This window comes from Chryseobacterium sp. SIMBA_028 (genome assembly GCF_046535285.1).
GTDB lineage: Bacteria > Bacteroidota > Bacteroidia > Flavobacteriales > Weeksellaceae > Chryseobacterium.
Map to the genome: position 1 here is coordinate 230,214 of NZ_JAWRWZ010000003.1, position 115,343 is coordinate 345,556.

Annotated in this window: 94 protein-coding genes (2 of these 94 cut by a window edge); 54 read left to right on the top strand and 40 right to left on the bottom strand. The window is 36.7% G+C overall.

The genetic code is table 11. The features are described from left to right. A protein-coding gene (locus SCA31_RS05360) for an O-methyltransferase (protein WP_410695801.1) crosses the window boundary here: on the bottom strand, positions 1-157 show its beginning. Its footprint begins 614 nt before the window's first position; the window shows 157 of its 771 coding nt (coding positions 1-157); it begins with the start codon at positions 155-157; the stop codon falls past the left edge of the window. A gap of 267 nt (positions 158-424) precedes the next feature. On the opposite strand from SCA31_RS05360, the gene SCA31_RS05365 reads away from it, so the two are divergent. Together SCA31_RS05365 and SCA31_RS05370 are read left to right on the top strand one after the other, a co-directional pair. Further along, the gene (locus SCA31_RS05365; RefSeq protein WP_410695803.1) at positions 425-1,264 is read left to right on the top strand and encodes a glycosyltransferase family 2 protein; all 840 of its coding nucleotides are present in this window, start codon (positions 425-427) and stop codon (positions 1,262-1,264) included. Beyond that, positions 1,264-2,424 carry a glycosyltransferase gene (locus tag SCA31_RS05370; RefSeq protein ID WP_410695805.1) on the top strand — a complete coding sequence of 387 codons (1,161 nt, stop codon included), beginning with the start codon at positions 1,264-1,266 and terminating at the stop codon, positions 2,422-2,424. The genes SCA31_RS05365 and SCA31_RS05370 overlap by 1 nt, the downstream gene beginning before the upstream one ends. Here SCA31_RS05370 and SCA31_RS05375 read toward each other — a convergent pair whose 3' ends face one another. From SCA31_RS05375 to SCA31_RS05385, 3 genes are read right to left on the bottom strand one after another with little or no spacing between them, the layout of a single operon-like run. Continuing rightward, positions 2,425-3,183, bottom strand: coding sequence for an SDR family NAD(P)-dependent oxidoreductase (locus SCA31_RS05375; protein WP_410695806.1), 759 nt, complete (start codon positions 3,181-3,183; stop codon positions 2,425-2,427). It abuts the gene before it with no gap. After that, on the bottom strand, positions 3,183-3,416 hold the full coding sequence (locus tag SCA31_RS05380) for a phosphopantetheine-binding protein (protein ID WP_106916921.1): 234 nt from the start codon (positions 3,414-3,416) through the stop codon (positions 3,183-3,185). The genes SCA31_RS05375 and SCA31_RS05380 overlap by 1 nt, the downstream gene beginning before the upstream one ends. 27 nt (positions 3,417-3,443) lie before the next feature. Further along, positions 3,444-4,418 (bottom strand): 3-oxoacyl-ACP synthase III family protein, encoded by a 975-nt coding sequence (locus SCA31_RS05385; protein WP_410695808.1) that lies wholly within the window; start codon positions 4,416-4,418, stop codon positions 3,444-3,446. A 137-nt stretch (positions 4,419-4,555) separates the two neighbouring features. On the opposite strand from SCA31_RS05385, the gene SCA31_RS05390 reads away from it, so the two are divergent. The 5 genes from SCA31_RS05390 to SCA31_RS05410 all read left to right on the top strand — a co-directional run bounded on the left by SCA31_RS05390 (position 4,556) and on the right by SCA31_RS05410 (position 13,464). Next, a complete protein-coding gene (locus SCA31_RS05390) occupies positions 4,556-5,032 on the top strand; it encodes an acyltransferase (protein WP_410695810.1) in 477 nt (158 codons plus the stop codon). Between the two features lie 144 nt (positions 5,033-5,176). Beyond that, positions 5,177-6,310 carry a glycosyltransferase gene (locus tag SCA31_RS05395; protein WP_410695812.1) on the top strand — a complete coding sequence of 378 codons (1,134 nt, stop codon included), beginning with the start codon at positions 5,177-5,179 and terminating at the stop codon, positions 6,308-6,310. 61 nt (positions 6,311-6,371) lie between these two features. Continuing rightward, the gene (locus SCA31_RS05400; protein ID WP_410695814.1) at positions 6,372-7,517 is read left to right on the top strand and encodes a glycosyltransferase; all 1,146 of its coding nucleotides are present in this window, start codon (positions 6,372-6,374) and stop codon (positions 7,515-7,517) included. Positions 7,518-7,527: 10 nt separating this feature from the next. Beyond that, positions 7,528-8,082 (top strand): serine O-acetyltransferase, encoded by a 555-nt coding sequence (locus SCA31_RS05405; RefSeq protein ID WP_410695816.1) that lies wholly within the window; start codon positions 7,528-7,530, stop codon positions 8,080-8,082. Positions 8,083-8,499: 417 nt separating this feature from the next. Next, positions 8,500-13,464, top strand: a complete 4,965-nt coding sequence (locus tag SCA31_RS05410) for a T9SS type A sorting domain-containing protein (protein WP_410695818.1) — start codon at positions 8,500-8,502, stop codon at positions 13,462-13,464. Positions 13,465-13,529: 65 nt separating this feature from the next. Here SCA31_RS05410 and SCA31_RS05415 read toward each other — a convergent pair whose 3' ends face one another. Both SCA31_RS05415 and SCA31_RS05420 read right to left on the bottom strand, forming a co-directional pair. Continuing rightward, the gene (locus tag SCA31_RS05415; RefSeq protein WP_410695820.1) at positions 13,530-14,138 is read right to left on the bottom strand and encodes a DUF2306 domain-containing protein; all 609 of its coding nucleotides are present in this window, start codon (positions 14,136-14,138) and stop codon (positions 13,530-13,532) included. Between the two features lie 100 nt (positions 14,139-14,238). Beyond that, positions 14,239-15,357, bottom strand: coding sequence for a helix-turn-helix domain-containing protein (locus SCA31_RS05420; protein WP_410695822.1), 1,119 nt, complete (start codon positions 15,355-15,357; stop codon positions 14,239-14,241). Positions 15,358-15,750: 393 nt separating this feature from the next. Here SCA31_RS05420 and SCA31_RS05425 point away from each other — a divergent pair, with 393 nt between their 5' ends. From SCA31_RS05425 to SCA31_RS05440, 4 genes are all read left to right on the top strand, one after another. Continuing rightward, the gene (locus SCA31_RS05425) at positions 15,751-16,419 is read left to right on the top strand and encodes a carbonic anhydrase (RefSeq protein ID WP_410695824.1); all 669 of its coding nucleotides are present in this window, start codon (positions 15,751-15,753) and stop codon (positions 16,417-16,419) included. Positions 16,420-16,440: 21 nt separating this feature from the next. Then, on the top strand, positions 16,441-16,740 hold the full coding sequence (locus SCA31_RS05430) for a hypothetical protein (RefSeq protein ID WP_106916931.1): 300 nt from the start codon (positions 16,441-16,443) through the stop codon (positions 16,738-16,740). A 149-nt stretch (positions 16,741-16,889) separates the two neighbouring features. Next, positions 16,890-18,482, top strand: coding sequence for a SulP family inorganic anion transporter (locus tag SCA31_RS05435; RefSeq protein ID WP_410695826.1), 1,593 nt, complete (start codon positions 16,890-16,892; stop codon positions 18,480-18,482). A 56-nt stretch (positions 18,483-18,538) separates the two neighbouring features. Then, positions 18,539-19,174, top strand: coding sequence for a carbonic anhydrase (locus SCA31_RS05440; RefSeq protein WP_410695828.1), 636 nt, complete (start codon positions 18,539-18,541; stop codon positions 19,172-19,174). Positions 19,175-19,373: 199 nt separating this feature from the next. Here SCA31_RS05440 and pth read toward each other — a convergent pair whose 3' ends face one another. The 7 genes from pth to mfd all read right to left on the bottom strand — a co-directional run bounded on the left by pth (position 19,374) and on the right by mfd (position 28,195). Then, the gene (gene pth, locus SCA31_RS05445; protein WP_410695830.1) at positions 19,374-19,937 is read right to left on the bottom strand and encodes an aminoacyl-tRNA hydrolase; all 564 of its coding nucleotides are present in this window, start codon (positions 19,935-19,937) and stop codon (positions 19,374-19,376) included. A gap of 85 nt (positions 19,938-20,022) precedes the next feature. Then, positions 20,023-20,943, bottom strand: a complete 921-nt coding sequence (locus tag SCA31_RS05450) for a hypothetical protein (RefSeq protein ID WP_410695832.1) — start codon at positions 20,941-20,943, stop codon at positions 20,023-20,025. Between the two features lie 99 nt (positions 20,944-21,042). Continuing rightward, complete coding sequence (locus tag SCA31_RS05455) at positions 21,043-21,927, bottom strand: hypothetical protein (protein ID WP_410695834.1); 885 nt, start codon at positions 21,925-21,927, stop codon at positions 21,043-21,045. Between the two features lie 149 nt (positions 21,928-22,076). After that, positions 22,077-22,811, bottom strand: coding sequence for a hypothetical protein (locus tag SCA31_RS05460; protein ID WP_410695836.1), 735 nt, complete (start codon positions 22,809-22,811; stop codon positions 22,077-22,079). 9 nt (positions 22,812-22,820) lie between these two features. Beyond that, positions 22,821-23,645: a hypothetical protein gene (locus SCA31_RS05465; RefSeq protein WP_410695838.1), complete on the bottom strand. Its 825-nt coding sequence runs from the start codon at positions 23,643-23,645 to the stop codon at positions 22,821-22,823. Between the two features lie 3 nt (positions 23,646-23,648). Then, positions 23,649-24,473, bottom strand: a complete 825-nt coding sequence (locus SCA31_RS05470; RefSeq protein WP_410695840.1) for a hypothetical protein — start codon at positions 24,471-24,473, stop codon at positions 23,649-23,651. 353 nt (positions 24,474-24,826) lie between these two features. Further along, positions 24,827-28,195: a transcription-repair coupling factor gene (gene mfd, locus SCA31_RS05475; protein WP_410695842.1), complete on the bottom strand. Its 3,369-nt coding sequence runs from the start codon at positions 28,193-28,195 to the stop codon at positions 24,827-24,829. 257 nt (positions 28,196-28,452) lie between these two features. Between mfd and SCA31_RS05480 the strand changes: the two genes are divergently transcribed. From SCA31_RS05480 to SCA31_RS05570, 19 genes are all read left to right on the top strand, one after another. Then, positions 28,453-28,848: a hypothetical protein gene (locus SCA31_RS05480; RefSeq protein WP_410695844.1), complete on the top strand. Its 396-nt coding sequence runs from the start codon at positions 28,453-28,455 to the stop codon at positions 28,846-28,848. Positions 28,849-29,026: 178 nt separating this feature from the next. Continuing rightward, the gene (locus SCA31_RS05485; RefSeq protein WP_410695846.1) at positions 29,027-29,338 is read left to right on the top strand and encodes a hypothetical protein; all 312 of its coding nucleotides are present in this window, start codon (positions 29,027-29,029) and stop codon (positions 29,336-29,338) included. A gap of 132 nt (positions 29,339-29,470) precedes the next feature. Further along, positions 29,471-30,970: a GH3 auxin-responsive promoter family protein gene (locus SCA31_RS05490; RefSeq protein WP_410695847.1), complete on the top strand. Its 1,500-nt coding sequence runs from the start codon at positions 29,471-29,473 to the stop codon at positions 30,968-30,970. A 69-nt stretch (positions 30,971-31,039) separates the two neighbouring features. Continuing rightward, positions 31,040-31,402 carry a hypothetical protein gene (locus tag SCA31_RS05495; protein ID WP_410695849.1) on the top strand — a complete coding sequence of 121 codons (363 nt, stop codon included), beginning with the start codon at positions 31,040-31,042 and terminating at the stop codon, positions 31,400-31,402. A 92-nt stretch (positions 31,403-31,494) separates the two neighbouring features. After that, entirely contained in the window at positions 31,495-32,730 is a 1,236-nt protein-coding gene (locus tag SCA31_RS05500) for an MFS transporter (RefSeq protein WP_410695851.1), read from the top strand. A 301-nt stretch (positions 32,731-33,031) separates the two neighbouring features. Next, complete coding sequence (locus tag SCA31_RS05505) at positions 33,032-33,628, top strand: tetratricopeptide repeat protein (RefSeq protein WP_106916946.1); 597 nt, start codon at positions 33,032-33,034, stop codon at positions 33,626-33,628. Positions 33,629-33,766: 138 nt separating this feature from the next. Then, a complete protein-coding gene (locus SCA31_RS05510) occupies positions 33,767-35,839 on the top strand; it encodes a T9SS type B sorting domain-containing protein (RefSeq protein WP_410695853.1) in 2,073 nt (690 codons plus the stop codon). Positions 35,840-35,951: 112 nt separating this feature from the next. After that, entirely contained in the window at positions 35,952-38,102 is a 2,151-nt protein-coding gene (locus tag SCA31_RS05515) for a T9SS type B sorting domain-containing protein (RefSeq protein ID WP_410695855.1), read from the top strand. 152 nt (positions 38,103-38,254) lie between these two features. Further along, positions 38,255-39,841, top strand: coding sequence for a replicative DNA helicase (gene dnaB, locus SCA31_RS05520; protein WP_076353129.1), 1,587 nt, complete (start codon positions 38,255-38,257; stop codon positions 39,839-39,841). A 90-nt stretch (positions 39,842-39,931) separates the two neighbouring features. Then, positions 39,932-40,408, top strand: coding sequence for a ribonuclease HI (rnhA, locus tag SCA31_RS05525; protein WP_410695857.1), 477 nt, complete (start codon positions 39,932-39,934; stop codon positions 40,406-40,408). A gap of 162 nt (positions 40,409-40,570) precedes the next feature. After that, complete coding sequence (locus SCA31_RS05530; RefSeq protein WP_410695858.1) at positions 40,571-42,838, top strand: T9SS type B sorting domain-containing protein; 2,268 nt, start codon at positions 40,571-40,573, stop codon at positions 42,836-42,838. Between the two features lie 94 nt (positions 42,839-42,932). Continuing rightward, positions 42,933-45,194, top strand: a complete 2,262-nt coding sequence (locus tag SCA31_RS05535) for a T9SS type B sorting domain-containing protein (protein WP_410695859.1) — start codon at positions 42,933-42,935, stop codon at positions 45,192-45,194. A 121-nt stretch (positions 45,195-45,315) separates the two neighbouring features. Then, entirely contained in the window at positions 45,316-45,942 is a 627-nt protein-coding gene (locus SCA31_RS05540) for an NAD(P)H-dependent oxidoreductase (protein WP_410695861.1), read from the top strand. 29 nt (positions 45,943-45,971) lie between these two features. After that, the gene (nadB, locus tag SCA31_RS05545) at positions 45,972-47,543 is read left to right on the top strand and encodes an L-aspartate oxidase (protein WP_410695863.1); all 1,572 of its coding nucleotides are present in this window, start codon (positions 45,972-45,974) and stop codon (positions 47,541-47,543) included. A gap of 11 nt (positions 47,544-47,554) precedes the next feature. Continuing rightward, positions 47,555-48,415, top strand: coding sequence for a carboxylating nicotinate-nucleotide diphosphorylase (gene nadC / locus SCA31_RS05550; RefSeq protein WP_410695864.1), 861 nt, complete (start codon positions 47,555-47,557; stop codon positions 48,413-48,415). 208 nt (positions 48,416-48,623) lie between these two features. Beyond that, the gene (locus tag SCA31_RS05555; RefSeq protein WP_410695866.1) at positions 48,624-51,194 is read left to right on the top strand and encodes a TonB-dependent receptor; all 2,571 of its coding nucleotides are present in this window, start codon (positions 48,624-48,626) and stop codon (positions 51,192-51,194) included. 84 nt (positions 51,195-51,278) lie between these two features. Further along, the gene (locus SCA31_RS05560) at positions 51,279-51,719 is read left to right on the top strand and encodes a hypothetical protein (protein WP_410695867.1); all 441 of its coding nucleotides are present in this window, start codon (positions 51,279-51,281) and stop codon (positions 51,717-51,719) included. A gap of 67 nt (positions 51,720-51,786) precedes the next feature. Then, positions 51,787-52,779, top strand: coding sequence for an aspartate-semialdehyde dehydrogenase (locus SCA31_RS05565; RefSeq protein WP_410695869.1), 993 nt, complete (start codon positions 51,787-51,789; stop codon positions 52,777-52,779). Between the two features lie 57 nt (positions 52,780-52,836). Next, the gene (locus SCA31_RS05570; RefSeq protein ID WP_410695871.1) at positions 52,837-53,835 is read left to right on the top strand and encodes a cation diffusion facilitator family transporter; all 999 of its coding nucleotides are present in this window, start codon (positions 52,837-52,839) and stop codon (positions 53,833-53,835) included. Positions 53,836-53,913: 78 nt separating this feature from the next. Here SCA31_RS05570 and SCA31_RS05575 read toward each other — a convergent pair whose 3' ends face one another. Continuing rightward, positions 53,914-54,360: an exosortase F system-associated membrane protein gene (locus tag SCA31_RS05575; protein ID WP_410695873.1), complete on the bottom strand. Its 447-nt coding sequence runs from the start codon at positions 54,358-54,360 to the stop codon at positions 53,914-53,916. Then, positions 54,347-54,877 carry an exosortase family protein XrtF gene (gene xrtF / locus SCA31_RS05580; protein WP_410695875.1) on the bottom strand — a complete coding sequence of 177 codons (531 nt, stop codon included), beginning with the start codon at positions 54,875-54,877 and terminating at the stop codon, positions 54,347-54,349. The genes SCA31_RS05575 and xrtF overlap by 14 nt, the downstream gene beginning before the upstream one ends. Before the next feature lie 257 nt (positions 54,878-55,134). Here xrtF and SCA31_RS05585 point away from each other — a divergent pair, with 257 nt between their 5' ends. From SCA31_RS05585 to SCA31_RS05605, 5 genes are all read left to right on the top strand, one after another. Next, positions 55,135-56,151 carry an aminoglycoside phosphotransferase family protein gene (locus SCA31_RS05585; protein WP_410695876.1) on the top strand — a complete coding sequence of 339 codons (1,017 nt, stop codon included), beginning with the start codon at positions 55,135-55,137 and terminating at the stop codon, positions 56,149-56,151. Positions 56,152-56,166: 15 nt separating this feature from the next. Then, the gene (locus SCA31_RS05590) at positions 56,167-56,583 is read left to right on the top strand and encodes an ATP-binding protein (protein ID WP_410695878.1); all 417 of its coding nucleotides are present in this window, start codon (positions 56,167-56,169) and stop codon (positions 56,581-56,583) included. Between the two features lie 67 nt (positions 56,584-56,650). Continuing rightward, a complete protein-coding gene (locus tag SCA31_RS05595) occupies positions 56,651-57,364 on the top strand; it encodes an NDP-sugar synthase (protein WP_410695880.1) in 714 nt (237 codons plus the stop codon). 59 nt (positions 57,365-57,423) lie between these two features. Continuing rightward, the gene (locus SCA31_RS05600; RefSeq protein ID WP_109621772.1) at positions 57,424-58,125 is read left to right on the top strand and encodes a TIGR00730 family Rossman fold protein; all 702 of its coding nucleotides are present in this window, start codon (positions 57,424-57,426) and stop codon (positions 58,123-58,125) included. A 58-nt stretch (positions 58,126-58,183) separates the two neighbouring features. Next, positions 58,184-58,654 carry a DUF6702 family protein gene (locus SCA31_RS05605; RefSeq protein WP_410695882.1) on the top strand — a complete coding sequence of 157 codons (471 nt, stop codon included), beginning with the start codon at positions 58,184-58,186 and terminating at the stop codon, positions 58,652-58,654. A 383-nt stretch (positions 58,655-59,037) separates the two neighbouring features. Here the strand turns inward: SCA31_RS05605 and SCA31_RS05610 are convergent, their stop codons facing one another. Further along, on the bottom strand, positions 59,038-61,242 hold the full coding sequence (locus tag SCA31_RS05610; RefSeq protein ID WP_410695884.1) for a DUF5689 domain-containing protein: 2,205 nt from the start codon (positions 61,240-61,242) through the stop codon (positions 59,038-59,040). Between the two features lie 14 nt (positions 61,243-61,256). Continuing rightward, a complete protein-coding gene (locus SCA31_RS05615; protein WP_410695885.1) occupies positions 61,257-63,986 on the bottom strand; it encodes a carboxypeptidase regulatory-like domain-containing protein in 2,730 nt (909 codons plus the stop codon). Between the two features lie 402 nt (positions 63,987-64,388). Here SCA31_RS05615 and SCA31_RS05620 point away from each other — a divergent pair, with 402 nt between their 5' ends. Then, positions 64,389-65,588: an endonuclease gene (locus SCA31_RS05620; RefSeq protein WP_410695887.1), complete on the top strand. Its 1,200-nt coding sequence runs from the start codon at positions 64,389-64,391 to the stop codon at positions 65,586-65,588. A gap of 372 nt (positions 65,589-65,960) precedes the next feature. Then, positions 65,961-67,469: a T9SS type A sorting domain-containing protein gene (locus tag SCA31_RS05625; protein WP_410695889.1), complete on the top strand. Its 1,509-nt coding sequence runs from the start codon at positions 65,961-65,963 to the stop codon at positions 67,467-67,469. Positions 67,470-67,539: 70 nt separating this feature from the next. Here the strand turns inward: SCA31_RS05625 and SCA31_RS05630 are convergent, their stop codons facing one another. Next, positions 67,540-68,136: a superoxide dismutase gene (locus SCA31_RS05630; protein WP_106916968.1), complete on the bottom strand. Its 597-nt coding sequence runs from the start codon at positions 68,134-68,136 to the stop codon at positions 67,540-67,542. Between the two features lie 208 nt (positions 68,137-68,344). Continuing rightward, positions 68,345-70,159 carry a transcription termination factor Rho gene (gene rho, locus SCA31_RS05635; RefSeq protein ID WP_410695891.1) on the bottom strand — a complete coding sequence of 605 codons (1,815 nt, stop codon included), beginning with the start codon at positions 70,157-70,159 and terminating at the stop codon, positions 68,345-68,347. A gap of 144 nt (positions 70,160-70,303) precedes the next feature. Here rho and SCA31_RS05640 point away from each other — a divergent pair, with 144 nt between their 5' ends. From SCA31_RS05640 to SCA31_RS05655, 4 genes are all read left to right on the top strand, one after another. Then, positions 70,304-70,693 (top strand): DUF4293 family protein, encoded by a 390-nt coding sequence (locus tag SCA31_RS05640; RefSeq protein ID WP_076353105.1) that lies wholly within the window; start codon positions 70,304-70,306, stop codon positions 70,691-70,693. Positions 70,694-70,857: 164 nt separating this feature from the next. Further along, positions 70,858-71,778 carry a M28 family peptidase gene (locus SCA31_RS05645; protein ID WP_410695892.1) on the top strand — a complete coding sequence of 307 codons (921 nt, stop codon included), beginning with the start codon at positions 70,858-70,860 and terminating at the stop codon, positions 71,776-71,778. Positions 71,779-72,003: 225 nt separating this feature from the next. Further along, on the top strand, positions 72,004-73,842 hold the full coding sequence (locus SCA31_RS05650) for an ABC transporter ATP-binding protein (RefSeq protein WP_410695894.1): 1,839 nt from the start codon (positions 72,004-72,006) through the stop codon (positions 73,840-73,842). A gap of 23 nt (positions 73,843-73,865) precedes the next feature. Continuing rightward, a complete protein-coding gene (locus tag SCA31_RS05655; RefSeq protein WP_410695896.1) occupies positions 73,866-74,213 on the top strand; it encodes a DUF1801 domain-containing protein in 348 nt (115 codons plus the stop codon). Positions 74,214-74,404: 191 nt separating this feature from the next. On the opposite strand, the gene SCA31_RS05660 is transcribed toward SCA31_RS05655, so the two are convergent. From SCA31_RS05660 to rsfS, 5 genes are all read right to left on the bottom strand, one after another. After that, positions 74,405-75,058, bottom strand: coding sequence for a phosphatidylserine decarboxylase family protein (locus SCA31_RS05660; RefSeq protein WP_410695898.1), 654 nt, complete (start codon positions 75,056-75,058; stop codon positions 74,405-74,407). 4 nt (positions 75,059-75,062) lie between these two features. Continuing rightward, positions 75,063-75,935, bottom strand: coding sequence for a phosphatidate cytidylyltransferase (locus tag SCA31_RS05665; RefSeq protein WP_410695899.1), 873 nt, complete (start codon positions 75,933-75,935; stop codon positions 75,063-75,065). 24 nt (positions 75,936-75,959) lie between these two features. Beyond that, complete coding sequence (locus SCA31_RS05670; protein ID WP_076353099.1) at positions 75,960-76,541, bottom strand: LUD domain-containing protein; 582 nt, start codon at positions 76,539-76,541, stop codon at positions 75,960-75,962. A 134-nt stretch (positions 76,542-76,675) separates the two neighbouring features. Further along, positions 76,676-78,697, bottom strand: coding sequence for an ATP-dependent zinc metalloprotease FtsH (ftsH, locus tag SCA31_RS05675; protein ID WP_410695901.1), 2,022 nt, complete (start codon positions 78,695-78,697; stop codon positions 76,676-76,678). A 17-nt stretch (positions 78,698-78,714) separates the two neighbouring features. Further along, complete coding sequence (rsfS, locus tag SCA31_RS05680; protein WP_076353097.1) at positions 78,715-79,083, bottom strand: ribosome silencing factor; 369 nt, start codon at positions 79,081-79,083, stop codon at positions 78,715-78,717. Between the two features lie 87 nt (positions 79,084-79,170). Between rsfS and SCA31_RS05685 the strand changes: the two genes are divergently transcribed. Then, positions 79,171-79,884 carry a biotin--[acetyl-CoA-carboxylase] ligase gene (locus SCA31_RS05685; RefSeq protein ID WP_410695903.1) on the top strand — a complete coding sequence of 238 codons (714 nt, stop codon included), beginning with the start codon at positions 79,171-79,173 and terminating at the stop codon, positions 79,882-79,884. On the opposite strand, the gene SCA31_RS05690 is transcribed toward SCA31_RS05685, so the two are convergent. From SCA31_RS05690 to SCA31_RS05705, 4 genes are all read right to left on the bottom strand, one after another. Then, complete coding sequence (locus tag SCA31_RS05690; protein WP_076353095.1) at positions 79,878-80,990, bottom strand: LptF/LptG family permease; 1,113 nt, start codon at positions 80,988-80,990, stop codon at positions 79,878-79,880. The genes SCA31_RS05685 and SCA31_RS05690 overlap by 7 nt on opposite strands. Before the next feature lie 7 nt (positions 80,991-80,997). Then, on the bottom strand, positions 80,998-82,128 hold the full coding sequence (tgt, locus tag SCA31_RS05695) for a tRNA guanosine(34) transglycosylase Tgt (protein ID WP_410695904.1): 1,131 nt from the start codon (positions 82,126-82,128) through the stop codon (positions 80,998-81,000). A gap of 70 nt (positions 82,129-82,198) precedes the next feature. Continuing rightward, a complete protein-coding gene (locus SCA31_RS05700; RefSeq protein ID WP_410695906.1) occupies positions 82,199-82,591 on the bottom strand; it encodes a DUF4296 domain-containing protein in 393 nt (130 codons plus the stop codon). Then, on the bottom strand, positions 82,588-83,304 hold the full coding sequence (locus tag SCA31_RS05705; protein ID WP_410695908.1) for a polyprenol monophosphomannose synthase: 717 nt from the start codon (positions 83,302-83,304) through the stop codon (positions 82,588-82,590). Before SCA31_RS05705 ends, SCA31_RS05700 begins: the two co-directional genes overlap by 4 nt. A gap of 295 nt (positions 83,305-83,599) precedes the next feature. Here SCA31_RS05705 and SCA31_RS05710 point away from each other — a divergent pair, with 295 nt between their 5' ends. The 7 genes from SCA31_RS05710 to SCA31_RS05740 all read left to right on the top strand — a co-directional run bounded on the left by SCA31_RS05710 (position 83,600) and on the right by SCA31_RS05740 (position 90,712). Further along, positions 83,600-84,211: a DUF4271 domain-containing protein gene (locus tag SCA31_RS05710; protein ID WP_410695976.1), complete on the top strand. Its 612-nt coding sequence runs from the start codon at positions 83,600-83,602 to the stop codon at positions 84,209-84,211. 12 nt (positions 84,212-84,223) lie between these two features. Continuing rightward, positions 84,224-84,964: a uroporphyrinogen-III synthase gene (locus SCA31_RS05715; RefSeq protein ID WP_410695978.1), complete on the top strand. Its 741-nt coding sequence runs from the start codon at positions 84,224-84,226 to the stop codon at positions 84,962-84,964. Positions 84,965-85,123: 159 nt separating this feature from the next. Further along, positions 85,124-87,166, top strand: coding sequence for a S9 family peptidase (locus SCA31_RS05720; RefSeq protein WP_410695909.1), 2,043 nt, complete (start codon positions 85,124-85,126; stop codon positions 87,164-87,166). A 102-nt stretch (positions 87,167-87,268) separates the two neighbouring features. Beyond that, positions 87,269-87,607 (top strand): hypothetical protein, encoded by a 339-nt coding sequence (locus SCA31_RS05725; RefSeq protein ID WP_076353091.1) that lies wholly within the window; start codon positions 87,269-87,271, stop codon positions 87,605-87,607. Positions 87,608-88,154: 547 nt separating this feature from the next. Further along, positions 88,155-89,042 carry a hypothetical protein gene (locus tag SCA31_RS05730; protein ID WP_410695911.1) on the top strand — a complete coding sequence of 296 codons (888 nt, stop codon included), beginning with the start codon at positions 88,155-88,157 and terminating at the stop codon, positions 89,040-89,042. A 1-nt stretch (position 89,043) separates the two neighbouring features. Then, entirely contained in the window at positions 89,044-89,883 is an 840-nt protein-coding gene (locus tag SCA31_RS05735) for a hypothetical protein (RefSeq protein ID WP_410695913.1), read from the top strand. Position 89,884: 1 nt separating this feature from the next. After that, positions 89,885-90,712 (top strand): hypothetical protein, encoded by an 828-nt coding sequence (locus SCA31_RS05740; protein ID WP_410695915.1) that lies wholly within the window; start codon positions 89,885-89,887, stop codon positions 90,710-90,712. A 112-nt stretch (positions 90,713-90,824) separates the two neighbouring features. On the opposite strand, the gene SCA31_RS05745 is transcribed toward SCA31_RS05740, so the two are convergent. Beyond that, on the bottom strand, positions 90,825-91,316 hold the full coding sequence (locus tag SCA31_RS05745) for an SRPBCC family protein (protein ID WP_410695916.1): 492 nt from the start codon (positions 91,314-91,316) through the stop codon (positions 90,825-90,827). Positions 91,317-91,516: 200 nt separating this feature from the next. Between SCA31_RS05745 and SCA31_RS05750 the strand changes: the two genes are divergently transcribed. From SCA31_RS05750 to SCA31_RS05770, 5 genes are all read left to right on the top strand, one after another. Further along, positions 91,517-93,061, top strand: coding sequence for a sensor histidine kinase (locus SCA31_RS05750; RefSeq protein WP_410695917.1), 1,545 nt, complete (start codon positions 91,517-91,519; stop codon positions 93,059-93,061). A 131-nt stretch (positions 93,062-93,192) separates the two neighbouring features. After that, positions 93,193-93,879 carry a response regulator transcription factor gene (locus tag SCA31_RS05755; RefSeq protein WP_002982671.1) on the top strand — a complete coding sequence of 229 codons (687 nt, stop codon included), beginning with the start codon at positions 93,193-93,195 and terminating at the stop codon, positions 93,877-93,879. Between the two features lie 82 nt (positions 93,880-93,961). After that, on the top strand, positions 93,962-94,600 hold the full coding sequence (locus tag SCA31_RS05760; protein WP_410695918.1) for a hypothetical protein: 639 nt from the start codon (positions 93,962-93,964) through the stop codon (positions 94,598-94,600). A gap of 55 nt (positions 94,601-94,655) precedes the next feature. Next, positions 94,656-94,979, top strand: coding sequence for a hypothetical protein (locus SCA31_RS05765; protein ID WP_228434988.1), 324 nt, complete (start codon positions 94,656-94,658; stop codon positions 94,977-94,979). A gap of 67 nt (positions 94,980-95,046) precedes the next feature. Next, a complete protein-coding gene (locus SCA31_RS05770) occupies positions 95,047-97,731 on the top strand; it encodes a TonB-dependent receptor domain-containing protein (RefSeq protein ID WP_410695920.1) in 2,685 nt (894 codons plus the stop codon). Positions 97,732-97,812: 81 nt separating this feature from the next. Here the strand turns inward: SCA31_RS05770 and SCA31_RS05775 are convergent, their stop codons facing one another. The 11 genes from SCA31_RS05775 to SCA31_RS05825 form a co-directional block, all read right to left on the bottom strand. Next, positions 97,813-98,310, bottom strand: coding sequence for a phosphoheptose isomerase (locus SCA31_RS05775; RefSeq protein ID WP_410695921.1), 498 nt, complete (start codon positions 98,308-98,310; stop codon positions 97,813-97,815). Positions 98,311-98,336: 26 nt separating this feature from the next. Further along, the gene (locus SCA31_RS05780; protein ID WP_410695923.1) at positions 98,337-100,619 is read right to left on the bottom strand and encodes a GH92 family glycosyl hydrolase; all 2,283 of its coding nucleotides are present in this window, start codon (positions 100,617-100,619) and stop codon (positions 98,337-98,339) included. A gap of 21 nt (positions 100,620-100,640) precedes the next feature. Continuing rightward, entirely contained in the window at positions 100,641-101,501 is an 861-nt protein-coding gene (locus SCA31_RS05785; RefSeq protein ID WP_410695925.1) for an ROK family protein, read from the bottom strand. A gap of 123 nt (positions 101,502-101,624) precedes the next feature. Further along, complete coding sequence (locus SCA31_RS05790) at positions 101,625-104,030, bottom strand: endo-beta-N-acetylglucosaminidase H (RefSeq protein WP_410695927.1); 2,406 nt, start codon at positions 104,028-104,030, stop codon at positions 101,625-101,627. A gap of 61 nt (positions 104,031-104,091) precedes the next feature. Further along, positions 104,092-106,224, bottom strand: a complete 2,133-nt coding sequence (locus SCA31_RS05795) for an endo-beta-N-acetylglucosaminidase H (RefSeq protein ID WP_410695929.1) — start codon at positions 106,222-106,224, stop codon at positions 104,092-104,094. 109 nt (positions 106,225-106,333) lie between these two features. Beyond that, positions 106,334-107,761 carry a glycoside hydrolase family 125 protein gene (locus SCA31_RS05800; protein ID WP_410695930.1) on the bottom strand — a complete coding sequence of 476 codons (1,428 nt, stop codon included), beginning with the start codon at positions 107,759-107,761 and terminating at the stop codon, positions 106,334-106,336. 32 nt (positions 107,762-107,793) lie between these two features. After that, entirely contained in the window at positions 107,794-110,025 is a 2,232-nt protein-coding gene (locus SCA31_RS05805; RefSeq protein ID WP_410695932.1) for a GH92 family glycosyl hydrolase, read from the bottom strand. Positions 110,026-110,145: 120 nt separating this feature from the next. Beyond that, positions 110,146-111,117, bottom strand: a complete 972-nt coding sequence (locus SCA31_RS05810; protein ID WP_410695933.1) for a glycosidase — start codon at positions 111,115-111,117, stop codon at positions 110,146-110,148. Between the two features lie 35 nt (positions 111,118-111,152). Then, complete coding sequence (locus tag SCA31_RS05815; RefSeq protein ID WP_410695935.1) at positions 111,153-112,454, bottom strand: MFS transporter; 1,302 nt, start codon at positions 112,452-112,454, stop codon at positions 111,153-111,155. A gap of 167 nt (positions 112,455-112,621) precedes the next feature. Continuing rightward, positions 112,622-114,247, bottom strand: coding sequence for a SusD/RagB family nutrient-binding outer membrane lipoprotein (locus SCA31_RS05820; RefSeq protein WP_410695937.1), 1,626 nt, complete (start codon positions 114,245-114,247; stop codon positions 112,622-112,624). A 17-nt stretch (positions 114,248-114,264) separates the two neighbouring features. Beyond that, positions 114,265-115,343 carry the end of a SusC/RagA family TonB-linked outer membrane protein gene (locus tag SCA31_RS05825; protein WP_410695939.1) on the bottom strand. It continues 1,882 nt past the right edge of the window, so only the last 1,079 of its 2,961 coding nucleotides appear in the window; its start codon lies off the right edge, out of view; the stop codon is at positions 114,265-114,267.

A 115,343-nucleotide genomic window follows, 5' to 3' on the forward strand; every position in this document is an offset into this window, starting at 1 on the left:
CTCTTCCGGCTGCCCAAGAATTGGTTTTTTCTTTTCCTTTGAATGCATTGCCTCTGTTAACCGTATTTTTAATAATTTTTCTACCCAGTTCCGGATAAAGGTCGGGCCTTTTCAGATACCCGATAAATGTTTTGAGAACTCTTGTTATTTCACTCACTGTGTTGCCTTTAATAGAGCAAAAATAAAGATTTTTTTTTTCATTTAATATAAAAACAGATTATATTTGTGTAACTCAAGTGAAAAAAAACAGGGCCATAACCTCATTATGAAAAGCGCCATTTTACCATCAAGATCCCATTTTCAATGAACAATTTTCTTTCAACATACTTTCTGAGACATCCATCAGTAATCATTGATAGGTTAACGGATAAAAATATTGAACTTTGTAATAAGGAATTAACCTTCAACCCTCTTTTAGATTAATATGAAGTTTTCTGTACTTATAGCCCACTACAACAATGCATCACTGTTCAAGGAGTGCTATCATTCTCTGCTTCAGCAGACCTACCAGAACTGGGAAGCCGTTATTGTAGATGATGCCTCTTCAGAAACCGAAAGAGATCGGGTGAAAGCTATCATTGCGGGAGACGAAAGATTCAGGTTTTTTGAAAACGAAAAAAACAGTGGTGTTGGGGTTACTAAAAGCAGGCTTATAGAACTGGCTGCAGGGGAAGTTTGTGGTTTTGTAGATCCTGATGACGCCATTCTTCCGACAGCCATCGAAAAAGCGATGCAAATTTTTGAACGCAAAAAAAATGTGGTACTCACCTATTCCCGCTTTATGGGTTGTGATAAGGATCTTAAACCGATTGCTCCCTACAAATCGGCAATGCAGGTAAGAAACAATGATCCCTACTTCTTCAATTACCCTATTCAGATTGGTCATTTTACTACATTCAGAAAGGATGTTTATGAACAAACAGAAAAAATGAACCCGGAATTAAGAATCGCTGAAGATCAGGATTTATATCTAAAGATGTACGAAAAAGGTGATGTTTACTTCATTGATGACACCAATTATCTGTACAGGGCACATTCCGGAGGAATTTCTCAGAATGACAATAAGGGAAAGTCCTATGATTATTTTGCTCAGGTGGTTTTCGCGACAATGAAAAGAAGAAACCTCACAAGCATCAATGGGAAAAAAATTCCGGAAAGATATACCAATCATCAGGAGATTTTCTCTCTTTTGGAATATCAGCACGGTATTGGATACAGGATAAAGAAAAAAATAATTATTGTGTTACAAAAACTTTTCAGATAATGTCAGAAAATAAGAAAATACAGGTTCTTTTCAGGCACCGATCGATGGAAATGGGTGGTGTAGAAAAGGTTATATTGAGTATGCTCAACAATCTTAATCCTGAAAAGTTTGACATTACCGTTTGCCTGAACCTGAATCAGGGGGAGCTACGGAATGAATTTCCAAAACATATCAAAAAGGTATATTTAACTGAAGGGAAAGAAAGTTTCTCACAAAATCCTCTTATTCATAAACTTCAGCTTCTCCGCCGAAGAATGAAACTTTCGCAAGCCTTAAAAGACCATAGGGTATCTGATCGTATTCTGGGAAATAAAAAATTTGATATTGAGATTGCTCCTACCTATGCTGCTTTCTCATCTGTGGTCAATTCCAGCAATAGAGCTTCAAAAAAAATTGGATGGTTTCACTCTGAAATTAATGTTCCGGGTATGCAGCCACTGGTTCCGGATATTCTTAAAAACTTTCCTCAATTTGATCACATGATTTATTGTTCTCAAAAAATTAAGGATATTATGCACCAGTCGTATCCAGATTTGTCGTATCCCGCAGAAAGTGTCGTAATTAATGCTATCCCTATTGAAGAAATTAAAAAGAAAGCCGAAGAAAAGATAGACGATTTCCCTCAGGGACCTGTTTTTGTTTCTGTAGGACGTCTTCATACCAGAAAAGGTTATCATAAGCTCATTGATGCCCATAAAAGGTTAATTGACGAGGGATTTCATCACAGCATTGTTGTTGTAGGCAATGGAGAGGAGATGAAAAACCTGACAGAGCAGATTCGCATCAATAATGTTCAGGACACCTTTATTTTATGTGGCAACAGGATGAATCCTTATCCCTACATTAAAAAGGCGGATTATTTTATTCTTTCCTCGGAATCAGAAGCATGGCCGCTTGTAGTTGCTGAAGCTTTGATTCTTAAAACTCCTATTATTGCCACTGATACCGGCGATGTAGGTGTCATGGTAAAAGATAGAGAAACGGGATACCTCATCAATTATGACACCCATGAAATGTATGAAGCCATGAAAGTTTTTTTAACGGATCAAGAGCTTATTACCAAGATCAGAAAAAACCTTGAAACGATAGAAGACCAGTTTGATAATCAGAAAATTTTCAATACTGTTGAAAAGATTATTGAGGGGCTTTATAAAAAATAATTACTGCGCCGAATATCCTCCGTCTACGACCAAATTTGAACCTGTAATCCATCTTGCCGCATCAGAAAGTAAGAAAATACAGGCATTTGCCACGTCTTCGGGTGTTCCGATTCCCAGAGGATGTTTTTTAAGAATTTCCTCAGCAGCAGCTTCACCAATATTTTCAAACATTTTTTCCAGAATAGGGGTATTTACCATGGCAGGACTGATACTATTGACACGGACATTGCTTCTCGAAAGCTCCATAGCCATAGAACGTGCCCCAGAAATAACGGCTCCTTTACTGGAGGAGTAAGCTGCTTTTCCGATTTCACCCACCATGCCCGCTACAGAGGAAATAAAGACAAAACTAGAAGTTTCGGTTTTATATTTTTTAAGGGATAAAATCTTGGCGATTTCAAAACCGGCAATTACATTAATGGCAAAGATATCATGATATAGCTGTGGGGTATGTTTTTTTAGCGGAAGCGTTTTTTCTACTCCTGCACAGTGGATAAAGCCTGAGATCTTTCCCAATTCTGATACTTTTTCAGCAATCAGTTCCTCAAGGTTTTCACATTCTGCAATATCTGTAATAATAGTTTGAGTTTTGGTCTCCGGAGCCAGCATGGATATTGTTTTCTGAAGCTCTTCTTCATTCCTTGCAATCAGGATAAGGTTTGCACCACTCTTGCTGCATTCTACAGAACAGCTTCTTCCGATTCCGGAAGAAGCCCCTGTAATAAGAATATTTTTATTTTTTAATGAAAACTGATTCATTAATCTTCAAAGTTTTCTTTACCAATAATATTGACAAGATCCGCTACAGTCTGAACGTCTTTAAAATGCTTTGTATCAATCTTTTTACTGAAATTCTCATCTACAAAAGCAATAACAGAAAGTAAACTGATGGAATCATAGCTTTCCAGCTCCTTAAGGTTTGTGTCTAATGTAAGAGTTTGATCTTCTTCTAATTCTTCTTGTAACTTTTCTAAAAAAACGGATGTCTTCATATATTTTTTATTTTATGATGTTTATAATTAAATTTCCAATATGGTTGCGCCCCAGGAATATCCCACGCCAAAACCAGCTACCAGAACTTTATCGCCCGGTTTTAACATTCCCTTATCCATCATATTTTTCAATGCAATGGGAATGGTTGCAGAAACGGTATTCCCTGTTTTTTCCATATCAATATAGAACTTTTCTGCGGGTATCTTTGTTTTCTTTCTTAGATAATTCAGCATGAAAGAATTAGCCTGATGAAAAACAAAATGGTCTATATCATCCATTGTCAGTCCGTTAACCTCCATTGTTTCTTTTACCAGACCGGGAATATTTTCAATTGTAAAATTAAAAATCTCAGGTCCGTTCATATACAAGTTTTGTGGTTCGAATTCATTTTCAGGATTTAGTTCAAAATCTATTCTGAAAGCTCCTTTTTTTACAATAAGGTTTTCGGCACCGCTTCCGTCTGTTCCCAGACAGAACTTATAATCCGTCCCATTTTCGGCTTTTTCTATAATAGCTGAGGCAGATGCATCCCCGAATATACTTCGGTTTCCTTTATCTTTTGGATTGATATGTTTAGTATAGGTTTCTGAAGTGATCAGCAAAATACTTTTGGCAATTCCTCCTGCAATCAAACCTTTGGCAAATGCCAGTCCATAGACAAATCCTGAGCATCCCAAATTAAAATCCATGGCTCCTATATTTTTTCTAAGCCCAAGCTTATCCTGCAAAATACACGCCGTAGTGGGAAGAAAATAGTCCGGGCTTTGGGTACAGAAGAGAATAAAGTCTACTTTTTCTCTGTCATAACTCTCAAAAATTTTTTCTGATGATTTTACGGCAAGATCTAATACCGTTTCATTTTCTGCTGAGATGTGGCGTTGTGAGATGCCTACTTTTTCCTGGATCCTTTCGGAACTCCATTCGGGGAACTCTTTTTCCAAATCCTCGTTGGTAAGAACCAGCTCCGGCAAATAATATTCTATTTTGGAAACTTTTATCATATAAATTCTTTTTCTTTGCAAAAGTAAAAAACAAATTTACAATAATGATATTCATATACCGAATAGTACTTAAAATACATTCCGTCTATCATACCTTTTTAAACAAAGCCAGTTTAGAGGCAGCAAAATATCATGGTATGAAAGTAGGGAAAAATTTCAATATGCCGGACAAAATCTATTTTGGAACGGAGCCTTATCTTATTGAAATTGGTGATAACGTTAATATTGCTGCAGGTGTAAGATTTGTTAACCATGGCGGAACCACTACTCTGCTGAGAAAGCTTCCCGGGTATGAAGATGCGAGGATTCTTGGAAGAATTAAAATTGGCAATAACTGTACCATCGGAATCAATTGTGTTATTACTCAGGATGTACAGATTGGAAACAACTGTATACTGGGAGCGAATTCAGTTTTATCACAATCTATGCCGGATAATACTGTATTTATTGGCAATCCAGCCCAGTTCCTTTGTACGATTGAGGATTATGGAGATATTGTTTTAAAAAACAATCCGGAATATCCAAGAGAATTAGAAAAAGACCGCAAAAAACTGGATGAATACATTAAAGCCCATCTTCCACACAAATACAAAAAAGCAAGAAGGATAAAATAAATATGTAGAGCTTTAGTTCTGAAAAAACAATGTGCTTATTTTTTTAAATTCCTTTTGCTTAATAATAAATTCATACTATTTCAGAACAGAAACTTTATTTTTTATACTTTTGTGTGAGACCTAATGATGAATTAAAAACCACAAATGAATAAAAAAATTTTATTTGTATACTATCAGAATATTAAAATCGGTGGTGTAGCAAAAGTTCTGACTAACATTACCTCTAATTTAGCAGACCGGGGATATACCATTGAAATCCTTTTTCTCATGGCTCCCCATGATGATTTTTATATCGTCAATCCTAAGATCAAAAAACATTATATAGATTCATTTGCAGACAAATATTCTCAGTTTGCGATACATATCAGAGAGAAATACAGTTCTGCTCCTAAAATACATACAGCCTACTCCTATCTTTATGACTGGGGCTCCTACAGGGTATCCCGGGACTGGATCAAGGAAAACCACCATAATTACACGACCATTGTTACCTGCTGGTATAAACTGGCCACCATGCTCTCATTTGATAAAGAAGTGAGTAAGAAAACCATTGCCTGGGAACATTCTTCATTCCGGGTAGGTGGAATCATCTATGATAAAATGCTAAGAAAGAATTATCGGAAGTTAAAATCTATTGTTAGCATCAATAAACCTTCTGTGGAATATTATGAAAAGCTGAACACTACTTTTTTCATCCCCAATCTTTCGGATGGGATTTATGAGGATCTTACATTTACTCCTAATCATGAAAAGGAGAATATCATCAGCTTTGCCGGCAGACTGGATAAAACCAAAAATGCAATAGAACTGGTTAGGATTTTCAAAAACACTCCAAAACCGTCTGACTGGAAGCTACAGATCATTGGTGAGGGATCAGAAAGAGATAACATCGCAGCCTACATTAGAGATAATAAACTGGAAAACAGCGTTTTCTTATTAGGACCTAAAGCACCTGAAGAGGTGGCCGCATTATTAAAAAAATCAAAGATATTTGTCTTTACTTCATTAAGTGAGGCGTTTGGATTGGTTCTTGTGGAAGCTATGTTCTGTAGTAATGCCATTATTTCTTATGACTGCGAATTTGGTCCGTCCGATATTATTAATGAGAAAAATGGTTTTTTAATACCTTTACATGATAGAAAAATGTTTGCTGAAAAACTTGAACTTTTAATTCATGATGAAGAACAGCTGGCTAACTTGATGAGATCCTCTTTTGAAGAATCAAAAAAATGGAGAAAAGAGGCTATATTAGAGAAATGGGACAAGCTCCTTCAATAAACTACATTATCTATTGTAAACACCAGTAAATATTTTTCACTAAATATAAAGATGCTCCTGAATGAAGAAAAAAATTCTTATACGTATTGGTTCCCTGCGCCATGGAGGTGCAGAAAAGGTTTTAATCAATTTCCTTAAAAACCTTCCTGAAGACAAATATGAAGTTGATCTGTTAATTAATCTTTATACAGGAATGTATATTAAAGAAGTTCCGTCATGGGTTAATTTACATTACCTCCTGAAAGGAGAAATGATTACCACCAACAGACCTCATGAGATCCCTGTAAAGGCATTCAGGGTACTTTACCAGAAAATGTTTCTTGTGTTTCCATCTCTTCTCTACAAGTTTGTTTTGAAGAACAAAAAATACGATGTAGAAATAGCTGCCATCCATGGAATGTACAGAGAGCTATTATCCAGCCCGCAAAAAGATTCTAAGAAGATTATCTGGATTCAGAATGATATTTTCAACCTTAAGGAATATACTCCGGATGTGATCCAGCAACTCTTCAAGTTTGACAGAATACTTGTTATTTCCAATAAGCTAAAGGAAGAAATGCAAAAGCTGGCTCATAGTGAAAAAGAAAAACAAGCCGTTATTAAGATCTTTAACCCTATAGATAAAGAAGATACTTTACAAAAGGCTGACATAGAGATCAATGACTTTCCTTTTTCTAAAGATCTGCCCACCTTTGTTACTATTGGAACGGTATATCCGCAAAAAGGCTACGACAGACTTCTTGACGTTCATAAAAAATTAATGGATGAAGGTTTGAAACATCAGATCATCATTATTGGTGATGGGTATGATTTTGAAAATATTCAGGAAAAACTTAATCAATTGGAACTTCAGGAAACTGTAAAAATGTTGGGATTCCGAAGCAACCCCTACCCTTACCTTAAAAAATCAGACTTTTATGTTATGTCTTCCCGACACGAGGGATTTCCTACCATTATTGCTGAAGCCCTTATTCTGAATAAACCGGTAGTTTCTACGGACGTTTCAGGGATCAGAGATTTGTTACAGGATGGGAAACTAGGGCTTATTACACCAAATTCAGAGGACGGAATCTATGAGGGGATGAAAAAAATACTTACCGATAATGATCTTTCAAAACAGTATGAAAGAGAAATTACCAATACGGACCTCCCGTTTGTATTGGAGAAATCGGTAGCACACCTTCAGGAAATTATAGATAAAGTATAAAATATTTGCCATGCCTGATTACACGATAATACAGAAAGATTTTTACCGGGAAAAAGGCCAATGGCTTTCTACTGTCGGGATTTGGAAAAAATGTATCAATCCCAATCTTCATTATATTTATATTTTCAGAAAAGCACAGAAATATCCGAAGAAATCTTTTTCCGGTATATTCTGGAGAGTGATTTTAAGGCATTATCAAATAAAATACGGTTTTCAAATCTATCCTGAAACTGAAATTGGGGAAGGGCTGTACCTTGGGCATTGGGGTGCACTTGTCATCAATCCGAAAACTAAAATCGGAAAAAACTGCAATATTGCTCAGGGAGTTACCATAGGCCAGCAAAACCGAGGAAAAAATGAGGGCTATCCTATCATTGGTGATGAAGTATGGATAGGTCCCAACGCTGTTATCGTTGGAAATGTAAAGATTGGCAGCAATGTACTTATTGCTCCCAATGCCTATGTTAATTTTGATGTTCCTAATGATTCTATGGTGATGGGAAATCCCGGAAAGATTTACCCAACCACAGACGCAACAAACGGCTACATCAACAATAAAATATAAATCTGGACAGCCTCAAGTGAAATTCCCATTGAAAGGGATACACTAAAGACTATTTAACATAACATATTCATAATCAATAATAAATCCCACATCAATATTGTGGGATTTATTATTTTTATTTACTTTTATAAAAAAATAAGGAAAGCTATGCCATCATTTATTTTTTTATAAAACTAAAAACACATACCATGAAAAAAAACACTCAAATTCATCCTAGGCGGTTTGGAAACTGTCATTTCCCTACTCTTTTTTATTTCGAAAAATAACGATCTACGGTTTAAAATTAGAAAACTGTAAACATTTGCGTGTTTATAGCCCTTGTATTTTCATTATCCGTCAGTGAGAATAGCAATATAATTTTACTGTTCATCTTAATATTTACTCAAAACACAACTCTTAACAATTCCTCGGAACATTATGAAAAAAAAGTCTACGCTCAGGGCTATAGCCGTACTATTTTGTATAGTACCTGCCCAAGCTTTTTCGCGAGTCTCTCTCCTCCCGGCAGAGTACAGTTATGAAAAAGAAGAATTTTCTAGATCGAGCCGTTATGCTCCACCCTATCTCTATGATTTGGATCCTGGGTTTACCATTCAGCAGAATGTCAATCAAAAAGGACTAACCCTTGTTGAAGGTAAGCTTACAAAACCTTTTACCAGTGATGACATCAAAATGGAAATCAAGTACCAGAACGCGCAAGGGAACTGGGTAACCGCTTGGTGCAAGATCTTGTATTCTTACAACCAGTACAATGAAAACCTGAAGTCTGTTTTCGAATTACCGGCCTCCACCACAGCAACTTACAATCTAAAAATTGAGCTCAGCTCAAATTCCAATCTCAGCAATTTCAACAGTGTGGTTTGGAATAAATCAGTAAGTCATTACAAGCAGGGAGATTATGCAGCTACCAGCTGTGATCTGGATGAAAATGAATATACCATCCTCCTTACTCCTAAAAAGGAAAATACATTGATCTTAGACAATGCAGGAAAGGTGACCGGTATTAAAGACAGGGTAACATCGGCCCATGCATGGAACAAGCTTGGCAATGTCATCATGAACAATAAAAAGGATGATGTGGTATTTGCTACAACAAATCCTTCAAACCTCATCACAGATACCAATGGCAGTAAATCTGTAAAACTGATCAATACAGGGGCAATAAGTGACACATTGGGAGCTACGCCTGAGTTTATCTATCATGCAATGCCTGGACACCCAATACCGTATTTATACAGCTATAATGATCCAGTATACATGTTTGCAGGGAAATTTTCCATTCACGGATTAATGATGAAATTCAGCCAATGGCCGGGAGAACCTAACGGACCAGGCTATCATAATTTCAAGAACCCAAACAGCCTGGAAAGCAGATACTTTAATATGTATAATACAATTCATGAGAAACTATCTGATTTTATGACGGATCAGGAACCTATCGTCATTGTATCCAGCTATATCACGGGATTCAGGGTATATAAAAGTAATGGCACCTATATCAATATTACCAACCTGACCGCTCACAGTAATTATGGAGCTCCTCATTTCGGTTATACCAACAACGAAGGAAATGCCCGAAGAGGGCCTGGTTCTGAAGACCTTATCATTTCCCATACTCCGGAAATGACTTTATATGGTATGGGAGCACTACGAAATGACGTGACCAGCTTCTACCAGCCTGTAAGATCATTACAGGATATTGAATCGGAAGTATCAAAATTCATTAACTATGTAGGAATCTTCAACGTTCCTTATAATGTTGGAGAATGTGTCAACTCATGCTTCACCGTAAATTCTGGAGCTCTTCCTGACAATAATGCTACAGACTGGACCAAAGCTCCCAACAGCTATATCTTTACAGGAAAAGATAAGAATGGCAATGCTGTAGATGGTCTTTACATTCCTGTTAAAAAAGCATATGAGATGTGGGCAAAAGGAGGTGATTTAATGAAAGATGAGCAGAACAATTATACTAAAATTCCAGACGGAGGAATTGCTAAAGCTGGATTATATTGGGAAGATGAAGTGGGATTGATACAATCAGTTGCACTTGAAGGAACCGGAGAAAGCGCCAAAATCAAGGTACTTATCAATAAGCTTAAAGAGGGAAATGCCGTAGTTTCTTATCGTATCAATGATAAGGTATACTGGACATGGCACGTTTGGGTTACCGATGACCCAACGAACGGAAGTACTTATCATCAAGGATTTGAAGCTGATAAAGAGAACAATCAGGTTACAGACTGGAGATGGATGGACAGAAACCTGGGTGCAACCAATGCCAATCTTGTAGGCCATGATTTTTACAAATCTGGAGGATTGCAGTATCAATGGGGAAGAAAAGACCCATTCCCGTCCAATTACAAGGATCTCTCCCTCTATACCATCAAAGGAGAAGTAGGAACATTGAAAGGTTCTGTTCCTTCAAAATACAGAGGAAATCTATATGCTGCAGCTGACAATACAGGTTTTGATTCTCCCAACGGAAACATCAGATATTCTATTAACAACCCAATCAACCTGATTATCCCACCAGTTTATGTATACAAAATTGGAGAAACGCTGGTTGATAACGGTGAAAATTATATGAAGCAGGGGCCTAATGCATCTGACTGGGAAAGAAAAGAACAAACCACATGGTTCTCTAAGAATAAATATAAATTTTTCAATAAAAATAACCATTACGAAAATGAAACCTGGGACCTTTGGGGAGATACCCGTGGTGGAAAATGGGTAAATATGAATACTTCTGATGCAACCGTTGCCAAGGAAAGTAAGCAATATGCACTGAAATCTTCTTTTGACCCATGCCCTTGCGGATGGAGAGTTCCATCTTTCTACTCATCAGTAGATGCCTCACCTAAATCCAGCCCGTGGGGTAAAACCGGAGGCTTAGGGAATGTGGATATTGTTCCCAACACTCCAAGTGTTCAATACCCTGGAATAAAAGTATATCCCGGATATGGATTTGATTTAAGCAATGTTGCGGATCGAAATTTAGGAATGCTTCCAATCACTGGAAATTATGAATATTATCCTCAACCGATGACCTTGGCCAACCGTACCAGTGCGCAAATTGACGCCTTAAGGGATGGCAACAAATTATACAAACAACCATTCATAGGTTTTCAAGATCAGCACAGTGACGGAGCATTGCATGCTTCTACCTTTTTCTCTTCCATCAGCCCGGGGGAAACTCCTGTAACAGGAGCAAGAGGTCTTTTCCTTATATCAGATGCAGGGAACGTACCCGGCCATTCAAATCTGGGATGGCATAATATCGCATACAACCGTGTTTTAGAAGGAAACACTTATGAAACAAGAGCAGTACGTTGTATCAAAGATCCAAATAATGCTTATATGCCTACAGAATTTGAAGCAGAATATATTGCCTCATCTCCTGTACAATATTCATTGGAAACCCTTAAAGGATGGACAAAAGAACCTAATAGCTATATTGAGTATACCAATTCAACATTAGCAACTCCAACTCCGGCTGATAAGGATAGAATAATTGAAATACCTTTAAGAAAGGCTTATGCGATGTATAAGCTGTATCTTTCTGAGAATAATGATTTTCCTGTCGGAAGTACCAAGTCAACATCCATTGTTTGGACAACTGACAAAACTCTAATCTCAAAAGTTGAGGTAATAGATGGTTCCATGGAAGATGCTAAATTAAGAGTAACCCTGAATGAAAATAAAACAGGTAATGCTGTAGTTGCATTTCATTTGGGAAATTCAGGACAATGGGTGAGCAATAACAACAGTGACCCAATAATCTGGAGCTGGCATATATGGGTTCCACAGTCAATCGTACAGCAGCAGCCTGAATTCACTACAGAAACCGTTGCCAATGGAGGTATTAAAGCGGATACAAGCAACCAATTTGTAAACCCCGCCAACAGTTATTATGGAGTTCCTTTAAAGACTATTCTAATGGATAGGGATTTAGGAGCACAAATGCCTTTTATCGATACCCATATGGCACTCCCGGCAGAGTCAACCACCGACCCATTATCCTACAACCCAGCTAACCCAACGGCTGAAAATAGTTTAAGGGTATTACAAATAAAGAACAGCGGGGGTATGCACTTTCAATGGGGAAGAAAAGATCCAATCCCGGTTTTCTATAATCCCGGAGGTTTTTACAATACCTCTCGCTCATTCAATGTGTATACTATTTTTAGACAGACGGGTATAAGCGGTACCACTCCAGTATACTCTGCAGCAATTAACAATACAAATTACGAAGCAAATTATACTAAAGAATATTCCACATATTCAAGTATAATCAGTGCAAATGATGCAACATCAGACAAGATAAAGAAAATCATAAAATATTCTGTAAACAATCCATTTATATTTATGTATAGTAATTCCACCAGTGCAGTTAAAGACTGGTTATCTGATGAGAATGGACTGCTTCCAAGTCGTTGGGGACATGCTACTGAAAAATCTCCGTATGACCCCTGTCCTGATGGATGGAGAATCCCTGACTTACAAGGTACATCTACAGAAGGAGTGAATATATTTGATGGATATTTAGCGTATGCCAAAGGGAATTCACCTTGGTTTTATAATGCCAAGTTCAGTATCCTGCAGTCAGGAGTTTATAAGAACTTCTATGGAATAGACCCCTCAGATGTCAACGCCTATGTAAGTAATGAGCCCTATAACATTAATAAAATGACTTATCTTGGTGGATACGTAAGAGTAATACCTACCAATAAATTACCTATACGATATGGTTACATTCTAAATAGACCTGAATATAACATTGGAACCTTTGCCAATAATGGTATCAGAGGTTTTGCAGGAGGCAAAACACTTGATGAGATAGTAACACCTGATGTAACAGCCCATCTTAGAAGATCTGGTATTTGGACTTCTGCGCCATTAGGAAGCAGTGGACATGCCGCAGGAATGTATTTCAATGCAGAAATTACAACCGGAGCTAATGATAAGCTCTATTTCCTGAACCCATCTTTTGCATTTTCTCCACAGGCAGGAATGTCTTGCCGTTGTGCCAAAATTCAATATGACGGCTCGGGTAAGGAAATAGCCAGATACGACCCTAATGCTGTTGCTGTACCTAAAGATGCTCTTAGAAAAGCATCCAGTACTTTTGAGCAAGCCAAGGTTACAGAAATGGTTGTAAAAGACAAGCTAACTGTATTCCCGAATCCGGTAAAAAGTATTCTGTATATCAAACCTAATGAGGTTAAAGAGTATTATTATCAGATCTACAATATGTCTGGACAACTTATCAAGTCAGGTAAGTTTGAAAACGAGAAGACGGATCTTTCTTCTTTAATATCCGGAGCTTATTTAGTAAGAATCAATAATTCTGAAACATTAGTAAAAATTATTAAAGAATAACATTGATTATTCTAAAATTAAACGGCCCCGCTTGGGGCCGTTTTTTATGCAAAAATTTTAAAATATTAATCTGTAATTCGCAAATTCCTGTTAATAAAATAAGCAACCAAAAGATTAGGAAACCAGCATAACCAAGCTACAATAATATAGGAATTATCCGGATCGTGGGTGATACTCTTTAAAACAGGAAGCCAGATTCTTAATGTTACTGCAGCAAAGGTACAGGCATAACTATAAATCATAAATTGCTGGTGCTTTACCACATTTCCTTTTCTGATTTGTATGACTGCTATCAGGGTTGTAATCAGCCAAATAAATCCTAAGCAAACAAATCCAGCACTAGATACAACTCCTCCATTGGCATAAAATCCCATATAGATAGCAGAAACAGAACTTATCAGCACTGAAACTACATAAAGCTTTCCAATACTTCTGTGTATTCTGATATATTTATTCCTGAATTTACTCCCAAACTGGCGCCAGCCTATAAAGAGAGAAATTCCACCAAAAATAATATGTGCAAAAAAAGCAATTCTCCAGATTTGGTTGTGGAGTATATCTAAAGATTTAGACCCCAGGAAAGTATTTTCATCGTCAACAAAAAAATAAATTAAAGGATAGACACCGATAAGCAATGCAAAAATACAGACGATAATAAATAAGAGTTTCTTCATGACAGTTGTTTAATTTTACTGCAAAAATGAACATAAAGAAAGGCTCAACTGTTCCAAAATGAAAGATGAAACCAATATTATATCATTTATTATCTGACACTTACTCTTCCAAAGTAAGATTTTGACTTTTTAAAAACTCTCTTGGAGAACAATTCATGTATTTTTTAAAATTCCGGTTAAATGAGGTCTTGGAATTGAATCCACTTTCAAAAGCTAATGATAAAATCGTGTACTTTTGATTTTCAGGGAGTGTTGCTAATTTTTTGAACTCTTCAATTCGTTGTCGGTTGATATAGTCATAAAAGTTTTTATTCTCTACTGAATTAATGGTCTGAGATAATATGTTGGGATGAACGTTCAGCAGCTGGGCAACATGATTCAGGTTCAGATCCGGATCTTTATACAGCTTTTCATGATTCATCCTATACACAAGTTTTTCGTAGATGCTTTGTATAACATCATCTCCCGGAGAGTTCTTTTGATACTTTACCACCTCATTATCAGTTTCTTTTTCAGCAGCAGCATCAACTACAACAGGTAAACCCAAAATACCGACACGACTGATACCAAAGTAAGCGGCTACCAGAATAAACAGTACCACCATAGAAAAAATAAGAATATTATACCTTATGATCACGGCAATCCATATAAACGCAATTCCTGTAATCAGATAATATGCCCAATTCAGGTTAATTTTCTCAGTGTTGGAGTATTGATTGGAAATTTCTTTCTTGTATTTTCTGACTGCAAGCAGACTTAAGCCTACATATACAATTCCGGACATAATCATTAAAAATTTGAGAACATCACTCAACCTTTCATATCCTTTACCCCTATTCTGGTAAACCAACATTCTTTCATGAGGAGACAACATCAAAAATTGAAATAGAACCACATAAATCAGTAGAACAGGCATGCAATGCAGCAACCAGATCTTCCAGCTCATCTTTCTACCTGTAACACTCAAAATATACAAATACAACATAGGGCCGTGCATGAAAGGAAAAGGGAGTTCAAATCCAATGAGATAAGGAAATTTCATATAACCTCCTGAACGAAGCAATACAAAAAAAACAAGATGAACACCTATAATCAGAAACCAAATTGCCAAAAGAAAATCCGATGTTCTCTTTTGTGGCTTTCCCAATATCAGGAAAGATGAAAAGCAGGCAATAAAAATTCCTGCCCAATAAAATATTCCCAGATCGAAATCCTCCATTGAAACTATAGGGTTAAAATCAAGGCCTTAATTTATTCATTTTTCTACAGCAAATGATTATTTATTTTGAATATGATGATCTGCAATTCTTTCGAACAATCTAAAAATTTAAAAATATTTTAATGTGTAATTCTCAAATTATAATTTATACTTCGTAATTTTATCTTAGTTTTTAAACGTTTGGATTATTTGGACAGCAAACACTCACCCTAAAGCAAAGTATATCGGAATATTAGATATGATTTTAAGCATATTTTAATATTAAACTTTGTTAAAAGTAAGTGATTTTTCTGCAAAAAGTATATTTTTGCACAATTATTGATTTAGTCTATTGATTTTGAAAATAATTTAAACGAAATAAATAATTATAAACCTTTTTAAATTTTTAAAATTATGTCACAATCGTACGAAGTTATTTTCGAAAACAATAGAAAATGGGTAGAGTCTAAACTTTCCGAAGATCCACATTTCTTCCATGAGCTGGCAAAAACTCAGCATCCAGACTATCTGTATATCGGATGTTCAGACAGCAGAGCAACAGCAGAAGAATTGATGGGTGCAAAACCGGGGGAGGTTTTCGTTCACAGAAACATTGCTAATGTTGTCAATACTTTAGATATGAGTTCCACAGCAGTTATTCAATATGCTGTAGAACATCTTAAAGTAAAGCACATTGTAGTATGTGGGCACTATAACTGCGGTGGTGTAAAAGCAGCGATGACTCCTCAGGATTTAGGACTCTTAAATCCATGGTTGAGAAATATTCGTGATGTTTACAGATTGCACCAAGCTGAGCTTGATTCTATTGAAGATGAAGACAAACGTTATGACAGACTTGTAGAACTTAATGTTCAGGAGCAATGCATCAACGTTATTAAAATGGCCTGCGTACAAGAAAGGTATATCTTGGAAGAGCAACCTGTTGTACATGGCTGGGTGTTTGACCTTAGAACAGGTAAAATTATTGATCTGGAAATTGATTTTGAGAAAATCTTAAAAGACATCCAAAAGATCTACAACCTTACAAGTTCTGATTGGGTAATGAGCAGAAAAACTAAATAGTTTTTCTAAAAAGAAAGTAAAATGAAATTCTGGAGTATTATTGTATTAACGTTTTTTCTGAATTTTACAGCGCTGCCAAGCATTGCTGCGGTTGCAGGCTGGGACATTCTGAGAACGAATATAATAGTCAATGAAGAAGAACCACATTCTCACCCATCCTCATTTATTGTTTATGAAAAGACGCTTCCAAAACCTTTGGATGTCTTCGATTATCTGAAATTCTCTGAACCTGATCTTCAGGGGATGTCTTTTATACTGGTAGATGATTCTTTTCATCTGTCACCCTTACTCACTATATTTTCTCCGCCTCCGGAAGCTTAATTTTAAGTATAATTAGATTATTTTGTACACTCCGTTCATGCCATTTCCGGCACTGAACATTATGTACGTGCTTTAAAATTAATTTTCCAATCTTTTATAATTGATTATTTAGGAATAGATCGATCGGTTATAATATTTTCAAAAATATCATGAAAAAAACATCATTATTAGGAGGAATCAAGGAGAATTTCCCTTCTGGACTCGTTGTATTCTTAGTAGCGCTTCCCCTGTGCTTAGGAATCGCCTTAGCTTCGGGAGCACCGCCATTGTCCGGAGTTATTTCCGGAATTGTAGGAGGTCTTGTCGTAGGATTTCTTAGTAATTCAAATATCTCAGTTTCAGGGCCTGCAGCAGGTCTTACGGCCATTGTTCTTACCGCAATTACTGACCTTGGAGCATTTGAACTATTTCTTTGCGCCGGAATTATTGCCGGATTAATTCAATTGATTCTAGGGTTCGTTAGAGCTGGTAGTATTTCCAATTATTTCCCGAATAACGTTATTGAAGGAATGCTTGCTGCCATCGGTATCATTATTATTCTAAAACAAATTCCGCACGCGCTGGGATTTGATAAAGATTATGAAGGAAATCAATCACTATTCAGCAATGGAATTAATTTTAATTATTTCACAGAACTGTTTGGAGCTGTTCATCCTGGAGCAATTATTGTAACTGCAGTATCGGTAGGTATCCTTATTGCATGGGACAAAATACCTGGTCTTAGAAAATTAAAAATGTTACCGGGAGCATTGGTTGCCGTAGTTGCCGGAATACTTTTAAATGAGGCATTCAAATTATCAGGAAGTGCATTAGCCATTGGCACAGAGCACTTAGTATCTCTACCGGTTCCAAAATCTTTGGAGGATTTCAAAAACCTGATTGTAATGCCTGACTTCGGAGGATTCACCAATCCTAAAGTATGGATCGTAGGAGCAACTATTGCCATTGTAGCTTCTATTGAAACCTTACTTTGCATTGAAGCATCTGACAGATTAGATCAGCAAAGAAGAATTACAGATACCAATCTTGAACTTAAAGCTCAGGGAATAGGAAACCTTATAAGCTCGTTCATTGGAGGACTTCCTATGACCTCCGTAGTGGTAAGAAGTTCCGCCAATGCCAATGCAGGGGCTACATCCAAGACATCAGCCATGATCCATGGAGTTCTTCTATTGGTATGTGTACTTACCATTCCTTTCATCCTAAACCTTATCCCGCTTGCAACTCTTGCAGCAGTATTAATTCTGGTGGGATATAAACTGGCTAAACCTGCTACGTTCAAACATTTCTGGCATCTTGGAAAATTCCAGTTTGTACCATTTGTAGCAACGGTTGTAGCAGTTGTAGCAACAGACTTGTTAAAAGGAGTTGGAATTGGTCTTGCCATCTCTGTTTTCTATATCCTTCAGGGAAATATGAAAAGAGCTTATTATTTAAGCAGAGAAAAGCTGGATGATGCCGATGGAATTAAGATCAAACTAGCCGAAGAAGTTTCTTTCCTAAACAAGGCTGCCATCAAAAAAACATTGAAGAACATTAAACCTAATTCCAACGTAATCATCGATGCAAGAGAAACCTCATATATTGCAACAGATGTATTGGAAATGATTCAGGATTTTGCCAATATCCGAGCTAAGGAAGAAGACATTAATGTAGAGCTTTTAGGCTTTAAAACTTCATACAGGGATTATGAAAGAAGTGAAGATTCTCACATCTTGATTACCCACAAAAGAGCTATGTAAGCTCATTTATCATCAATTAATTTTAAAATTTAAAATTCGAAAAACAATTAAATTATATGAAAGCACATACATACGAAACCCAGTCATCAATTACCCCTGAAAAAGCTTTAGACTTTTTAAAAGAAGGAAATCAGAGGTTTGTAAACAACCTTAAAGCAAACAGAGATCTTCTGGAGCAGGTAAATGCTACCCGTGAAGGACAGTGGCCTTTTGCTGTAGTTTTAAGCTGTATAGACAGCCGTACTTCTGCAGAACTTATTTTTGATCAAGGGCTTGGAGATGTTTTCAGTATCAGAATTGCCGGTAATTTTGTTAATCAGGATATTCTTGGTTCAATGGAATTCGGATGTAACGTTGCAGGTTCTAAACTGATCGTAGTTTTAGGCCACACAAAATGTGGTGCTTTAAAAGGAGGTCTTGATGCTGCACAGATTGAAGGGTTGGGAATGGATAATCTAAACCACCTGATCAACCATTTTGATCCCATCATCAATGAAGTGATTGAAGAAAATGAAGAACGTTCATCAAAAAACAGTTCACTTTTGGAAAGACTTAATCAGCAGAACGTAAAAAATGCAATTGAAGACATTCGTAGAGAGAGTTCAACCCTTAGAAAGCTTGAAGAAGACGGTAAAATTAAAATCGTTGGAGCAAATTACGATGTTGAAACAGGCGCTGTAAGCTGGTTATAACATCATTTCATTTCAGCTAGTTACAAAAAAATAATAGACAAAATAGAGCATCGCTCAGATAAATTGATTGGAAATTAATTTTTAAAGCACGTCAGAAGGCCATCGGAAATCCGATGGCCTTTTTATGTATTCAAATTCAAATTGAAATTCAATTATTCTCTATAAAATATGTATTCTAGATAAAAAACAAGCTTGAACTCTATTTACCATTGAAAGCTGACATTGTATTGCTGATTCCTGCAAAAACAAAAGAAAGACTGGCCTTTGAAAAAGTTTCAATTCTTTCAGAAAGCTTTTCAGTTTCCTCTTCATTCCAGGTTCCCAATACATAATCTACCTGTCGGCCTGCAGAAAAGTCTGCAGAGATTCCAAAGCGTAGTCTTGCGTAGTTTTGAGTCTGTAGCACTTCATTGATATTTTTCAGTCCATTATGACCTGCATCAGAGCCTTTCCCTTTCATTCTCAATGTTCCGAAAGGAAGAGCCAAATCATCTGTCACAATCAATACATTCTCCAAAGGAATATTTTCTTTCTGCATCCAGTATCTTACCGCATTTCCTGAAAGATTCATATAGGTATCCGGTTTAAGGACAAAAACTTTCCTGCCTTTATATTTTCCCTCAGCCATCCAGCCGAAATTAGCAGTATTAAATGATACCTCAAGTACTTCAGCTATTTTCTCTGCAACTTTAAATCCTATATTATGTCGTGTATTTTCATATTCTGAGCCTTTATTCCCCAGCCCAACTATTAAATATTTCATCAGAAATTTTTTGCAAAATTAAGGGATAAAAAATAAAAAACTCAACCTTAGGAAGATTGAGTTTAAATATTGTTAAAAAACCATTCTATTGTGGTTTATAGATGTAGTTAACCCCATATCCTTTTGTCATATAAGTCTGAAGGTCATATACATAATTGGTACTCCTTACAACCGGAATCGGAACAGGCACAGTCAAATCAGTAACTGACCATCTCTTCGGGTTATTTGGAGACAGAATAAGACTTTCTTTATCGTTAATTATAGTAGATAGTAATCTTGAAATCTTATAGGCGTGTGGTAATAATGTAAACGGGCTGATCTGATCATCATACGCATAATATTCATAGCTGTATTTTTTAGTAGGTGCATTATTGATAAGCCCGTAATGTCTTATAACCTTAGATACATTGTCCCCAGTATAAGAATAAGCCGTTTTTGAGTAATTTGTAAATGCAAACTGAGTTCCTGTCACTTCCACACCGTTTTTCATATCAATAGAATCCAGTTTTGCTGTTACAGGGTTGTATACTATTCTATAAAGAGACTTTTCTTTGCTTAATAATGTCTGTGGTCCAGGGGGATCTGTTGGTAGAACAGGCGGTGTTCTTCTGAAAATAGAACGATTCTCAGAAATCGTTTGTAACTTACTGTTATTTCCATAGTTAAAAATTTGAGAATATGATACACTATCCTTATCAATTTTCCCATTCCCATCCAGATCCAAGAAACCATTAAAGTTAATTTGGCTTATTTTATCACCACTGTACATGATATCTGTAATAGAGGCACTGTCTGTAATTACTTTGGTAACAAGAAGCCCGCTATAATGATATTCTGCAAGGGTGTCCTTAGCTGTAATCTCTCTATATAATGCTCTAGGCCCGTTCAGACCTCCTTTATCATTCAGATCCAATAGAGGATTCCCGTCTTCATCCAATAAATTTTTGCAGGAATGTATTGAAGAAAAACCTGCAATTAATAAGATAAAATAGAAAATTTGTTTCATTTTCAGGTAATTGATTATTTTTTTGACAAATATAATTTTTTTTTGCATAAAAATTATATTATTATTTATATTCTGATAAGATTAATAATAATATCTACCCTATAAGTTTTTATAGGTAAATGTAAATTTTTGATTTTTTTCTGTCATAGGATACCCTTGATTATCATACGAATAACTCTGACCCGTATTGACAGACGGCGTTGGAGGCGGCATATCAAAATACATAGACGTAGGATTATTCGGAGACATCTTATAGAAATTGGCAGGATCCATTAAACTTCGTACTATAAAATAGTTTTTGGGAAGCAGAGAAAATGCACTCTTCTTTGAATCATAATTTTGAAAACTATAGGTAGTCTTCACAGCAGTCGTCATTTCAGGTGCGCCAGTGATATCCAGTATCCCTTTTTTGCACACCGCCTGAAAAATATTATCCCCAGAATAGACAAAGGTATATTCTATGAACTTGTTATAGGCAGATATTCCACCTTCTTTTCTTTTTTCCAGAATCTTAGTAAGCTTTTCTGTTGCATCATAGGTAAAAGCATAATCACTTAAATGAGAAAGTCCAGGAGTTGCCCCTGTTGCAATACATGATGCTGAAGAGATTCTTCCTTTTTCACCGGGTACAATATCAAAACTATAACTAAGACTGCCGGCAGCCGGGCTTACAAACTTAACTTTAGTGATATTTTTTTTGGTATTATCACCCGGATCATCAGTGTATGTTAATGTACCTGTGTAATAGGTATTAACAGCTTTTTCATCTTTAAATAAAGTTTGCTCCAGAACACCTTTATTGGTTGAAATGTATTCTTCATAAAGGCTTGTATCCATCATAACCTTTGCAAGAATTTTTGGTATTGCAGGTCCATCGTCAGGGTTCGGTTTTGACTCGGTAGGATCCTGTGTTGTATTACATGAAGCCAATAAACCCAAAAAAGCAATACCGGCAAACATTTTAAGAAAATAGTTTTTTACCATAAAAAAATTTTAACTTGCCCAAATATAATTCAATTTTTAACAAAAAGGAGTACTTTATCCTTACAAATTCACAAAGAATAGAGTTAATAAACAAAAAAATCTAAAAACATAACGTTTTTAGATTCTGATTTATTATATAAGTCTGGAAATTAATACGGTTGAAGTACAGACGTTGTTAAGACAGACTGTGACATATCACTGTTTAGGAATGTTCCGTTCACAGCTCTTCCGATACCAAGTGTATTACCCGAAATTGCTCTTTTTATGCAGGCAACTTTAACTTTATATTGATTTTTAGGAGTAAGATTAGCTAATGTAGCATTAAGGTTAAAAATTTTGTAGCCTCCACTTTCTCCCAATAGCACCTCTGTTCTTACCGCTCTAAGGATGTCATCTACAAAAACCCCACATGCAAAACTTGCAGAATTAGCTCCTGTTTTTTGCACTGTTGTCTGAAATGAGAATGTTACTTTATTATTAGCATTGGTAACAGAAAAGGTATCTGAAGCTGATGGAATTACAGACCATCCATTGATGGACATTCCTTCATCATAAGGAACAGATTGTCCGTTTCCACCTGAAAAAGAAACTCCAGTTTTATCCGCAACCGTATTGATGGAGAACAAAGACATACTTCCCTGCCCATCAGCAATTTTGATCGCTTTCCAGTCATTGGACTGCATATCAGTATTATTGTGAAATATATCTCCGGCAAGTCCAGATGATCCTTTCAAAACATCAGTACCTCCGGTTCTTAATTCTTTTCTGACATTGATGTCTCCATTCACATCAAGCATATTCACAGGATTAGTTGTATTAATCCCCACTTGAGCATTTACAAATCCGATCAATAATAAAAATTGAACAAAAAATATTTTTTTCATAATTGGTTTTTAATTTACTATTATCGGGTTAAATACTTCTGGAACCTCATATACATCTACCTTTAAGGATGACTGAGAAATGAAATCATTGATATTCGTACTGGTATTCGTTCCAATAGATAGCATTCTAAAACTTTCTCCATAAGAAGCCAGTCTTGAACACGCCACATCTACTTTATGATTTCCCTTGGGAAGATTCTCTACAATACCAATTTGATTATGGGTAAGGAAAGGAAAAGAAGAGTTGATTGCCTTTAAGTTTCTTTGTCTAAGGTTGATCAATTTATTGTCTACAAAAATACCACATGCATAGTCTATTGAAGTGTCATCGGTATTGTTGCCAATTGCAGAGAAGTCAGCCTGTACCACAGTTTCAAACTGAAAATAAGCCTTACTTTCTGTACTGAAAACACTGATATTCTGTGACAATCCATTAATTCTTTTAAATCCTTTCAGACTGCTAAGATCAGCACCCCTTACAAATGTAGCAGCCTTAGAAGTCGTTAAACTCGCTTGTTCATTGGAGGCAAATGTAATTCCACTCTTATCTGAAAAGGAGTTATTGAATATCAAATAAAATTTATTGTTTTCATATTCAGGAATACGAAGTGTTTTCCATATTGGAGCATAACCTTCACCCTGAGAAACCAGTAACTGATCATTGTTCCCTTGAGAAAGGCTATTATCTGTAGTATTTAATACAACAATTTTTTGTCTTAGGTTCAGATCCCCGTTTACGTCAATTTTTGCTTTCGGAGACTCAGTATTGATTCCTACCTGAGCTGACAAGAGTAAGCCTGAGGTAAGAAATAAGGTCGATAGTATTTTTTTCATCGTTTAATTATTGGTTTTATAGCTTACATATTCAATGACATCCATCTTCATGGTAGATTCCAGAGTAAATGCATTGGCTGCTCCATTGGCAGACTGAACATCACGTCCAATTGCAAATTGAGAAAGAGAACTTGAGGTAGTAATCTTTCTACATCCAATCTCAATTTTGTGTAATCCTACCGGAACATCAAGTTCTGTATAATTAAGCGTGAAAATATAATCCTGAAGCCCTCCTTTTGCGTCATTATTATTGGAAGCAACTCTGTCCGGACGTACCGCAACCAGCTTACCATTTCTGAAAACGCCACAAGCAAACCTTATGTTTTGTGAAGTTGTAGATACGGGTGCTTTCATTTCAACCCCAGTCTGAAACTGATAAGTAAGTCTGTTTTTTCCATTCTTGATGGTAAAACTATTTTCGAGACCTGCAATCTTTGCCCATTTCCCTTTGCTGGTATCTGTAATGTCATCTCCAACATTATTATTGTAGATACCATCACCCGCAACGCCATTAGAAAGAGATATAATACCCGTTTGATCTGACGACAGATATGAATTAATCAATTTATACTGTCCCTCTTCCATAAAGGATACATTCAATGATTTCCAAACAGGAGCTTTGCCCTCTCCTTGGGAAACCAAAACCTGGCCGTTCAATCCGGCACTTCCTGCCTGAGTTGAAGACCCGCCTACTCTAAGTTCTTTTCTTAAGGTGGTTTTACCGTTTACATCGAGCATTGATTTTGGTTTATCAGTACCGATTCCCACCTGTGCGTTGGCATAGAAAGAAAGAAGTCCAGCCGCGCAGCAAAATATAATTTTTTTCATAATAAGGACTGCAAAGGTACAAATTGAAGTCCATAAAATTCCAGTTACACACACCTAAACCTATAGAAATAAACACATTACAACATAGAATTAATCACACAAAAAAGTAGAATTATTTCTACGTAACTCTAATTTTGATCTATTTTTCAAACAACAAAACGTCCCAAACCCTTACTGTACCGCATGTTGGGAACTTTTTTTAATCATTAAAAGGTGATTTTCACCATGTTAAAAAGGGTTTAATTCTCTTAATCATGAGTATTACAAAACAAAAAACTGATAACAATCACAAAAAAAGCATATAAAAACTTAATTTTTTATATGCTTTTTTATTCTTTGCGAAAAAATATACTTTAATTATGCTCAATTATAGCTTTTAATAAAATATTAACTTCATCTACATTTTTCACTCTTTCTTTTCTCATCATAAGCTGATTTCCTTCTTTTCCCAATTTTTCTTTAAGCTGAGCTTCTGCAGGATTTCGCGTTAAATAATTAATAATATGTCTAAATCGATCCGTCTGATAAAACTTATCCTGGGGATTACCTGGGAAATACCCTAAAAATACCCCATTCTTCATAACAATCTTCTCAAAACCGATGTCTGCAGCAAGCCACTTCAAGGAAACACTCTTTAATAAATTTACAGCTTCTTTAGGCAATGCTCCGAAACGGTCAATCAACTCAAGTTCAAACTGATGCAAATCTTTTTCATTATTGATCTCAGCAATTTTCTGATACAGCAATAATCTTTCCTCGGTATTAGAAATGTAGAAATCCGGCAACATCAATTCCAAGTCTGTATCAATATTAACATCTTTCACGGATTTGAAAAGCTTCTGTCTGTCTTCTTCATTTTCAAACAAGCTTTCAAAATCAGCATCATCTTTCAATTCCTCAAGTGCCTCTTGCATTAATTTTTGATAGGTTTCAAACCCCATTTCATTGATAAATCCGCTTTGTTCGGCTCCTAATAAATCTCCTGCCCCACGAATCTCAAGATCTTTCATTGCAATCTGAAAACCACTTCCCAAATCAGAAAACTGTTCTATTGCTTCCAAGCGTTTTCTGGCATCAGAAGTCATCATATCATAAGGTGGAGTAATAAGGTAACAGAAAGCTTTTCTATTACTTCGCCCTACCCTTCCTCTCATCTGGTGCAGATCTGCCATTCCAAATCTTTGAGCATCATTGATAAAAATAGTATTGGCATTCGGAACGTCCACCCCACTCTCTACAATGGTGGTAGAAACAAGAACATCATACTTTCCTTCCATAAAATCCAACACATTTTTCTCCAGTTGTTTCCCTTCCATTTGCCCGTGTCCCGTGATCACTCTAGCATCAGGAACCAAACGTTGAATAAGCCCGGCAATATCTTTTAGGTTTTCAATTCTGTTATTGATAAAATAAACCTGTCCATCTCTTTGAAGTTCATAGGAAACAGCATCGCGAATGATTTCTTCACTGAATCCTATCAACTGTGTATCCACCGGCTGCCTGTTTGGCGGGGGTGTCTTGATTACGGATAAATCTCTTGCAGCCATTAATGAGAACTGTAATGTTCTAGGAATTGGTGTCGCCGTCAACGTAAGTGTATCTACATTATTTTTAAGGGTCTTAAGTTTATCTTTTACAGAAACCCCAAACTTATGCTCCTCATCAATAATCAACAATCCTAGATCCTTAAATTTGACCGAGCTGCTTGCCAATTGATGGGTTCCTATAATAATGTCCAGTTTTCCGTTCTTCAGATCATCCAGAGTTTCAGATTTTTGCTTGGCTGTTCTGAATCTGTTGACATAGGAAACATTTACCGGAAAATCCTTAAGCCTTTCTTTAAAACTTCTGTAATGCTGAAATGCCAGAATAGTTGTTGGTACCAGTACAGCAACCTGCTTTCCGTCTGTAGCAGCTTTAAAGGCAGCACGTATTGCAACTTCTGTTTTACCAAAACCTACGTCACCACAGACCAATCTATCCATAACTGTATCAGCTTCCATATCTTTTTTCACATCTATGGTTGCCTTTTCCTGGTCAGGAGTATCTTCATAAATAAAGCTTGCTTCGAGCTCATTCTGTAAATAAGAATCCGGTGTATAGGCAAAACCTTTGGCAGTCTTTCTTTCAGCGTATAGTCTGATAAGATCAAATGCAATCTGCTTTACCTTAGCTTTTGTTTTTTGCTTTAAGGTCTTCCATGTTGGAGAACCTAGTTTACTCAACACAATTTCTCGCCCATCAGGTCCATTGTATTTAGAAATCTTATGCAGGGAATGGATACTTACATATAGCAGGTCACCATTTTTATAGGTTAACTTAAAACATTCCTGGATCTTGCCATCATTATTTACTTTTACCAGCCCCATAAACTTTCCGATCCCATGATCGATATGGGCGATATAGTCACCAATCTTTAAAGACATCAAATCCTTTAAGGTAAGTTGTTCTGACTTTGCAAAAGTATTTTTGGCCTTGTACCTTTGATAACGGTCAAAAATCTGATGATCCGTATATACCAACAATTTATGGCCATTATCCACAAACCCCTCATGCAACTCGGATTTGAAGCTTTTAAAAGGAAGTTCATGTTCAAGCTCTTCAAAAATAGATTCCAGCCTTTCTTTCTGCTTCTCCGTTGAAAAGGAAATCCAGGTATCAAAGCCTTCACCTTGTTTTTCTTCTATGTCTTCAATGAGGAGTTCAAAGTTTTTATGAAAAGACGGCTGCGGAAGTTGTTCCATTTTAACTTCTGCAATATCTTTTAAGCCTTCAATAACAGCACTTCCAAAGTCAATTGTTTTAAACTTTTTATAATCAAACAAAAATTCCTGATCGGAAATAAAAAGTTCTTGGGGTGCTCTATGAGCAATATCCTTATTTAATGTATCATATTTCTCAAGGGATTTTTCGTAGAATGTCTTTATCTTTTGCATTCCTATCATTCCATTTTTAGAAATGACATAACTTTCCTTAGGCAAAAGCTGCAGCAGTGACACTCTGCTTCCGGTCACAGAAAAATTCATATTGGAAACCAACTGAAAATCCTTGACCTTATCTACTGAAAGCTGGGTTTCAATATCAAATGTTTTAATACTTTCCACCTCATTACCAAAGAAGGTAATCCTGTATGGTTTTTCGTAGGAATAAGAAAATACATCCACAATTCCTCCTCTCACAGAGAATTCCCCTGGTTCAGAAACAAAATCAGCCTGCTGAAAGTGGTAATGATTGAGTAATTCGTCTACAAAATCAAAATCCAGCTGATCACCTACCTTTATATGGTGAGAAATTGCCTTAAAATCTTCTTTCTTTAATACCTTTTCCGATAAGGCACCAGCATAAGCAACAATAACCTTTGGAGATCTCCCGGAATTGATTTTATTTAAAACCTCAGTCCTTAATACTAAATTGGCATTCTGTGTTTTCTCTACCTGATAGGGTTCAAGATGAGTTGCAGGAAAGTAAAGTACCTTTTCTTTTCCAAGCAGGTCTTCCATTTCCGTATTAGCATATAGGGCATCTTCCTTATCATCTACCAGATAAAGAATATGCTTTTTTTGAACCAAAAAAAACTCAGCTACAAAGACGGAGACTGAAGATCCGGCACTTCCTTTCACAGCAATATGCTGATTGTTTTCTAACTGGTTAAAAATCTCCCTCCCAAATTCTTTTTGCAATAGATCAGGAAGAAACTTTTCGTTGATGGATTTTAACTGCATAAATTGTAATGGTATAAAACGACAAAAGCGATTTCGGGAGTTTTCCGAAACCGTTTATGCTGTGGCAAAGGTAAGAATATTTTTTTCTTTCAATAAAAACGCAATAACTTTGAAATTTAAGAATGAACAACTTAGTTTTTTTAAAATCTTAATTTTCTGCTAATTTATTTAATTACCTGTTAAAATAACTCGAATATTTTCTCGTGGCATAGTGTTTGGGATTTTTAAGCTTACCAAACATTAAAGAGAATAGTATTATGAAAAAAGCAATTAAAATCTTAGGAATTTTTATGCTGTTGATTTTTACAGCATCATCGTTTTCGTCGTGCAGCAGGGATGATGATCCTACCAATAACGACTTCTTCGCAGGAACCTACAAAGGAAGCGTTTCTTACAATGATGGGGGTTCTACCAACATTAGCACTGATAACGGAAGTGTTTTTGTAACAAAAATAGCCAGTGGTACCAAGTACAATTTTGCATTTTCAAACAGCATTCCTGACCTTAATGGAATTGAGTTTGAACAAAAAGGAGATAATACTCTTGTAATGATCGGCTCTAGCGCAACCTCTTACATTAGAATTGACAATAACACATTGAAGATTTTATATTTTAAGGATGGTAAAACCTGGACAGCTAACTGTACCCGCTAAACAACCTAATGTATACACAAAAGCCTGTTTTCAGAAATGAAAGCAGGCTTTTGTTATATTCAGACGGGGTATTTAATTTTTTTTTAAGCTGTAATAAACTTTAGTTAAGTTTAAAAATCCGAATTTTCTAGCCTGCTTTTTGTATATCTTTATTCAACAAAAACAAATCGTAATTCTTATGAAAAAATTATTATCTGCAATGTCATTAATCTTAGGATTAGGACTTGCTACTGCCCAGCAGACTGCTCCCGCTGCAAATACTACTGCTCATCAACCGGCAAAAGTAATGAAACCGGCAAAACCAGTTGAGGCAAAAGCTGCAAAGCCAGCTGAAATGAAGCCAGTAAAACCAGCAGAAGCAAAGCCGGCCAAGCCTGCACAGCCTGCTGCCAAAATGAAAAAAGACGGCACTCCGGACAAGAGGTATAAAGACAATAAACATCTGAAAAAAGACGGGACACCAGACAAAAGATATAAAGTAAACAAATAAGCATAACATTAACATATAGTTGTTATTTTCATAATCAAATTTCGAGAAACCGATGAACAAGTTCATCGGTTTTTTTATGCCATGTTTTCTAAAAATGGTTCCAAATTCTATACTTATTTATAAATTTGGCACATGTTAAACTTCTTCAAGAAAAATGCAGCACTTATTTGGGCAAAAAAACATGTTCAAAAAACAGAGGAATTCAAAAAAAATGCAGAAAAAAACCAGGAGGATTTATTGATTTCTCTTGTATCCACGGCTCAAAAAACACTTTTTGGACGTGAGCATGATTTTGAGAATATTCATTCTGTAAAAGAATTTCAGAACAAGGTTCCGGTTGCAGATTATGAAGATCTGAAACCTTATATTGAAAGAGTAAAAAAAGGACAGGCTAATATTCTCTGGACAGAAACACCAGAATATTTTGCCAAAACCTCCGGAACTACTTCGGGATCTAAATACATTCCTATCTCTAAAGAAGGAATGCCATTTCAAATTGCGGGAGCTCAAAGTGCGCTTTTCCACTATATCAGCAAAAAAAGCAATGCAGACTTCGTCAATGGAAAGATGATTTTTCTACAAGGAAGTCCTGAACTGGAGGAAGTTTTCGGAATAAAAACAGGAAGGTTGTCCGGTATTGTGGCCCACCACATTCCCAATTATCTGCAAAAAAATCGCTTGCCAAGTTGGGAAACCAACATTATGGAAGACTGGGAAGCTAAAGTAGACAAAATAATTGAGGAGACGGAACATGAAAACATGACACTGATCTCAGGAATTCCACCATGGCTTATTATGTACTTTGAAAAACTTACGGAAAAACATCGAAAAAAAATTAAGCAACTATTTCCAAACCTACAACTTCTTGTTACCGGAGGGGTTAACTATGAACCTTACCGCGATAAAATGGAGGACTTACTTGGTGGCAGCGTAGATATTGTTCAAACTTTTCCAGCTTCTGAAGGGTTCTTCGCTTTTCAGGATGATTATACCAAGGAGGGGCTTTTACTATTGACCAATCATGGTATTTTTTATGAATTTATTCCTTTGGAAGAGTATGGAAAACCTGATGCAAGAAGAGTAACCTTAAAGGATATTGAACTTAATAAGGACTATGCATTGATTCTCACAACTAATTCCGGATTATGGGCCTATTCCATTGGTGATGTTGTTCGATTTATTGATAAAAATCCTCACAGGATATTGGTAAGTGGCAGAACAAAGCACTTTACTTCAGCTTTTGGGGAACATGTAATTGCTTTTGAAGTTGAGGAGGCCATGAAAGTAACTCTTGAAAAATACCCGGCACAGATTACGGAGTTCCATCTTGCTCCACAGGTAAATCCAAATGAGGGGCTTCCTTATCATGAATGGCTGATAGAATTTGAAAAGGATCCTGAAAACATGGAAATATTCAGAAATGAACTGGATCTTCAGCTTAGAAACAGAAACACGTACTATGATGATCTGATCTCAGGAAATATTTTACAGAAACTTCAGATCACAAGGCTTAAGAAAAATGCATTCCATGAGTATGCAAAATCTCAGGGAAAATTGGGAGGTCAAAATAAGACGCCAAGATTGGCCAATGACAGAAATGTCGCAAATATCTTGGAAATTTACAAAATTTAAAGATATTTTTTCAATTCCAAAAACGTATATTCGAAAAAAATTATAAATTTGAAAAACTAAACGAAAATAATGAAAGCATCTGTACTGTTGAAATCACCTTTATTAACGTCTTTATTTGTTATTACATCTTGCGCTACTACAAAATACAGCGATGATGTTTCTAAAAACAACTATTCTAATCTGGAAGCCGGAAAAGTATATAAGGTTACCATGAAAGACGGATCTCCTAAACAGAAAATACTATTCAGAAATATTGTAGGTGATAATCTTGTAGGTACAGCCGGAAAAAAAGACAGTACAGTGGTAACTATCCCTAAAGCAAAAGTAGCCGCTGTAAAAGATCAAAGAAAGGCCAGAATTGCAACAGGAGCAGCTATCATTGGAGCAGCAGGTGTTGCAGCCATTGTGATAAGTTCTTCAAGAGCAGACTAAAATAGATATTATCTTTCAGAAGGTATTTACTATATCTTTTAAAAAACCACATATAAATAGCCCTAAATAAATTTTTAGGGCTATTTTTGTTCATGATTTCCTTTACCCCGTTAAAAACATTACAAAATATTGAATTCAGAAATCTTCTAACTGGAAGATTTTTTATTGTTTTAGCTTTCAGAATGCTTGCCACGTTATTAGGATGGTGGGTGTATCAATTAACAAAGGACCCTCTTTCCATAGGGCTCATTGGGCTTTCCGAGGTAATTCCCGCGGTAAGTTGTGCTTTGTATGCCGGACATGTTATTGATATGAATGAAAAAAAGAGACTGTTACTGATCTGTAACTATGCTTATATTTTTCTAATCGGACTTTTGCTTATTCCGGCTTTTCTTGATGTAGAAATGCATTTCACAGGTCATCAAATCACCTATTTTATTTATGGTGTGATATTTTTCACAGGAATTGCCAGAGCCTTTATTGGTCCTATTGTTCCCTCTATGATTCCAAAGATCGTAAAGAAAGAAAATCTACCTAATGCTGTTACCTTAAACCAGGCTACTTTCCTGATATCTTCTGTATGCGGGCATGCCATAGGAGGAATTCTGATTGGGTATTTTGGGGTACAATGGACATTGGTGGTTATTTTATCCCTCATATTTGTGGCTTCTCTATTTTTCTGGCAGCTAAACAAGCAATATTCTGAACATAAAAAGGAAGATGTAAATGTTGTGGAGAGTATGCGTGAGGGGATTTCCTATATTTTTAAAACGAAAGAAATTCTGGGAGCTTTATGTCTGGATATGTTTGCTGTACTCTTTGGAGGGGCGGTAGCCATGATCCCTGTATTTGCTACTGACATCCTAAAATCAGGCGCTGAGGGCTTTGGTCTGCTGAATGCGGCTTCTGATATAGGATCTATGTGTATCATTACTCTCTTATCCATTGTACCTTTACGAAAGAATCAGGGAAAAATACTTCTTGTTGTGGTTACAGGATTTGGAATTTGTATTATTGGGTTTGGGTTATCTAAGCTGTATTGGCTTTCTTTTATGTTCCTTGTACTAAGCGGAATGCTGGACGGAATTTCTGTGGTAATCAGAGGAACTATTGTACAGTTAAAGACCCCTGATCATATAAGAGGGCGTGTCCTGAGTGTGAACTCAATTTTCATCATGTCCAGTAATGAAATGGGACAATTTGAAAGTGGAGTTATGGCCAAATTATTGGGTGTAGTGCGCTCTGTAGTATTTGGAGGATGCATGACCATTCTTGTTGCTCTTGCAGTGGGAAGCACCAATCCTAAGCTAAGAAAAATGCAATATTAACACGCTCATTATTAAATAAATACAAAAACAAAGACAACTTTACCATAATTCGATATACTTAAAATGAGAATAGAATGTTTTTCTATTCTCATTTTACATTTATACCCGTTTATTAAAAATATTTCACTTCGTTTATACGCAATTTAAAATCAAAGCGTTATTATTATTACGATCTTCATATAATTTAATAATAAACAAAAAATGCAATATCAAAAAACAACATAGCAGATTCATTAAATATATCTCAAAATCTTTAATTTAACGTTAATAATTTTTTATATTTGCTACAAATATCCCCTTTATGAATAAACTTTTATTTATTTTAGGCTTTTTCGTGACTAATTTCTGGGTAAGTGCTCAGACTTTTTCGGATGAAGCTTTACAGCAGTCTGTCCAGCAGCTCAATAATGCCAAGACAGACAGTGACTATGATACTCTCTTTCATACATTTTCCGAAACTAAAACCTCAGAGAAGTGGAAAGCTAATTACTATGCTGCAGTAGCAATGTATTCCAAAGCTCAATTTTTGTTAACAAATACAACAAACACCCCCATGACTGAACCGAATGAGCTGGCAAGAAAATTTGCAGCACAGGCACTCGCTTCAGAAAAAAACAATGGGGAAATCAATACACTTTTGGGACTCATTCATATCCAAAAAATCAGAATAGTAGCTTCTACAGATCCTCAAAAGGATTTGAAAACAGCGATCGGATATATGACAAAAGCAGATACCCAACTAAAGAATAACCCAAGACTTACCCATTTAAAAGCTGAAATAGCTGAACTTTCCAATAACAAAACTGAAGCTATAAAACTGCACCAAACTGCAGCTAGTGAGTTTAAAGATCTTTCTGCCGGTTCTCCAAACTGGGGTAAACAGTTAATAGAACAATAAACCCAATGAAGACCATGGCTTTTGATCTGAAGAATAGCATTTTATCTTGCAACATTATATCCATTATTTCTTCAGCATTAAAAACAAGAGCCTTTTTCTCACCATCATAGTTTTAATATTTGTTTTAAACATTCTCCTATGAAAAAAATACTACTCATTTTCTTAATAATATTCTCACATATTGCATATGCTCAATCAGATTGTTCAACAGCAATGGCAGTATGTGGAAATACAACTATCTCATACACTCCCAATGGCCATGGAGATACTCTGGAAACCATTGGCGGCTGTCTTAGTAGTGAAAAGTTCTCAGTATGGTACTCTTTTACCATTGCTGCAGGAGGAACTCTTACATTTGAAATTGTTCCTAATGACCTTGGTAATGACTATGACTTCGCAGTATTTGGTCCCAATAAAACATGCGCCACCCGAGGAACTCCTCTTCGTGGATCTTATGCGGTAACAAGTGGAATTACTGGTCTTAACATGACTTCCACAGATTTGTGTGACACTGTAGGTGGAGACAAATGGGCAAAGTATATGGACGTTTTACCTGGTGAAACCTACTATTTAATAGTAAACAACCATAGTGAGTCTGCAAATGGTTTCATTATGAAATGGGGAGGAACTGCTACTTTAGCATCTCCATTTACTGATCCAAACATACAGCCTCATCCATTCAACCCTCCAGGAGTTGCTGGTGCAACCCCTGCAGACCCAAGAGAGGTTCCTATCTGTAGCAATCCTACGCTTTTTGATTTTTCATCTTTATCAGCAGGGATCATCAATGGAAATCCTAACTTCTCAGTTACTTATCACTATAATCAGAATGAAGCTTTAACAGCTAATAATCCTATTACAACTCCTATTAGTGTAGGTATAACAACGGAGTATTATTACAGCATTAGCTATACGGATCCTCTTGATGCCAACAATCCGATAAATAAGTGTAGGCAAACCGGTAAGTTTAAGTTTAAGGATGGAACCATTGTAGCAAAAGACGCCACATTAACCATGTGTAACAACAACAATGCAGGAACAGCTGTGTATGACCTTACCACTGCAGATGTTTTTGCAGATCCTACTGCTACAAAAAAATATTATCCAACAATGCATGACCTGAATGCGGGAACAAACGAGATTACTTCAATCTATCAGTATGTTTCGGCAGAAGGAAAAATATATGTAAAAGTAACTTCTCAATACGGGTGTGTTGACACCGCTGAGATCACTCTTAAATTCTACCCGATTGTTATCGCTAAGAATGCTTTTATGAGAGAATGTTTCATAGAATCAAACCCTTCTACAGCTTTGTTTAACCTAGATAATGCTCCAGTTATCACTCCAGCAGCAGGTATTACAAAGAGATATTTCCCATCTTTAACTGATGCTGTAGATGCTACGAACGAGATTTTAAACCCTACAACTTACACTGCACCAAATGGTGTTGTATATGTAAGAGTAAGTGATACCAGAGGATGTTATACGGTTGTTAAGATCGAGCTAACTGTACTTCCTCCTGTAAAATCTAATGTACTGAAAGACAAAATCATTTGCGTAGAAGACAAAACTACTTTGGATGCAGGACCTGGATTTAAAAGTTACGAATGGAGCACGGGAGCTACTACCCAGTCTATCAAGGATGTGGGAGTAGGAACGTACTGGGTAAAACTGAAAACCGGAGAATGTGTTACTACTCAAACTGTAAAAATATATCCTTCTGAGCAGCCGGTAATAACCAGCATTGATGTATCAAACACAACATTAACTGTAAATGTTATAGGTGGAGCTCCTGAATACAAATACTCCATAGATAATATCATATGGCAGGATTCTAATGTCTTCAACAATATTGCAAGAGGTACTTACAAGGTATACGTAAAAGATGCCTACGATTGTGAGCCTATTGTAGTTTCTGTACTGGTTCCTAATTTGATCAACATTATTACGCCAAATGGAGACGGAGTAAATGATGTATTGGATTATTCAGCTATTGCCGATAAGCAAAATCTGATATTCAACATTTTTGACAGATATGGTGTGAAAATTCACCAAGCTGACAAATCTAACGGATACAAATGGGATGGAACTATTGCTGGTAAAAAAATACCAACAGGTACCTACTGGTATTCTTTAACATGGAATGAGAATGACAAAAAGAACACTCCTTTCAAATTCTCGGGATGGATTATTGTAAAGAACAGAGAATAATTCAGTAGAAATATACCGAAAAAGCCGCTTTTGGCGGCTTTTTCTCTACACAAAAAAAATGACAAAAAAACTATAGACCTCTTAATTTTGTTTCACAAAAATCATTTTAACAATGAAGAAAATATTACTCTTTTTTATTTTACTCATAACACAGACTATTTACTCACAATCAGACTGTGTTTCAGCAATTCCTATATGTGGAAATTCTAATATTTCCTACACTCCTTCCGGAGTGGGGAACATCGTAGAAATCCTTAGAGAAAATGGCGGATGCCTGGGAAGTAATGAAAAGTATTCTGTTTGGTATACTTTCACCGTTTCAACTCCAGGAACACTTGCATTCACCATTAAACCCAATGACCCCGGAGACGATTATGACTTTGCAATATATGGCCCAACTGCTAATGGATGTGCTTCTTTACAGGATGCCAACCATGTGTTTGTACAGCCAATAAGATGTAACTATGATGGTGCTAAGGGAGATACAGGATTGGATATCGCTATGCCTCCTCCTGCTGTATTCCCTACCTTTCCTCCAGGTGCTACCAACAGTATGAACACTGGTAAGTGGTGTCCTTATCTGAATGTTTTACCAGGTGAAACCTACTATTTGATCATTGACAACTGGGATAAATCCCCTAATGGATTTTCCATGATCTGGACAGGTACTGCTAGTTTAAGTTCAGCATTTAATGATCCCGTTTTAGCTCCTTTCCCATTCATCACCCCAGGGGTTCCTGCAGCTGACGCTAATGAACCGAGTAAGGTAATGGTATGCGGGCTTCCTACACAATTCAACTTTTCAACTCTTACTGCGGGAATCATCAATGGAAATAGCGCTGACTTTAAAGTAACTTACCATAAAGATACTAATGACGTTCTTACAGGAGACAATCCTCTTACGATTGAAACTGTAGACGGAGTTAAAACATACTACTACAGAGTTGTATATCACGATCCAAACAACGCCAATAATCCTGCAAACGGATGCTTCATTACAGGGAAATTTAAGTTTGTAGATGTTAGCATCAAAGCTAATGCAGCCTCTACTTTATTTTCATGTAATAACAACTATGCAGGTACTGCCACATTTGACCTTACGACAGCCAATGTATTTACAGGTACAGGAGCCACTATTAAATACTACCCTACTCAGGCTGATCTGAATGCAGATACCAATGAGATTACAACTCCTACCAATTATATTTCTCCGGAAAAAACGGTATATGTGAAAGTAATTTCTTCATTTGGATGTACAGCAACCACTACTATCTTGTTAAAATTCCATCCAACAGTTATCCTAAAAGATGCTCAAATTGAGAACTGTTATATTGAAAATGATATTACCCATTCTACATTCAATCTTACAAAAGCATCTATAGGAGTACCGAATCCGGAACCAACAGGAACGGTAATAAAATATTACAAAACAATAGCTGACGCAAAGGATGAAACCAACCCAATTTCAAATCCAACGAATTACCTTTCAGAAAGTACTATAGTATATGTAAGAGTTAACAATGCACAACAATGTTATTCTATTGCTCAAATAACATTAAAAGTTCTTCCTCCTGTAAAATCCACTGTTTTAAAGGATAAAACCATTTGTCCGGAAAGTAAAACAACACTGGATGCAGGGCCTGGATTTAGCAGCTATGAATGGAGTACCGGCGAAACATCACAATCAATAAGTAATGTTGCCGTAGGTACATATTGGGTAAAACTACAGACAGGAAGATGCTTCACAACTCAGGAAGTAACAGTACGTCCTAGTCTACAACCTGTTATTTCCAATATTGAAATCAGCAATAACAGCTTTACAATTACTGCTACGGGAGGCGTACCTCCTTACAAATACTCTATTGATGGGACAACCTGGCAGGATTCTAATTCCTTTAAAGGATTACCTAGAGGAGAAAACACAGTGTATGTGAAAGATTCTTATAATTGTACACCTATTCAGGTTACGGTTACGGTTCCTAATCTGATTAATGCCATTACTCCAAACGGAGATAACATTAATGATGTAATTGATTATTCAGCTCTATCTTATAAGAAAAACCTTATATTTATTGTATACGATAGATATGGAAACAAGCTTTATGAAGCTAATAAGATCAGAAACTACACTTGGGACGGAACAGCATCCGGTAAAAAAATATCTACTGGAACTTACTGGTATACCATTTCATGGAATGAAAATGACAAAAATAATACCGAAACAAAATACTCAGGATGGGTATTGGTAAAAAATAAAGAGTAAGCTTTTACTCATACCATAAAAAATCACCTCAAATGAGGTGATTTTTTTTATCAACATCACCAATCTCCTGTTTACCGCATTTTCCAAATAAGTGCGAATAATTTGTTGAATACTATTTTTTTAATATTTTCTAAATAAACTATCTTTGCACCATGGCGCAGAAAGAAACATTATCATCCCTTACCCACGGAAACTTTGCAAAAGAGCTATCTATTGCGGATGGAAAAATGCCTCCTAATGCAGTAGACTTTGAAAGGCTTGTTGTAGGAACTTTTTTGATTGACAAAAAAGGTCTTGACCATTCTATTGATCTTCTTACCCCGGAAGTATTTTATGATCCCAGACATCAGGTTATTTTCTCTACCATATTAAAACTTTATGAAGGCAACCATCCGGTGGACTTAATGACTGTGATTCAGGATTTAAAAAAAGATGATAAACTAAGCCAGGCAGGTGGCGATCACTACATCATTGATCTGACCATGGGGGTAAGTTCATCTGCCCATATTGAATATCATGTACGTGTCATCCTTGAAAAATATATTTTAAGAAGTCTTATTAATGTTTCTGCGAATGTAATTGACTCTTCCTATAAAGAATCAACAGACGTTTTTGAACTTCTGGACAAGGCAGAACAGTCTTTCTTTGAGATCACTAACGGAACGATTAAGAAAGGTTTCGATACGGCAAACTCTTTGGTAAAGCAAGCCATAGACACGATCAAATCTCTAAAAGACAAAGAGGGAATTTCAGGGGTTCCATCAGGATTTAGAGATATAGACAAAGAAACCGGTGGATGGCAGAATTCTGACCTTATTATTATTGCAGCCCGTCCGGCGATGGGAAAAACAGCATTCCTTCTTTCCATGGCAAGAAATATTGCAGTGGGGCATCAGATCCCTATGGCTTTGTTCTCGCTCGAAATGGCATCTGTACAGCTTATCACAAGGATGATTGCCTCCGAAACAAAGATTTCATCTGAAAAACTTCGTAAAGGAACCCTGGATGATGAAGAATGGCAAAGACTTTTCTCCAATGTATCCGAGTTGGAAAACGCTCCTTTATATATTGACGAAACCCCATCTCTTTCTATCTTTGACTTCCGTGCAAAGTGCCGAAGACTGGTAATGCAGCACGGAGTAAGACTTATCATGGTCGATTATCTCCAGCTGATGACAGCAGGAAGCAGTGGAAAAGGAGTCGGAAACCGTGAACAGGAAATCTCCATGATTTCACGTTCATTAAAGGCAATTGCAAAAGAACTTAACGTACCTGTAATCGCACTTTCACAGCTATCGCGAAGTGTGGAAACCCGCCCAGGGAAAAGACCTCAGCTTTCAGATCTAAGGGAATCCGGAGCAATTGAGCAGGATGCCGATATTGTATCCTTTATCTTTAGACCGGAATATTATAAAATTACGGTTTGGGATAATGATGATGAAGGACAGGAAACTTCTACAGAAAACCAGGCCGAACTGATCATTGCCAAACACAGGAATGGTGCCACAGCAGATGTTAGATTATCTTTCTTAAAGCATTTTGCAAAGTTTGGTGACATTGAGGCAGCCTTTGACAGCAATGCAGGAGGCGGCTACCCATCCAACTTCGGTGAACCAAGTGGTTTTGATAAGATTAAAACAACCATCCAGCCAGGAGCAGCATTTGATCTTCCGGACAGCTCAAAACTTTCTGGGTCATCTATGAATGATTTTGATGATGATGATGATTTTCCGTTTTAAGATTTTAAAATCCGAATATTGTAATCAGCATTAGGACAATTATAGTCTTGCGACTCTATTAAAGATAATTCAATTTTTATATAATTAAGTTTGAGAATCGAAATTTACACCGATGGTGCTTGTAGTGGAAATCCGGGAAAAGGCGGATATGGAATTCTCATGCGTGTTCCCGAAAAAAACTATCAAAAAACATTTTCTAAGGGTTTTAGAAAAACAACCAACAACAGAATGGAACTCCTTGCAGTGATCACAGCAATGGAAAAACTGAAGTCTGCAGAAAATGACATTCATGTTTACACTGATAGTAAATATGTTGCAGATGCCGTAAACCAAAACTGGATCACAGGATGGATTAAAAGAGGTTGGAAAAATGTAAAAAACCCTGATCTCTGGAAAAAATTCATTGAACTCTACAATAAACACACCCCTACAATGCATTGGGTAAAGGGGCATGCGGGCCATTTTGAAAATGAGCTTTGTGACAAACTAGCTGTTGCTGCAGCGAGTTCTCCCGACCTTGATATTGATACTTATTTTGAAGGATTAGAAAACAACTCCCTCTTTTAATTTAATTAACACAAATCAGCAATTAACCGAATAACATTCATTATTTCATCACAAGAAATGCCATTTAATAAATAATAATTAATTTTTTTAACAAAATTAACATTAAATACATATTTTTTAACTAGGATTTAATATCTTTACTTCATTCTAAATCCCAGTTAAATGAATAAAAATTTATTGTTTTATTTTTCAATTCTTTTATTCTGCCTATCCGAAAATTTTTTCGCACAGACCTATCAACTGACCGGAACCCCCATCAATACGACAGGATGGACTGTAGTACCTAGCGCCACAACCAGCGGAGACTTTGTTATGCTAACCGATGATGTAGGAAACAGTTCGGGAGCAATAAAATTAAATGATCCCATCAATTTAAAGTATTGTGATAAATGGAAAGTAGAATTTGATTTTAGAATTAACGGAAACGGCATACCCGGATTTGGAAAAGGAGATGGTTTTGCTTTTTGGTATTTAGCCAACCCTCCTATTACCAGCCAGCAGGGATCCGGGCTTGGGATTCCACAGAATGCCATAGGCTTTATGGTGGGTTTTGACATTTACAACAATACCACCAGCGCTCAAATGAGCAAGGTACACATTGCGTATGGTGTAGTTCCGAATACAACAGACACGAACAACATTGAGTTTTTCAATACTGCAGGAAGCTCATTCCACTCTCCGGATCTTAACGCTACACAATCTTTTATAGGAGACACTTATAAACATGTAGAAGTAACCGGACAAATTGATCCCATCACTCCTACCAACTGGATTATAACTGTAAAAATAGATGGTAATACAATTACTTCTCAATCATTTGTACCATCAGGAGGAGCTGCAACGATGACTCAGGGATATTTTGGATTTTCAGCATCTACTGGAGGCGCTTCAGCGAGAAACTCTATTAAAAATGTAAAAATATATACTGACAAGGTTCCTATTTTACAAAATTCAACGACTCAATCATTTTGCCCCAATCCTACTACCGGATATGGCAATGTGAATTTAACAAGTTTTAATTCTCAGTTTGTAAACAACCCTGGAAATTACACATTTACTTATTATCCTTTAGGCAGCTCTACTCCCATTAGCAGCCCCGCAAATTATCAATTCAATGCCAATACAACAGTTACCGTTGTTATTAAAGATAACGCCGGAATACTTTGTGATAATCCTGATGGCAAGATTCAGCTTGTACTGGCAGCATTCAAAGCAGAAGATAAAACGCTTACCGAATGTAATAATAACAAGGCAGGAACTGCCACTTTTAATCTAACATCAGCTAACGTAACTAGCGTACCAGGTGTTACTAAAAAATATTATAAAACGCTTAATGATTTAAATACAGGAACTAATGAGATCCTATATCCTGGCAATTATCTTTCTGCTCCCGGAAGCGTGTATGTAAAAGTAACCACTCCACAAGGATGTACAGGTACAGCAAAAATCACCCTAACTTTTTATCCTGAAACTCCTGTAAAAGACGCAACGCTGCAATCCTGCTTTATTGAAGATAATATTTCCAATGCTGTATTCAATTTAACTACCGCAGATATAACTTCATTACCAACGGGTGTCAGTAAAAAGTATTATACTTCTGTAGAAAATGCCCTTAACGGAACCAATGAGATTTTTAATACTCTTCAATATACCTCAACAAGTACTGTAATATACGCCAAGGTAACGGATGCTAATGGATGCTTTTCTATTGCTAAAATTAATCTCGTTGTTCTTCCTCCTGTTAAATCTGTAGTTCTGAAAGACAAAACCATTTGCATTGAGGAGAAAACAGATCTGGATGCTGGTCCTGGTTTTAGTGAATACACCTGGAGTACGGGAGCTACTACTTCATTTATTAAGGATGTAGGTGTAGGAACCTATTGGGTAAAGCTTACAACAGGAAACTGTATTACCACTCAGATTGTAAAGGTATTACCATCTCCTAATCCCGTTGTTTCAAGTATTGATATCCATCACAACACCATTACAGTAAATGCAGCTGGCGGAACATCTCCCTATCAGTACTCTCTAAACGGATCCAGCTGGCAAGTTTCAAACACTTTTATCGGTTTGGCCAGAGGTGAAGTAAAGGTTTTTGTAAAAGACTTCTACAACTGCGTCCCTATTGAAGTACAAATTACAGTACCCAACCTCATCAACGTGATTACGCCAAACGGAGACAACATTAATGATCGCATAGACTATTCTGCATTAGCCTACAAAAAGAATTTACTATTTGTAGTTTATGACAGATATGGAAATAAAATTCATGAGGCAGGCAAAATAAGAAATTTTACATGGGACGGGATGGCTTACGGAAAAAGAGTTCCTACCGGAACTTATTGGTATACCATTTCCTGGAATGAAGACAACAAAAACAATACTGAAACTAAATATTCCGGTTGGGTATTGGTAAAAAACAGAGAATAAATAATCTCCGGAATACATCATTTATAAAAGAAAGAAGCTCAATGATTATATTTTAACATTTTAATACAAATAACAACTTCACAATCTTTCCACTATGAAAAAAAATATACTCTTTTTTTTGTTGGCAGCCTTATCATGCCTCCCTGGAAAATTACTTTCGCAAACATATCAGCTTGCCGGAAATCCTGTAAACACTACAGGATGGGATCTTGTTTCAGATGCTGCTGTAAGCGGAGATTTCATTAGACTCACCACAGACCAAACCAGCCGATATGGAGCTATTAAGCTGTCCACGCCAATCACCCTTAGCTATTGTGATAAATGGAAAGTAGAATTCGACTTTAGAATTGACGGAAATGGAACTACCCAATTCGGACGAGGAGACGGATTTACTTTCTGGTACCTCGCCAATCCTCCCACAGGATTCGTATCCGGAGGTGGATTGGGAATTCCATCAAATGCCTCAGGATTAATGGTAGGCTTTGATATTTTCAACAATACTACAGAGGGCCAAATGAGTAAGGTACACCTTTTATATGGCACCAATAATACTGCGGGTAACAATATCGAATACAATAATACTCCCGGAAGCTCATTCCATTCTCCAGACCTTTACGCTACCCAGCCTTTCGTAGGAGATACTTATAAGCATGTAGAGGTAAATGGAGAAACAGACCTCAGCAATCCTACGAACTGGATTATCAAAATCAGAATTGACGGTATACTTATTGTAGATCAATCATTTGCACCATCCGGAAATGCCATCGGAATGACACAGGGATATTTTGGGTTTTCTGCAGCAACAGGAGGTGCCAGCGCCAGACACTCTATCAAAAATGCCAAAGTATTTGTAGATAAAGTTCCTATTTTAAATAACACCATTACGCCTTTTGTATGTACCAACCCTACTACAGGAAATGGGACAGTGGATCTTACCTCCTATAATTCACAATTTGTCAATAACCCTGGAAATTATCTTTTCACTTATTATATACTAGGTGTTGCTACACCTATTGCTAGCCCCACCAGCTTTCAATATTCAGGAAACACTACCATTAAAGTCGTTATTAAGGATCCTACCTCAACTCTTTGCGACAATGGAGATGGTATTATACAACTTAATCCAACTCCATTCGCTGCCAGTGACGCAAGCCTTACCGAATGTAATAATAACAATGCCGGTACTGCAACATTTGACCTTAATACCGCAGCAGTAACTACCCTGACCGGAGCCACCAAGGAGTTTTATCCAACTTTATATGACCTTAACGCAGGAACCAATCAGATTACTAATCCCAATGCTTATGCGTCAGGACCCGCTACCATCTATGTAAGGGTAACCACCTCACAGGGATGTGTAAGTACTTCCAAGATCACGCTAAACATTCATCCTGTTGTTACGGTGAATGATAGGGAACTAAGATCATGCTTCATTGAAAGTAATCCATCAACAGCTTCTTTTGATCTTACAGGAGCTGCCGTCACACCTACCCCTGTAGGAGTAACAAAAAAATATTATCCATCTTTAACGGATGCTGTTAACAACACCAATGAAATAACCAATGCTGCGAACTATATTGCACCTAACGGTGTTGTTTATGTAAAAGTATTTAACTCAAACGGCTGTTATGCAATAGCGAAAGTTAAACTAACCGTATTAGCTCCGGTTTTATCAAAAGTCTTACAAAATCAAACCATTTGTATGACAGGCAAAACAACATTAGATGCAGGACCTGGATTCAATAGCTACCAATGGAGCACAGGGGCTACAACACAGGTGATCAAGAATATTGGAGTGGGCACCTACTGGGTAAAGCTTAAAACCGGCGAATGCGTTGCCACACAAACAGTAAATGTTTACCCATCTGAACATCCTGTAGTTTCCAATATTGATATTTCAGGAGGAACAGTCACTATATATGCAAATGGAGGAACCCCTCCTTATCAGTATTCAATGGATAATGTTCACTGGCAGGACTCCAATGTATTTTCCAATGTTACCCGAGGTGAGGCAAAAGTATTTGTAAAGGACAGCTATAATTGCGAACCTATTGAAATTAACATTACTGTTCCTAATCTAATCAATGTAATTACTCCTAACGATGACGGTATTAATGATATTATTGATTATTCTGCCTTGGCTGTGAAGCAAAATCTGGAAGTGAATATCTATGACCGATATGGGGTACAGCTTTTCAGAGCAGATAAAGCCAATGGGTACAGATGGAACGGAACGGCTAACGGCAGAAGAGTTCCTACAGGAAATTATTGGTATTCTGTTTCATGGAATGAAAATAATAAAAAGATCACTCCGGTAAAATTCTCCGGCTGGATTGTTGTAAAAAACAGAGAATAATCACTTTCTTATTTATATTAACTTGATCACCCCGTTATTTGGGGTGATTTTTTGTATTAATTAAAAGGATATATTTCATTTAAAAGACTTTTTATTCATATTCAATCCTTAAATTTGTCCTATGAATTATTTGGAAGCTTTAAGCAGAAGATATTCTGTGAAAAAATTTAATAATCAAATCATTCCTCAGGAAACTCTTCATAACATTCTTGAGTCGGGAAAGCTATCTGCAAGCTCGTTGGGGCTTCAACCCTATAAAATCATTATTGTTGAAAGTGAAGAAATGAAGCAGAAGATGATTCCTGCTTTTTATAACCCATCTCAGATCTCCACTTGTTCTCATCTTGTGGTCATTATTTCAAAGAAAATAATAGAAGAGAATTATATCCATGGATATTTTAATCATATTTCTGCAGTAAGGGAAACTCCTTTGGAGAATCTTGATCCGTTCAAAAACAGTATCAATCAGCATATCAATCAAAAAACACAGGATGAAATTTTCAACTGGGCAGAAAAACAGTCTTATATTGTATTGGCCAATCTTATGTATGCCGCTGCTATAGAGAATATAGATTCTTGCCCCATGGAAGGCTTCCGACAGGATCTGATAGAAGAAATTCTGAATGTAAACTCCGAGACAGAAAAAGTAACCGTTACCCTCGCTTTAGGCTACCGTTCTGAGGAAGACCATTTTCAGCACATGAAAAAAGTAAGAAAACCAAACGAAAAATTGTTTAAATTTATTTAATATTAAACGATTGTACCTAAAGCAAGCATATGATAAAAGCGGATGTATTAGTAATCGGTTCCGGTATTTCCGGACTTTCCTATGCCATTAAAGTTTCTGAACAACTCCCTGATGCCAAAATCATCATCGTAACAAAATCTGACGAAGACGAAAGCAATACGAAATATGCACAGGGCGGACTTGCCGTAGTGACAGACTTTCAGAATGACAATTTTCAAAAACACATTGATGATACGATGCGTGCCGGTGACGGAGAAAACAAACGTGATGTTGTAGAAATGGTAGTAAGGGAGGCCCCAGCAAGATTCAACGAAATTGTGGAATGGGGTGCTCAGTTCGATATGAAGAATGGAAAATTTGCTCTGGGAAGAGAAGGAGGCCATACTGAAAATAGAATCGTTCACCATAAAGATATTACCGGATTTGAAATTGAAAGAGCGTTATTGGAAACAGCCAACAGCAGCCCTAACATTGAAATCCTGGACCATCATTATGTCATTGATATCATTACCCAGCACCATGTTCCGGGACAAGAGCTTAACGAAGGAGACATTCATTGCTATGGCGCATATATTTTGGATGAAAAATCCAAGGCCATCAAAAAAATCACCTCTAAAATAACATTGGTAGCCACAGGAGGCGCCGGACATGTTTATAAAAATACAACCAATCCAACCATTGCTACCGGAGACGGAATTGCTTTTGTAGCCAGAGCAAAGGGAAAGGTTTCCAACATGCAGTACTATCAGTTCCACCCTACTGCCCTTTACAATAAGATTGACGGAATGCTATTCCTTATTTCCGAAGCAGTAAGAGGAGATGGAGCTAAACTAAGAACCAAACGAGGCGAAAAATTCATGCAAAAATATGATGAGCGTGAAGAATTAGCATCCAGAGATATTGTAGCCAGAGCCATCGACAATGAAATGAAAATTTCAGGGGACGAATATGTAGGCCTTGACTGCCGTGAAATGAACCAAGAAAGATTTCTGGAACATTTCCCCAATATTTATAAAAAGTGTAAAGACGAAGGAATTGATCCATTCACTCAATTGATTCCCGTAGTTCCTGCCTGCCACTATTTAATGGGAGGAATTGAAGTAGACAGAGACGGGCAATCCTCTATCAGAAACCTTTTTGCTGTAGGAGAATGCACTAACTCGGGATTACATGGTGCCAACAGGCTTGCTTCAAACTCTTTACTTGAAGGATTAGTATTCGGGCATAATGCTGCGATGAAGACTATGGCCTTATTAAATGAAAATAAATTTAACTTCGATGACCTGAAAGCCGTTCCGGAATGGAACGAAGAAGGAATGAAGATCATGGATGAAATGGTCATCGTAAGCTATCTTAGAAAACAGCTTCAGGAGATGATGAGCGATCTTGTAGGTATTGTAAGAAGTAACCGACGTCTGAATATGGCCCTGCAAAAACATCAGGAAATTGCAGCTGCCGTTGATGAAATTTACCACTACTCTATCCTTTCCCCTCAATTATCAGAATTAAGAAATCTTACTACCGTCGCCCTACTCATCATTACCCAATCGATGGAAATGACAGAGAATAAAGGAGCATTTTACAATAAAGACCTAGTCTAAAATATACAATAATGAAAAAACCAAGCTACGTTACCGATAAAGCATTAAAAACTTTTATAAATAATGCCTTAGAAGAAGATATCCAGGATGGGGATCATTCTACCCTTTCCACCATTCCAAAGGATCTGGAACAAAGTGCAAAGCTTTTGGTAAAACAAAATTGTATTTTGGCAGGTGTTGAACTGGCAGAAATTATCTTCACAACTTTTGACAAAAATTTAAAAGTTGAAACATTTCTTAAAGATGGAGACACCGCAAAAGTAGGAGACATAGCCCTTATTGTAACCGGAAGTGCCAGATCTATACTCTCTACAGAAAGACTTGTTCTTAACTGTATGCAAAGAATGAGTGGCATTGCCACCCTTACTCACGAATGGGATACCAGATTAATTGGTACAAAAACAAAGCTTTTAGATACCAGAAAAACGACTCCCAACTTCAGGATATGCGAAAAATGGGCTGTTGCCATTGGCGGCGGAACCAACCACAGATATGGTCTTTATGATATGATAATGCTTAAAGACAACCACATCGATTACAACGGAAGCATCACCAATGCCGTAAAAATGGCAAAAGATTATGTTAAAAAAAGCAAGAAAAAGTTAAAAATTGAAGTTGAGACAAGAAATCTTGAAGAAGTTCAGGAAGCCATCAATGCAAAAGTAGACAGAATCATGCTTGATAATATGGATGTAAACACTATGAATCAGGCTGTAAAGATGATTAACGGCTCTTGCGAATCTGAAGCTTCGGGTGGAATTACCCGTGATATGCTTAAGGAAATTGCTTCTACAGGAGTTACATTTATCTCTGTAGGCGCCCTTACACACTCGGCTGAGAATATCGATTTGAGTCTCAAAGCAGTGAAATAGCGTTGAATTTTTAATAAAAACACCCCCACTTTGTTAGAAATTCAATAACATGACTTTTTTCATGTAAAAATTCAATTTTCACCTACGATACTGGTAATCAATTACTTAATATTATTAAGACTGATTAAAAATTAACATTGAGTTAATAATAGTTAAAATTAATTTTGCGAATTTTGCAGAAAATTAAATCTAATTATTACTAACGATTATGAAATTAATCAACAAATCAATACTAACTGCGGTTATTACTTTATCTACAGCTAGTGTTTATTATGCTCAACAAGTTCAGGATACAGCGAAAGCTAAATCCAAAGATATTGAAGAGGTAATTCTAAGAGGTGTTACGGATATCGCTAAAGATAGAAAAACACCGGTAGCAGTTTCTACAATTAAAGCAGCTCAGATTATTGAAAGACAAGGAAATCAGGAGCTTGTAGAATTGTTAAATACTACACCATCTGTATACGCTACAAAAGGTGGTGGAGGTTTCGGAGATTCACAGCTTACTATGCGTGGGTTTGAATCCAGAAACATCGCAGTAATGGTAAACGGTATGCCTGTTAACGACATGGAAGGAGGTACTGTGTACATGTCTAACTGGACTGGTTTATCAGACGTAACCAGTACGATGCAGGTACAGAGAGGTCTTGGTTCTTCTAAATTAGCAATTGCTTCTGTAGGGGGAACAATGAACTTCTTAACACGTTCGGCTGACATGAAACAAGGTGGAGCTGTTAGATTAGGTATCGGTAATAACGATTTCTTAAAAACTTCATTCGCTTACAATACAGGTAAAACTGAAAACGGATGGGCTGCTTCATTCTTGATGGCAAGACAAGCAGGAGGTACTTACGTTCAAAATACAGATTACGAATCCTATACTTATTTCTTTGCATTAGGATATCAGCCAAGCAAGAAGCATAACTTACAGTTTATGATGACTTCTTCTCCACAATGGCACGATCAGAGATCTTATGCTCCGGCTTTAGGTAGTTATATTTATTATAACCCTGACAAAGACGGTACTCCATACAGACCTTATAACTCTGACTATGGTTATTATACTTCAGCAGACGGAAGAAGAACGAACATAGCCAATGCTATGAACTATTATTCTAAGCCCGTAATGATGTTGAACTGGGATTGGACAATCAGTGACAAATCTACTTTAAGTACGGTAGCTTACATGTCTAACGGACGTGGTGGTGGTGCCAGAAACCAAGGTAAAGTTGGAGGAAAAGGAATGCAGGACTTTGTTGATGCTGAAGGACACTACAACTTTAACTCAATCTATGCAGCCAACGGAGTGGTAACGCCAGCAATAGGTGCAGCAGGAAATACATTGATACGTAGCTCAAGTGTGAACTCTCACAACTGGTACGGGATCTTAATGAACTTCCAACACAAGATCAATGATAACTGGAACTTCTCTGTAGGTACTGATGACAGATACTACTATGGATACCACTATCAGGTAGTTTCTGATCTATACGGAGCAAAAGGTTATACAGATAGTTTCAACAAAAACTTACCTACTAATAATATTGTTCGTAATACTTATGACTACCAAAAGTTAAACTGGAACCCGTTCGGTGGATCAAATGCACCAATGGAAGACAGAATTGCTTTCAGTAATGATGGTGAGGTATTATGGTACAGTGGTTTCGGACAAGTAGAATATACTTCTGAAAAGTTAACTGCTTATTTACAAGGTTCCGTTTCAAACCAGGGATACCAAAGAATTGATGACTTTGTAAAGCCTGGAACTGTTCAGCAAGGGCAAACTGTAAACAGAAAAACAGGATTTAAAAACCTTTTTGGTTATAACATTAAAGGGGGTGCTAACTATAACATCAACAATAACCACAACGTATTTGCTAACGTTGGTTACTATAGCAAGCAGCCTTTGATGAACTCTGTGTACCCAAGTAACCAGCAGGTAGTTAACCCTAGCTTAACTAATGAGAAAATTTTCTCTGTTGAATTAGGTTACGGATTCAAAACATCTAACTTCAATGCGAAAGTTAACGTATACAGAACTGAATGGAAAGACAGATGGTTCAGAAGAGGAAGTGTAGACTTCGGAAACGGAATCAGAGGATATTCTGAAATCAGTGGAATTACTCAACTTCACCAGGGTATTGAAGCGGAAGCGGTTTATAAAGTAAACAGATTCCTAGAATTACAGGGGATGTACTCTTGGGGAGATTACAAATACAAAGGAAATGCATCTGGATCTAACTTTCAGGATGACAACACTCCAATTGCAACAAACGGATCCAATACATCTACTCTTTACCTAGACAAAGTAAATGTAGGAGGAACTAACAACAGTGTTCCACAAACAACAGCTTCATTGGGAGCAACAATTACACCGGTAACAGATCTTAGAATTTATGGTACTTGGCAGTATGTTGGAAAAGTATATTCTGCAATGAATGTGAATGACTTTACAAAGCCAGGAAATGAAGCTTTAAAATTACCTGATTTCAACTTATTCAACGTAGGAGCATCTTACAAGATTAAACTGAAAAACGAAAGTCAGTATTTCACAATTGGTGTGAATGTTTATAACTTGTTTGACACTACTTATATTCAAGATGGTGTAACTAACATCAAGACTACAGATCTAATTAATCCTAAAGCTAAAGCTGGTGATGCTGATTTTGGAATCACCTACGAAGCAGCAGGAAGAACTTACAAAGGTATTGCTGACGGAAACAGAGTTTTCTTCGGATTCGGAAGAACCTGGTCTACAACTTTATCATTCAACTTCTAATTATCACAATATTAGATTTTATAAATATGAATCCCGGCTTTGAGCCGGGATTTTTGTTATCTTTGTGTACAAAAAAATAGGATTATGGATTTTTACAAGATTTTTCTTAGTGCACACAAAGGATTCGGGTATTTGGAACTTCTTTTAGTGGCATTATTTATCATTGCACTTTTAGCTACTATGTTCGGCTTCAGTGGAAAAGTGAACAAATTTTTAAAGAAGACGACTCTCTTCACGATGATTTTCTTCCACGTTCAGTTTTTATTAGGAATATGCTTGTTATTCATATTTTCTCCAGGTTTCAAAGCTGCTTTAGATTCCGGAACATTAATGAAAGATGCTTACAGCAGACAAACATTTGTTGAGCATCCCTTTTCTATGCTTATTGCGGCAGTATTGATGACCATCATCAACAAAAAAGTAAAATCCAATGATACTATTTCTTTAGGAATAGTGATTATGGGACTGATTGCAGCAGGTTTATTTGCATTCGCATTCCCTTGGGTAAAAGTCTTTGGGGCTTAAAATAGATAAAGAAATTATATGCGTTATAATTTATAAATAGTTTAATCTTAAATTTTTAATTAAATCAATGAAAGTAGCTGTAGTAGGTTCAACAGGAATGGTTGGACAAGTTATGCTTAAAGTTTTGGAGGAGAGAAACTTCCCTATAACAGAATTAATTCCAGTAGCATCTGAAAAATCTGTAGGTAAGAAGGTGAAGTATAAACAGAAGGAATTTACTATTGTAAGCATGAAGGACGCTATAGCTGCCAAACCGGATATTGCGATCTTCTCTGCAGGAGGCTCTACTTCCCTTGAGTTTGCTCCTTTGTTTGCAGAAGCAGGAACAACGGTTATCGACAATTCTTCAGCTTGGAGAATGGATCCTGATAAAAAATTGGTTGTTCCGGAAATCAATGCTGATGTATTGACCAAAGAAGACAAGATTATTGCAAATCCGAATTGTTCTACCATTCAATTGGTGATGGTTTTAGGACCATTGAACAAAAAATATGATTTAAAAAGAGTGATTGTTTCCACTTACCAGTCTGTAACAGGAACAGGTAAAGCAGCTGTAGATCAATTAAACGGTGAAATCAGCGGTGATGATTCTATCGCTAAGGTATATCCATATCAAATCTTCAAAAATGCACTGCCTCATTGTGATGTATTTGCGGATGATGATTATACTAAAGAAGAAATCAAGTTGATGAAAGAGCCTAAGAAAATTCTGGGTGATGATACATTCAACTTGACAGCAACAGCAGTAAGAGTTCCGGTTCAGGGAGGTCACTCAGAAAGTGTAAACATCGAATTTGAAAATGAATTTGAGCTGGATGAAGTAAGAAAGATCTTATCTGAAACCCCAGGAGTTGTGGTGATGGATGATGTTAAAAACAACCACTACCCGATGCCTTTCTATCTGGAAGGAAAAGACGAAGTCTTCGTGGGAAGAATAAGACGAGATCTGTCGCAGCCCAAAACGCTCAACCTTTGGATCGTAGCAGATAACCTAAGGAAAGGAGCCGCAACAAACGCTGTACAAATTGCAGAATACCTTGTAGCAAACAACTTAGTATAAACTAACAAAATAAAAAAGAGTCTCAAAATTGAGATTCTTTTTTTTATCAAACACTTTATGAATACCCCGAAAAACACCCATAAAGACAAAATAGGGTTCCAAAAGATCATTGCAGTATTTGGCGTAATCCTTTTTATCGGAAAAATCATTGCTTGGAAGTTAACCAATTCCGATGCTGTATTCTCCGATGCCATGGAAAGTATCGTGAATGTCATTAGTGCATTCATGGGACTTTATTCTCTTCACCTTGCAGCAAAACCGAAAGATGATGATCACCCATACGGTCATGGTAAAGTAGAATTTGTTACTTCCGGTATCGAGGGAGCCTTGATAGCCATAGCAGGCCTTATGATCATTTATGAGGGAGTCCATAGCCTTATTGTAGGAAAGACGCTCAGCAAGATCGATCTAGGGATCTGGATTATTGCAGCCACAGCTGTTATCAACTACCTTTTGGGTTATATTTCCATAAAGAAAGGAGAAAGAGAAAATTCTCTGGTACTGATCTCTTCCGGAAAACATCTGCAATCAGATACCATTACCACTCTGGGGGTAGTTATAAGCTTAGTGATTGTATATTTTACAAAAATCTATTGGCTGGACTCAGCTGTAGCATTAATTTTTGGACTTTACATCATCTTTGTAGGCTATAAAATCGTTCGCAAGTCATTAAGCGGTATTATGGATGAACAGGATCCGGAAATATTAAATCAGATTATCAGAATCCTTGAAGAAAACAGAAGAACAGAATGGATTGATGTACACAATATGAAAATTCAGCAATTCGGAGCTTCCCTTCATATTGATGCTCATATTACACTTCCCTGGTATTACAGCCTGCGTGATGCTCATAATGAAATGGAAAAAGTCATTCTTCTTTTGGCAAAAAATATTAAACGCAGCATTGAATTCAACTTCCATATGGATGATTGTAAACCAATCTCATGCTCTGTTTGCCAGATCAAAGAATGCCCTGTTCGGGAAAAGGACTTTGTGAAACGCGTAGAATGGACTCCAGAGAATGTAACCAGTGTAGATAAGCATACTGTAGAATAATCTAAAACAAAGAATATAAAGAGGGCTGAGAAAGCAAAAATGTAGACTAGACGCTAATCATTACGTGCTTTCTCAGCTTTATTTGTTTCTATACGACTTTTCCATCATCTGTTTTCGATAATAAAACATTGGAATGATCAATAATATAATCAAAGGTTGTATTACAAATCTTCTCATATAGAATGAAAAAAGATATCCTATTTCAAAATGGTTATAAATACAATACAGATAAATGGATAAAGAAATTGCAAAAATGATCACCATCATAATCGCTCCCTGTATCGTCCATTGTCTATTTTTAAACAAACCTTGAATAATCAAACAGGAAAACAATAGATTGAGGATAAATCTAAACAAGTGTCCCAGAATTAATTTTCCCCACTCGAATATGGGAAACTCAATATTTTTATTGGCTTCATGAAAATAACCCAAAAAGGGATCATAGAAAAGTTTTTCCTCTAACACCCTTATTCCTATCAAACCACAGATTCCGGAAATAACTAAAAGCCAATTAAGAATTTTCATGTTTTAAAGCAAAGAATTTAATCCAAACAAGCCAAAGTAGAACCACACTTCCATAGATAACAGCAGGAAAAACAAAGTCATGAAACATTTTTCCATACTCCTTATGATCTACCATTACAATGTTCAGACCTACGATCCGTAAAAGATTCATAATGTAAAGTAAAACCAGACTTACTCCTACAAAAACAAAGGTCTTTGAACCTTTATAAAATGCAAAAACAAAAGACACAAACAAGATGATCACAGAGATTGCATTACACCCCTCCACCATTCTTGTTGCATACTGGTTCTTTACATAGAACCAAACCTGTTCATTTTTAACATCATCATAAAGCTTTGTCGGATACGCTATAACATTTTGTACACCACTCACCTGATCAGCAATTATTCTAGAAAAAGGGTCCAAACCTAAAGCCTTATTAGCATTCAGATAAAATTGATAAGCAAAAAGCAACACCAGATAAATAATGATGAAGCGAAGTAAAATACCTAACACCGGCTTAAAGTCCTTTAGCATACTGCAAAGATAAAAATTAGACTGTAATTATATGAACTCAAAGTAAGAAACTTCAAACATAAGATAGAAAGCCAGTTACAATAGAATAAAATCCACTATTGAGTGATAAATTATAAAAAAAATTCTTAGAAATTTCTGAAATACAAACCATTTCAGAAAATCATAATATATCTCTTCCTGCTTTTTGAGAGCCTCTTAAAACTATCCATATCCTTTATTTCCAACTCATGTTAAATTAGTATATTTGTTTCCATATTATGACTTCTGAAAACGCAAAAAGATTTTTTGAAAACCAACTTGGTAAGAAATCCACTGAATTCATCACACTAGCCCAAAGCGGTTCTGCGAGGGTAAATTTTCTGGCCGTAATCTCTACCGAAAAATACATCATTACCTACAATGAAAATATTCCAGAAAATGAAAGCTTTCTGTATTATTCTCAGGTATTCTCAGAATTAAACCTTAATACACCTGCCATACTATCTATTTCGGATGACAGGAAAATGTATATACAGGAATTTTTGGGAGAAAAAACTCTTTCGGAGGTAATTACCAAGCAACATGTTTCACCAGAGATAAAATCATTGGTACAGCAAACCCTGAAAAAACTTTTCCAGCTGCAGATGAAAACCCAAGGGAAAATTGATTTCTCCAAGACATTTGAATATGAAAGTTATGATGAATTGCCAATCATTCATGACCTCTATTACTTCAAGAATTTCTTAGCCGATGTTCTGGAACTGGAATACAACAAGTCTACCCTACTAAAGGAATTTAAAAAAATGGCCTCCCTTGTAGAAAGTCTGGAACCTAAAGGAATTATGATCCGCGATTTTCAGGCGAGAAACATCATGGTGAATGAGAAAAATGAAGTTTCATTCATCGACTACCAATCAGCGATGAGAGGTCCTTTAATGTATGATGTCATCTCATTTCTTTTTCAGGCCAAGGCAGATTTCCCTCAATACTTTAAACATGAAATGCTGGATTTTTACATTCAATTATTTGAAAACCAAGAAATCCAGGTTCAACTAAAGAATTCAGTGAAACCCATTCAGATGATGAGATTCCTTCAGGTATTAGGAGCTTATGGCTTTAGAGGCTTGATCCAAAGGAAACAACATTTTATGGCAAGTCTGGAAAAAGGAATTCAAAACATCACTCAGTTCGTATCTTCATGGGAAGGAATGGATCATTATCCTGAACTTTTTAAGCTGATTCAACAACTCGATACGGATAAAGCCAAACAAAAAATTAATACTATTTTAAAGTAAAAAATAATATAGAAAATGCTACACATCGACATACACAGTTTTTCATACAAGAAAGGAGGAATTCCTAAGGATGACTCAGGAAACGGAGGAGGTTTTGCCTTTGACTGCAGAGGAATCCTAAACCCGGGAAGAATTGAAGAATATAAAATCCAAACCGGAAACGATATTGGTGTTCAGGAATATCTTGAAACAAAAACTGAAATGCCTAAATTTTTAGAGCTGATAAAGTCTCTCGTATCTATCAATATTGACGATTACCTTGAAAGAGGTTTTGAAAATCTACAGATCAATTTCGGATGTACGGGCGGACAGCACAGATCTGTATATTCTGCAATAAAAATTGCTGAATTCATCAAGGAAAAATACCCGAATGGAACGGAAGTAACCATCCACCATGATGAACAACCACAACTAAACACCAGTAATGAGTAATGAGCCATAAGTAATATTATACTTACTTATTATAAACTCACTATTCATCACGTATTACTCATACTATATGAAAGCTCTAATTTTCGCCGCAGGAAAAGGCACCAGACTTAAACCGTTTACAGATCATCATCCTAAAGCATTGGCAAAAGTGAATGATGTTCCGCTTTTGGAAAGAAATATCAAGTATCTGAAAAGTTTTGGTATACAAGATTTTGTGATTAACATCCATCATTTTGGAGATCAGATTGTTGATTTTTTGAATAAAAATGATAACTTCGGATGTAACATTGAAATCTCGGATGAAACCAACGAATTACTGGAAACCGGAGGCGGCTTAATTTTTGCTAGAAAATTTCTCGATCATGGAGAAGATTTTCTAATCATGAATGCTGATATTTTAACCAATATAAACATCAATGCATTGGTAGAATATCATAAAAAGATAAAAGATTTTGCTACTTTAGCAGTTTCGGACCGTGAAAGTTCGAGAAAACTTCTTTTCAATGATGACATGGTTTTAAGAGGTTGGCTGAATGTACAGACTGGAGAACAGAGACTTGCAGAATTCAACAAAGGATTTAAAGCTCTTGCTTTCAGTGGTGTTCATTGTATCAACCCTACCATCTTTGAAAAAATAAAAAGGAAAGGCAAATTTTCTGTTATGGAAGAATATCTGGATCTGATGCAGACCGAACATATTCACGGTTTTGTACATGACAGTCTTCTTATAGACGTTGGAAGACCAGAATCTGTAATAGAAGCCGAAAAACATTTTAAATAAATTTTGTAATGGGAATTGATGGAACGAGGGATGAAAGTTTAGTAAATCCGGAATTTGATATGAACGAAATAAAGCTACACGACAGTTTCAGACAAAAAACTTGGGACGAAACCGTTACCAAGGACAGCTGGATGGTCTTCAAGATCATGGCTGAATTTGTGGATGGCTATGAAAAACTGGCAAAAATTGGCCCATGTGTTTCTATATTCGGTTCAGCACGTCTGAAACCTGATAATAAATACTATGAAATGGCGGTAGAGATTGCTGAAAAGATTACAAAGCTAGGCTTCGGAATTATTACAGGAGGAGGCCCAGGAATCATGGAAGCAGGAAATAAAGGTGCTTTCAATGCCAACGGAAAATCAATTGGACTCAATATTGATCTTCCTTTTGAGCAGCATTTCAATCCTTATATCAACAAGTCTTATTCTATGAATTTCGATTACTTTTTCGTGAGAAAGGTAATGTTTGTAAAGTATTCTCAAGGCTTCGTGGTGATGCCCGGAGGTTTTGGGACTTTGGATGAACTGACGGAAGCAATGACGCTGATTCAAACCAATAAAATTGGTAAATTTCCGATTGTATTGGTAGGAAGTGAATTTTGGGGTGGATTACTGGATTGGTTCAAAGCAACACTCCTAAAAGAAAGTATGATTGCAGAAGATGATTTGGATCTTTACAGAGTGGTAGACACTGCTGATGAGGCAGTAGCACACATTAAAGCTTTTTATGATAAGTATTCTGTGAATGTAAATTTCTAATTGGCATATTATTTGTGAACTATAACTAGCAAGAATGATTGTAAATCTATTAATTAAGATGAAAAAACTTTTATATATATCAGGAATTTTAACATTTTTTGTGTTAATGAGTTTTATGTATGTAGACTTTTTCTCTTCAATGACCAAGGTGGATTATATTGATGGAAGCAAGACATTGAAGTTTACCACAAAAATGAATACAAGCCATATCTCTGATGCTATTAAGATCAATCCGAGCACAGCCGGATTTGAAGCAGAAGTAAAAAAATATGTGAACAATAATTTTGATGTATTTGTAAATGGTGCTCCCAAAACAATTACTTTCACCGGAAGTCAGATAAGCGGAGAAACAGTATGGGTATATTTTGAAACCGGAGGAGTTTCAGATATCAATACCTTAAAAATTAAAAATACAATCCTCCTAAATGCTTTTCCTAAACAGATCAACCTCGTGAACATTGCCTACAAAGGCAGTCAGAAAACGATGAACTTCCAAAGAGGAAAAGAAGTAAATGAAGTATCTTTTTAAACAAATAATTTTGTAATATAAAAAACCACTGCAAATGCAGTGGTTTTTTATATTGTAGCCCAGATTCAGGAATCTCATATTCGTTCTTTAAGAGTTCTAAAACCATCAGGATTAGATTAATTTTAAATACATAAAACAGCATCCCTGCATCTTTAAGAAAAAGACATTTAAAGTCTACTCAATTACATGATATCATCTTTTATCATTCTGTATTTCTTCAACAATATAGTCATTCGGAATCTGGCTTAAAAGGATAGCCTGTACAGCTTATATATTGATATTTTTTCATCAAAAACGCCCTTACTAGATGTTTATTAAGGATTCCAATACTAAAATAAAAAAACCGGCTCTTTCGAACCGGTTTTAATTTTATAAAACAATAATTATTGTCCTTTAATTTTGAAGTCATCGATCTCCCATGTTGCCGCGGCAGATGTTGTAGATGTATATTTGAATGCAATTCTTACATTCTTACCTAAGAAAGCACTTAAGTCAACATTTCCAGAACTCACCCAGTCTCCAAATGCATTTGAGTTGGTATCCAGATTTGCCGGAAGTGCCGTCCAATTGGTTGTTGCAACGTCTCCTGTATAGTTGTCTGTAGCAAACACCTGCAATGCATTTCCTGCGTATCTTACGTCAGTAGTAAAGGTTACCACCCCTTTAGATTTCCCAACTAAGCTCACTGCTTTAGAGATTAACCAGTCTTCGTTCGCAAAGTTATTCCCAGCACCTCCTGCATTACCATTCATCATAGCGTAATAGTTTGTTCCGTTTCCTTGGTTAGAAGTTCCCCAGAATTGGTTTGGTCCTACTTTGTTTACCACTGTCCAATCTGAGCTGAATCCACCTGCAGCGAAATCATCACCATAAAGAAGCGGGATAGGTGTATAAACACTTCCATCACATCTAGGATTCGTCAGGTTAAGATCTGTAAGCTGTGTAATCCATAATTGGTAAGTACCATTGAATACACTTAGGATAGCATATACATCTCCTTTTCCACCTGCAACCTCAATAGCACTTGCTGCTTTTATACCAAAGATAGCACGTCCACTGGTTCTTAGTGTAATTGTTTTTCCAGAGCAATCTTCTAACGTTCTGTTTGAAAGCGCTGATCCGTCGGCATATGTTTTTCCTAAATCACCATTAATGAATTCAAGATCTTTAATTTTAACCCATCTTCCAACATCAGCAGTTGTTAATTGAGAGATTGATCTTTCAGTAGCTACCACTGTTCTTGCCGGAGCGTTTGAATCAAATAGAGATTTGTATATATCTTCTTCTTTAATTCTGTACCCAATTGCTGGTGTTGAATCATTAGATCCAATCTGAAGCTCTCCTGCAACGTTTCTGATATATAACCCTTTCAATTTAATATTCAGGTCTTTTCCTACTTTGAATCTGCCATCAAGGAATAGATCGGCTTTGTTGATATTTACCTTGATCCCTCCTGTTGCATCTTCTACATATAGATACTTAAATAAGTTTCCGGTTTCATCATTAGCCGTGATCTGAGCTTTCAGGTAGAAGTCTCCTGTAATCTGTACCAATCCGTTTGGAGCTAATGATCCTGCAAGTTGCTTAATATCTGATACTGTTTTAGCTGTAAGATTTGTAGCACTGAATCTACAAGGATTTTCCTGTATTTTATCTAAACGAGGGAAGTGCTTGTCTTTTCCATTAGCATCTAGCGCACCGCCTTCCATATCAAGGTCAGATACCTTGTTGATATAGAATTGGTAAGTGGTTGTAGAACCTGACTGAAACTTACTGTAAATTCCTTTAAGTGTTCCTTTTCCTGCAGGAAGAGTTTGGTTTGCAAATGAAGCAAATCCACTGTTTCTTACCACTGCTGTATTAACGTATGTGCTATTTGATTCATTCCATCCTTGTCCAATTCCTCTGTCTACAGTCTGACCGTTAGGAGCAAAGTTTGAACATAGGGCTTTACTATCAAATTCTACCTCATTTAGCTGAACAAGACAACCAATTAGGTTTTCATTATTTTTCAGCTCAGCCAGAGTGAGAACCTTTGGTGTAATTTCTCCTCTTGTTGTACATGATCTGAAGATCGTGCTCGGAACTAATTTTTCCGGGATTCTGGATACTCCATTAGTCGCTGATTCAGATCCTGTTTTTACACCTAATTGTACAACTCCACCGTAAGTACCTACTGAAAGGCCATTAAGCTTTACATATACCTTAGATCCCTGAGGAAATTTTGTATAGCTGCTTACCATATCTACACTGATGGTAAAACCATGCGTAGGATTTGCCAGTGCATCCTGAATATAGATTGTTTTGTAAACGTTACCCGTTTCATCCGTAGAAGAAACATATCCTACCATATAAAGATCATCTGCCTCATTGTTAGGAGTATCATCCTTAGGGAAAGTATACACTGTATTATTTTGGAATTTCGCCTTTACATCAGCAAATGGTACCGCAACCCCTTGTTTGTCTGCACAGTCATACCCGTCAAGGTTAGGCTGGTCATATTTATCATCATGCACACATCCTACCGTTACAAATAGGGAAGCTGCTGCGATAAAAATATATTTTAAAACTGAATTATATTTTTTCATTATAGTCGTCGTTATTAGAATCTTAAATAAACATTAGTAAAGAAAGTTCTTCCTCTGTCATACCAAAGTTTTGGTCCAAAGTAAGGGGTACCTCTTTGATATTCTGCAAGTGCATCCGGGAAGTTTGAGTATCTACCCTGTTCGAATCCACCTGTTACGTAATTTCTGTTATTTAAAATATTATTCACTGAAACACTCACCCCTACTCTGTACTTTCCAAATTGGAAAGACTTACCTGCGTTAGCATTCAGCATAAATTGATCGTCAAATTTCTTCTGTGCGGTAAGTTCTTGAATAAGCTCCGGTGTAACACCATCATAAAGAAGACCTCCTGTACCTGGAATAGTATACATTGCAGCCGTTTTATTGATTGCTGAGAAATCAAGATACTGATCCATCAGGTAGTTTGCAGACGCTCCTACCCACCAGTACTTAGGTGAATTGTATTTCAATCCTAAAGAGAATGCCTTTTGTGGAGTTCCCGCTACTTTATAGTCCTTAATATTGGCCGAACCATAGCTTCTGAATCCGTTAAGATCATCAAATGTATATACCTGAGGAGTATTTGTAAATTTATATTGACCAACACTTGCAACCCCCACTGCGTTAAGCGTAGGCGTAACCTTTAGATCAAATCCTAATTCTGCACCAAGATACCTCTTGTCTGCACCACTCATAGCCTCATTAACTAACGTGTTATATGATCCTGTATTATTGGAAGAAACAGCTAAGTAATATCTTGAAATCTCCGTTGAGTTACTAATTGTAGTATAGTATCCGGATATTCTAAGCTTTAGAATCTGACCTCTCATGATATAGCTGATGTCATTAGAATTGATCACCTGATTTTTAACTCCAGGAGTTAAGAAATCTCCCATTCTTGGATTAATGAAAATCTCATTAAGGGTGGGTGCCAAACTAAATAATGCTCCGTTATAAACAATAAAGTTCTTACCGTTGATTTTATAGGTAATCTTACCTTTAAGCCCGGCATCCAATGCATTATAAATAGCACTCTTTCCTTTTGAGTTATCCATAAATATTGCGCTTCTGAATTTCCCATCTCTGTAAGCTTCAGAATATGAAGAGAAGATAGAAGCTACCACATTCCACTTGTTGAAGTCAACTTCAGTGGAAACATTTAATGAATAATGGTTTCTTGTTAACTCATAAGAATACTGAGTTCTGTCTCCCACTCTAACTTTCGTATTGGGATCGTCAATATTGTATTGAGTATCATTATTAAAAGCATTAAGATTATTGGCGTAATTAGCACCTAATAAATCATTAATTCTTCTAAAGTTATCTGATTTTAAATTCTGATAATTGAAGTTAATATTCAATTTCCAGTTATCCTTTAGTCTTGTATCAAAGTGTGATGCAATGTTTAAAGTTTTGTCCTTATTTACATCATCCACCAAAGTATAGGAAGCCCCTCTTTCGGTTCCGTCCATATTCTTCAGGTTAAGACGGTTGGTATTGTATAGATCATTCCAGTTGATTTGTGCCTGTTCTCTGAATTCATCAGCAGTCAAAAGACCAAAACTTGGTAATTTTCTGTAATAGGTAGGGTTTGGATCTGCAGCGTGGAACCAGTCTAACCTACTTCTTGCATCGCTACCAAACTGATAGGAAACAGTATTGATCCAGTTTGAATTTTTACCAATTTTCAGGTAATCTGTCAACATAAATACCGGCTCATATACGTTTCTGATTCTGGAGTTTCTTTTTTCTCCATCCTGCCATCCCCAGTATGAGTTATAGTTTTTCCCCATGATGTCATAAACCTCCTGGGTATTTGGTGAATTGGAAGCTCTATAAGTTGGAGATCCAAAAGCAGTTAAGTTAATAGAGTGTCTGTCACTAAATTTTTTCTCAATTGATGCAAAGTAAGCATAGGCATCCTGATAAACCCCGTCAAGGATTGCTCTATCCCCCCATCTTCTACTTGCTGAGAACGTAAATGCCCAACCATTCTTAGTAAGACCTGAAGAATAAGTAGCAATAGCTCTGTGCAGGTAACTTCTATTGGTAAATGAATAGGCAAGTGAAGTTTGCTTTCTATAGCTGGAAGCTCTTGTATTATAATAAACAGCACCTCCCAAATTACCAAAAGTATATTCTGAAGGAGTGATGTTATCTACATTTTCGTAAGGGTATCTTGTTACATCATTAAGACCACCCCAGTTATTAAAGTCTACTTTTCCATCATCATTTTTAGACATGGAAACTCCATTAAACATTACATCCTCAAATCTGTTGTCTACTCCTCTTGGTCTGAACCAGTACGCACCTAGTTCAAACGCAGAAACATTTTGGAAAGCATCTCTTCCTGAGCTTAAAAGCCCTACAGTAGGCTGCATTGATGAGCCTCCATCTTCAGTATCATTTGCTGAGTCATCAATAACTATTACTCCTGCATCTGATCCTAAATTGTAATTAAGTGTAATAACACCTAAATCTTTTCTCTTCTCATCTGCAGTAACATCAAACTCTAAGATCTTTGACTCGAAGTTTGGTTTTGCTACCGTAATAAGATAGTGGCCAGGTTTTAAATCCACAAACTGGAAGTACCCAATTTTATCCGCGGCTGCATCGTTCCCGGACTGTGCTAGATCTACTTCTGCTTTCTCTAAAGGCTTACCATCCTGATCTTTAACATACGCATAAACAGTTGTTTGCGCAAAGTAAAAAGAAGCAGGCATTAACGTAAACAAAGAGATTAGGGATAGTTTTTTAATCATAATAAACTTATTTTTAACTCCTTCTTTATTTAAGGGGCAACAAATTTAGGACTATTTTCATTAACTAAAACATTTTTAGTTATTTATTCTATTAAATTTTCTTAACCTACCTCCATTATCCTAAAAAAATGCCGTAATTTTAATCAATCACAAAAAATGGAAGATCATCTTACGAAAGCCACAAAACAATCACGATAGAAATTATGAATCCCATAGGAAACAGCTCATTTCTTAATATTGAATAAAATCCCAATAACCATTAAACATTGCTCTCTAGCGCCTCATATTGGACATTTTATCTTATCCTTAACCTTTTCTTAAACTAAACTCAGATCATTTTAATCTTTATTCTTATATAAAATTAGTAATTTTACCCCTCAATTTTTTGAATATACTAAGAATATGAAAAAATATTTAATCATTGCCGCTTTGTTTTGCTTTGGTTCCGCTTTCTCACAGCAGAAGCAGGTAAAAAGAGCAGCTGTCGCATTCCTAAATGTAGAAAACCTTTGGGATACAATTCCTTCTGCAGATTATATTGATGGAACCCTACCTCGTTCCAATCCCAAGTTTCACAGAAGTGTACCCGTGGATTCCCTGAAATATCTTGAAACAACAGAAGATTATAAAGGAGAATGGAGTGATGATCTATTGATTGGAAAAAAAGTAATCAGAAAACAATTCTTATCTGAGGATTTTACAGTTAACAGTCCTAAAAGATGGGGATCAAAGTACTATAACCAAAAATTAGCGAATGAGGCTAAGGTTATTTCAGAGCTTGGAAGACAATATACCAATGACAATCCGGCTATTTGCGGATTGATTGAGGTTGAAAACAGACAGGTTATTGAAGATCTTATCAAACAGCCGGCATTGGCAAAAAGCAATTACGGAATTGTACATTTCAATTCCTATGATTCAAGAGGGATTGATGTAGCCATTATTTATCAGAAAGGAAGATTTTCAGTTTTGGATTCCTATAAAAAGGAAATCAAAATTTATGATGAAAATGGAAAAAGAGAATATACCAGAGATATTGTCATTGCAATAGGCTTATTGGATGGAGAAAAAGTAGGGATCTTTATGAACCACTGGCCGTCCAGAAGAGGAGGAGAAGCTATTTCTCTTGCAAAAAGAAATTCTGCCGCTACTGTCCTGAAAAATGAAATGGATAAAGTAACCGCTGAAAACCCAGGAATTAAATTATTCTCAATGGGTGACTACAATGATGATCCGGTAAGCCCAAGCTTAAAGAAGCACTTAGCTGCAGTGGGTGATCCAAACGAGCTGTCCGACAAGAGTCCTTATTATAACTTAATGTATAAATTATATAAGGCAGGTGTAGCTTCTTTAGCCTATAGAGATGCTCCGAATTTATTTGACCAGATTATTGTTTCAAGAAATCTTTATTCTCCAGAAAAAATCACCCCTACCTATAGCATATACAAAGCTGAGATCTATGCTCCGGCTTATTTGGTAAACAAGGAGGGGCAGTGGAAAGGATATCCGCTACGTTCTTGGGACGGAGACCGATTTACAGGTGGCTACAGTGACCACTTCCCGGCGGTTTCGGTAGTTCAGAAAGAATATATTAAAAAATAAATACAGACAAGCACTCTTTTTAGAGTGCTTTTTTATTTTAAGGTAGGCATCAAATTGAAAATCATTCAAAAAATACATTTCATTATATTTATTAATAAAAAAAATACTACAAACAAGAATATAAATTCTAAAACAAACTAATAATTGAAAATAATCCAACCATTAGCCTGAGTTTTAATTATATTTGTATTTCACTGACTTATGATTTTTCAGTGAATAATAACCTAATAACAAAAATTAAAACCATGAAACACTCATTACCTATGGCGTGCTTTTTAGCCATGTCCTCATTTTCTTCTATTCCAAAGGTCCAAACACTGGATAAAGCTTTAAACCAATTCATTAATTAGCATTACTTAAAATCTGTGAATTATGAAAAATACATTTAAGCTTATCTTATTTTCAATTTTATTATCTTGGAAACCACTCTACTCACAATCAGGAAGTGATATTATTTTCTGTCTTGACAATAGTGGTTCTATCAGTGACGTCGCATTCAACGAAATGACTGTTTCCACCAGGAGACTTATGGAACAGGTTTTAAAGTGCAATCGTGATAATCGGGTTTCTGTAGTACATTACGGAACAGATTATCCGGGTATGACCCCATCTGTTCCTAGAATCTATATAGAATCTAATTTTACCAATGATCTTGCAACAGCTCAAACATTCTCAAGAAAATTAGGAAACGGAGATCATTTTCATGATGCTGCAGGCTTAATAGGAGCAGCCCTTGATCATTATCCTCATCCTGATATTGTGAGTCCGCAAAAGTCATTAGACACCCGCCGTCCAAGACCATTGGTTATTGTTCTTTTTTCTGATGCAGAAAGAGCAAACGGAAGCTTGAGCAATGGTTCTTATCTGGTAAACTTTAACCCTCCTAACGGGCTGCATGATGATAACGCGTTTGCTGCTTTCACAAAGTTTAAAATGTACAGAGATGCTAAGTTTGTGGTAGTACACGTAAATACTGACCCAACCTATAAAGAGGCCGCTGCCAATATTGCAAGCCGCGGAGGCTCCTATACCGGAGCTATTGAACAGTACAATGATGATCCCGATCACAATCAGCTTCCTAGATTTTATTTGAATAAGACCAACTTTACATTAACCAACACTGAAATCACTGAACTAAGTGGCGACATATGCAAAATGAACACAGGAAGTCTTGAATTTACTTACCAAACCCGTTCATGCAAAGAAGTTACAAGCTTCCCGTTACAGGTAAATGGAAACTATACCATCCCTATGGGAGCAAGTATCATACACTTTGAGATATCTCTTTTGGATATAGCAACCAGTACACTGTACCCAACATCTGCTGCACTGAACTTCCCTAACCCTAATGAGTTTGAGTTTACGATCAATCAATCAGATCTAACCAACCCTCCTTCCGGACAATATAAGTTCATCATTGAAATGGTGTACTCTTTTGGGGGAGGCAATGAGGGAATTCATGCTGAAAACAGTCTTAGCTATCTCCCATACGACTTTATGTACTGTCAGGAAAATTTACAAATGGACAATTTACCAGTTTCTATTCCTGCTAAAATAAAGATCAAGCCTACTGATAAAGATTATCGTATTGATCTTAATGCAGATCCAAACAACACGAAATCTATGCTTAAAGAAAAAATTCAGCAGAAAAATATTCAGGTTTCCCCTAACCCAAGTAATGGAGTTTTTGTAGTATCGCTTGATAAAGTACGTTCAGGATCAGTACAAGTTAATGACATTAACGGTAAGATTGTTTTTGAAAAACCGTTTAGCAATGAAAAAGAAATATCTGTTAATATTCATTCACTGCCATCTAATACATACATTGTAAAAGTAAGCTCAGGAAATGAAGTCTTTACCCAGAAAGTAATTAAAAGATAAATTTTAGAAGCATTCATACGAAAAAAGGTTCAGAAAATTCTGAACCTTTTATTTTTATAATAGCTGAAAATTATTTGTTAAATAATTCTTCTACCTTATCCCAGTTTACTACATCGAAGAATGCAGAAACATAATCAGGTCTTCTGTTTTGGTAGTTCAAGTAATAAGCATGCTCCCAAACGTCTAATCCTAAAACTGGAGTTCCCTTAACGTCTGCTACAGGCATTAATGGGTTGTCCTGGTTTGGAGTAGAAGAAACGGATACTGAACCGTCAGCATTCTTTACCAACCAAGCCCATCCTGAACCGAATCTTGTTTTAGCAGCATCAGAAAAATCAGTTTTGAATTTTTCAAGACCACCATAGTTTTCAATAGCAGCTTTTACGTTTCCTACTGGTTCTTTGCTTCCTCCAGGAGTTAAAATTACCCAGAATAAAGAGTGGTTGAAGTGTCCTCCACCATTGTTTCTTACAGCTGGCTTATCAGTTCCTGTCTGGCAAATCTCCTCAATAGTTTTCCCTGCTAAGTCAGTTCCTTCTATTGCTTTATTTAAATTGTCAATATACGCCTGGTGATGTTTTGTATGGTGGATTTCCATAGTTTTTGCATCGATAGTTGGCTCTAATGCATCATATGCATATCCTAGTTTTGGTAATTCAAATGACATAATCTTATTTTTAATGTTATAACTCAAATTTAGCCAATATTTAAGCTATTATCAAAGATTGGGGATTACTTTAATAAATCTTTAACATTGACACATTGATTTAGAATGAATTAAATTTTAAATATTTTTTATTATCAAATATTTAAGCTTTCAAAATAAAAAGCACGAATCCAGAGATCCGCGCTTTCTACTTTAACAATAATTAAATTTATTTATTCATAGACATCAGGAATTCCTCGTTATTAAGAGTTCCTCGGATGTTCTTATCTACAAATTCCATTGCTTCAACAGGATTCATTTCAGAAAGATACTTTCTTAGAATCCACATTCTCTTCGAAGTCAATTCATCAAGAAGAAGATCATCTCTACGTGTACTGGATGTTACCAGGTCAATCGCAGGATATATTCTTCTGTTCGCAATTTTTCTGTCTAATTGAAGTTCCATGTTCCCTGTACCCTTGAATTCTTCAAAGATTACTTCGTCCATTTTAGAACCTGTATCAATAAGAGCTGTTGCTATAATTGTAAGGGAACCTCCGCCCTCAATTTTTCTTGCTGCTCCAAAGAATCTCTTTGGTTTGTGAAGTGCGTTTGCATCTACCCCACCGGAAAGAACCTTACCAGATGCCGGAGTTACTGTATTGTAAGCTCTCGCCAATCTAGTGATAGAGTCTAGTAGAATGACAACATCATGTCCGCATTCAACCATTCTCTGTGCTTTAGCAAGAACAAGGTTGGCTACTTTCACGTGTTTTTCAGCTGCTTCGTCAAATGTAGAAGCAATAACTTCTGCATTTACACTTCTTTCCATATCGGTAACCTCTTCTGGACGTTCATCGATCAAAAGAACCATCATGTACACTTCCGGGTGGTTAGCTGCAATAGAATTAGCAATATCTTTAAGCAACATTGTTTTACCCGTTTTAGGCTGCGCAACAATCATTGCTCTTTGTCCCTTACCAATTGGAGCAAATAAATCTACTATTCTTGTAGAAACCGTAGATTCGCTTCCTGCAAGATTGAATTTTTCTTCAGGGAAAAGCGGCGTCAGATATTCAAATGCAACACGGTCCTTAATAAACGCAAGATCACGTCCGTTAACTTCCGTAGGTTTTAGTAATGAAAAATATTTTTCACCTTCTTTAGGTAATCTTACAATTCCTTTAACTGTATCTCCGGTTTTTAAACCAAAGTTTCTGATTTGTGCTGTAGAAACATACACATCATCAGGGGAAGAGATATAGCTAAAATCTGAAGAACGTAGAAATCCATAGTTGTCAGGCAATATTTCAAGCACCCCTTCAATACTTACCATTCCATCGAAACTAAATTCTTTTTTATGGTCAGCATGCTCCTCTGTCTTTTCAGAATGTCTGTTCTGATTTTGATTAGGATTTTGGTGTTGATGTTGATTTTTATGTTGGTTTCCGCTGTTCTGCGGGTGATTGTGTCCTTTTGGAGATCTGTTAGCCTGTTGTTGTTGAGGATTGTTCGGCTTTTCTTCCGCCTGAGCAGGCTCTTGAGATTCTATATTTTTAGGAGCTTCTGGCTTCTCCTGAGAGATTTCGGTGTTTCCTGTATTAGTAGGTGGAACTCTCTTTCTTTTCTTTTTAGCTGAATTGGTTGCGGATGACGCTTCTTCTGTTGCCAGAACTGTTTCCGCTTTAGGCTCTTCAGCTTTTATTTCTTCAGCAACCGGCGTTTTGTCTTCTACTTTTTCTTCTTCTATGGGTTCTGTCGGTGCTTTTGCAGTCACTCTCGGTTTTGCTGGAGCTTTCTTTGGAGCAGCTTTCTTTACCGGAGCCTTTACAGTTTTTTCTTCTGTAGCTTCTTCAGTGTTGGTGCTGGTTTCCGTGGCGTTGAAATAATCTTTTGACACTTTAGGGTTGGAAGCCTGAAAGTCAAGAATTGCAAAGATTTTATCATTTTCGTTGCTGTTTCTTGCGACTTTAACGCCTAAATCCTTTAAGATTTTAGTCAGTTCCGTTACGGATTTTGACCTTAACGTTTCTATGTTAAACATATTTAATGTAAAAATGTAATTAATTGTGAGTAAGAAAAGTAAGTCCGGTGACTTTTGTTTTCAAGTACATTGTATAATGCAAATCTACACTTATTTTTGAATTGTGCAAAATTTATGTTATTTTTGCCAAGAATTTAATATTCAATGCTACAGAGAATACAAACCATATGGACATTACTAGCAGTTTTATCTGCTGTTTTCCTTTTTATAACAGGACAGGATGCGGTCATTTCTGACAGTATTCCCGTATTAAATATAGGATGCATAGTCCTTGTAATTATTGGTGCATTAAGTATTTTTAGTTTCAAAAACCGAAAAAGACAAATTTTGCTGAATACCATCAGCATCATTATAAACGCTTTGTTGATTGGTGTATTGGCGTACTGGTTACTAAACTTATCCGGAGGAATTCAATTTCCTGAGAAGGGTATTGAGCCGATTTTCCCATTGATCGCGGTAATATGTTTGCTTATTGCAAACGTGTATATCCGCAAAGATGAGAGGCTCGTAAAATCTGTAGACAGACTTCGATAGCCTTACAACGATTTTTTGAGTAAGAACAGTTCCTTTTTGGAGCTGTTTTTTTTTGCCTATTCCTCACAGTGGGCAGAAGCTTCAAAGAATTATTTAATTTATTTATATATTCATGCAACTTTTTCACAAAGTACACGACAGATCATATAATTAACCGTAAAGCAATGAAAAAAATTACTTATCTCACTCTATCACTTTTCTCTATCTGTACTTTTGCGCAGGAAGTATCACAGGAAAGAGTAAAAACTATAATTTCAACTCTTGCATCTGATGAAATGAAAGGCCGCGAAATCGGAACTCCTGAAAATGACAATGCAGCCCATTATATAGCGACGCTTTTTAAGGAAAACAATCTTGAGTATTGTACCGGAAATTCCTATTTGATTCCTTTTGAATATAAAGGAAAAACAGCGTACAATGTATGTGGTATAAAAAAAGGAAAATCAGAGAAAAATTTAGCTTTTTCAGGGCATTTTGATCACATTGGAACCAGCAACAAAAGTGGAGACAATATTTATAATGGTGCAGATGATGACGCTAGTGGAATTACAGCCCTGACAGGTATTGCCGATTATTTTAAAAATAAAAAGCCCGAGTTCTCAATGGTCTTTATGGCTTTCAATGGCGAAGAGAAAGGAATGCTTGGATCAATAGCTATTTCCCATGATAAAAGCCTTGATAAAATTTACAATAATATGACAGCCCTTTTCAATTTTGAAATGGTCGCTACAGAATCTCAGTGGGGGAAAAATGCTTTATATATGACGGGAGATGGGTTTTCAGACCTTGATGAGCTGTTTAATAAAAATGCAGTGAACGGATTGAAGATTAATGCTGATCCTTATTCAGAACAACAATTATTTTACCGTTCAGATAATGTCAGCTTTGTAAAAAAGAAAATTATTGCCCACTCATTTTCAACGGTTGACATGTCTAAGGCAACCCATTATCATCAAGAAAAGGATGACATGAGCATTGTAGATGTTGGTAACATGACTCAGATCATCAATAATTTTGGAAAAACACTGGATAAGTTAAATCCTAAAAACTTTGCTCCAAAATATAATGATCAGGTGAAATTTTAATTCATATAAATTACGTCATAAAACCGCTATTGAAGCGGTTTTTATTTTTTACTATCTCTTTCTCGGATCTGATCTATTCTAGTATTTAACCTATAAAATCATATGTAATACATTTCAGTTGTAACAAAGTGGATTTTTAAGGAACATATTAATTAAAGTAAAATAGGATTAAGAACGTCTTATCTTTTAATTTTACGTAATTTTGCTATCCAATTTTTTCATTGAATGAACGAGTATAAAAAAATTCTGAGGTTCGCGAGGCCCCATCAAAAATATATTTACGGGAGTTTATTTTTCAATATCCTGTACTCCGTATTTCAAATTGCTTCTCTGGGAACTATTTTACCGGTTTTAGGAATGCTTTTTGGCACTATTAAACCTGAGAAGTATGAAACAGCACCTGTATATTCCGGTGATATCACATACTTCTTTACTTATATAAAAGAATACTCCAATTATTATGTACAGGCATTAGTAAAAGACCACGGTTCTCTTACCGTTCTTGCATGGCTGTGTATTATTACAGCTTTCATGTTCTTTTTAAGAAATGCTTTCAGATATTTTGGGTCTTTATTATTGATCAACTATCGTGTAGGAGTCACTAAGGATCTTCGTGGTGCGATGTATAGAAAAATACTATCCTTACCCGTATCATTTTTTACAGAAAGCAGAAAAGGAGATATGATGTCTCGTATGTCTAATGACGTAGGTGAAGTGGAAGGAGGCATTCTGGGGAGTTTAATAGAATTGATTAACGCTCCTTTCATGTTAATCAGTACATTGGTTACTTTATTCTTTTTAAGTGCCGAAATGACTCTTTTCTCCTTATTGGTTCTTCCGGTAATGGGAACAATGATTGCCTTGATCGGGAAAAGTCTTAAAAAAGACTCTCATGAAGCCCAGCACGAACTGGGAAATATATTTTCTATTGTAGATGAGACCTTAAAATCTTCGAAAGTCATTAAAATCTTTAATGCTGAAAAGATCATGGATAACCGCTTCATGCTATCCATGAACAAATGGATCTCAAGCTCGATTAATCTTGGTAAAAAGAAAGAACTAGCATCGCCAATGAGCGAATTTTTAGGGTCTATTACTTTCTTAATCATTGCCTGGTATGGAGGAAAACAAATTATTGTTGAACAAAGCATATCACCTGCTGACTTCCTTGTATTCCTTGGAATGTTCTTCCAGATTTTGCCGCCTGCAAAGAGTTTATCAACATCCATCTCCAATGTACAGAAAGGAGAAGCTTCTCTGAAAAGAGTACTGGATATTCTGGATGCTGATGTAAAAATAGATGAGATTGCAGAACCTGTTTCTATCTCTACTCTTCAGAATAATATTGAGTTCAAGAATATTGGATTCTATTATGATAAAGCCAATCTGATTCTTAAGAACTTTAACCTAACGATTCCAAAAGGTAAAACCGTGGCATTGGTAGGGCAAAGTGGAAGTGGAAAGACAACGATTGCCAACCTTTTAGCAAGATTCTATGACGTTTCTGAGGGAGAAATTCTAATTGATGGAACAGATATCAAGCATTTAAAATTAAAAGAATACCGTCAACTTCTGGGAATGGTGACACAAGAATCTGTATTATTCAATGATTCTGTATATAACAATATCCTGATGGGTAAACCTGACGCTACCAAGGAGGAAGTAATTGCTGCTGCTAAAATAGCCAATGCAGACGATTTCATTTCAGGTCTTTCTGAGGGATATGATACCAATATCGGAGATGATGGAAATAAGCTTTCCGGAGGTCAGAAACAAAGGGTTTCCATTGCAAGAGCCGTATTAAAGAATCCTCCAATTATGATTTTAGATGAAGCTACTTCGGCTTTGGATACAGAATCTGAAAGATTTGTACAGGATGCTCTGGAAAAAATGATGGAAAACAGAACTTCACTTGTGATTGCCCACCGACTTTCAACCATCCAAAAAGCAGACTGGATTGTAGTAATGGAAAAAGGAACCATTGTAGAACAAGGAACCCACCACGATCTTATTGCTAAAAAAGGCATGTATAACAAGCTTGTGGAGCTTCAAAATTTCGACTAAACTCATCTTTAAATTATTTTAAAATGAACCCCATACAAGAGTACTTCTACAGAATTCAAGAACCTGAAAGAAGTACTCTTTTATTTTTGCGTGAAAAAATTCTGGCATCTGACACAGAACACATTACTGAAACCTTAAGCTTCGGACTTCCCTTTATAAAGTACAAAAAGAAAATGCTGTGTTATTTTTATTACAGCAAAAAATATAAAAAGCATTACATCAGTTTTTATCATGGTGATAAACTGGACTATCCTGAGCTGACACAAGACGGAAGAAAAAAGTTTAAGATTCTGTTAATTGATATTGAAGAGGATCTCCCTGTAGAGTTTATATTCAGCCTACTGGAGGAGATAAAGCAATATATTAAGTAATAGAGGCTGATGGATGGCAAATAACAGGAAGATTGTGTTCAACTTGAAACTAAATTGGTGAAATAATTTATTATATAAAACAAAACGGGAATTTATCCCGTTTTTTTATAGTTGACATTTAAACAATTGATATTTGAAAACAAAAAAGACTGCTCTTTTCAGAACAGTCTTTAGTATGATGATTATAAATCTTAATCTTTCAATTTAGCAATGACATCTAAACCGCCTTTAGTAATGTCACCTATCTTACAAACGATTTCTGTATCCAAAGGCAGAAAAACGTCCATTCTTGAACCGAATTTAATAAATCCGAACTCATGCCCGGCTTTTGCCTGATCGCCCTCATTACAATAGAATACGATTCTTCTTGCCACATATCCTGCAATCTGTCTGAAAACAACTTTATGGTTGGTTAAGGTTTCAATAGCTACCGTAGTTCTTTCATTCTCTGTAGAAGACTTTTCATGCCATGCTACCAGATATTTCCCCGGATGGTATTTTTTGTAAATCACCTTTCCGGTTACCGGATATCTACAAATATGTACGTTCAGTGGAGACATGAAGATAGAAACCTGAATCGCTTTTCCTTTTACGAATTCATTTTCTTCTACTTCTTTAATCATTACCACTTTTCCGTCAACCGGAGCTATTACGTTTTCTTTATGATCAAGAATAGAACGATTTGGAACTCTGAAAAACCAGAACACCAGACAGTAAATAACCAACAAAGGTACGATGATCAACAAGGACCATATTTTAAGGAAATAGATAGCTAAAGCTCCCAACACAATAAAAAGTAGGGTTGCTACAGTAATTGTTCCTTTTGATTCTCTATGTAATTTCATGAGACTATATAAATTTTTCTAAAATAAAGTACAAATATACGACAGGAACACAGATTATGAAACTATCCAGCCTATCTAAAACACCTCCATGCCCCGGAATGATGTTTCCACTGTCTTTTACACCAAAGTTTCTTTTCAGTTGGCTCTCTACCAAATCCCCTAGCGGGGCAAAGGCTGCTACTAAAAACCCTACTACCATCCAGTTTCCGCGAAGTTCTGGCTGATAATGTTCTACAAAGTAGGATAAAACCAATGTTAAAACCACACCGCCTATATATCCCTCCCAAGTTTTTTTAGGGGAAATTTTAGGTGCCATTTTATGTTTCCCGAAGAACTTTCCCACGAGATACGCAAAGGTATCACTACTCCAGATCAGCACAAACAGGAAAAGAACCTCCAACGTGAAAGTATCATTATAGCTGGAGAACTTTGGAAGCCCCAGTGCAAAACTAAACGGGAGAGCTACATAAATGACTGTAAAAATCAATTTCCCGCTGTCGTAGTATAATTCGTTAGGAAATTTAAATAAAGTAACTACAGCAATTGCAATAAGCGCGAGTGCCAGTATTTCACTTAATCTAAAATCAAAAAAGAAGTCGTGATGAAAGTATCTTTTGGAAAAGACATAAAAGATAAAGATGACCAATGGATACACAACCCATTTTTCATATCCCTTACCAAATTTCATGATTTTTACACATTCCCAGGTACCTACAATCAGTAAAAGGCTTATCAAGCCATAATAAAGGTATTGCTGCTGAATAAGACCAGGAAAAATGTTATTGATAAGTTGTGCTCCTAGCGGAGTCGAGCAAAGAATAATGACGGCTACATAAACGAGACCTGAAATGGTTCTTTGAATGAGATTTTTGTCCAAAATTTAAAATTTAGATGTGGGTGCTTAATCTTCAAGCAGCAGTAAAAACAATTTTGTATTGGAATTTGAAGAACTATCCATTTTCGACTGGCTGCCGCTGATGGAAGTAAGGTTCTTGATATTTCCGTTTCTTTTTATTTTCCCCATGGCATCATTCAGGTTGTTTACAATCTGTGAAACATTAGCTATGATGATAATCTTATCCGGTAGCCTTGAAGAATGATAATGAAGAATATTATTGTGGGAAAGCATAATCCTCCCGTCATAGGCAATCAGGTATTCACAGGTGATGAATGCCGCATCATTGGATGTCTGCAATTCTGAAGTATAGGAACTCTTCACAACATTCAGGAAGTTTTGAAGTTCCTTATCCCAACAGAAAAGATTGCCAATACCTTCTATCTTAATAATTTGATTTAAAGTTTGTAGAGCCTCCGCTTCATCTGCACAATAATTAAAAAATCCCCCCGAATGCGTAAATAATTGCGCAAACTTATAGTCAAGATCCGCATTTTTCAGCGAATCTCCAAGCTTCTCCAGGCTCTGTTTGTCCTCCTCCTCAGGCTGGTTGGTAAGTTTGCTTACAATCCTCTTGAATAAATTCAACTTAATCTATTTTTAGTCAACTTTATACAAAAATAGAAAATAAATTACAATAGATTCCAAAATATCTCTTTAAATATGAAAAAACCTGACAATTTTGAAGTTGTCAGGTTTTAAATTATTCTATTTTTAGAGTATTAAAGCTGTGTTGGGCTTTCTGGAGCCTGCATTTCACTTTCTTCCTCTTTTTCTTTTATCTGAGGTGTTTCCAATACTACAGGTTCCACTTTTTCAGGAATAGTATTAGTAACTGGCTTCTCTGTCAATTCAGGATCCCATGCTCTCTTTCCGAAAATATCCTCTAGATCTTCACGGAAGATAACTTCTTTTTCTAAAAGCTTATTCGCTAAAGCATCAAGTTTATCCTTATTTTCTGTAAGAATTCTTACAGCTCTCTCGTATTGATTTTCAATGATTGCTTTAATCTCCACATCAATTTTAGTAGCTGTTTCTTCAGAATAAGGTTTTCCAAAATTATATTCAGACTGACCTGAACTATCGTAGTAAGAAATATTACCGATATTCGGGCTTAACCCATAGATGGTAACCATTGCCTGAGCTCTCTTCGTTACAGTTTCTAAGTCAGAAAGTGCTCCTGTTGAAATATTATTGAAGATTACCTGCTCTGCTGCTCTACCTCCTAAGGTCGCACACATTTCATCCAACATCTGCTCTGTAGTGGTAAGCTGTCTTTCTTCCGGAAGATACCATGCAGCTCCTAGAGAACGTCCTCTTGGAACAATTGTTACTTTCAGAAGTGGAGATGCATGTTCTACCAACCAAGAGATGGTAGCATGACCGGCTTCATGATAAGCCACTCTTCTTTTTTCAGACGGCTTAATTGCCATGTTTTTCTTTTCAAGACCACCGATGATTCTGTCTACAGCATCAAGGAAATCTTGTTTTGTAACAGAGGTATGATTGTATCTTGCTGCAATTAATGCTGCTTCATTACAAACGTTAGCAATGTCTGCTCCACTAAATCCTGGAGTTTGTTTTGCCAAGAAGTCTCTGTCAACATTATCATCAAGCTTGATTTTCTTTAAATGAACATCAAAAATATCTTTTCTTTCATGCAATTCCGGAAGGTCCACATAAATGGAACGATCGAAACGTCCTGCTCTCATCAAAGCTTTATCAAGGATATCAGCTCTGTTGGTTGCAGCCATTACAATAACATTCACATCTGTTCCGAAACCATCCATTTCAGTAAGAAGCTGGTTCAACGTATTTTCTCTTTCGTCGTTTCCGCCAGAGAAATTATTTTTCCCTCTTGCACGTCCGATAGCATCAATCTCATCGATAAAAATAATTGCAGGAGATTTTGCTTTTGCCTGAGCAAAAAGATCTCTTACTCTTGAAGCACCTACCCCAACGAACATTTCCACAAAATCAGATCCTGAAAGGGAGAAGAAAGGAACCTTAGCTTCACCTGCAACAGCTTTTGCCAATAAGGTCTTACCTGTTCCCGGAGGGCCTACCAAAAGTACACCTTTAGGAATTTTACCTCCCAGTTTTGTGTATTTTTCAGAGTTCTTCAAGAAATCTACAACTTCCTGTACTTCTTCTTTTGCTCCCTCTAATCCAGCAACATCCTTAAATGTTACCTGAATTCTTTCTTTTTCATCAAAAAGCTTAGCCTTTGATTTTCCGATCGAGAAGATTTGTCCACCAGGACCTCCGCCACCTCCCATCTTTCTGAAAAGAAGGAAATAGAACAGTCCTAAAATAGCAATCCAGATCAATGCAGACACAAGAATATCTGCGAATGGGCTTTTACCCGTTCCATAATCCTTGGCTGTTTTAATAGCTGGATTAGTCGCTTTAACCTGTTCAAATTTTTGAAGGAAAAGCTGAAGATCTCCGTATTTCACAGAGTAATCTGCTTTAGGAGCCATTTCAAATGCTGAAAGTGGATTGTTTTCCTTTGCGGTTTTAGAAACCATAGCTGATTTTGCTTCTTTGGTAAGAAAAACATCAGCTTTTTCTATGTCTTTGTATATAATTATATTTTGGACTTTCCCCGCCTGCATTTCTCTAAAGAAACCATCTTCATCAATAGATTTTGCAGTATCTCCTCCTAGAAAATTGGAGCCAAAGAATAGCAAAAGAGCTATGATTGCAATAGGAAAGAACCAGTTGAATCCTTTATTATTCATTTATACTTTTTAAGATTTTAAAATTCATTTTCAATTTTGGTAATGACTGCGTCATTCCAAAGCTCTTCTATATCGTAGTACTCACGTACATCTTTTTGAAATATATGAACGACTACTGAAACATAATCCATTAGTACCCACATTGCATTTTCCGTTCCCTCTACATGCCAAGGTCTATCTTTCAAGTCATTTCTTACTTTCTTCTCTACACCTCCAGCCAATGCTGCCACTTGTGTATTTGAGTTTCCGCTACATATTACGAACGTTTCCGCCACTGAGTTTTCAATTTTTGAAAGATCGAAGATCATAATATCTTCTGCCTTTATATCTTGAAGCGCTTCAACGATTTTATCTATTAGTGCTTGTTTTTCTGCTGTTTTATTCATTAAAAATATACTATAATCTGCAAATTTATTGTTTTTTCTTTACTTTAACCTTACTTTTACCCCCTTAATGTCTTAAAGTTTTCTTAAATGAGTCAACTATTCTACCTGAAAGAATGTTCTTCTACTAATGACGAAATATCAAAGTTTTTACTTTATGAAAATTCAGATTTTATTGGACTTCATACTTTCAATCAAACAAAAGGCCGTGGACAGTATGGAAATGTATGGACTCAAACTGCCGGAAAAAACCTGGCGTATACGCTGGCAGTGAATACTCACAACATTCTGTGCTCCGACTTTATATTCAATTATTATACCGCAATTATTGTCAGGGATTACCTGGCCAATTTGGCTGATTATGACGTAAAAATCAAGTGGCCGAATGATATTATCCTTAAAGGTAAAAAAATCGTTGGGATTTTGATTGAAAAGAAAAAAATTAATCAAAATAATTATTTCATCATTGGAACCGGCATCAACGTTCTTCAGGATAAATTTGAAGCAATATCTAACGCAGGTTCACTCCTAACGCAGACTGGGCAGCAATTTGATCTTGAAGAGCTTACTCTGAACTTTCATGAGTTTCTGTGTGAAAAATTAAAAAACATTCCTTCCGATCAGAAAATTCTGGAAGACTTCAACAAGAACCTTTTCAGAAAAGACATCATATCAGTCTTTGAAATCGAAAAAGAACGCCAAAATGGCATCATCCGAAATGCAGATGACAAAGGTGAGCTTTGGATTGAACTGGAAAACGGGATTCGCTCTTTCTATCATAAAGAAGTAAAACTTCTTTACTGATTTGCTCTTTTGATATAAAGATAAAGGGTAAGAGGAAGAAAAACCAGATTCGGCAACCACATTGCCAAGGCCGGAGATAAACTTTTATTTTCTGACACTACTTTCAATGCTTCAAAGGAGAATACAAAGAGAAAGGCCAGTGAAATCCCTATCGCAAGGTTGATCCCCAGTCCGCCTCTTTTCTTTTGGGAAGAAAGTGATAGTGCTAAAAAGGTAAGAATAATGATGGAAACAGGCATGGAGGTTCTTTGGTGAAGCTCGTTCAGATAAGAATTCAGATTACTGTTTCCTCTTGCTTTTTCTCTTTCAATAAATTTCAACAGCTCAGGCGTAGTTTTATTCTGTCCTAAAAGCTCGTTTGGGAAAAGTTCTTCCGGTGAATGTCCGTAGTTTTTTCTAAGCTCTATTCCACTACCTAACTTTTCGGTATTGTCTTTATTGATGGTTTTTTCAAGATAGTTATTTAAAACAAATTGTTTTTTTGTGTTATCCCAATATACATCGCCAGCTTTCAACTCATACACCATTCTTCTGTCTTTGTCAAACTTCTGATAAACAAAGCTGGATCCCCTTTTTTCTCTTTTATTCCAGGAATCTACGAAGATATATTCTGTTTTACTAAGCTGTGAAGAAGCGGGAGCTGTCCCCAGGATCTTTTCTTTATTGGCTGCGTTATAGGTGTAAGCCTCTAACTCATTTTTTTTGATATTGGCCCAAGGAAGGACCATATGATAGACCAGCATTGCAACTAATGCAATCAGGATTGAAGTATAAAGATAAGGTTTTGAAAACCGATGAAAACTGGCTCCACTACTAATAATGGCTACAATTTCCGTATTATTGGCCATTCTGGAGGTGAAGTAAATAACGGTTATAAACACCAGAATGGAAAGGAATGTCACGACAAGGTTAACGATCCAGAAAGGGTAAAAATGAATCAGGAAATACACCAGATCAAGCTTTGGATCAAGTGCCTTTGCATTTTCTATCCTTGGGATCTTTTGTTGTACATCGATGACAAGTACCACTATAGACAATAGCACGAGCATGAAACTAAAAGTTCCAAGATATTTTTTAATGATATATCTGTCTACAATTTTAAGCATAATTCTTTTACAGTCTTTGTCTAAGAACCGGTACTACAGATTTTTTCCATTCGTAGAAATCTCCAGCAAGGATGTGCTCTCTTGCAACCTTAACCAAGTCAAGATAAAATGCAAGATTATGAATTGAAGCAATCTGTTTTGCCAGATATTCTTTGGATACAAATAAGTGACGAAGATACGCTTTTGAATATTCTCTGTCTACAAAGCTGGTTCCAAACTCGTCAAGAGGCGAAAAATCACGCTTCCACTTTTCGTTTTTAAGGTTCATCACCCCCTGCCAAGTGAAAAGCATCGCGTTTCTAGCGTTTCTTGTAGGCATTACGCAATCCATCATATCAATACCTAACCCAATAGATTCCAAAATATTCCATGGTGTTCCTACTCCCATTAGATATCTTGGTTTTTCTTTTGGAAGAATATCGGTCACTTCATCCGTAATTCTGTACATTTCTTCTTCCGGTTCACCTACTGAAAGTCCTCCTATGGCATTTCCTTCAGCTCCAGCTTCAGAAATCACCTCTGCAGATATTTTTCTTAGATCAGAATAGGTAGATCCCTGTACAATAGGGAAAAGTCTTTGTTTGTGACCGTATAATTCGGGATTATCATTGGTCCAATCGATGCATCTTTTCAACCAACGGTGTGTAAGTTCCATTGATGATTTAGCCTGGTTATATTCACAAGGATAAGGTGTACATTCATCAAAAGCCATGAAAATGTCTGCTCCGATCTGCCTTTGGATTTCCATAGATCTTTCCGGAGAAAACATATGATAGCTTCCGTCAATATGAGACTTGAACCTAGCCCCCTCCTCTGTCATTTTTCTGTTACTTGCCAATGAAAAAACCTGAAAACCTCCTGAGTCTGTAAGAATTGGAAGATCCCAGTTCATGAATTTATGCAGACCTCCTGCATCCTGCATGGTTTCCATACCGGGACGAAGGTAAAGGTGATAGGTATTACCCAAAATAATCTGGGCCTTAATGTCTTCTTTTAATTCTCTCTGATGAACTGTTTTTACACTAGCAACGGTTCCCACCGGCATAAAAATAGGAGTTTGAATCTTTCCGTGATCAGTAGTAATCTCCCCTGCCCTTGCTTTTCCCTCAGAGGTTTTTTCTATATTAAAAAATTTCATTCGTATACTTTTTTAGTTCACCGCCATCAGCGATTAATCATTGTTCGGGCAGAACCCTCTTCATCATAACTTATTTTACGAAAGGCGTAATCAGTCCTCCATTCTGCTTTTTCTTGTCCTCAATATATTTTTTTGCTTTGGGATCTTTCTTCAGCAAAATTTCCTGGGCATCATTCGCTATCCCCTCCATTTCTTCTTTAATTACATAGTATTTAAAGCTTTCCGTGAAATCATCAGGTTTTACATTGTGGGCTTTCAAAACGAATCTTGTGCCGGCCTCCATGTTTTTATCCTGATACATAAATATTGCCTGATCATTGATCGTAAGATCAACGAGGATATCCGTCATCACATCCTTATCAACAAGATTTTTAGGCTTATCGATATAATCACTGCATGAAAACAGTCCCAGTAGAACAAAAATAAAGATCAGTTGTTTCATCGTGGTCATGCTTAGTTTCATAATCTATTGATGATTGATTTCCATTTTAAGTTTAATACGCCAAATACAGCCTCATGGATAATCCCACCATTCATTTTGCTTTCTCCTAAAATCCTGTTGGTAAATATAATAGGAACTTCTACAATTTTAAAGCCTTTTTTGTAGGCCCTGAACTTCATCTCTATCTGAAACCCATATCCTTTCAATCTCACATTATTTAGTCCAATCTCTTCCAGTACTTTTCTTGAAAAGCATACAAAACCGGCTGTAGTATCATGAATAGGAAGTCCCAAAATAAACCTTACATACTTTGAAGCAAAATAGGAAAGTAACACTCTCCCCATTGGCCAATTTACCACATTCACTCCTTTTGAATAACGGGAACCAACAGCCATATCCGCATTCTTGCAGGCTTCAAAAAGTTTAGGTAAGTCATTCGGATTGTGTGAAAAATCGGCATCCATTTCAAAAATGTAGTCATATTTGTTTTCTATGGCCCATGTAAATCCATGAATATATGCCTTTCCCAAACCATCTTTAATATGTCTTATCGACAGATGAAGATAGTGTGGGTATTTCTTCTGCAATTCTTTTACAACTTCCGCTGTTCCATCTGGAGAAGAATCATCCACCACTAAAATATGAAAGTCATCCTCCAATGCAAAAACCGCGGAAATAATATTTTCAATATTTTCCTTTTCGTTATACGTTGGGATAATGACGAGTTTTTTCATTTCAGTTTGCAAAGATAGTTTATTTAACCTTTTTATTTTATACAAAATAATCTATAATTTTGCAAAAATATTTCTCACAGATTATATGATGATGCTAAGACTTTATAAAATAGTCTAAGTACCCCATACAATTGATAAGGAAATATACTTTAACATAAATACCACGGATGAAGCGATAAAGAAAATCCATGCCAAGTTGTGTTATTGATCGTTAAATAAAAATAAAAAAACTTAAGATTTGCCATCATCACAAGACTTCATCAATCACGTAAGGATCCCTGAGAATAATGACTGGGTGGTCTTTATATTAATAGGCTGTATATTTCTATATGTTTTTATGATGAACATTATAGAAAGGGATGCAAGCCTTAAAGATTTTTTGCTTCAAAAATATTTTGACGCCAGTAATAACCTACCGAGCTGGATTATCACCTCATGTGTGATTACGCTCACCCTATCTGTGCTCATTTCACAATATATCCCTATAGTACCGAAATATATCGCAAACCTTCAGGTTTTGGGGTATCAGCTTAATAAATTTGGTTATACCCTACTTGTGGTCCTCTTTTTTTATGTGATGAGATCAGCATTGGGCTTTTTATTTTACCAAAGTATAGGAGATGGAAAAAAATGGTCTATTTTTTATTTTACCTCCACAAAATTTTATTTTATCCTGTCTTTTTTGTTGATAATTTTGTGCATAACCCATTATTACTTCCCTATTGACAGAAATAAAATATTTTCATACTATTTCTTCTTCTTTTCTTTTGTATTCATTTTCAAAGTTTTTTTCTATTTATTTCACAAGAACAAGATTCTTCCTGAGAAATGGTATTATAAATTTTTGTATATTTGCACGCTCCAAATCGCACCATTATTACTGCTTTGGAAGTTGTTATTTTTTTAATAAATGTCAATGATGAGAATAAAGTCTATATTGGTTTCTCAACCAGCGCCTAGTGAGTCTTCTCCATATTTGGATATAGCGAAGAAAGAAAAAATAAAGATTGATTTCCGTCCATTTATCCACGTCGAAGGGGTTGACAATAAAGAGCTCAGAACACAGAAAATAGATCTGACGCAATATACTGGAATCATTTTTACCAGTAAAAACGCGATTGACCATTACTTCAGACTAGCAGAAGAACTGCGCTTTGCAGTTCCGGATACGATGAGATACATATGTCAGTCGGAAGCAATAGCCAACTACCTTCAGAAGCACATTGTGTACAGAAAAAGAAAAATCAGTTTTGGGGAGAAAAACTTCGCAGACCTGCTTCCTCTTTTTAAAAAGTTTCCTACTGAAAAATATCTGTTGCCATCTTCAGATGTTTTAAGTCCGGATATTGTAAAAACTTTAGATTCTGCAAATGTAGAATGGACAAGAGCAATCATGTACCGTACTGTATGCAGCGATCTGACGGATATCACCATTAAGGATTATGACATGTTGATCTTCTTCAGCCCGCAAGGAATTAAGTCTCTACAGCAGAATTTCCCAGACTTTAAGCAGGATGAAACAAAGATCGGGGTTTTCGGAAACACGACTCTGGCTGCTGCTGAAGAAGCAGGAATAAAGGTAGATCTAATGGCTCCTACAAAAGAAACACCATCCATGACAATGGCACTGGAAAAGTATATTAAAGCGCTTCATAAGTAGCCTTTAATACAAAAATAAACTCAACCATCTTTTCAATAAAGGAAAGATGGTTTTTTTTTACCTAAATTTGAACAAGAATTAACATTGAATGAAATGTCCATGCAAAAACATTTTCAAAAAAAGAAAATTGCGTAGGTCATTAAAAATTAAAATATCCGGATGAAAGCTCCACAGGCAAAAAAAATAGAAAAAATACTAGAAACTCACGGCGACAGAAGAATAGACAACTACTTCTGGCTTAATGAAAGGGAAAACCCCGAAGTTATCAAATATCTTGAAGAAGAAAATGCTTACGAAGAATTCATTATGAAAGACACGGAAGAACTTCAGGAACAACTTTTTGAGGAAATGAAGGCTCGTTATAAAAAAGATGATGAATCTCTTCCTTATATCTTTAATGAATATTGGTACATTGTACGCTACGAAGAGGGTAAGGAATACCCTATCTTCTGCAGAAAATATAAAAGTCTGGATAACCCGGAAGAAATTGTACTTGATGTAAATCTCTTAGCTGAAGGTGAGGAATTCTTTGAGGTTGGCAGTGTAGCTGTAAGCCCCAATAATGAACTGGCTTCTTTTTCTTCAGACAATGTAGGCAGAAGAATCTATACTTTAAACTTCAAGAATTTAAAAACCGGTGAAATTCTTCAGGACAAAATAGAGAATACGACAGGAAAAGCGGTTTGGGCTAATGATAACCAACATGTTTTTTATATCAGAAAGGATAAAAGTCTTCGTGCATTCCAGGTTTACAGACACCAACTGGGAACAGATTCATCTGAGGATGTCCTGATCTTCCATGAGAAAGATGAAACATTTGACGTAAACGTCTTTAAAACAAAATCCCTACAATATATTTTCATTGCAAGCTCCAGTACGATCTCTGACGAGCATCACTTCATTCCTTCTGACAATGTATTTGCAGACTGGAAGGTGATTCAGCCAAGAATAGATGATCTTGAATATTCTGTAGAACATTATGAAGATGAATTCTATATCATTACCAATGCTGATGATGCTACGAACTTTAAAATAGTAAAAACAAAAATTGATCACTGTGGCATGGAAAATTGGGTGGATGTAATCCCTCACCGTGCAGAAGTTTTATTGGAAGGCTTTGAAATCTTTAGAGATTATTTAGTTCTTGAGGAAAGAGAAAAGGGACTGTTACAAATCAAGATTATTGATGAAAAAACGCAGGATTCTCACTATTTGCCATTTTCTGACCCTACTTACACTACTTATATCGGAATCAACTTGGAATTTGATACTGAGGTTTTACGTTATGGCTATACCTCATTAACACAGCCAAGCTCTACTTATGAGTACAATATGAAAGACAACACTACAGAACTTCTTAAACAACAGGAAGTTTTAGATGGAAACTTCATTCCTGAAAACTATATTTCCGAAAGAATATGGGCAGATTCCAGAGACGGAAAAACAAAGGTTCCCATTTCTCTTGTCTATCATAAGGACACAAAGAAATCTGCTGATACACCGCTTCTTTTATACGGATATGGAAGTTACGGACATACTGTAGATGCAAGTTTCTCCAATGTAAGATTATCAATTCTGGATCGTGGGTTCATCTATGCTATTGCTCACATCCGAGGTGGAGAATATCTAGGTAGAGAATGGTATGAAGATGGAAAAATGCTGTTCAAGAAAAATACGTTCTTCGACTTTATTGATGCAGGAAAACACTTAATAAAGGAGAACTATACGTCTTCTAAACATCTATATGCAATGGGAGGAAGTGCAGGAGGCCTACTGGTGGGAGCCGTTGTGAATTACGAGCCACAACTATTCAACGGAATTGTAGCACAAGTTCCTTTTGTAGATGTTGTTAGCACCATGTTGGATGATACAATTCCTTTAACAACCGGAGAATATGATGAGTGGGGAAATCCAAATGATAAAGAGTATTATCATTATATGAAAGACTATTCACCTTATGATAATGTAGAAGCCAAAGATTATCCGCATATGCTGATCACTACAGGATTCCACGATTCTCAGGTACAATATTGGGAGCCCGCAAAATGGACTGCCAAATTGAGAGAGGTGAAAACAGATCATCATATTTTAGTCTTCAAAACAGACATGAGCTCAGGACACGGAGGTGCGAGCGGAAGGTTTGAATCATTGAAGGAAGATGCACTGGAGTATGCATTTCTTTTGAAGATTGATAAGGAATAATTTTGTGTTCCCCCTCCATTAAACTCTAAAAATGAGGAAAATAAAAAGAAAATAATAATTTATAAAAATATTGTCATTATAAAAAATGGCTGATATCATCATATGAACGAATCTGAATATTGGAAAAAAATAGAACAGTTCTTCGAAGACAACTTTCAGACAGAGAAGAATCCTCCCATTGAAACGCTTTTGTTTCTAATAGGATTACAAGAACTGGGAAGCGGGCAACAAAAATATACAAAGGAAGATAAAGTAAATCTGATTCATATTGCAGTATGCAGGTTGCTTGAACCCTTTGGGTATTATAAATTCACTCACTATGAAGATGGGTGGCCACAGTTCGAAAAAATGGAAGAACTTCCTGAACTAAGGCCTAATGAGCAGAGCTTGCTTATGAAAAAGGCGATTATTCAATATTTTCAGGAGGAAGAATTAATTTAACCTGGAAAAGTAGTAATTTAAATATTTGATAATAAAACAGGGTAATAATTATCAAAATAACCCCAAATAAAAGTGTTTTATTGACACAATAGAGATAAGCAAGAACTTATCTCTATTTTTTTTAAACAAAATTAAATGATCAATTAAAAATATTATTTAAAAAATAAATTAGAGTTCAAAATTTAAACCAATTCATTACCAAACTATTATCATTTTATTTTCTAAAGATTAAATGCCACACCTATAATATTTCACAATTTGATAGGTTGATACCACATTAGATTTGTACTTTAGTGAGGTCCATACCACGTTCTTTTGATCAGGTACTATGATCAATTTCCCTCAGAATATTATGGTTAATTTCTTCAGGCTTTTTAATCATAAGTTTGAAAAAAATACAACAAATGATAAATCCAGTTCAGACCCGAACCTGGAGAGATAAAATTTTGAATAAAAACCACAAAAAACTAAAAACTGAAAAAACTATGTATTTCGATAAAAATTCTTCTGGATAAAACAGACTAAAATTTAAATAGAAATCAAAACCATGAAAAAAATCAGCACTTCTTTGATGTTGCTCCTTGTCAACTTGGCTTTTTCACAAGTAGGAATTTCAAAAAATCCAACCGCAGAAATTCACAACAAAGCCATTCTACAGGTAGATGGAAAATATGAAAGGAAAAGTCTCGGCATGATGCTTCCTGAAGTTTCTGCACCAGAAAATCTTCCGTTGTACACTTCATCGACTTCTGATCCTGAAATGACAGGAATGATGATGTTCGAAAAAACACATGCTACATTTTACTCTTATGACGGGGCTAAATGGAATAATGAACCTACCGCTGCAGACTTCAAGATGAAACAGTCCAGATTTTTATCTACAGCAGACGAAGAAACCAGCGTGGTATGTGTTCTTCTTGGATGCGGTAGACATGTAGGAATTGGATTTAGCGCTCCGGTAGACGGACAACAATCTTATAACAATCTTAATATCACAAGAGAAACCGCGGTGGTACCTGGAGGGGGAATTTATGGTAATAAAAGCTTTGACAATGCTAAGTTTATCGTGAATGAAGCAGGTGTTTATGACATTTATTTAAATGTACCGTCAAAAACCGGAGGAGCCGTTTCATTAACAAGCGGGCCACAATATCAACTAAGAGCTTACCTGAAGCAAAGTGATGGAAGCCACAGTGAAGTTAAATTGACCACTTTCTTTCCTGATTATTATGGTATTCTTGGAATAGGTGGAGATACCAATACAGCGGCATTTACGACCACCAGAATTCGTCTAAATCCGGGGGATTATATTGTTTCCAGAATACATTCTCCTTTGGCAACAGTATCTGTAGTGGTTACGCTGACTGCAGCAGCCAATACAAAGATTGCCCAATATTATCCAAGAGAAATAATGTTCACCAAAGTAAGTGATTAAAATGATTAAAAAAGTTATTACACTCAACGTTTTTATATTAACAGCTATGGGATATCTTGGATATGCCCAGGTAAAAATAGGCCACAGACCTGAAACTGTTCACCCACGAGCTGCCCTACAGGTAGAACATAATACAAAGGGAATAATGCTTCCAGTTGTTGAAAACCATACCGAGCTCCCCAATTACAATGCTGCACATCCGGATTTATACGAGAATAATCCTACAGACAATGGATTGATATTTTATAGCAAGGAAATAAAGGATGCTGTAAAGTACGATGGTTACAGATGGATTGCAGCCACAGAAAGAAGTATTAAAAATTATAAAAACCTAAGTATCCTAGGATCAAGTTCCTCTGACCAAACCGTAGCCAATGTACTGGGAATTACAGGACGCCCTACCTTACCATTTAATATTTTAAATGATTTTGACCGAAATAATATAAATAATTTAGGATTAACGGTCAATGCCAATGGAGAAATCACCATTCCTGCAAGCGGATTTTACAGAATTAACCCCTCCGTTAAAACGAGCAGCGCAGGAGGTCTTTCTGTAGGAAATGCGGCTACTATTGTATCTCTTCAGGCTCTTTATATAAATGCCGTGGGAGAAGGATGGCAAAAAATTCATGAAAACAGCTTTTTACTGTATGGACTGCTGGTAACCGGGGGAAGTTCAAATTCAACAAACAGCTTTTCTACTACCAAATATCTGCATGCAGGAGATCAAATCCGTTTGAGAGCTGGTATTCAGGCAGACACCGGATTAAACGTGGGAACAGGTGTTACGTTTAAAATGAGCGATAAGGATACCTATTTATATATAGAAAAATTGAACTAAAATGATGAAAAAAATATACATCACCGCACTTATGGTTTGGGCCGCTACAGCTTTCTCTCAAGTCACTCTTGGCAGTGCAGCCAGCCCAAGCACCAACTCTATGTTTAGTGTTGTAAATAATGAGGACAATTCAGCCAAATCCAAAGGAATGATGATCCCAACAGTAAACAATGAAACAGAATTGCCTTTATACAACGGCAGTGAATCTGATCACTTTAGCAATGATCCTACCATGCAGGGAATGATCATGTATAGAAAAGACATTCAACGAGTAGTCGTTTACGATGGTGAAAAATGGAAGCCTACTTTTTATGAAAACGGCGGAAGAACAACCCGAGCCAGCATGAACCCTGCTACACCGGAAAATAATTTTCCTTCTGTAGCCTGTATACTTATTGGTTGTGGGGAAAAAGACGTCCCTTTCGGGTTTTACAACAATACGTTGGATGGAGATCATCTGGGTATTATTGATCCACAAGGAACGGTGAACAGCAATTTTAATAACTTTACATTCAAAGAATCAGGATTTTACAAGGTTTTGATCAGTTTAAAGGTAAAAACTTCGGGAATCCACGTAAGTCCGCCCGTTATTTCATTCAGAGCCCTAAAAAATGGCAGTGTACTTGCCAGAAATGATGTATCCTTGAACGAAGCCATTTTAATTACTGCCGGAGCCAACAGAGTTGGAACTATGGAGTTTTTGGCAATGTTTGACAAGGGAGACCAGCTTAAGGTTCAGGTTTCAGGAGGCGTTTCAATCCTTACCGTTGCCGATGTCTATAAAATAGTTCCCACAGATGGAACCTTCATCAGCATTGAGAAATTATAAATTGATGTTAAAATAAGAAATAGCAAAACATTTTTATTCCATATTTTAATAAATAGAGTGTTCCTATGGGAACACTCTATTTTATTAGTACAAAATTAACTTACTATTTTTTCTAATGATTATCTAAAATTTCCTCCAATTGATTCAATCCCATTTTAAGCCCCTCTTCAAACCCCATTTCCAACATTTTTTTCATTATTTCCTGAGATTGATAATGAATGTTAATCGTTATTTTTGTTCCCTCTTCTACTCCTGTAAATCCGACCAGCCACTTTGACCCTGAAAAATCTTCATTCACATTTCCTTTTTCATCACAAAAGGCACTTGTCCAATCCACGCTTCTATGTTCCATAATTTCGCCATATTTAAATTGAGCATAAGCTTTTTCTCCGCTCGGACCCACCATTGAATAGAGCCAAATACCTCCTTCTTTAAAATTCTGATTTAAAGTTTCACATCTCCATGGCCTGGGTCCCCACCATTGATCTAGTAATTCGGATTGGGTAAAATAGCTCCATACCGTTGAAACATCAGCGCTGTAAACTTTCATTACATAAACGCTATTCGAGTCAAAATCTTTGTTGAAAATGATATTAGATTCCATAACTAATTATTTTTAATAAAGTTAAGTCTTTATTTATAGAAAGGACTTTTCATATGACAAGTAAACAATAATTCATAAATAATTGTTAAAAAACACTCTTTTAAGAAAAAAAACATAATTTTTTGGCTCGTTTTTTGTTTACGTAGTCTTAAAACAATTAATTTTAACATTCATTTTTCCAAAACATATATAATTAAATAATGAATAACAAATTCATCCCAATAATTTCGGTGTTTATGACAATTTCACTGATTGTCTTTGTAACGCTCCAATTTTATTGGCTGAAAGGCTATTACGGTGTACTGGAACAGGATTTTTCAAATAAGGTGTATGCTGTTTTGGAAAGTACTTCAAAAAGTATTGAAGAAATTGAAGCTGAAAAATATTTAAATCAGGATTATAAAAATTTCAGAAATAATATTCTTGCCAACAGTAAACAGCCTTCTTTAACCACCATCCAACAGGTTGAAGACTCCGGAACCCAAAGACAGATTATTTACTCCAAGAACATTATTGAAAAAACACAGCTTCCTATCTCTAAAAAAGGGGATTCTATAAAGCTGACTACTTTATATACGGATGAAGCTGCCTACAAAATAAAGAGAGATACCACCAACCGTGAACTTCTTACTACGGATATCAACCAGGATATAGAAACGGGTGATTATTCCATGAAAGAGTTTGTAAAGGTTTACGGAAACAATCTTCCTATCACTAAAAGAGTTGACGCTACTGTTCTCGATTCCGTCATCACCAAAGAATTGAGAATAAGAGGGATTACCGCAAAATTCGGATACGGAGTCCTTGACAGAAATAGCAAATTAACAAGCATTGTTAATAAAGCCTATAAGGAGAAAAAAGATAGTAATACCTATAGCTTTCCTCTCTTTACAGACAAGAAAAACACATTATACAGTCTTGCATTGGTATTCCCTAAAAAGGAATATTCTTTGGCGATGAACAACTGGCCCATGTTATTGGGGACTTTCCTTTCTTTACTTACCATTCTTGGAATCTATATCATTTCGATCAATTATATGATGAGGCAGAAAAAGCTTGCTGAAGTGAAGACGGATTTTATCAATAACATGTCTCATGAATTCAAAACACCATTGGCAACTATTTCCGTAGCAACAGATTCTCTGGCTAATGATAAGATTGCAACCAATCCGGATAAAGTAAAATATTATTCAGAATTGATCAAGCAGGAAAACCTAAGAATGAAAAAGCAGGTTGAAAATGTTCTGAACATGTCCAAGCTTGAAAGAAATGAGGTAGAATTATTCCTAAGAGAAACCAATGTAAGGGAATTGATTAAGAGAACAACGGAATCCTTTAATCTTATTGTACAGCAGAGAAATGGTTCTTTAACCCAAGAATTTAATGCGACTCATTATAATTTTAAGATCGATGAATTCCACATCTCGAATATGTTGGTCAACCTACTGGATAATGCCAACAAGTATTCTCCGGAAGCTCCTGAAATTCATGTAGAGACAAGAAACGAAGGGCATTGGTACATCATCGAGATCTCAGACAAAGGAATGGGGATGGAGACCCAAAATAAAACAAAGATCTTTGAAAAATTCTTCAGGGAAGAAACAGGAAATATACATAATGTAAAAGGACAGGGCTTAGGTCTTTCCTACGTTAAAAAGATTGTAGAACTCCATAAGGGGCAAATAATAGTAGAATCTAATAAAGGACAGGGAAGCACATTTACGATAAAGCTTCCCATGAGCTAAAAATAAAAGGATCAATGGTAATGAAACACTATACATCATTGATTAATTATAAAATAAAAACCAAAAACAAAATATAAGAAGAGAGAGTGAGAAAGTTCATTCTTAATTGTTAATTATTAATTATTAAAATTATGAGCAACAGAATATTATTAGTAGAGGACGATCAGAGTTTCGGAGCGGTGCTTAAAGATTATTTAACAATCAATAATTTTGAAGTTACCCTGGCAACAGATGGAGAGCAAGGACTTAAGGAATTTACGGAAAACGAATTCGATATCTGCATATTTGACGTGATGATGCCTAAGAAAGATGGATTTTCATTGGCAGAAGATGTAAAAAAGATTGATAAAAACACCCCTATCATATTCCTTACGGCAAGAAATATGAGAGAGGATATTCTGAAAGGATATCAATTGGGAGCTGATGATTATATCACAAAACCTTTTGATACTGAACTTCTTTTATACAAAATCAAGGCTATTCTTCAAAGAAGCTCTACGTTGGAAAATGAAGAGCAGGAACAATTTAAGATAAGTAATATCTTCTTCGATTCAATGCTGAGACAACTGAAAGTGGGTGATAAAGAATACAAACTTTCTCCAAAAGAAAACGAATTACTAAAGCTTCTTTGCATCCATAGAAACGACTTCATGCCTAGAGACCTTGCTCTAAGAAAGATCTGGAAAAAGGAAAATTACTTTACGGCAAGAAGTATGGACGTTTACATTGCCAAGCTTCGTAAACTATTAAAAGATGATGAAGGATTGGAAATTATCAACGTTCACGGTGAAGGTTTTAGACTTCTTGTAAAAAATTAATCTAAAAATCGAATTATAAATATAAAATTAGCAAAACAATTGAAAATGTTTTGCTAATTTTGTTTCATACCCAATCTAGGATATGAAGAATACGTTTTTAGGTTTGATCTCTGTATCAATATTAGCTGTCTCTTGTAAAAAGGATGAAAAAGCAACTTATTTAAAAGAAGAAGCAGGTTCTCAGCAATCTTCTGTAGCAATAAACAACACTCCCAAGGCTTCACTGATGGATCAGGCTGGAATTCAGTCTGTTTCTAATCCTGCTCCTATAGCAACTGCTGCAGGAATGAATCCTGCCCACGGACAACCAGGACACCGTTGTGATATCCCGGTAGGACAACCTTTGAACGGGCAACCGGCAGCGACTCCTGCTGTACAAACAGTCAATACGGGAAATAGTAATACCATTCAGATTGATCCAAACTCAATGTCTCCGGGAAAAGTAACCATTGATAATAATAGCGGAAAACAGATTAAAACAGCCCCGGGAATGAATCCTCCACACGGGCAGCCGGGCCATAGATGCGACATCGCTGTAGGACAGCCTTTGAACAGTAAGGCAGCTCCGGCCCCACAGCCTGTTCAAAATGTAGTACAAACTACCCCTGCTCCAGCTCCGGCAGCACAAAATATTGCTATGGGAGAAAAACCAAAGCTAAACCCAGCTCATGGTGAACCTTGGCACAGTTGTTCTCTAAAAGTTGGTGATCCATTGCCATAAATTTTGTATTTTTGCAGACATGAAGCTGTTTCATCTACTTGCAATAGTATTTTGTTTGGGAATTTTCTTGGTTCCTAAGGATAGCTTCTACGCTCAATCTATGCAGGATACCTGCTGTAAGGCAGAATCTAAAAAGAGTGACTGCTGTAAAAATCATTCCTCAAAAAAAGACGGCAAAAATGATTCTAAAAAATCATGTAGTGATGACTGCTGTTCATCATGCGTTGTCTGTTGTACCTTTATTGAGACTCCATTTTCAAAAAATCTACGTTTGGAACTTTCTTATTACAAAGCCAATAAGAATCCACAGTTCCAATATTCAGATCCATACCTTTCAGACCGTTTAAAGGAGATCTGGCAGCCGCCCAAAATAGGTTAATTAAAACATTATGTGTTCGTTATATGATATAATGAACCGTTTTTACTTAATCTAAACTTTAAACAAAATGAAATTATATATTTCCAGGTTCATACTTGGTGCATTATTCTTATTTACTCAATTTATATCTGCTCAAAATCTTTCAAAAAATCAGTTCAAGGTAAAGGGGAACTGTGAAATGTGCAAAACAAGAATTGAGGGAGCTGCCAAAAAAGCAGGCGCAAAAACAGCGGTATACTCTATTGATCTTCAAACATTAACCTTAGAAACGGCCCAGGTTTCTGCAGACGAAATCTTAAAAAAGGTTGCAGAGGCAGGCCACGACAATGAAAAATTCAAGGCTTCCAACGAAACCTATGAAAGCCTTCCGGGGTGTTGTCTTTATGAAAGGGACCTTCAACCTACAACAGCAGAAGTCCATAAGCATCATGCTAAAAAAGACAATGAGTTCTATGTAAGAGGAAACTGTGCTTCATGTAAAGCCAGAATTGAAAAAGCAGCTAAAGGAGCGGGAGCAGACTCAGCAGACTGGAGCGCAGAAAAGCAGACCGTTACTTTAAATTTTGATCCTTCTAAAACCTCGTCTGATAAAGTATTAAAGGCAATTGCCGATGCTGGGCATGATAATGAAAAATACAAGACTTCTGATGCCGTTTACAATGGTCTTCCGGGATGTTGTCTCTATGACAGGGATTTCACTTTTGGAGAAGCTAATCCAAAGGTACATTATGAGGAAGAGGTAAAACATGAAGATCATAAAGATCATTCTACTCAGTCTGATAATGACACTCACAGCAAGCATGAAAAGAATATTGACGGCGTTGTTGTTACAGGTTCCAAGGCGGCAACCTCTTTAAGTAAAAAAGAGGCTGGACTTGTCTTTAATATTGATAAAAAAGAACTATTAAAAGCTGCTTGTTGTAATTTATCAGAAAGTTTTGAAACCAATGCTACTGTAGATGTTTCTTTCAGCAATGCGGTAACAGGAACAAAACAGCTGAAAATGCTTGGTCTGGATCAAAAGTACACCAGCTTAACCAAAGAGCAGCTGCCGGAGATCAGAGGACTGGCTTCAGCCTACGGATTGAATTTCATTCCTGGAAGATGGATTGAAAGTATCCAGTTAACCAAAGGGGGAAGTACCGTAACCAATGGTTATGAAAGCATTACAGGACAGATTAATACTGAGCTTTTGAAAAACGCAAAGACTCCGGAAACATCCCTGAATCTTTTTTCCGATTTTAATGGAAGAGCGGAAGCTAATATTACCAGTGTATCCCCTATCAACGATAAATGGTCACAGACGTTCCTTCTTCATGGAAATGGAACCTTTGGAAATACGGATATGAATCACGACGGTTTTCTTGACAGACCAAAGGGAACTCAAATTAATGCGGCATATCTTCTTAATTATAATGATTTGGAAAAGTCAGGATTTGGGTCTCACTTTGGGATCAACTTTATCAGGGATGAGAGAACCGCAGGACAAACTAATTTTGATAAAAAACTGGCTCAGGATAAGCAGCCTGCCTATGGGGTAGGAATTGATATTTCAAGATTTCAGGTTTGGAATAAAACAGGATATGTTTTCAAGGGAAAACCTTATCAAAGTATTGGCTGGATGAACCAATACGTATATCATCAGCAGGACAGTTTCTTTGGATTGAGAAATTATGCTGGGAAACAGCATACTTATTATTCCAATTTAATCTTTGAAAGTATTCTTGGAAATACGAACCACAAATATAAGGCGGGTGCAAGCTTTTTATATGACGGGTATGAGGAAACTTATTTAATGGATGACATTAAGAGAAATGAGATTGTTCCTGGAATCTTTGCTGAATATACTTTAACAGGATTAAAATATACATTAGTAGCAGGAACCAGAGTTGATTTCCACAATCTGGCAGGAACTCAGTTTACACCGAGAGTTAACTTTAAGTATGATTTTACACCACAGACTATCTTGAGACTTTCTGCGGGAAGAGGATTCAGAACAGCGAATGTATTTGCGGAAAGCCAGCAATACTTTGCTTCCAACAGAACCATCAATATCTTACCAAACGGTGGAAACATCTATGGACTAAGGCCTGAGATTGCATGGAACTACGGAGCAAGTCTACAGCAGGAGTTTAAGCTTTTCGGAAGAAAATCAACCATTATTGCAGACTTTTTCAGAACTGACTTCCAAGATCAGGTATTGGTGGATCTTGACAGATCTCCTCAGCAACTGACATTTTATAATTTGAATGGTAAATCTTTTGCCAACTCATTCCAGACTCAATGGGATTTCACGCCTTTCAAAAACTTTGATGTAAGACTGGCTTATAAATATTATGATGTACAGGCGGATTATATTGATGGAAGAAGAGAGGTTCCTTTTATGGCAAAACACAGAGGTTTTGTCAACCTGGCCTATTCAACCAATAAAAATGATAAAGGAGGATTCTGGAGCTTTGATACGACTTTAAACTGGGTAGGAAAACAAAGACTCCCTGATATGTCGAGCAACCCTGCAGAGTTTCAGCTGCCGGCTTATTCTAATTCCTATGCTGTTCTTAATGCGCAGATCTCAAAGAACTTCAACAAGAAGCTTAGAGCTTATGTAGGGGGAGAAAACCTTACTTCTTATTATCAGAAAAATGCGATCATTGATTTTAAAAATCCTTTCGGAAATTATTTTGATGGCGGAATGGTATATGCTCCGATCATGAAAGCCAATTTCTATGTAGGACTGGATGTAATATTCTAAAATCTATAAGATATTATAAGCGTATTTTTTCTCTGAGAGAAATAAAAAACAGCATCAAATTGATGCTGTTTTTTTATCTACTTATCTTCCAAAGTCATCCTGTACTCTTACAATATCATCTTCATCTGAAGGATTAGATGCATCGGTATGCTGCCAGATTTCGGCTACTACGCCCCAACCTGTCAGACCGATCAATCTGTGTCTTTCTCCTTTTTGAAGTTTTACCTGATCTTGTGGGTTGTATTCTCCAACTTCTCCTTCTTCATCTGTCATACTGCGCTTGATTCCTACCTTTCCCTCTACAACCTGCCAGATCTCAGCTCTTCTGTGATGATACTGCCAGCTTAGTCTTGCTTCCGGAGCTACAATAAGAATTTTTGGGCTTAGCTTCCCTCCTATTCTCAGGTTTTCTACATCAATTCCATCAAAATATTGATTTGCAAAATCCTGCGCCTGTGTTTCATCAATCACGAAAAAACCACCCCATGGTCTTGCATCATCTTTTGCTGCAATATTAAAACCCTGCGTCTGCAGCATTTTTTCAATTCTATCGAATATTTCTTTTTTTTCTGTACTCATACAGCGTGTATTTCTAAATTAAAAATTTATTTACTTAATTCTTCTTTTGACATGGAATACGGAAAGTCTTTTTCCTGTGTTCCTCGGTCTTTATTCGGCTTACTATCCATTTTAAAGTCTAAAACCGTTCCTTTTATCAGTTCTTTATGGCTAATCCAATTTTTGGAATAAGGCTGCTGATTAACGTTCAGTGACTTTACATATAAGTTTTCAGCATTATTTTCCGGAGCTTTTATTTCAATTTTCTTCCCATTTTCCAGATGAATGGTAGCTTCTTTAAATAATGGAGCTCCCAGTACATACTGATCCGTTGCCGGCGTCACAGGGTAAAAGCCCAGTGCAGAGAAAATGTACCACGCAGAAGTCTGTCCGTTATCTTCGTCTCCACAATATCCGTCTGGAGTGGCATGATATAATTTATTCATAACCTGCCTTGTCCAGTATTGTGTTTTATAAGGCGCTCCTGCATAATTGTACAGATAAATCATATGTTGAATCGGCTGATTTCCGTGGGCATACTGCCCCATATTCATGATCTGCATTTCTCTGATCTCATGAATTACTCCTCCATAATAGCTATCATCAAAAACCGGTGGCAGTGAAAACACCTCATCCAGTTTGGCTTCAAATTTCTTTTTACCTCCCATCAGCGCTGCCAGCCCGTCAATATCCTGAAAAACAGACCAAGTATAGTGCCAGCTGTTTCCTTCTGTGAAAGCATCACCCCATTTGAAAGGATTGAAAGGTTTCTGGAAGTTACCATCTTTATTTTTACCCCGCATCAAACCCGATTCCTTATCAAACAGATTTTTGTAATTATACGCTCTTTTTTTGTAAATATCAATTTCTGAAGCAGGTTTTCCCAATGCTTTTCCTAATTGATAAATAGAAAAGTCGTCATAGGCATATTCCAGTGTTCTGGCTGCATTCTCATTGATTTTTACGTCATAAGGAACATAGCCCAATGTGTTATAATATTCTACTCCAGCACGGCCTACCGCTTCTATAGGACCCTCGTTGTCTGCTCCGTGTTTTACAGCTTTCCAAAGGGTTTCCATATCATATCCACGAAGTCCTTTTATATAGGCATCTGCTACTACGGATGCTGAATTATTTCCAATCATGATATTTGAATATCCCGGGCTGCTCCATTCTGGTAAGAAGCCTCCTTCTTTGTAAGCATTAGCCAGACCTTCCTGCATTTCCACATTGATACTTGGGTATACCAGGTTCAGGAAAGGGTACAAAGCACGGAACGTATCCCAGAAACCCGTTCCGGCAAACATTTTACCATCTGCTATTTTACCATTGTAAGGACTCCAGTGCTTTATTTTATTCTGAGCATCCACTTCATACAGTTTTTGCGGAAAAAACAAAGTTCTGTACAAAGAGGAGTAAAAGGTTCTCATTTGTTGGTCTGTACCTCCTTTTACCTCAATTTTCCCTAGTGTTTTATTCCAGATATTTTGGGCATCTGTTTTTACCTGATCAAAGTTTCTGTTTCCGATTTCTCTTTTAAGATTCAGTTCTGCCTGCTCGAAGCTTATGAATGAAGAGGCTACTTTTGCATAAACAGCTTCTTTATTTTTCAGTTTAAAACCTACTACTGCTCCTGTATGATCGCTGGTGATTTCCAATTGATCATTGACGAATTTATCATCTTTCCAGGTTTTTGTCAGCTCAAAATCTTTATCAAACTGAACTACAAAATAGTTTTTAAAATTATCATACTTCCCGGTGGAATATCGGGTTGTGTATCCCAGAATTTTCCTTTCCTTAGGCAAAATCTTAATGTACGAGCCTTTGTTGAGTGCATCAATAACTACATAGGCACTGTCTGTTTTGGGAAAGTCAAATTTGAAGAAAGAAGCCCTTTCTGTTGGTGTAAACTCGGTGGTTACATTGATATCTGCCAAGTAGACACTATAGAAATAAGGGGTTGTAATTTCAGCTTTATGACTGAACCAACTTGCCCTTTCATCTTCTTTGAATTTTGGCTTACCCACACCCGGCATGATGGCAAACGCCCCATAATCATTCATCCAGGGAGAAGGCTGATGGGTTTGTTTGAACCCGTTTATTTTATCTGCATCGTAGGTATAAGCCCATCCATCACCCATTTTACCGGTTTGAGGGGTCCAGATATTCATCCCCCACGGAAGTCCGACAGCCGGATAGGTATTTCCGTTGGATAAGGACGGCTTAGACTGGGTTCCCATCAATGGGTTTACATAATCTACAGGGGATAGATTCTGACCGAAAGCCAAAACCTGTACTACGAGAAAGAAACTAGAAAATATAGACTTCATTGTATCATTTCGTTTATTAATTTATATACTCTTTTTTAATGCATAGCTGGCAGCTCCCAGAATAGCTGCATCTTCAAAAATAGCTGAGATTCTAACCTGCAAATTAATATTATTCTTTTTTAAATTCTGAAGAAATCTTTCCTCAAAATAAGGGTAAGCTTTTGCGATATTTCCTCCTATAACTAAAACTTCCGGTTTATATTGATCTACGTAGTTTACAATAAATCCGGAAAAGGAGTCTGCATATTCATCAAATATTTTGGTACGTATTTCAACAGGTTTATCCAGCAGATCTTTAGTCCCGGAGATTTGTTCACCGGTTAATTCTGCATAGTAGTTGACAAACCAGCGTGTTGCCAGATAATCTTCACAGATAGAGTCTTTAAAGGGTGAATCCCACAGATCTTCATCGGTTGCCGTTTCTCCATTGTAAAAAGTGGTTCCCAAACCTGTTCCGAGAGTTACTCCAAAGATTCTTTTAAAATTCTGTACACAACCCCCAAATACTTCCCCTTCCATAAAGGCTGCCGCATCGTTTACAAAATGAATCTGATTCTGCGAAATGGATAGTCTTTTTGCCAGTTCTTCTTTGATATTTACCTGATATATATCGATGAATTTTCCCTGTTGCATTAAAGAGATTCCGTTTTCATAATCAAAAGGTCCAGGCATTGCAATGCCCACTAAAAGATCCTCTTTTGCCAGATCGTGAGTTCCTTTTTCAATGGCTGAAACCCACGCAGAAAAAATAACTTCTTTATCATCAAAGGAATTAACATGTTCCCTTACATAAGTTGAAGTAATAATCTCACGTTTTTCAGGATTTACCTGAGCCAGCGTAATATGTGACCCTCCAATATCGATTCCTACTATATTCTGCATTATTTTTAATTTTAACTTCTAGTAATTCTCTCTTACTGAAAAACAGACAAACAAGAATGTACAACTTGTCTGCCTGTTTACAGCTTTATCCTATTTACAGATAACAATCTGAATATCTTAAATTTATTTTATGATTATTTTACCTGATGATAAGACTTTATTGTTTGAGGATGTAATTTTGTAAATATAAGTACCACTAATTAAATCCTGTGTATTCACTGTATTATTATTTTGATTAATACTCTGTTTTTTGGATACTCTTCCTGTAGAATCATACAACAAAACCTCAGCAGTAGAACTGCTATTGATTGTGAAATGAATGTCATTTCCTTTTTTCACAGGATTTGGATAGACCCCATTTTCTTTTGCCATGTCTAGGTCTCTCACAGATAGAAGCGGATCACAAGGTACATCTGTTTTCCAGTTGGTATCTGACATATTCACCAGTGTTGCAAAATGAGTATTCGGGGTAGAGTCCAAGGCTGCGGCTCCACTTCCTTCATCCATTTTCCAGTTGGCTTCCAGACTTGCTGAGTTCGAAGCCACATTACATTTATTATCCAGAATTTCCTGAGCCGTCAGTGCTCTTTTCCAAACTCTAAATTCATCAAGAGAGCCATTGATGGCACGGGAATTATCATAATTTCTACCCAGATAAAGAATACCATTTGCTGTAAAATTACCTGTTGCTGCTACACTTGAATCTAAGTTTCCATTGATGTACATCTTCATGGAAGCACCGTCATACGTTGCAGCAATGTGATACCATGTATTTGTATTAAAGGTGGCATTGCTATTCAGTTTTATCTGAGAAGATCCAAAACTTAATATGAACTGAAGCTTGTTACTTGGCAGGTTTCCATCCCCGAATCTTAGCATAGCTGAATTACTGTCTCCCACTTCAATACCCAATACAGATGAAATATAAGGGAAAGCTGATTTAAATGAATTTACTTTTACCCATCCTTCAAATGTTACGGCATTTCCATTCAGGTTAAATTGCCCTGCGTTAAGATAATTTGTACTCCCGTTAAAAGAAAGTGATCTCGGACCAGGACTTGTAACAGGTGCCAGCCCACTGTTGAATGTTCCGTCTCCTGAATAAGTACTTGTAGTTCCTCCATCACACACTGCCTGTACTTTCCACACATAGCTTGTATTCGGAGTCAGGTTTTGTAATGAATAATTATTGCCTGTAATATTCTGTACTACAGTCCATGTTGATCCTGCTGTTGGTTTGTATTGCAGGGTATAAGAAGATACTGTTCCTGCACTCCATGACAGCTGTGTCGTATTTCCAAGATAGCTTCCTGATACTAACCCTGAAGGAGTTGCACATCCGTTCCCGGAATTGAATCTTGGAGCAAACAGATAAGTACTTGTTAATGTTGAAGAGCAGTTGGATTGTATTCTCCAGTCATAGTCTGTATTCAGATTCAGGCTATTGATTACTACATTACTTCCTGAATAGTTAGTGGCAGCATTGTTCCAAACTGTTGAATTAGCCGGTTTATAATCGATATTATATGTTTGAGACCCATTGGAAGTCCAGTTTAATTGAGCAGAAGTACCTGCTACATTGGTAACTTCCAGCCCTAATGGCGGATCACAGGCTTGTCCCTGATCCCAAGTATATAACTGTCCGCTTAATTGGGTATTTTCATTATAAAGAATATTGGAGCCTGTACTCATATAATTGGCAACATCAGCTGATCCCAGATCATACCACATGAAAACTCCATAGCCATCTGTCTTTGTACTGGTCGCTAAAGTTGCAAGTGTAGACGCAGATGTGGAACCCGGGTTTGAATTCTGTACCCATATTGCAGCCGGAGAAAGCTTGGTTTTGTCAAGTGGAGGAACATTCGGAACGCTGTAGGTACCATACATTGCATTCCAGCTATAATTGATATAGTTTCCTGCCTGATCTCCGTTATAACTCTGTCTTGATGTGGCCGGACCATAATAATAGAATGTGATCAGTTTATCTGGCATTGCAGCTTTAAGTTCCTGTAACAACATTACAAAAGAACTGTTATTGGGCTGTCCGGTTCCATTATTTCCGTATCCTGCGTATTCATCATCCAGATCTACCCCATCCAGTCCATAGGTATACACTGTATTCGCTACTTGTAAAGCAAAGTCTTTTGCTGCTTCCCGGTTTGGAAAATTGGAAATACCGGCTCCCTGATGGTTTCCTAAAATATCTAATAATACCTTGATTCCTTTTTGTTGCAAAGGTTTCACATAGGTATTCACATCGTTGAGTACCTTAGTAACGTTGTTATTGTTCGAGATGTACGCTCTACTTTTGGAAACATCATAATTGATATTGGCCGCAAAGATAATGGCAACATCAAAAAGCTGTTTGTTTGAATTCTGCAAAGTATAGGAACCTGCATTCAGCATATTGTTATTGTTTACTTCCACATAGCACACTCCTAAAGGATTAAGCTGCTGTGCTTTAAGCAATGGAGCTGATTGAAGCATCAGGGCCATTAAAGGAATAAAAAAGGATTTTTTTCTCATAGTATATTAATTTTATAGTAGAAAAAGCCATTGGGACTGAGCCCAATGACCTGTTTTTTTTTTATTTTACCATTAATTGTTCTGTCTGTTTCAAACCTCCATCCTTAGACTCAAACTGAAGAATATAGTTTCCCTCTCCCAATCTGGTCAGTTCATATGAATTATCACCCGCATTCAGTGATTTCGTGTCTACCGCCTTTCCATTAAAATTATAAATCGTTAATTTCCCTCTGCTGTATTCATCGGGTACAGTAACCGTAAGGGATGAAGATTTGCTTACCGGATTCGGATATAATTTTATCTGTCTTTTTTCATTGAGTTCTCCTGCATTTCTTGCTAATTTTGAAGTTCCTGTTGTACAAGGCAGATCTGTTCCCCAGTTGGAGGAATCTACTCCGGTTAATGTTAAACTCACCCCGTTTCCTGAGCTATCCTGAACCGTAGAACCACTTCCTTCGTTAAATTTCCAGTAGGCAGCAAGAGAGGACGCAGGAACTGATACGTTACACATATTCTGACTAATTTCTGTCTGGCTTAGCGCTCGTTTCCAGACTCTAACCTCATCTATTTTACCATTAAAGTTTCTGGAAGTATTGTATAAATATCCTACATTGAATGCTCCGTTTGAATTGACACTTCCGGTTTGTGCTTTGGTTGCATCCAGAGCACCGTTGATGTAAATTTTCATATTGGCACCATCATAAGTAGCTGCCACATGATACCATGTATTGGCATTCAAAGCTGTAGCTGAAGCCAGTTTTTGCTGTACATTGTTAATACTTACTACAAACTGAAGCTTGTTATTTGCCAAACCGGCGTCTCCCAATCGTAAGAATGCAGAATTACTATCACTGATTTCCGTTCCCAGAATTGAAGAAATATAAGGAGATGCTGATTTGAAAGATGAAGGTTTAATCCAGCCCTCAAAAGATAACGCTGAACCACTCAAAGTAAGGTTTCCAGCAGCACCTGATTCAGAGCTTCCATCCAGAGAAAGCGCATACGAGCCTGTAGGAGCTGTTGTTCCTGATCCGCTGTTAAATCTTGGAGCAAACATATAAGCACTTTTCACGCTGCAATTCGTTCTGATTCTCCAGTCGTATTCGGTATTGGCGGTCAATCCTGAAATCGTTACTGAAGTAGAATTAAGAGCTGATGCGGCATTGGTCCATGTTGTAGAGAAAGCCGGTTTATAATCGATATCATACGTATTGGTACCTACAGAAGACCAGTTCAGCTTTGCACTTGTGCCTGTAAGGTTGCTCGTGAATAGTCCAATGGGAGCATCACAATTTACACCCTGTGTCCAAGATTGTAGAGTGCCGCTTAGCACTGTTGGCTGTCCGTATAAGGTTTGTGTTCCTGCTGAAAGCTGTGCTGTTTCATTGGTTCCGTGAAGATCATACCACATGAATACTCCGTAGCCGCCATTTTTAGTCTGAGTTGCCAGACTGGTGGTTGTAGAGTTGGAAGTATTTCCCATCCACACTGCTGCGGGAGAGATTTGTGCTTTGGTAAGCGGGGGTACGTTGGGAGCAGAAAATGTTCCGTACATCGCATTCCAGCTGTAGTTGACATAATCTCCCACTCTGGCTCCGTTCCATGAAAGTCTTGAAGCTGCAGGCCCATAATAATAGAATGAAATTATTTTATCCGGAAGCAATGCTTTTAATTCCTGAACAAGCATTACAAAAGAACTGTCGTTAGGCTGCCCTGTTCCGTTTTTTCCATATTCTGAATATTCATCATCAAAATCAATCCCATCCAGACCGTAGGTATTAACTGTATTGGCAAGCTGTAATGCGAAGTCCTTTGCAGCCTCACGGGTAGGAAAATTACAAATCCCTGCTCCCTGATGATTTCCCAGAATGGTCAATACTACTTTCATTCCTTTCTGCTGGAGCGGTTTGATATAGGTATCGGCATTGGTAAGAACCTTGGTTACATTATTATTAGAGTACAAGTAGGCTCTGCCACGACTGGTATCATAATTAATATTGGCCGCAAAAATATTTACCACATTGAACAGATAGCTATTCGATGTTTGCAGTTTGTACGCTCCTGCATTCAGGAGGTTGTTATTGTTCACTTCCACATAGCATATTCCTGTAGGATTAAGCTGTTGTGCATTAAGCAGGGAACCGCACTGAAGCATTGCCGCAGCCAGTACTGTAAAGATGGATTTTTTTTTCATTACTATAAATTTTGGTGATGTTTTGTGTTAAATTTTGATATGGAATTCCCTCAGCATTCTTCTTTTTAAAGAAAAACACCTCAAAATAAGGACGATATGAAACAGTGAACTATGCTAACAGTTCCGGGTTTTCATTAAACGTTTTCCATAGCAATTCTCCAAACAATGTATTTGACCATGCAAACCATTCTCTGGTAAATTTTTTGTCGTTGTCTTTATGGAAGGATTCATGCATAAAGCCTGTTCCACCATGAGTTTTCTGCAAAGTATCTATACACCACCTGATCTCACCTTTATCTTTTGTAGTGAGCGCTTTCATAATGATACTCATTGGCCAGATCATATCAAGCCCAATGTGCGGGCCGCCTATTCCCTCAGCTAACTTCCCTTTGAAAAAGAACGGGTTATTTTCTGACCAAACGAATTTTCTTGTATTCAAATAAACAGGATCATCAGATTTCACTGCATCCAAATAAGGCAAACCTAGCAAGCTTGGGCAATTTGCATCATCCATCAGATTATAACTTCCGAAACCATTGACTTCAAAAGCATATATTTTTCCATATTCAGGATGGCTGTAAATTCCGTATTTTTTAATGGCTGCATCTACCTCATCGGCAAGACTTGTTAGCTGCTGGGCCAATGTTTTTTCATTTTTTATTTGAGAAACCATTTCTGCAGCCTGGCGTAAGCTTACCACTGCAAATAGATTGGAAGGAATTAAAAATCCATAGATTGTAGCATCATCACTTGGACGGAACATGGAACTGATAAGACCTACCGGCTTTGTCGGATAGCCATACCCACCCATAGGAACTCCATCTGTAGCCCAGGCTGTTGTACGTTCAAATTTGTAAGGACCTAAGTCTTTTTTTCTCTGCTGTTCTGTAAAAGTCTGCAAAGTAAGTTTGATTCCCTGCAACCAGTTGTCATCAAAAGGTTTGGTATCTCCTGTTGTTTTCCAGAAATGATAAGCAAGGCGGATAGGATAACACAGTGAGTCGATCTCCCATTTTCTTTCATGGGTTCCTGGTTTCATATCTGTATGATCATATTCTTTCCATTTACTTATTTTCTGATCATCATTGTAGAATGCATTGGCATAAGGATCTTTCAGAATGAATGTGGTCTGCTTATGGATTACTCCGGAGATAAGCTTATGAAGTTTTTCATCCTTTTTTGAGAATTGCAGATAAGGAAAAACCTGAGCAGAGCTGTCACGAAGCCACATGGCATCGATGTCTCCTGTAATCACATAGGTATCCGGAACTCCATTGGCTTCATTGTAGAAAACAGTGGTATCTAATGTATTAGGAAAGCAGTTTTCAAAGAGCCAGCTTAGTTCTTTATTTTTCACTTTCTTTTTAAAGGCTGCAATGGCACTTTCTACGGATTCACTGGTAAAATGTCTTTTAACTTTAGGAACTCGGACTATAGGAAAATCTTCCATAACCAGGTTTTTAGCAAAAACATTTTGAGTAAACAGCAATCCGGCTCCTGCCAATGCACTTGTTTTAATAAAATCTCTCCTTTCCATTGATACTTTTGTTTCGTTTATTTTTATTAATCTTATTTTACAGGTTTACTTCCCATTACAAATCTAAGTTCACCACCATTCATGATGTCTGTATGGTTTAGCTCCCAGCTTTTGTACTCCTTCCCGTTAAGGAACATTTTCTGTACATAGATATTTTTGTCTGATATTTTGTCTGCAATTACTGTAAATGTCTTTCCGTTTTCCAATTGTAAAGACGCTTTCGGAAACTGGGGAGCACCGATTGCATAAACGGGTTTCCCTGGTGTTACAGGATAAAATCCTAGCGATGAGAAAATATACCACGCTGACATTTGCCCGCAGTCTTCATTATTGACAATTCCGTCCGGTTTGGCTGCATACATATTGTCACGGATGTATTTTACCATTTTTTGTGTCTTGTATGGGCTTCCTGCATAGTTGTACAAATAAGGGACATGGTGCCCCGGCTCATCTCCGAACCCTAAAGAACCTATGAATCCCGAAATGTCAACATGTTGTTCTCCTTCCATATTAAGAGCTTCTGTAAAGGTTTTATCCAGTTTTTCTTCGAAGCTTTTTTTACCTCCGTACAGATTCATCATTTCATCAATCTGGTGCGGAACAAAGAAATCATAGGCCCAGATATTTCCGGAAACCCAGTGTGGCTGAAGTTTCTTCCAGTCATTCAAAGCAAAATCTGCTAAGAATTTTCCGTCTTTTTGTCTTGGCCAGAAATGATTGTTTTCTTTATTGAAAGTATTCAGGAAGTTCATGGAACGTTTTCTGTACACTTCAGCTTCCTCTTTTTTGCCCAGTTTTTCCGCCAATTGCTGAATACACCAGTCATCATAAGAGTACTCTAACGTTGCAGAAACGGAAGCTCCATTTTCTGAAGGGGTATAGCCAAGCTTGATATAATCATTAAGGCCTCCACCACCATCACTGCTACTCATTTTGTCAGTAAGAGAAGCATCTTTCATGGCTGCAAAAGCTTTCTCGGAATCAATACCCGGCACTCCTTTAGAGATGGCATCCCAGATTACGGATGTACTGTGATAACCCAGCATACAGAAGTTGTCATATCCGCATAGCTCCCAGATTGGCATATGATCTTTACGGTCCGTGTATCTGCTAATTAAGGAATTAGCAAATTCTTTAGTATGCTTCTGATCCATAATGGTAAGCAATGGATGTGTTGCCCTAAACCCATCCCAATATGAATAGGTACTGTAGTTGGTAAACCATTTGGTATTCATATTTTCCTGAGCGGCTACATAATCTCCATTAACATCCATATAAAGATTAGGCGCAATAAATGTATGATAAACTCCTGTGTAGAAAATTTTTCTCTGACTATCTGTACCTCCCGTTACCTGAAATCTACCGATTAGGTCTCTCCATGTTTTTTGAGCAGTCTCCTTTGCTTTTGCAAAATCTACATTCTTTGCTTCTGTATCAAAATTCTCCTGTGCATTTTCTGTACTTACCGGAGATAAAGAAACTTTTACTTCAATACTTTCGCTGTCTTCTGTAGAGAATCTGACGAAAGCTTTAGCATCTTTAGCAAGGGCTATTTTTTCGTTATTCTTTACTTTTCCCTCTGCATAAACGCCATAGGATTTGAATGGTTTGGAAAACTCCATTACAAAATAGGCAAATCGTTTGCCGCCCCATCCGTTACTGTAGCAATATCCTTTTATTTTATTGTTCCCCTCAATGCTTACGAGCGTATGGTAAATATTTCCGAAGATTTTATTGGTAGGATCAATAATGATATTGGCTTCCTCACTTTTGGGGAATGTATACTTATGGAATCCCACTCTGGGTGACGCGGTAAGCTCTGCTTTAATTCCATAGCTATCAAGCATTACGGAATAATATCCCGGTGCTGCGGCTTCCTTATCATGGCTGAAAGTTGAACGATATCCTGTTTCAGGTTTATCTTCTGATCCAGGAACCATTTTTACCTGTCCTACCGTAGGCATCACCAGAATATCTCCAAGGTCTGCCCATCCGGTACCGCTAAGGTGATTATGACTGAATCCCATAATGGTTTTACTGCTGTAGTGATATCCTGAACACCAATCCCAATCTCCGCTTTTGGTATTCTGATCCGGACTTAACTGAATCATTCCAAAGGGGGTGGTAGCTCCCGGAAATGTATGGCCGTGCCCTCCTGTTCCAATGAAAGGATCTACCCAGGATAAAATATCATTTTTATTTTGCTGGGCATTGGCTGTAGAAATCAGGGCTGTAAAAAGACAGATAAGCAATTCTTTTTTCATGATAGGAGAGATCGGAATTTTTTAATTTAAAAGCTGGTTTAAAAATATGAAAACCATAACAAAGATCCCAAAAAGGAGAGAAATTAAGCTATTCAACATATTTTTAAATTTTTATATTATTTAGATTGAATTCTTTTTCATAAAATCAATAATTTCTGAAATATATCCAAAAGCAATTGCCACTACCGTATCGGCAGCGCCGTAATATACTGTTACCTTGTCACCCTCAGTTAACGCAGCGCAAGGGAAAACTACATTCGGAACATCTCCTGTCAGTTCATATACTTCTGCCGGAGCCAATAAATAGGGCTTTGTTCTGTATAATACTTTTGTAGGGTCATCAAGATCAAGCAAAGCAGCCCCCATTGAATATCTGAAACCTCTGCAGGTATTGATCACTCCATGATAGAACAATAGCCATCCTTCTTCTGTTTTGATGGGAACCGGCCCGCCTCCAATCTTTGTACACTGCCATGCACTGTCTTCAAAAGGAGTTACTTTCATTACACAACGGTGTTCTCCCCAATACTTCATATCAGGACTGTAGCTGATATAAATATCTCCAAAAGGGGTATGTCCATTGTCACTCGGACGGCTCAACATGGCATACTTACCATTGATTTTCTCCGGGAAAAGCACTCCGTTTCTGTTGAATGGAAGAAATGCGTTCTCGCACTGGAAAAATTCTTTAAAGTCAAACGTATATCCAATCCCGATGGTAGGTCCGTTGTATCCGTTACACCAGGTAATCCAATAACGATCTTCTATGAAGGTAACACGAGGATCATATTTGTAATCGGATTCAATCATTTCGGTATTTCCGGTCTTCATTTCGATAGGAGCATGATTGATATCCCAATTGATACCGTCTTTACTGAAACCAGCAAAAATATTCATCTGTACCGCTTTGTTATCACAACGGAATACTCCTGCAAATCCATCTTCAAAAGGAATCACGGCACTATTGAAGATACTATTAGATGTTGGTATTGCATATCTGTTAATGATCGGGTTTTCGGAAAACCTCCACATGATATCATTGCAACTTTCCGGGCGATCCTGCCAAGGGATCATTACTGATTGAGCTGTCATAAAGTATTTTTTACTTTTATATTTAAATTTGTTTACTAACTGATTTGTTCTTCTTTCTGATTTTCTGAATAAGGGAAAGGGACCCATAAGGTTACAAGAAATGCCGGAATTGTAGCAAACAACACCCAGATAAAGAACATCTTATATCCGATCCAGTCGCTAATCATTCCACTAAACATTCCCGGAATCATTACTCCAAGGTTCATGATCCCTGTAGCAAAGGCATAATGAGCGGTCTTATGTTTTCCCGGGGCAATCTGCTGCATCATATACAGCATCAACCCTACAAACCCAAACCCATACCCAAAGTACTCTACTACCACCGCAATGCCTACGGGGAAAAGATCCACCGGCTGATAATAAGCCAATAGTGCATATGCCACAAAGGGAATATTGAATGCACAACACAACCATATCAAGGATTTTTTCAATCCGCGGGCTGAAATAAAATATCCGGCAAGGACTGATCCTAAGATGAAAGCTGCTGAACCATAAGTTCCATATATAAGTCCAATATCTGAGGTAGATAGTCCTAATCCCCCTGAAGTTCTTGGTGCTTTAAAAAACAAAGGCGCTATTTTAATGGCAAATCCTTCTGCAAAACGGTACAAAATAATGAATAGTATAGACCACAGAATGCTTTTTTTTGTAAAGAATGAGGTAATAACCTCCAGCAATTCTTTACGGACATTTCCGGCTGTTTTTTCATCTTTCTGACTTTCCTGTTTATCCTCTTTTGGGAGAATCAAATAATGATAAATCGCTAATACAAAAAATAGCAATGCATAGATCACCATAATGATCATCCAGGCACGGGTAACTCCTTTTGTTTTCTCTAAAAATCCGGCAAAGTAGACTAATGCTCCACTGCTTATAATTTTAGCAAGATTATAAAAAGCTCCCTGCCAACCGATGTATTTTGCCTGTTCTTTATTGGTAAGAAAGCCGATATACGTTCCGTCTGCCACTACATCATGGGTGGCTCCACAAAATGCAATAACAGCAAAAAGAGCAATGCTGTATTTGAAAAAATCAGGTAGAGGCAAGCTTAATGCAACCAGGGCAAACAGAATTCCTATGGCAAACTGGGTAACAACAACAAAGAACTTCTTGGTTTTATAGATTTCGAGAAAAGGGCTCCAGAGAGGTTTCAACGTCCATGAAAACATAATAAGAGCCGTCCAGAATGTAATTTGTGAATCTGAAATGCCCATATCTTTATACATAATTCCTGAAACCGCATTAATGGTTACAAAGGGTACACCCATTGCAAAATATAATGTGGATATCCAAAGAATAGGTTGAATCCGACGGGTTCCGGAGTTGTTTTTTCCCATATTAAAAAATAAGATTCTAAAGAAAAAGAGAGCATCTCAAAAATTTATTCCGGGTTGAAACGAAACTATAAATTTTTCGGAGATTGTACACTCCTGCCAGAATAAATAGATCAGATAAATCTGACTTCTGAGATGCCTCTGTATTGTTGAGTGATATTGATTTGTTTTTATTTTTTATCCCACCATAATCTGGTTCCTCCAGTATCTGGTCCATTAAGCATTTGAGCAGCCTGCTGGTAATTAAAAAGTGAGGTTTTGGTACTGATGGTGAAAGGAATTCTTCGGATCATTGCTTCAGTACTAATTAGTCCACCACTATCATTTTGTCTTACTTTGAAAAGAATAGGGTACCCTGTTCTTCTTTGCTCAGCCCAGGCTTCAGGCCCATTCGGATAAAGAGACAACCATTTCTGGGTAATGATTCTTTCCAGTTTTCTTTCATTAGAATCACCATCGTTCCATGCAATGGTAATGGTACTTAACTGTGGATTTCCTGCATCTATGTTATTGGTTGCATTTTTTGGATCAACATAAGGAGCTTCCGTAGCTGTTGCATTGGCAAGATAATCTCCAACACTTGCACTTTTCCCCCACTCACCAAAGGATTGCTGAACTCCAGCTGTATAATTGGCTTTAATATCACCAGCTCCGGCATATCCTCTCAGAGCAGCTTCTGCTTTCAGGAACCAGATTTCTGCAGCTGTAAATAATTTCATTTTACCATCGGTTGCGGAAAAATAATCTCCATTGGCTGATTTTGCTTGTGGTTGTGAGAAGCCTCCGTAAGTAGATTTCCCATTTAATAAATCAATTCCCTGACGTATACCAATATATTTTCCATTAACAGCATTATCTGTAGCAGGAATGGCATATGCAGAAAGTCTTGGATCATTATATCCATTCATATAAGCCATCAATGGAGCTCCTATCAAACAGTCTCCCCAAGAGTAGATGATGAAACTTAGTTCAGACTGTCCTACACTTATTAAGGCATTATCTGTATTCTCCGTAATCAGTCCGGCAGATGAAGACAAAGCTTCTTCAGCATATTGTTTTGATTTTGTAGGATTTGCATAACTCATTCTCATGGCTAACCTCAATTTAAGAGAGTTTGCCAGTTTTACCCATTGAGACATATTTCCACCATATACCAGGTCTGCTTTTTTCAGTGCAGATTTATCTTCTACACTTTCTGTTGCAGGAGTAGCTATTACTTTTTGTAAATCATTAATTGCAGAAGTAAGATCCGCAATAAAGTAATTGTAAGCATCTTCCTGAGAATCAAAATCTGTAGTTCCATTAGCATTAGGAGTTGCATATTTGCTGTATACCACCGGACCATGATTATCCGAAACTCTTGCTGCAGTAACTACTTTCAGAATTTTTTTAACAGCAAACATTGCCGTAAAGTCTATTCCCGGATAGATCTTTTTAGCAGCATCATCAATGATGAGAGAAAGATTGAAAATATCCTGTTGTTTATTAACAATTTTATTATTCCAATCCTCTACCATAGAGTAGGTAAGATTATTAACTCCACCATTAAACGCAGTTGCTGTACTGAACATTCCACTGTACATATCTGCACTAAGGTTTGGGTATCGCTGATAATCTGCCTGCAGCTCTCTTTGCATGGATTTCATAGGATCAACAATTGCAATAAAATCTGCATAAAAATTTTCAGGCCCACCTAATTTCTCTTGATTATACTGTTCAAAGTCATTGGTACATCCTGAAGCGGAAAGCAACATTACCGTTCCAAATACTAATATTTTAATATTATTGATTTTCATTTTTGTAATTGTAAAAGTTAGAAGTTAGCTTTTAATGATAATCCGATAGATCGGGTAACCGGCAGACCAAATGAGTCTACTCCTACCCCGCCTGGTGTATTTCCAGATACTTGTTCAGGATCAAAAGGTGCTTTTTTATAGAAGAAAAATAGGTTGGTTCCCACCAAGCTTACTGTGGTATTTCTCATATATTTTGAATTGATATCAAATGTGTATGAAATGGAAGCCTGACGTAAACGTATCGTTGTAGCACTGTATATATAGGCTTCATCAATCCCTTTTCCATATCCTTCTGTAGTTCCTACTGTTTTATAATATTCTCTCGGGTCTGTCAATCCGGTATAAGCCTGCCCTGCATTTGGAGTTCCTGGTGCATATACCGCATTAGGAATAGAAATACCTCCGGCATCTCTGGCATCTGCAGAGGCCTTACTTACTCCATAGAAGTCATTTGCTTTTTCAGTAAGAGAAAGAACCTGTCCTCCAAACTTACCATCAACAAGGAAAGAAATTCCAAGTTTACCGATATTGAATGTATTATTGAATCCTAGAATAAACTTAGGATTTGGGTTTCCTAAATAAGAAGGGGTACTTTCTGCTATTGGAACACCTTGCGCATTCACTAAAACACGTCCCTGATCATCTCTTTTGAATTTTATCCCATAAAGATCTCCAAAAGAGCCTCCTAACTTAAGCCTAGTATAATCTCCTCCTCCAGTCAGTGTAAATAGTTGATCTTGTGGAATACTTAAGCTTGGTGGGAATAATTCAACAATCTTGTTTTTGTTTGCTGATGCATTTACCATAGCGGTCCATCCGAATTTTTCCGAATCAAAGATTTTATAGGATAACGAAGATTCAAAACCTGTATTCTTTATTTTACCTGCATTGATGTAATATGATCCTGTAGGAATTCCTCCTAAATTTGAGGATATTTTAGTTTCCAGCAACTGGTTACTAGCATTTGAATTATAATAAGTAATATCAAAACTTAGTTTGTTATTCAGCATTCTTAATTCAGTTCCGGCTTCAAAGGTCTTATTCAATTCTGGCTTTGGAAACAATTCTTTATATCGAGGGTCTGTAACAAATGAAC

Coding starts and splice junctions, on each gene's coding strand:
- SCA31_RS05365 (WP_410695803.1), top strand. CDS start 425: ATGAAGTTTTCTGTACTTATAGCCCACTACAACAATGCATCACTGTTC.
- SCA31_RS05370 (WP_410695805.1), top strand. CDS start 1,264: ATGTCAGAAAATAAGAAAATACAGGTTCTTTTCAGGCACCGATCGATG.
- SCA31_RS05375 (WP_410695806.1), bottom strand. CDS start 3,183: ATGAATCAGTTTTCATTAAAAAATAAAAATATTCTTATTACAGGGGCT.
- SCA31_RS05380 (WP_106916921.1), bottom strand. CDS start 3,416: ATGAAGACATCCGTTTTTTTAGAAAAGTTACAAGAAGAATTAGAAGAA.
- SCA31_RS05385 (WP_410695808.1), bottom strand. CDS start 4,418: ATGATAAAAGTTTCCAAAATAGAATATTATTTGCCGGAGCTGGTTCTT.
- SCA31_RS05390 (WP_410695810.1), top strand. CDS start 4,556: ATGAAAGTAGGGAAAAATTTCAATATGCCGGACAAAATCTATTTTGGA.
- SCA31_RS05395 (WP_410695812.1), top strand. CDS start 5,177: ATGAATAAAAAAATTTTATTTGTATACTATCAGAATATTAAAATCGGT.
- SCA31_RS05400 (WP_410695814.1), top strand. CDS start 6,372: ATGAAGAAAAAAATTCTTATACGTATTGGTTCCCTGCGCCATGGAGGT.
- SCA31_RS05405 (WP_410695816.1), top strand. CDS start 7,528: ATGCCTGATTACACGATAATACAGAAAGATTTTTACCGGGAAAAAGGC.
- SCA31_RS05410 (WP_410695818.1), top strand. CDS start 8,500: ATGAAAAAAAAGTCTACGCTCAGGGCTATAGCCGTACTATTTTGTATA.
- SCA31_RS05415 (WP_410695820.1), bottom strand. CDS start 14,138: ATGAAGAAACTCTTATTTATTATCGTCTGTATTTTTGCATTGCTTATC.
- SCA31_RS05420 (WP_410695822.1), bottom strand. CDS start 15,357: ATGGAGGATTTCGATCTGGGAATATTTTATTGGGCAGGAATTTTTATT.
- SCA31_RS05425 (WP_410695824.1), top strand. CDS start 15,751: ATGTCACAATCGTACGAAGTTATTTTCGAAAACAATAGAAAATGGGTA.
- SCA31_RS05430 (WP_106916931.1), top strand. CDS start 16,441: ATGAAATTCTGGAGTATTATTGTATTAACGTTTTTTCTGAATTTTACA.
- SCA31_RS05435 (WP_410695826.1), top strand. CDS start 16,890: ATGAAAAAAACATCATTATTAGGAGGAATCAAGGAGAATTTCCCTTCT.
- SCA31_RS05440 (WP_410695828.1), top strand. CDS start 18,539: ATGAAAGCACATACATACGAAACCCAGTCATCAATTACCCCTGAAAAA.
- pth (WP_410695830.1), bottom strand. CDS start 19,937: ATGAAATATTTAATAGTTGGGCTGGGGAATAAAGGCTCAGAATATGAA.
- SCA31_RS05450 (WP_410695832.1), bottom strand. CDS start 20,943: ATGAAACAAATTTTCTATTTTATCTTATTAATTGCAGGTTTTTCTTCA.
- SCA31_RS05455 (WP_410695834.1), bottom strand. CDS start 21,927: ATGGTAAAAAACTATTTTCTTAAAATGTTTGCCGGTATTGCTTTTTTG.
- SCA31_RS05460 (WP_410695836.1), bottom strand. CDS start 22,811: ATGAAAAAAATATTTTTTGTTCAATTTTTATTATTGATCGGATTTGTA.
- SCA31_RS05465 (WP_410695838.1), bottom strand. CDS start 23,645: ATGAAAAAAATACTATCGACCTTATTTCTTACCTCAGGCTTACTCTTG.
- SCA31_RS05470 (WP_410695840.1), bottom strand. CDS start 24,473: ATGAAAAAAATTATATTTTGCTGCGCGGCTGGACTTCTTTCTTTCTAT.
- mfd (WP_410695842.1), bottom strand. CDS start 28,195: ATGCAGTTAAAATCCATCAACGAAAAGTTTCTTCCTGATCTATTGCAA.
- SCA31_RS05480 (WP_410695844.1), top strand. CDS start 28,453: ATGAAAAAAGCAATTAAAATCTTAGGAATTTTTATGCTGTTGATTTTT.
- SCA31_RS05485 (WP_410695846.1), top strand. CDS start 29,027: ATGAAAAAATTATTATCTGCAATGTCATTAATCTTAGGATTAGGACTT.
- SCA31_RS05490 (WP_410695847.1), top strand. CDS start 29,471: ATGTTAAACTTCTTCAAGAAAAATGCAGCACTTATTTGGGCAAAAAAA.
- SCA31_RS05495 (WP_410695849.1), top strand. CDS start 31,040: ATGAAAGCATCTGTACTGTTGAAATCACCTTTATTAACGTCTTTATTT.
- SCA31_RS05500 (WP_410695851.1), top strand. CDS start 31,495: ATGATTTCCTTTACCCCGTTAAAAACATTACAAAATATTGAATTCAGA.
- SCA31_RS05505 (WP_106916946.1), top strand. CDS start 33,032: ATGAATAAACTTTTATTTATTTTAGGCTTTTTCGTGACTAATTTCTGG.
- SCA31_RS05510 (WP_410695853.1), top strand. CDS start 33,767: ATGAAAAAAATACTACTCATTTTCTTAATAATATTCTCACATATTGCA.
- SCA31_RS05515 (WP_410695855.1), top strand. CDS start 35,952: ATGAAGAAAATATTACTCTTTTTTATTTTACTCATAACACAGACTATT.
- dnaB (WP_076353129.1), top strand. CDS start 38,255: ATGGCGCAGAAAGAAACATTATCATCCCTTACCCACGGAAACTTTGCA.
- SCA31_RS05530 (WP_410695858.1), top strand. CDS start 40,571: ATGAATAAAAATTTATTGTTTTATTTTTCAATTCTTTTATTCTGCCTA.
- SCA31_RS05535 (WP_410695859.1), top strand. CDS start 42,933: ATGAAAAAAAATATACTCTTTTTTTTGTTGGCAGCCTTATCATGCCTC.
- SCA31_RS05540 (WP_410695861.1), top strand. CDS start 45,316: ATGAATTATTTGGAAGCTTTAAGCAGAAGATATTCTGTGAAAAAATTT.
- nadB (WP_410695863.1), top strand. CDS start 45,972: ATGATAAAAGCGGATGTATTAGTAATCGGTTCCGGTATTTCCGGACTT.
- nadC (WP_410695864.1), top strand. CDS start 47,555: ATGAAAAAACCAAGCTACGTTACCGATAAAGCATTAAAAACTTTTATA.
- SCA31_RS05555 (WP_410695866.1), top strand. CDS start 48,624: ATGAAATTAATCAACAAATCAATACTAACTGCGGTTATTACTTTATCT.
- SCA31_RS05560 (WP_410695867.1), top strand. CDS start 51,279: ATGGATTTTTACAAGATTTTTCTTAGTGCACACAAAGGATTCGGGTAT.
- SCA31_RS05565 (WP_410695869.1), top strand. CDS start 51,787: ATGAAAGTAGCTGTAGTAGGTTCAACAGGAATGGTTGGACAAGTTATG.
- SCA31_RS05570 (WP_410695871.1), top strand. CDS start 52,837: ATGAATACCCCGAAAAACACCCATAAAGACAAAATAGGGTTCCAAAAG.
- SCA31_RS05575 (WP_410695873.1), bottom strand. CDS start 54,360: ATGAAAATTCTTAATTGGCTTTTAGTTATTTCCGGAATCTGTGGTTTG.
- xrtF (WP_410695875.1), bottom strand. CDS start 54,877: ATGCTAAAGGACTTTAAGCCGGTGTTAGGTATTTTACTTCGCTTCATC.
- SCA31_RS05585 (WP_410695876.1), top strand. CDS start 55,135: ATGACTTCTGAAAACGCAAAAAGATTTTTTGAAAACCAACTTGGTAAG.
- SCA31_RS05590 (WP_410695878.1), top strand. CDS start 56,167: ATGCTACACATCGACATACACAGTTTTTCATACAAGAAAGGAGGAATT.
- SCA31_RS05595 (WP_410695880.1), top strand. CDS start 56,651: ATGAAAGCTCTAATTTTCGCCGCAGGAAAAGGCACCAGACTTAAACCG.
- SCA31_RS05600 (WP_109621772.1), top strand. CDS start 57,424: ATGAACGAAATAAAGCTACACGACAGTTTCAGACAAAAAACTTGGGAC.
- SCA31_RS05605 (WP_410695882.1), top strand. CDS start 58,184: ATGAAAAAACTTTTATATATATCAGGAATTTTAACATTTTTTGTGTTA.
- SCA31_RS05610 (WP_410695884.1), bottom strand. CDS start 61,242: ATGAAAAAATATAATTCAGTTTTAAAATATATTTTTATCGCAGCAGCT.
- SCA31_RS05615 (WP_410695885.1), bottom strand. CDS start 63,986: ATGATTAAAAAACTATCCCTAATCTCTTTGTTTACGTTAATGCCTGCT.
- SCA31_RS05620 (WP_410695887.1), top strand. CDS start 64,389: ATGAAAAAATATTTAATCATTGCCGCTTTGTTTTGCTTTGGTTCCGCT.
- SCA31_RS05625 (WP_410695889.1), top strand. CDS start 65,961: ATGAAAAATACATTTAAGCTTATCTTATTTTCAATTTTATTATCTTGG.
- SCA31_RS05630 (WP_106916968.1), bottom strand. CDS start 68,136: ATGTCATTTGAATTACCAAAACTAGGATATGCATATGATGCATTAGAG.
- rho (WP_410695891.1), bottom strand. CDS start 70,159: ATGTTTAACATAGAAACGTTAAGGTCAAAATCCGTAACGGAACTGACT.
- SCA31_RS05640 (WP_076353105.1), top strand. CDS start 70,304: ATGCTACAGAGAATACAAACCATATGGACATTACTAGCAGTTTTATCT.
- SCA31_RS05645 (WP_410695892.1), top strand. CDS start 70,858: ATGAAAAAAATTACTTATCTCACTCTATCACTTTTCTCTATCTGTACT.
- SCA31_RS05650 (WP_410695894.1), top strand. CDS start 72,004: ATGAACGAGTATAAAAAAATTCTGAGGTTCGCGAGGCCCCATCAAAAA.
- SCA31_RS05655 (WP_410695896.1), top strand. CDS start 73,866: ATGAACCCCATACAAGAGTACTTCTACAGAATTCAAGAACCTGAAAGA.
- SCA31_RS05660 (WP_410695898.1), bottom strand. CDS start 75,058: ATGAAATTACATAGAGAATCAAAAGGAACAATTACTGTAGCAACCCTA.
- ftsH (WP_410695901.1), bottom strand. CDS start 78,697: ATGAATAATAAAGGATTCAACTGGTTCTTTCCTATTGCAATCATAGCT.
- rsfS (WP_076353097.1), bottom strand. CDS start 79,083: ATGAATAAAACAGCAGAAAAACAAGCACTAATAGATAAAATCGTTGAA.
- SCA31_RS05685 (WP_410695903.1), top strand. CDS start 79,171: ATGAGTCAACTATTCTACCTGAAAGAATGTTCTTCTACTAATGACGAA.
- SCA31_RS05690 (WP_076353095.1), bottom strand. CDS start 80,990: ATGCTTAAAATTGTAGACAGATATATCATTAAAAAATATCTTGGAACT.
- tgt (WP_410695904.1), bottom strand. CDS start 82,128: ATGAAATTTTTTAATATAGAAAAAACCTCTGAGGGAAAAGCAAGGGCA.
- SCA31_RS05700 (WP_410695906.1), bottom strand. CDS start 82,591: ATGAAACTAAGCATGACCACGATGAAACAACTGATCTTTATTTTTGTT.
- SCA31_RS05705 (WP_410695908.1), bottom strand. CDS start 83,304: ATGAAAAAACTCGTCATTATCCCAACGTATAACGAAAAGGAAAATATT.
- SCA31_RS05715 (WP_410695978.1), top strand. CDS start 84,224: ATGAGAATAAAGTCTATATTGGTTTCTCAACCAGCGCCTAGTGAGTCT.
- SCA31_RS05720 (WP_410695909.1), top strand. CDS start 85,124: ATGAAAGCTCCACAGGCAAAAAAAATAGAAAAAATACTAGAAACTCAC.
- SCA31_RS05725 (WP_076353091.1), top strand. CDS start 87,269: ATGAACGAATCTGAATATTGGAAAAAAATAGAACAGTTCTTCGAAGAC.
- SCA31_RS05730 (WP_410695911.1), top strand. CDS start 88,155: ATGAAAAAAATCAGCACTTCTTTGATGTTGCTCCTTGTCAACTTGGCT.
- SCA31_RS05735 (WP_410695913.1), top strand. CDS start 89,044: ATGATTAAAAAAGTTATTACACTCAACGTTTTTATATTAACAGCTATG.
- SCA31_RS05740 (WP_410695915.1), top strand. CDS start 89,885: ATGATGAAAAAAATATACATCACCGCACTTATGGTTTGGGCCGCTACA.
- SCA31_RS05745 (WP_410695916.1), bottom strand. CDS start 91,316: ATGGAATCTAATATCATTTTCAACAAAGATTTTGACTCGAATAGCGTT.
- SCA31_RS05750 (WP_410695917.1), top strand. CDS start 91,517: ATGAATAACAAATTCATCCCAATAATTTCGGTGTTTATGACAATTTCA.
- SCA31_RS05755 (WP_002982671.1), top strand. CDS start 93,193: ATGAGCAACAGAATATTATTAGTAGAGGACGATCAGAGTTTCGGAGCG.
- SCA31_RS05760 (WP_410695918.1), top strand. CDS start 93,962: ATGAAGAATACGTTTTTAGGTTTGATCTCTGTATCAATATTAGCTGTC.
- SCA31_RS05770 (WP_410695920.1), top strand. CDS start 95,047: ATGAAATTATATATTTCCAGGTTCATACTTGGTGCATTATTCTTATTT.
- SCA31_RS05775 (WP_410695921.1), bottom strand. CDS start 98,310: ATGAGTACAGAAAAAAAAGAAATATTCGATAGAATTGAAAAAATGCTG.
- SCA31_RS05780 (WP_410695923.1), bottom strand. CDS start 100,619: ATGAAGTCTATATTTTCTAGTTTCTTTCTCGTAGTACAGGTTTTGGCT.
- SCA31_RS05785 (WP_410695925.1), bottom strand. CDS start 101,501: ATGCAGAATATAGTAGGAATCGATATTGGAGGGTCACATATTACGCTG.
- SCA31_RS05790 (WP_410695927.1), bottom strand. CDS start 104,030: ATGAGAAAAAAATCCTTTTTTATTCCTTTAATGGCCCTGATGCTTCAA.
- SCA31_RS05795 (WP_410695929.1), bottom strand. CDS start 106,224: ATGAAAAAAAAATCCATCTTTACAGTACTGGCTGCGGCAATGCTTCAG.
- SCA31_RS05800 (WP_410695930.1), bottom strand. CDS start 107,761: ATGGAAAGGAGAGATTTTATTAAAACAAGTGCATTGGCAGGAGCCGGA.
- SCA31_RS05805 (WP_410695932.1), bottom strand. CDS start 110,025: ATGAAAAAAGAATTGCTTATCTGTCTTTTTACAGCCCTGATTTCTACA.
- SCA31_RS05810 (WP_410695933.1), bottom strand. CDS start 111,117: ATGACAGCTCAATCAGTAATGATCCCTTGGCAGGATCGCCCGGAAAGT.
- SCA31_RS05815 (WP_410695935.1), bottom strand. CDS start 112,454: ATGGGAAAAAACAACTCCGGAACCCGTCGGATTCAACCTATTCTTTGG.
- SCA31_RS05820 (WP_410695937.1), bottom strand. CDS start 114,247: ATGAAAATCAATAATATTAAAATATTAGTATTTGGAACGGTAATGTTG.